78 protein-coding genes and 1 pseudogene (1 of these 79 running past the window's edge) are annotated in these 115,343 nt (G+C 69.0%); 34 read left to right on the top strand and 45 right to left on the bottom strand.

Features of this window, described 5'->3' with window-relative positions:
• On the top strand, window positions 1–1,190 hold a 1,190-nt coding region (locus VMT65_RS08370; RefSeq protein WP_326307482.1), incomplete at its 5' end, for an HNH endonuclease signature motif containing protein.
• A 453-nt stretch (window positions 1,191–1,643) separates the two neighbouring features.
• Here the strand turns inward: VMT65_RS08370 and VMT65_RS08375 are convergent.
• From VMT65_RS08375 to VMT65_RS08390, 4 genes are read right to left on the bottom strand one after another with little or no spacing between them, the layout of a single operon-like run.
• Entirely contained in the window at window positions 1,644–2,141 is a 498-nt protein-coding gene (locus VMT65_RS08375) for a GNAT family N-acetyltransferase (protein WP_326307483.1), read from the bottom strand.
• A 5-nt stretch (window positions 2,142–2,146) separates the two neighbouring features.
• Window positions 2,147–3,250, bottom strand: a complete 1,104-nt coding sequence (gene meaB, locus VMT65_RS08380) for a methylmalonyl Co-A mutase-associated GTPase MeaB (protein WP_326307484.1) — start codon at window positions 3,248–3,250, stop codon at window positions 2,147–2,149.
• On the bottom strand, window positions 3,247–5,505 hold the full coding sequence (gene scpA, locus VMT65_RS08385) for a methylmalonyl-CoA mutase (RefSeq protein ID WP_326307485.1): 2,259 nt from the start codon (window positions 5,503–5,505) through the stop codon (window positions 3,247–3,249). The genes meaB and scpA overlap by 4 nt, the downstream gene beginning before the upstream one ends.
• Before the next feature lie 2 nt (window positions 5,506–5,507).
• Window positions 5,508–7,325, bottom strand: a complete 1,818-nt coding sequence (locus VMT65_RS08390; protein WP_326307486.1) for a methylmalonyl-CoA mutase family protein — start codon at window positions 7,323–7,325, stop codon at window positions 5,508–5,510.
• Window positions 7,326–7,494: 169 nt separating this feature from the next.
• Between VMT65_RS08390 and VMT65_RS08395 the strand changes: the two genes are divergently transcribed.
• Together VMT65_RS08395 and VMT65_RS08400 are read left to right on the top strand one after the other, a co-directional pair.
• Complete coding sequence (locus VMT65_RS08395) at window positions 7,495–8,181, top strand: TVP38/TMEM64 family protein (RefSeq protein ID WP_442790206.1); 687 nt, start codon at window positions 7,495–7,497, stop codon at window positions 8,179–8,181.
• Window positions 8,182–8,255: 74 nt separating this feature from the next.
• Window positions 8,256–8,579 (top strand): hypothetical protein, encoded by a 324-nt coding sequence (locus VMT65_RS08400; protein WP_326307487.1) that lies wholly within the window; start codon window positions 8,256–8,258, stop codon window positions 8,577–8,579.
• Here VMT65_RS08400 and VMT65_RS08405 read toward each other — a convergent pair.
• From VMT65_RS08405 to VMT65_RS08415, 3 genes are read right to left on the bottom strand one after another with little or no spacing between them, the layout of a single operon-like run.
• On the bottom strand, window positions 8,558–10,267 hold the full coding sequence (locus VMT65_RS08405) for a hypothetical protein (protein WP_326307488.1): 1,710 nt from the start codon (window positions 10,265–10,267) through the stop codon (window positions 8,558–8,560). The two genes, VMT65_RS08400 and VMT65_RS08405, sit on opposite strands and share 22 nt — an antisense overlap.
• Window positions 10,264–12,096, bottom strand: a complete 1,833-nt coding sequence (locus VMT65_RS08410; protein WP_326307489.1) for a hypothetical protein — start codon at window positions 12,094–12,096, stop codon at window positions 10,264–10,266. Before VMT65_RS08410 ends, VMT65_RS08405 begins: the two co-directional genes overlap by 4 nt.
• Before the next feature lie 16 nt (window positions 12,097–12,112).
• On the bottom strand, window positions 12,113–13,444 hold the full coding sequence (locus tag VMT65_RS08415; RefSeq protein WP_326307490.1) for an ABC transporter substrate-binding protein: 1,332 nt from the start codon (window positions 13,442–13,444) through the stop codon (window positions 12,113–12,115).
• Window positions 13,445–13,721: 277 nt separating this feature from the next.
• On the opposite strand from VMT65_RS08415, the gene VMT65_RS08420 reads away from it, so the two are divergent.
• From VMT65_RS08420 to VMT65_RS08430, 3 genes are all read left to right on the top strand, one after another.
• Window positions 13,722–14,594, top strand: coding sequence for an ABC transporter permease (locus tag VMT65_RS08420; protein ID WP_326307491.1), 873 nt, complete (start codon window positions 13,722–13,724; stop codon window positions 14,592–14,594).
• Window positions 14,591–15,649 (top strand): taurine ABC transporter substrate-binding protein, encoded by a 1,059-nt coding sequence (locus VMT65_RS08425; RefSeq protein WP_326307492.1) that lies wholly within the window; start codon window positions 14,591–14,593, stop codon window positions 15,647–15,649. Before VMT65_RS08420 ends, VMT65_RS08425 begins: the two co-directional genes overlap by 4 nt.
• Window positions 15,650–15,804: 155 nt before the next feature.
• Window positions 15,805–16,593 carry an ABC transporter ATP-binding protein gene (locus tag VMT65_RS08430; protein WP_326307493.1) on the top strand — a complete coding sequence of 263 codons (789 nt, stop codon included), beginning with the start codon at window positions 15,805–15,807 and terminating at the stop codon, window positions 16,591–16,593.
• A gap of 79 nt (window positions 16,594–16,672) precedes the next feature.
• On the opposite strand, the gene VMT65_RS08435 is transcribed toward VMT65_RS08430, so the two are convergent.
• Window positions 16,673–17,008 carry a transglycosylase family protein gene (locus VMT65_RS08435; protein ID WP_326307494.1) on the bottom strand — a complete coding sequence of 112 codons (336 nt, stop codon included), beginning with the start codon at window positions 17,006–17,008 and terminating at the stop codon, window positions 16,673–16,675.
• A 434-nt stretch (window positions 17,009–17,442) separates the two neighbouring features.
• Between VMT65_RS08435 and VMT65_RS08440 the strand changes: the two genes are divergently transcribed.
• From VMT65_RS08440 to VMT65_RS08465, 6 genes are all read left to right on the top strand, one after another.
• The gene (locus tag VMT65_RS08440) at window positions 17,443–18,183 is read left to right on the top strand and encodes an IclR family transcriptional regulator (protein ID WP_326307495.1); all 741 of its coding nucleotides are present in this window, start codon (window positions 17,443–17,445) and stop codon (window positions 18,181–18,183) included.
• Between the two features lie 173 nt (window positions 18,184–18,356).
• On the top strand, window positions 18,357–19,436 hold the full coding sequence (locus VMT65_RS08445; RefSeq protein WP_326307496.1) for an ABC transporter substrate-binding protein: 1,080 nt from the start codon (window positions 18,357–18,359) through the stop codon (window positions 19,434–19,436).
• On the top strand, window positions 19,433–20,266 hold the full coding sequence (locus tag VMT65_RS08450; protein ID WP_326307497.1) for an ABC transporter ATP-binding protein: 834 nt from the start codon (window positions 19,433–19,435) through the stop codon (window positions 20,264–20,266). Before VMT65_RS08445 ends, VMT65_RS08450 begins: the two co-directional genes overlap by 4 nt.
• A gap of 274 nt (window positions 20,267–20,540) precedes the next feature.
• Window positions 20,541–21,320 carry an ABC transporter permease gene (locus tag VMT65_RS08455; protein WP_326309125.1) on the top strand — a complete coding sequence of 260 codons (780 nt, stop codon included), beginning with the start codon at window positions 20,541–20,543 and terminating at the stop codon, window positions 21,318–21,320.
• A 35-nt stretch (window positions 21,321–21,355) separates the two neighbouring features.
• Window positions 21,356–22,702, top strand: coding sequence for an LLM class flavin-dependent oxidoreductase (locus tag VMT65_RS08460; protein ID WP_326307498.1), 1,347 nt, complete (start codon window positions 21,356–21,358; stop codon window positions 22,700–22,702).
• A 17-nt stretch (window positions 22,703–22,719) separates the two neighbouring features.
• Entirely contained in the window at window positions 22,720–23,658 is a 939-nt protein-coding gene (locus VMT65_RS08465) for a TauD/TfdA dioxygenase family protein (RefSeq protein WP_326307499.1), read from the top strand.
• A 63-nt stretch (window positions 23,659–23,721) separates the two neighbouring features.
• Here the strand turns inward: VMT65_RS08465 and VMT65_RS08470 are convergent, their stop codons facing one another.
• The gene (locus tag VMT65_RS08470; protein ID WP_326307500.1) at window positions 23,722–24,966 is read right to left on the bottom strand and encodes an SPFH domain-containing protein; all 1,245 of its coding nucleotides are present in this window, start codon (window positions 24,964–24,966) and stop codon (window positions 23,722–23,724) included.
• The gene (locus tag VMT65_RS08475) at window positions 24,966–25,397 is read right to left on the bottom strand and encodes an NfeD family protein (RefSeq protein ID WP_326307501.1); all 432 of its coding nucleotides are present in this window, start codon (window positions 25,395–25,397) and stop codon (window positions 24,966–24,968) included. The genes VMT65_RS08470 and VMT65_RS08475 overlap by 1 nt, the downstream gene beginning before the upstream one ends.
• Before the next feature lie 190 nt (window positions 25,398–25,587).
• On the opposite strand from VMT65_RS08475, the gene VMT65_RS08480 reads away from it, so the two are divergent.
• Genes VMT65_RS08480 through VMT65_RS08490 form a run of 3 tightly spaced genes read left to right on the top strand, consistent with a single transcriptional unit; the run spans window position 25,588 to window position 27,704 of the window.
• The gene (locus tag VMT65_RS08480; protein ID WP_326307502.1) at window positions 25,588–26,412 is read left to right on the top strand and encodes a DUF3097 domain-containing protein; all 825 of its coding nucleotides are present in this window, start codon (window positions 25,588–25,590) and stop codon (window positions 26,410–26,412) included.
• Window positions 26,413–26,434: 22 nt separating this feature from the next.
• Window positions 26,435–27,247, top strand: coding sequence for a hypothetical protein (locus VMT65_RS08485; RefSeq protein WP_326307503.1), 813 nt, complete (start codon window positions 26,435–26,437; stop codon window positions 27,245–27,247).
• Window positions 27,248–27,302: 55 nt separating this feature from the next.
• Window positions 27,303–27,704: a VOC family protein gene (locus VMT65_RS08490; RefSeq protein ID WP_326307504.1), complete on the top strand. Its 402-nt coding sequence runs from the start codon at window positions 27,303–27,305 to the stop codon at window positions 27,702–27,704.
• On the opposite strand, the gene VMT65_RS08495 is transcribed toward VMT65_RS08490, so the two are convergent.
• Window positions 27,690–28,400: a helix-turn-helix transcriptional regulator gene (locus tag VMT65_RS08495; protein WP_326307505.1), complete on the bottom strand. Its 711-nt coding sequence runs from the start codon at window positions 28,398–28,400 to the stop codon at window positions 27,690–27,692. The genes VMT65_RS08490 and VMT65_RS08495 overlap by 15 nt on opposite strands.
• A gap of 103 nt (window positions 28,401–28,503) precedes the next feature.
• Complete coding sequence (locus tag VMT65_RS08500; protein ID WP_326307506.1) at window positions 28,504–29,019, bottom strand: pyridoxamine 5'-phosphate oxidase family protein; 516 nt, start codon at window positions 29,017–29,019, stop codon at window positions 28,504–28,506.
• A gap of 71 nt (window positions 29,020–29,090) precedes the next feature.
• Between VMT65_RS08500 and VMT65_RS08505 the strand changes: the two genes are divergently transcribed.
• Window positions 29,091–29,837, top strand: coding sequence for a S1 family peptidase (locus tag VMT65_RS08505; RefSeq protein ID WP_326307507.1), 747 nt, complete (start codon window positions 29,091–29,093; stop codon window positions 29,835–29,837).
• A 4-nt stretch (window positions 29,838–29,841) separates the two neighbouring features.
• On the opposite strand, the gene VMT65_RS08510 is transcribed toward VMT65_RS08505, so the two are convergent.
• On the bottom strand, window positions 29,842–31,362 hold the full coding sequence (locus VMT65_RS08510; RefSeq protein WP_326307508.1) for an FAD-binding oxidoreductase: 1,521 nt from the start codon (window positions 31,360–31,362) through the stop codon (window positions 29,842–29,844).
• A 106-nt stretch (window positions 31,363–31,468) separates the two neighbouring features.
• Window positions 31,469–32,086 (bottom strand): TetR/AcrR family transcriptional regulator, encoded by a 618-nt coding sequence (locus VMT65_RS08515; protein ID WP_326307509.1) that lies wholly within the window; start codon window positions 32,084–32,086, stop codon window positions 31,469–31,471.
• A gap of 54 nt (window positions 32,087–32,140) precedes the next feature.
• Between VMT65_RS08515 and VMT65_RS08520 the strand changes: the two genes are divergently transcribed.
• Entirely contained in the window at window positions 32,141–33,283 is a 1,143-nt protein-coding gene (locus VMT65_RS08520; protein ID WP_326307510.1) for an acyl-CoA dehydrogenase family protein, read from the top strand.
• A 60-nt stretch (window positions 33,284–33,343) separates the two neighbouring features.
• Here the strand turns inward: VMT65_RS08520 and VMT65_RS08525 are convergent, their stop codons facing one another.
• Window positions 33,344–33,664 carry a hypothetical protein gene (locus VMT65_RS08525; RefSeq protein ID WP_326307511.1) on the bottom strand — a complete coding sequence of 107 codons (321 nt, stop codon included), beginning with the start codon at window positions 33,662–33,664 and terminating at the stop codon, window positions 33,344–33,346.
• Between the two features lie 237 nt (window positions 33,665–33,901).
• On the opposite strand from VMT65_RS08525, the gene VMT65_RS08530 reads away from it, so the two are divergent.
• Window positions 33,902–34,096 carry a hypothetical protein gene (locus VMT65_RS08530; RefSeq protein ID WP_326307512.1) on the top strand — a complete coding sequence of 65 codons (195 nt, stop codon included), beginning with the start codon at window positions 33,902–33,904 and terminating at the stop codon, window positions 34,094–34,096.
• Here VMT65_RS08530 and VMT65_RS08535 read toward each other — a convergent pair.
• The 4 genes from VMT65_RS08535 to msrB form a co-directional block, all read right to left on the bottom strand.
• Complete coding sequence (locus tag VMT65_RS08535) at window positions 34,085–34,711, bottom strand: class I SAM-dependent DNA methyltransferase (RefSeq protein WP_326307513.1); 627 nt, start codon at window positions 34,709–34,711, stop codon at window positions 34,085–34,087. The two genes, VMT65_RS08530 and VMT65_RS08535, sit on opposite strands and share 12 nt — an antisense overlap.
• A 34-nt stretch (window positions 34,712–34,745) precedes the next feature.
• Window positions 34,746–35,963, bottom strand: a complete 1,218-nt coding sequence (locus VMT65_RS08540) for an FAD-dependent monooxygenase (RefSeq protein WP_326307514.1) — start codon at window positions 35,961–35,963, stop codon at window positions 34,746–34,748.
• Between the two features lie 142 nt (window positions 35,964–36,105).
• Window positions 36,106–36,618, bottom strand: a complete 513-nt coding sequence (gene msrA / locus VMT65_RS08545) for a peptide-methionine (S)-S-oxide reductase MsrA (RefSeq protein WP_326307515.1) — start codon at window positions 36,616–36,618, stop codon at window positions 36,106–36,108.
• Window positions 36,615–37,070 carry a peptide-methionine (R)-S-oxide reductase MsrB gene (gene msrB, locus VMT65_RS08550; RefSeq protein WP_326307516.1) on the bottom strand — a complete coding sequence of 152 codons (456 nt, stop codon included), beginning with the start codon at window positions 37,068–37,070 and terminating at the stop codon, window positions 36,615–36,617. Before msrB ends, msrA begins: the two co-directional genes overlap by 4 nt.
• Before the next feature lie 145 nt (window positions 37,071–37,215).
• On the opposite strand from msrB, the gene VMT65_RS08555 reads away from it, so the two are divergent.
• On the top strand, window positions 37,216–37,908 hold the full coding sequence (locus VMT65_RS08555; protein ID WP_326307517.1) for a hypothetical protein: 693 nt from the start codon (window positions 37,216–37,218) through the stop codon (window positions 37,906–37,908).
• Window positions 37,909–37,925: 17 nt separating this feature from the next.
• On the opposite strand, the gene VMT65_RS08560 is transcribed toward VMT65_RS08555, so the two are convergent.
• From VMT65_RS08560 to VMT65_RS08600, 9 genes are all read right to left on the bottom strand, one after another.
• Window positions 37,926–38,477: a hypothetical protein gene (locus tag VMT65_RS08560; RefSeq protein ID WP_326307518.1), complete on the bottom strand. Its 552-nt coding sequence runs from the start codon at window positions 38,475–38,477 to the stop codon at window positions 37,926–37,928.
• A 158-nt stretch (window positions 38,478–38,635) separates the two neighbouring features.
• Window positions 38,636–38,869 carry a hypothetical protein gene (locus VMT65_RS08565; RefSeq protein WP_326307519.1) on the bottom strand — a complete coding sequence of 78 codons (234 nt, stop codon included), beginning with the start codon at window positions 38,867–38,869 and terminating at the stop codon, window positions 38,636–38,638.
• A 10-nt stretch (window positions 38,870–38,879) separates the two neighbouring features.
• Entirely contained in the window at window positions 38,880–39,980 is a 1,101-nt protein-coding gene (locus tag VMT65_RS08570; protein ID WP_326309126.1) for a ferrochelatase, read from the bottom strand.
• 50 nt (window positions 39,981–40,030) lie between these two features.
• A complete protein-coding gene (gene inhA, locus VMT65_RS08575) occupies window positions 40,031–40,867 on the bottom strand; it encodes an NADH-dependent enoyl-ACP reductase InhA (RefSeq protein ID WP_326307520.1) in 837 nt (278 codons plus the stop codon).
• 57 nt (window positions 40,868–40,924) lie between these two features.
• Entirely contained in the window at window positions 40,925–41,644 is a 720-nt protein-coding gene (gene fabG1, locus VMT65_RS08580; RefSeq protein ID WP_326307521.1) for a 3-oxoacyl-ACP reductase FabG1, read from the bottom strand.
• 49 nt (window positions 41,645–41,693) lie between these two features.
• The gene (locus tag VMT65_RS08585; RefSeq protein ID WP_326307522.1) at window positions 41,694–42,704 is read right to left on the bottom strand and encodes a VWA domain-containing protein; all 1,011 of its coding nucleotides are present in this window, start codon (window positions 42,702–42,704) and stop codon (window positions 41,694–41,696) included.
• Window positions 42,705–42,715: 11 nt separating this feature from the next.
• On the bottom strand, window positions 42,716–43,690 hold the full coding sequence (locus VMT65_RS08590; protein ID WP_326307523.1) for a DUF58 domain-containing protein: 975 nt from the start codon (window positions 43,688–43,690) through the stop codon (window positions 42,716–42,718).
• Between the two features lie 24 nt (window positions 43,691–43,714).
• Entirely contained in the window at window positions 43,715–44,938 is a 1,224-nt protein-coding gene (locus tag VMT65_RS08595; RefSeq protein ID WP_326307524.1) for an AAA family ATPase, read from the bottom strand.
• A gap of 117 nt (window positions 44,939–45,055) precedes the next feature.
• Complete coding sequence (locus tag VMT65_RS08600; protein WP_326307525.1) at window positions 45,056–45,904, bottom strand: helix-turn-helix transcriptional regulator; 849 nt, start codon at window positions 45,902–45,904, stop codon at window positions 45,056–45,058.
• 102 nt (window positions 45,905–46,006) lie between these two features.
• On the opposite strand from VMT65_RS08600, the gene VMT65_RS08605 reads away from it, so the two are divergent.
• The gene (locus VMT65_RS08605; RefSeq protein ID WP_326307526.1) at window positions 46,007–46,615 is read left to right on the top strand and encodes a cysteine hydrolase family protein; all 609 of its coding nucleotides are present in this window, start codon (window positions 46,007–46,009) and stop codon (window positions 46,613–46,615) included.
• A complete protein-coding gene (locus tag VMT65_RS08610; protein WP_326307527.1) occupies window positions 46,612–47,268 on the top strand; it encodes a trimeric intracellular cation channel family protein in 657 nt (218 codons plus the stop codon). Before VMT65_RS08605 ends, VMT65_RS08610 begins: the two co-directional genes overlap by 4 nt.
• Here VMT65_RS08610 and VMT65_RS08615 read toward each other — a convergent pair.
• The gene (locus VMT65_RS08615) at window positions 47,216–47,866 is read right to left on the bottom strand and encodes an NAD(P)H-binding protein (protein WP_326307528.1); all 651 of its coding nucleotides are present in this window, start codon (window positions 47,864–47,866) and stop codon (window positions 47,216–47,218) included. The genes VMT65_RS08610 and VMT65_RS08615 overlap by 53 nt on opposite strands.
• Before the next feature lie 192 nt (window positions 47,867–48,058).
• Here VMT65_RS08615 and VMT65_RS08620 point away from each other — a divergent pair, with 192 nt between their 5' ends.
• The gene (locus VMT65_RS08620; protein WP_326307529.1) at window positions 48,059–48,523 is read left to right on the top strand and encodes an NUDIX hydrolase; all 465 of its coding nucleotides are present in this window, start codon (window positions 48,059–48,061) and stop codon (window positions 48,521–48,523) included.
• Window positions 48,524–48,543: 20 nt separating this feature from the next.
• Window positions 48,544–49,890, top strand: coding sequence for an FAD-binding oxidoreductase (locus tag VMT65_RS08625; RefSeq protein ID WP_326307530.1), 1,347 nt, complete (start codon window positions 48,544–48,546; stop codon window positions 49,888–49,890).
• Window positions 49,891–49,911: 21 nt separating this feature from the next.
• Here VMT65_RS08625 and VMT65_RS08630 read toward each other — a convergent pair whose 3' ends face one another.
• Both VMT65_RS08630 and VMT65_RS08635 read right to left on the bottom strand, forming a co-directional pair.
• Window positions 49,912–51,120 (bottom strand): serine hydrolase domain-containing protein, encoded by a 1,209-nt coding sequence (locus tag VMT65_RS08630; protein ID WP_326307531.1) that lies wholly within the window; start codon window positions 51,118–51,120, stop codon window positions 49,912–49,914.
• A 33-nt stretch (window positions 51,121–51,153) separates the two neighbouring features.
• A complete protein-coding gene (locus VMT65_RS08635) occupies window positions 51,154–52,068 on the bottom strand; it encodes a LysR family transcriptional regulator (protein ID WP_326307532.1) in 915 nt (304 codons plus the stop codon).
• 92 nt (window positions 52,069–52,160) lie between these two features.
• Here VMT65_RS08635 and mqo point away from each other — a divergent pair, with 92 nt between their 5' ends.
• Window positions 52,161–53,627: a malate dehydrogenase (quinone) gene (mqo, locus tag VMT65_RS08640; RefSeq protein WP_326307533.1), complete on the top strand. Its 1,467-nt coding sequence runs from the start codon at window positions 52,161–52,163 to the stop codon at window positions 53,625–53,627.
• Here the strand turns inward: mqo and VMT65_RS08645 are convergent.
• Complete coding sequence (locus VMT65_RS08645; RefSeq protein ID WP_326307534.1) at window positions 53,564–54,394, bottom strand: YncE family protein; 831 nt, start codon at window positions 54,392–54,394, stop codon at window positions 53,564–53,566. The genes mqo and VMT65_RS08645 overlap by 64 nt on opposite strands.
• 280 nt (window positions 54,395–54,674) lie before the next feature.
• Between VMT65_RS08645 and VMT65_RS08650 the strand changes: the two genes are divergently transcribed.
• Entirely contained in the window at window positions 54,675–55,016 is a 342-nt protein-coding gene (locus tag VMT65_RS08650; protein WP_326307535.1) for a hypothetical protein, read from the top strand.
• A 497-nt stretch (window positions 55,017–55,513) separates the two neighbouring features.
• Here the strand turns inward: VMT65_RS08650 and VMT65_RS08655 are convergent, their stop codons facing one another.
• Window positions 55,514–56,404: a hypothetical protein gene (locus VMT65_RS08655; RefSeq protein WP_326307536.1), complete on the bottom strand. Its 891-nt coding sequence runs from the start codon at window positions 56,402–56,404 to the stop codon at window positions 55,514–55,516.
• 142 nt (window positions 56,405–56,546) lie between these two features.
• Window positions 56,547–56,945, bottom strand: coding sequence for a (R)-mandelonitrile lyase (locus VMT65_RS08660; protein WP_326307537.1), 399 nt, complete (start codon window positions 56,943–56,945; stop codon window positions 56,547–56,549).
• Between the two features lie 137 nt (window positions 56,946–57,082).
• On the opposite strand from VMT65_RS08660, the gene VMT65_RS08665 reads away from it, so the two are divergent.
• Window positions 57,083–57,421 (top strand): hypothetical protein, encoded by a 339-nt coding sequence (locus VMT65_RS08665; RefSeq protein WP_326307538.1) that lies wholly within the window; start codon window positions 57,083–57,085, stop codon window positions 57,419–57,421.
• On the opposite strand, the gene VMT65_RS08670 is transcribed toward VMT65_RS08665, so the two are convergent.
• Together VMT65_RS08670 and VMT65_RS08675 are read right to left on the bottom strand one after the other, a co-directional pair.
• Entirely contained in the window at window positions 57,418–58,833 is a 1,416-nt protein-coding gene (locus VMT65_RS08670) for an NlpC/P60 family protein (protein ID WP_326307539.1), read from the bottom strand. The genes VMT65_RS08665 and VMT65_RS08670 overlap by 4 nt on opposite strands.
• A gap of 266 nt (window positions 58,834–59,099) precedes the next feature.
• Window positions 59,100–59,648 (bottom strand): Rv1476 family membrane protein, encoded by a 549-nt coding sequence (locus tag VMT65_RS08675; protein WP_326307540.1) that lies wholly within the window; start codon window positions 59,646–59,648, stop codon window positions 59,100–59,102.
• 193 nt (window positions 59,649–59,841) lie between these two features.
• Here VMT65_RS08675 and VMT65_RS08680 point away from each other — a divergent pair, with 193 nt between their 5' ends.
• The 3 genes from VMT65_RS08680 to VMT65_RS08690 all read left to right on the top strand — a co-directional run bounded on the left by VMT65_RS08680 (window position 59,842) and on the right by VMT65_RS08690 (window position 64,783).
• Entirely contained in the window at window positions 59,842–62,634 is a 2,793-nt protein-coding gene (locus VMT65_RS08680) for an aconitate hydratase (RefSeq protein WP_326307541.1), read from the top strand.
• A 235-nt stretch (window positions 62,635–62,869) separates the two neighbouring features.
• Entirely contained in the window at window positions 62,870–63,436 is a 567-nt protein-coding gene (locus VMT65_RS08685; protein ID WP_326307542.1) for a TetR/AcrR family transcriptional regulator, read from the top strand.
• Between the two features lie 387 nt (window positions 63,437–63,823).
• Window positions 63,824–64,783: a helix-turn-helix transcriptional regulator gene (locus tag VMT65_RS08690; RefSeq protein ID WP_326307543.1), complete on the top strand. Its 960-nt coding sequence runs from the start codon at window positions 63,824–63,826 to the stop codon at window positions 64,781–64,783.
• A 25-nt stretch (window positions 64,784–64,808) separates the two neighbouring features.
• Here VMT65_RS08690 and VMT65_RS08695 read toward each other — a convergent pair whose 3' ends face one another.
• The gene (locus VMT65_RS08695; protein ID WP_326307544.1) at window positions 64,809–65,309 is read right to left on the bottom strand and encodes a MarR family winged helix-turn-helix transcriptional regulator; all 501 of its coding nucleotides are present in this window, start codon (window positions 65,307–65,309) and stop codon (window positions 64,809–64,811) included.
• A 71-nt stretch (window positions 65,310–65,380) separates the two neighbouring features.
• Between VMT65_RS08695 and VMT65_RS08700 the strand changes: the two genes are divergently transcribed.
• The 4 genes from VMT65_RS08700 (at window position 65,381) to VMT65_RS08715 (ending at window position 68,154) form a co-directional block, all read left to right on the top strand.
• Window positions 65,381–65,881 carry a cupin domain-containing protein gene (locus tag VMT65_RS08700; protein ID WP_326307545.1) on the top strand — a complete coding sequence of 167 codons (501 nt, stop codon included), beginning with the start codon at window positions 65,381–65,383 and terminating at the stop codon, window positions 65,879–65,881.
• 198 nt (window positions 65,882–66,079) lie between these two features.
• Entirely contained in the window at window positions 66,080–66,529 is a 450-nt protein-coding gene (locus VMT65_RS08705) for an acyl-CoA thioesterase (protein WP_326307546.1), read from the top strand.
• Between the two features lie 192 nt (window positions 66,530–66,721).
• On the top strand, window positions 66,722–67,183 hold the full coding sequence (locus tag VMT65_RS08710) for a hypothetical protein (protein WP_326307547.1): 462 nt from the start codon (window positions 66,722–66,724) through the stop codon (window positions 67,181–67,183).
• Between the two features lie 11 nt (window positions 67,184–67,194).
• The gene (locus VMT65_RS08715; protein WP_326307548.1) at window positions 67,195–68,154 is read left to right on the top strand and encodes an MvdC/MvdD family ATP grasp protein; all 960 of its coding nucleotides are present in this window, start codon (window positions 67,195–67,197) and stop codon (window positions 68,152–68,154) included.
• A 104-nt stretch (window positions 68,155–68,258) separates the two neighbouring features.
• Here VMT65_RS08715 and VMT65_RS08720 read toward each other — a convergent pair whose 3' ends face one another.
• The 4 genes from VMT65_RS08720 to VMT65_RS08735 all read right to left on the bottom strand — a co-directional run bounded on the left by VMT65_RS08720 (window position 68,259) and on the right by VMT65_RS08735 (window position 71,969).
• Window positions 68,259–68,504 (bottom strand): helix-turn-helix domain-containing protein, encoded by a 246-nt coding sequence (locus tag VMT65_RS08720; RefSeq protein WP_033087059.1) that lies wholly within the window; start codon window positions 68,502–68,504, stop codon window positions 68,259–68,261.
• A gap of 83 nt (window positions 68,505–68,587) precedes the next feature.
• Window positions 68,588–70,219 (bottom strand): ABC-F family ATP-binding cassette domain-containing protein, encoded by a 1,632-nt coding sequence (locus VMT65_RS08725; RefSeq protein WP_326307549.1) that lies wholly within the window; start codon window positions 70,217–70,219, stop codon window positions 68,588–68,590.
• Between the two features lie 183 nt (window positions 70,220–70,402).
• Entirely contained in the window at window positions 70,403–71,086 is a 684-nt protein-coding gene (locus VMT65_RS08730; RefSeq protein ID WP_326307550.1) for an alpha/beta fold hydrolase, read from the bottom strand.
• A 130-nt stretch (window positions 71,087–71,216) separates the two neighbouring features.
• Window positions 71,217–71,969 carry a helix-turn-helix domain-containing protein gene (locus VMT65_RS08735; RefSeq protein ID WP_326307551.1) on the bottom strand — a complete coding sequence of 251 codons (753 nt, stop codon included), beginning with the start codon at window positions 71,967–71,969 and terminating at the stop codon, window positions 71,217–71,219.
• 323 nt (window positions 71,970–72,292) lie between these two features.
• Here VMT65_RS08735 and VMT65_RS08740 point away from each other — a divergent pair, with 323 nt between their 5' ends.
• Entirely contained in the window at window positions 72,293–73,102 is an 810-nt protein-coding gene (locus tag VMT65_RS08740; protein WP_326307552.1) for a thioesterase II family protein, read from the top strand.
• Window positions 73,103–73,109: 7 nt separating this feature from the next.
• Here the strand turns inward: VMT65_RS08740 and VMT65_RS08745 are convergent, their stop codons facing one another.
• The 4 genes and pseudogenes from VMT65_RS08745 to VMT65_RS08780 all read right to left on the bottom strand — a co-directional run.
• Window positions 73,110–76,958 (bottom strand): type I polyketide synthase, encoded by a 3,849-nt coding sequence (locus VMT65_RS08745; RefSeq protein ID WP_326307553.1) that lies wholly within the window; start codon window positions 76,956–76,958, stop codon window positions 73,110–73,112.
• 5 nt (window positions 76,959–76,963) lie between these two features.
• Window positions 76,964–94,873, bottom strand: coding sequence for a type I polyketide synthase (locus VMT65_RS38395; RefSeq protein ID WP_442790207.1), 17,910 nt, complete (start codon window positions 94,871–94,873; stop codon window positions 76,964–76,966).
• Window positions 94,873–106,089 (bottom strand): SDR family NAD(P)-dependent oxidoreductase, encoded by an 11,217-nt coding sequence (locus VMT65_RS08770; RefSeq protein ID WP_442790208.1) that lies wholly within the window; start codon window positions 106,087–106,089, stop codon window positions 94,873–94,875. Before VMT65_RS08770 ends, VMT65_RS38395 begins: the two co-directional genes overlap by 1 nt.
• A gap of 231 nt (window positions 106,090–106,320) precedes the next feature.
• A pseudogene (locus VMT65_RS08780) lies at window positions 106,321–115,343 on the bottom strand (type I polyketide synthase); its annotated part runs 9,604 nt beyond the window's last position; the annotation flags it as partial.

Here is a 115,343-nt window from a genome sequence, read left to right on the forward strand (position 1 = left end):
CCGACGCACGAGCCCGCGTCAACGCCGCCCAACTGTTGAGCGTGCGCCAGGAGGGCGGGCAGCTGGTCGAGCCGTGGCTGGCCTGGACCGCCGCCGTCCAAGAACAAGGCTTCATCTCCGCCGATCACGCGCGGGCGATCGGCAAGATCATGCGCCGCATCCCCGCCAAGGTCGACCAAGACCTGCGCGACGAAGCCGAATACCAGCTCGCCCACTTCGCCACCCGCTCCACCCCCGACGACCTGCCCAAGGTCGGTGACCGCATCCTGGCCTACCTCGACCCCGACGGCCGCCTCACCGACGAAACCGACCGCCAAAACCGCCGCGGACTCACCCTCGGCAAGCAAGGCGTCGACGGCATGAGCACCCTGACCGCCGAACTCACCCCGCAACTGCGCGCCGTACTGGATCCGATCCTCGCCAGCCTCGGCCGGCCCGGCATGTGCAACGCCGAGGACCCCGAAAGCCCCTGGCACACCGACGGACTCGACACCGACAAGCTCAAGGACGCCGCACGCCGCGACAACCGCTCCACCGCCCAACGCAACCACGACGCGTTGTTGGCATACCTGCGCCCGGAATTGGCTCCCACGCCGGGGTCGCATCGCGGGCTGCCGGTCTCGACGATCATCACCATGAGCCTGGCGGAGGTCGAGGCCGCTGCCGGGGTCGCCACCACCGCCTCCGGTGGCACCGTGCCTTTGGAAGAAGCTTTGGAGTTGGCGCAGAAGTCGCATCCGTTTCTGGCGATCTTCGACCACCACGGCCGTCCCCTGCATTTGGGGGACACCAAGCGGATGGCCAGCTCGCATCAGCGGATGGCGTTGATCGCCGCCGAGCGTGGTTGCACCCGCCCGGGCTGCAATGCCCCCGCCACCTTGACCGCTGTGCACCATGTGACCGAATGGTCCAAGGGCGGACTCACCGACATCGAAAACCTCACCCTCGCTTGCGATTCCTGCCACTCGCTCGTCGGTGACGGCCCGAAGCAGTGGAAGACCGTGGTCATGCCACCGGACTCCGAACACGCCGGACACATCGGGTGGATCGCCCCGCATCATCTCGACCCCACCGGGACCCCACAGGTGAACGACCGCCACCACGCCGGGGAGTTGTTGGCCGCCTCGTTGGCCAAGGCGCGCACGCGCCCGCACCCCCGCCCACCGGTCCGATGGTGGTCACGCCCCTAATTCCAGCCCGAGCCTCACCCAAGGTGGGGCCCTTCGGGCTGCGTGCGATCCGGTTGCTCGTGTCGCGCTGGCGTACGCAAAGCACGGGGAAGCGTGGTTGCGTCGCCTGCCCTACCGCACTGGGGCTGACGCCAGGTTGGGAGCCGCTACCTCACCTCCCGGCCTACGGACTGCACGCATCACCTACTTGAGACAACCCAAGAAACACCGTCCCGAATCGTTCGACAGCTCCACGGCTTCAAGCTCTTTGACAAGTCCACAGAGACGATGAACGGCCGAGCGGTGAGCGGGCTGGAACGTGAGTGAGGTTCGGTAGGTGAGGGCGCTGGGAGGTGCGGGCGTTTCCCGGTGTGGGCTGGTAGGTGAGGGGGCCTCGCAAGCTCGGCCACCCTCTCTCCCTCCTCCAGGCGTCTTTTATCTTTTCTTCTTTGTCTTTTCTTCTTTCTTGCCTTGCTACCAGGCGATTTCTAGTTCCGGGAGTTCGAAGCCTTGGGTGAAGTGGGCGATTCGGGGCTCGCTCGGGCGGCCGCCGTGGCGTTCGTAGAAGGCGATGGCGGGCTTGTTCGCTTGCAGGACTTCCAGGTAGACAGAGCGGCCGGGGTATTCGCTGGCCGCCCAGTCGAATCCATAACGCAGCAGGCGGCTGCCTATGCCGCCGCGTTTGAGGGTCGGGTCGACGTGGAGGTTGTCGATCAGGACGCGGCCGTCGGGTGTGGGGGTCAGGTAGATGAATCCGACCACGTCCCCGCCGGATTCGGCGACGAAGAGGTTGCCTTCGGCCTGGCCTACCGTGAGGCGGGTGAGCCAGATGACCTGGTGGTCATGTTCGAGAGTGCCGTGCAGGTAGTCCTCGGGCATGATGCCCGCGTAGGCGGTGCGCCAGCTGGCGGTGTGTAGGGCGGCGACCGCCTTCGCGTCGGCGTCGGTACCCGGTCGGATCTGGATGTCCATGGGGCTCAGTCCCGTTCGTCGAAGGCCCGGAGGATTTCTTCGGCAGCGAGGGCGGGGGTCAGGGAGCCGTCACGGACCTGCTTTTCGATCTGGGCTCGCATGCCCTTCACCGCCGGATTGTCCGTGAGGCGGCGGAGCAGGTTGTCGTGGACCATGGTCCACGTCCAGTCGACCTGTTGGCGTCGGCGCTTCTCGGCGAATTCGCCCGCCTCGGTCAGGACTCGACGGTGGGTGAGAACCGTGTCCCAGAACGTGTCGAGGCCGGTGCCGTTCAAGCCCGACATGGTGAGAACCGGTGGCCGCCATAGCGATTCGCGGGGGTGGATCAGACGCATCGCGCCCTGGAGTTCACGCGCCGCCGCTTTGGCCTCCAGCTCGTGCCGACCGTCCGCCTTGTTCACGGCCACCAGGTCGGCGAGTTCCAGCACACCCTTCTTGATGCCCTGGAGTTGGTCTCCGGTGCGGGCCAGGGTGAGGAAGCAGAAGACGTCGACCATATTGGCGACGGTGACCTCGGATTGACCGACGCCGACGGTCTCCACGAGGATCACGTCATAGCCCGCCGCCTCCAGCAGGACGATGGTCTCCCGGGTCGCTTTCGCCACGCCGCCAAGGGTTCCCGCGGTCGGCGATGGGCGAATGAACGCGTCTCGTTCCACCGACAGCCGGGCCATGCGGGTCTTGTCGCCGAGGATCGAGCCGCCGGTCCTGGTGGAGGACGGGTCGACCGCGAGCACGGCCACCCGGTGCCCCTGACCGATGAGGTACATGCCGAGCGCGTCGATGAAGGTCGACTTGCCCACGCCCGGGACTCCGGTGATGCCAACGCGATTCGACAGCACCTTGCCCGATTCGGGCGTCAGCTTCAGCAGCAGCTGCTGGGCCAGGTCCCGGTGATCGGCGCGGGTGGATTCGACGAGGGTGATGGCGCGGGCCAGTCCGGCTCGCTCCCCGGCCGCCACCTGTGCGGCCAGCTGGTCCACGTCGATGACTCGGCGGGTGCCCGCGGCGGCGGGCTGGGTGCCGGGGCGAGATGCGCCGACCCCGGCGGTGGTGCCGAGCCGAGGGTGGAGGTCTCCACCCTCGGTTCCGCGTGCGGCGTCGCTCATTCGCCCGCGCCGGTGCCGATCTCGTGGCCCAGCTGTGCGGCCAGCTTCTGGATCAGGTCGATCGCGGCGTCGGCGATGATGGTGCCGGGGCCGAAGATGCCCGCGGCGCCGGCCGCGTACAGCTCGTCGTAGTCACCGGGCGGGATGACGCCGCCGACGGTGACCATGATGTCGGGACGCCCGACATCGGCCAGTGCCTGCCGCAGGGCGGGCACCAGCGTGAGGTGGCCTGCGGCCAGCGACGAGACGCCGACGACGTGCACGTCGTTGTCGGCCGCCTGCTGCGCCACCTCTTCGGGAGTCTGGAACAGCGGGCCCACATCGACATCCATGCCGAGGTCGGCGAACGCGGTGGCGATCACCTTCTGGCCTCGGTCGTGGCCGTCCTGACCCATCTTGGCGATCAGGATGCGGGGGCGGCGGCCCTCGGCCTCGGCGAACGCCTCGACCAGCTCGATCGCCTTGCTGATATTGGTCACCTTGCCAGCCTCCTCGCGGTAAACGCCGGAGAGCGTACGGATTTCGGCCTGGTGGCGGCCGTAGACCTTCTCGAGCGCGTCGGAGATCTCACCGACGGTGGCCTTGGCGCGGGCCGCGTTGATGGCCAGGGCCAGGAGGTTGTTCTCCATGCCGCCCTCGGACGATGCGGCGGCACGGGTCAATTCGGCCAGCGCCTTCTCGACCTCGGCCGAATCGCGTTCCGCCCGCAGCTTTTCCAGCTTGGCGTTCTGCTCGGCGCGCACGCGCGAGTTCTCGACCTTGAGCACCTCGATCGGGGTGTCTTCCTCGACCAGATACTTGTTGACGCCGATCACCGGCTGCTGCCCGGTGTCGATGCGGGCCTGCGTACGGGCCGCGGCCTCTTCGATGCGCAGCTTCGGGATGCCCTCCGAAATCGCCTGCGCCATACCGCCGTGCGCCTCGATCTCGGCGATGTGGGCGCGGGCGCGCTCGGCCAGCTGGTGGGTCAGCCATTCCACGTAGTACGAGCCGCCCCACGGGTCGGCCGGACGGGTGGTGTTGGACTCCTGCTGGATCAGCAGCTGGGTGTTGCGGGCGATGCGGGCCGAGAAGTCCGTCGGTAGCGCCAGCGCCTCGTCCAACGCGTTCGTGTGCAGCGACTGGGTGTGGCCCTGGGTGGCGGCCATGGCCTCGACGCAGGTGCGCGCGACATTGTTGAACACGTCCTGCGCGGTCAGCGACCAGCCCGAGGTCTGCGAATGTGTGCGCAGCGCAAGGGACTTCGAGTTCTTGGGCTCGAACTTGGCGACCAGCTCGTTCCAGAGCAGGCGGCCCGCACGGAGTTTCGCGACCTCCATGAAGAAGTTCATCCCGATGGCCCAGAAGAACGACAGGCGCGGCGCGAACTTGTCGACCTCCATGCCCGCGGCCAGACCGGCCTTGATGTACTCCACGCCGTCGGCGAGGGTGTAGGCCAGCTCCAGGTCGGCGGTGGCTCCGGCCTCCTGAATGTGGTAGCCGGAGATGGAGATCGAGTTGAACTTCGGCATCTTCGCCGAGGTGTAGGCGAAGATGTCGGAGATGATCCGCATCGAGGGCTTGGGCGGGTAGATGTAGGTGTTGCGGACCATGAACTCCTTCAGAATGTCGTTCTGAATGGTTCCGGCCAGCTGTTCGGGCTTGACGCCCTGCTCCTCGGCGGCGACGACGTAGAGCGCCAGGATCGGCAGCACCGCGCCGTTCATGGTCATCGACACCGAAACCTGGTCCAGCGGAATGTGATCGAACAACTCCCGCATGTCCAGGATGGAGTCGATGGCGACACCGGCCATGCCGACGTCACCGGTCACGCGCGGATGATCCGAGTCGTAGCCACGGTGGGTGGCCAGGTCGAAGGCCACCGACAGGCCCTTCTGACCCGCCTGCAGATTCCGGCGGTAGAAGGCGTTCGAGTCCGCGGCGGTGGAGAAGCCCGCGTACTGGCGAATCGTCCACGGCTGGTTCACGTACATCGTCGGGTACGGGCCGCGCACGAACGGGGCCACACCCGGCACGCTGTCGAGGGGATAGCCCTCGGCGACGATGGCGTCCCGATCGGCCTTGGTGAACACCGGCGGCACATCGATGCCCTCCGGCGTCGACCAGGTGAGCTGTTCGGGCGCATAGTGATTCGCGGTCGCGGCCTCGGCGACGAACTCCTCGACCTGCGCGGCGCTCACCTCGGCGGGCGCGGTCTCCCCGTCGTTCAGCGGCACCTCGGCGAAATTGCCGATGCGATGCTTGATATCGCTCATCTCTACGCTCCCAGCTTTTCGAGCAGGCCGGACAGAGCCGCCACCGCATCCATGCGCGCCGTCACGAAGCCATCCGGGCGATCCGCCCCGGAAAGCTCCGCGACCGCTTTCTCCGGACCGGCCAGCAGCACGGTGGTCACCCCGGCCGCACGCAATTCCCGCACCGCCGCACCGGCATCGGTGCCGTAGCGGGTGTCGGAGCCGCACAGCACGGCGATCGACGGACCGGCCTCGGTGACCGCCTCGATACCGCCGGAGGCCAGCAGGTTGGTGGTGAAGGTGACCCGAACATTGTTCTCCGCCACCGGACCCAGCGGAACCAGTCGCACCCGGGGACGTACCCCATTGGCGGCCAGGTAGGCATCGGACCGGTTGCGCAGCGCTTCGAAGGCCGCGCCGTAGCGGGCGGTGCCGTTGGTGGCGCGGGCCGCCTCCGACAGCGGCTTCTCGCTCAGGTTCGGGAATTCGTTGACACCGGTGACGGCCGTCTTGCGGTGCGCCACATCGGAATCGCGCTTGGCCTTGGTCTCGGCGATGCGCTCGGCCAGCAGTCCCTGCTGCAGCGCGGCCAGGTACCCACCCGCGGCCTCGATCTCCTGCATGAACTCCCACGCCTTGGCGGCGAGTTCCTCGGTCAGCGACTCCACGTACCAGGAGCCCGCGCCCGGGTCCTGCACGTGGCCGAGGTGGGATTCCTCGAGCAGCAGCAGCTGGGTGTTGCGGGCCATGCGCTCGGAGAACGCCTTGGACACTTCGAGTTCCCCGGCGGGCAGGGCGTCGTCGAAGGGCAGCACCGTGACGATGTCCGCGCCGCCGACGCCCGCACCGAACGCGGCCAGGGTGGTGCGCAGCATGTTCACCCACGGATCCCGCTGACTCATCATGGCCGCCGAGGTGATCGCCTGCTGCGGCGCGTTGCCGAAGGCCGGGGCACCGCACACGTGCGCGACCCGGGCCCAGAGCTTGCGGGCGGCACGGAATTTGGCGATGGTCTCGAACTGGTCGTCGGTGGCCGCGAAGCGGAACTCCAACTGGCCCAGCGCATCCGCGATATCGGCACCGGCGTCGGTGAGGGCGCGCAGGTATTCCAGGCCGGCGGCCACGGCCGCACCCAGTTCCTGGGCGTCGGAGGCACCGGAGTTGTGGAAGGCCACGCCGCACACGGTGATCGCGCGGACCGTCTCGGTGCGGGCGACCGACTGCTGGGCCAGCGCGATCGCGCCGTCCAGATCGATGGCCTGCGTACCGGCGAAGAGGCTCGTCAGCGGGGTCGCGCCCAGGGAGACCCGAATGTCCTTGCGCTGCGGTGCTTCGTAGGCGTCGAGCAGCGAGAACAGCTGGGCGGCAGCCTCATTGGCAGCCGGTCCGGCGTCCAGGGTGAGGGGGGCCAACTCGTAGAGGAAGCCCTGCAGCGCGGTACCCAGGCCCTCAACCGGCACGCCACGCTCGGCGACACCCAGCCACACGGCACTCACGCCATTGTCGAGAGCGAAAAGAATGTCGGCGTTCACGGCCTTCGCGTCGGCCCCGCCGAAGCGCTGGCTGACGTACCAGCCCCGGTGCACATCGCGGGTGGCGTCGCCACCCCGCACGTAGGGGAACTGCCCGGGCAGCGGCTGCTCGGGCAGTTCGTCGCGGCGCGTGTAGAGCGGGTTGACGGTCAGGCCGTCGTAGGTCGTGACCGCGAGCAGCTTCTCCGGCTCATCCGGCAAGTCGCTCGCATCCACCCTGCGGGCCTTGGCCAGCACCCCGGCGACACCCTTGCGCCAGGCGGCATACTCGGGCACCGGATCGGTATCCGAGTCGGAAGCAATCGGCATAGCTGCTTTGTCCTTCTTCCACTCCCTGACCGGATGGCCGTTTTCCCGGCATCTACCCAGGTCAACAACCACTTTGGTTAACGAGCATTCATGGTCTTTCCCCTGATGCTAGCGGCCCGGTTTCGATTGTCGCCTCCGGAGTCTCACTACCAGCGGGTAACCTGGCGCGGTGCCAACAACCCTCCGCGAGCCGATCGAGCGAGTATCCGCGCTGCTCAACCGTCTCCGTCAACCGCGCACGCTGATCGCGCTGATCGCTTGCGGACTGCTATTCGCCCTGGCCGCGTTCGCGCCGCATCCGGCACCCCAGCAGATTCGGCAGTGGGCCGATTCGGTCGGTCCGACACTGCCGCTGGTGTTCTTCGCGGTCCACACGCTGGTCTGCATCGCGCCCTTCCCGCGCACGATCTTCACCCTCAGCGCCGGCATGCTGTTCGGCTCGACGGAAGGGTTGACGCTGGCGATCACGGCCACGACTTTGAGTGCGGTGCTGGCACTCTGGCTGGTCCGCGCCCTGGATCACGAGCGTGTGCGGGCCCGTTTGACGCATCCGGCCGTGCAGGCGGTCGACGCCCGCCTGGCCCGGCGCGGCTGGCTGGCGATCGGATCCTTGCGGCTCATAGCCATCGCGCCGTTCTCGATTGTGAACTATTGCGCGGCACTGTCTTCGATCCGGTTGACGCCCTACCTCATCGCGACGTTCCTCGGCATCATTCCGGGCACGGTCGGCACGGTATTGCTCGGCGATGCCCTCACCAACCGAACTTCCCCCGCTCAACTGATCGTGACCGCGATTCTGCTGGGCGTCGGAGTAATTGGTTTGGTGGTCGATGCGCGAATGTCCGTCGAAATTTGAAATGTTGAGTATTCTAACCTCCGGTCGATTGCACAGGCGGTAGCACATAATCCATCTCCGGAGGTGTGAAAGTCGTGGGCGAAGCAGCTTTACTACCGGGTGAGAACAAGAAACTCAACGCTTGGCTGACCTTGATCCGGCAGCCACCGCCCACCCCGATGCTCGTGGGCATCGGCCTGATTTCGCTGCTCCCCGCGCTCCTCACCGCCGGACCGGTGGTGGCCGCCGTGGCGATCTGGTATCGCGGCGGCGGTCGCGATGGCTGGGCCTTTTCCCTCTTTTTCGCGGTGCTGGTCGTAATGGGCATGTTCACCACCGCGGCGGTATCACTCGGAACGGCCTGGCGACGCAGCCGCCAATTCTCGCGGCCCGAGCCTCAATCCGACGTGGCCGCCTGATCCGGCGGCGGCAATGGCCACCGATCGAATTCGGGAAGGGTATTCACGGGCGAGCCATTTTCCCGGCTCAATTTTCCCAGCAACTCATTCTCGCACGTATCGGCGGTCAGTCCGGGATTCAGCTCCTTGGCCTTGACCAGCCATCCCGCCGCCTGATGCAACGGCCGGCCGTCGATGTGGTCGGCATCCATCAGGGTCGCCGCGAGCGTCGGCTCAGCGACCACGGCCGAGCCCAGGTGTTGCAGGCAGCGGCCGGTGCCGAGATCGTCGGCCAGAGCGCGCCATTCGGCGAGCGCGAGCTGCCAGCGCCCGACGGCGTGCCGCAATTCGCCCGAAGCCCAGTCGAGTGCCCCCGCGATCTCGTGCACGTGGGCCGCGCCCACGGGATCTCGTCCGTCGGCGGCCATGGAGTCGGCCAATTCCAATCGGTCTCGCGCGGCGGTGTATCGGCCCTGCATCAAGTGCACGATTGCCATGTTCGCCAAGGCGCACACCTCGCCTGCGACGTCCTCGCGAGGTAGCAGCCACCATGCCTGTTCCAGCAGGTTGATCGTGTCTTCGCGTTGGGTTTCGCGGGGGCCCAACGTCTTCAGTGCCTGCCGGTGCAGGGCACGGGCGCGGAGACTGCGCGAGAGCGGGCGTGGGCTGTAGCGCACGGACCGTTGCTCGGCGCTGTCCGCGCGGATGGCCGCCAATGCCTCGACAAGCCCGGACTTCGTCCGTTTGCCGATTTTCACCATGGCAGCGGCGGGACTCGACCGGTCGCGTTGGCGGCCTTCACGATCGCGACCCGGAAAGTCCTCGGCCTTGCCACAGCGAACGAACCAGGTATCGAGAGCATCGGCGATCGCGCCGAGGTCCGACGCCACCGCGCGGACTTGATCGAGCCCCTCGAGTTCCGCGCAGTTCGACAGCAGGTCACACAGCCGCGGTTCCTCGTTGGTGAACCAGGCGCGGGCCCGCGCGGCGGTCGCGGGTGCGTCGAGTGCCCGAGCCCAGCGGGTCGCCTGCTCTGCGTGTCGGCGCAGCAGCATGGCCAGGGCGGCACGCCATTCCGGTGTTCCGGTGGCGGGGTGTCGGTCTTCGGGTGGGACCGCGGCCAGCAGGTATCGGCTGCCGGTCGACCGGCGCAGCACGTCGTCGGTCACCAGTTGTTCCAACAGCGCTGGGGCCGAGGGCATGTCGTCATCGGGCATGCTCACATTGGTGACAGGCATCCGTGCCCCAGCACTCGCCGACAGGACATCCAGCAGCACCGGCAGTTCATAGGTCCGCAAGGGCATATCGCGCAGTACCGCCGCAGCCCAATTGTCGGCGAGGTCGTTTCGTTCCTCGGGTGCGGGTGCCGCCTCCCACGGCCCACCGGGTTCGGGCAATTCCGGCTGCGCCTCGGGCAGCGCCACGTGGTCCCGCACGAACAGGTACGCCCGAGCCGACAGCCCCACCACGAACAACACCAAGGCCACCCACCCGATACCGCCGACCACGAACTGCACCAAAGGGTTCTCTTTGAACGAGTCCGTGAGCAGGTTGGTCCCGAGGACGCCGACGAGGCCCAGACCCAGGGTCGCGGGCACGTTCAGCAGGAGCTGCCATACCGTCGATTTCGGTGTGGCCATGAGCGAGCGGCTCTCGCGGGCCAGCTCGGCCGACTCGGCACCGCCGTTCGGGGACTGTTCGGTGCTCATACCCGCGCTCCCCCGGTCAGCCCGGGCACCAGGCAGCGTCGCCAAGTGATCAGCAGCAGCGCCAACGGCACCGCCGCCGAGACGAGCGCCCCACCCGCGAGTTGCGCCGAGCTCAGACTGAATTGGCGGGTGTCGCCCCACAGCAGCAGCGACCACGGGCTGCCCCCGGTGCCGCTGATCAGCAGCCCAAGGAGGAAGTCGTTCCAGACCTGGATGAATTCGAGCACGGCGACCGCGCCGATCGCCGGGCCCACCACCGACAGGGTGCGCCCGAGAATGGTACGCAGCGAAGCCAATCCGTAGAGCGCGTCGGCGGCCGGGGTGTACGCGGGCGCGAGGAGCGCGCCGCGCAGGACGAGGATGGAGATGGGGAGTCCGGCGGCGGCGTGGGTGAAGATGAGCGGCACCAGGGTGCCGAACCAGCCGAAGGAGCCGATCGCCTGCTGCAGCGATCCGAGGTACATCTGGGCGGGCAGCACCGTCAGGATCACCAGGCCCGGCACCACCATCCGGATCTTCGATGCCGCGAGCCAATACGCCACCGGCAGTGCGAAAGTCACCGCGATCACCGTCGCGGAGGCGGCCACCTCGACCGTCGTGAGCAGGGCGCGGCGCAGCGCTGGATCGGATAGCAGGTCATGCACCGCAATGCCTTGCGAGCCACCGGTGCCGTACATGGCGACGTACACGAGCTCGCCGATCGGATAGAGCACCAGGGCGATGGCCGGAATCACGATCGTGGCTCGCCACAAGCGGGTGCGGGTGCGTGCCACAGGGCGCAGGCGACGAATCGGCGGAGGCCCGCTCGGGCGGCGGGCATTGATTCGATCCTGGGAGAACAAGGCCGCCAGCACCAGGGCCACGGTCAGTGGCAGCGCGTAGGCGGCCGCGTCACCGCACGAGGCCGCCTCGCAGGCGGTGGACAGCCGCCACCATTCGACGGTCGCGGTGCCCACGTCGCGCTGCAGCGAGCGCGGCACCGCACCCAGCACCGCGTCGAAAACCCGTGCCGCGGCGACGGATACGACCAGGAACGCGATGAACGCGACCGGCCGGACCTGCTTCCACAGTCGCCACAGCAGGAACCGCTCCGGGCCGTGATACAGCTCCCCCGCACGCACCGGGTCGGCCTCGATGGCCAGGATGGCGGCCCGGAACAGGCCGATCAGCAGGCCCAGCCAGGTCCAGGCGAAGGCGGCCACCAGAACCGCTTGGAACGCCAGACGATCCGTCGCCACATGCTCGAAATACCGTCCGCCGGTGGTTGTTTCGAGAATGAAGCGGAAGGCGATGCCCGCGGTGAACGCCGAGACCCCGAACGGGACGATGAACGGCCACCACAGCCAAGGGATATGCCGGCTGGGCCAGGCCAGCACCAGCGCCAGCAGGACCAGAACCACGGCGAGCACGACCCAGCCCGCCGTGTGCAGATAGGCGCTGCGGGAGCCGACCGGGAGTCCGCGCCAGACCAGCAAGGTGCCGATGCCCAAGCAGGACACGGCCACCAAAGCGGCCAGCACTCGCAGGCCGAGCTGCAATGCCCGTGCCAGCGGCGGTCTTCCCCCACGCCCGCGACGGCGGTCGAGCACCAACAGCCCCGTGCCGCCGAGCAGCTGCAACCCGCATCCGAGGGCAAGTCGCGGATTCGTCTGTGCGCCGAGCCCGATGGTGTACAGCGCGGGAACAATCAGCAGCAATGCCATCAAGACGAATGCCGGAGCGCGGAAGACATTGGTCAGCACGACCTGCACATGCGGATGTCTGCCCGGAATCAACGGCCCCGATAGTCGGCGCGTGGCCAGCTCCAGCTCGAGGCCGTTGGAATTCACCGTGTACATGCTCGATTCACCCACGTCGGCTGCGTTCCAGCTCGTAGATGGCCGCGACCGCATTGTCGACCGCCACGGATTCGCGTTTCGCGGGATCGTCGAGGTCGGTCAGGAACGCGGTGATCACCCGCCACAGCGGATTGTCGCCGCCGCGCGAGCCAATGCGGTCGGCCAGGTCGAATTCGCTCCAGGCATGGAGTCGAGGTCCGGAGAGATTGAGCGTCGTGTCGAGCAGCGGCGAATAGCCCGGTTGGACACGCAGATCCGGTGCGATGAAGCCGCCCGCGCTGATCCAGTCGGTCAATAGTTCCGGCCGCGACAGCAGCCCGATCAACTCGCGCGCCTTCTCACTCGCCGACCGGGTCGCCACCATGACATCACCGCCGCCGATCACGGGTCCCTTCCCGAATGGCGGCAGATTGCCGGGGAATAGTGAAACCCCCACCGTCTCGACCATTCTCACGTCATTGCCCCCGAAGCATCCGCGCACAATGGGTTCGGCGAAATCGGGTGCCACCACCATGGCCGCGCGACCGGTGCCGAATACGTCGCGCACGGCATCGGGGAACTGCTGGGTCAGGGCGCGGCCGATATCGCCGGGGAACGCGCCGTCGAATCCCCAGATGCCCGCCAAGGTCCGCAAAGCCCTGGTCAGCTCGGCGCGGCGCTGCTCGGGTCGCCAGTCGTTCGGATTCGCCACGCTCTCATACGCATCCCGGGATTCCGCGAGCAGCACATTCTCGAAAAAATCGGTGAGCATCCAGCCGTCCGCGCCACCCAACGCCAGCGGATGCACGCCACTGCGCGCGAGTCGGGTCATCAATGCGGGCCACAGCCACGGCGGCCACCGATCCGGCGGGGCGAGATTCAGCCGCGTGAATCGCGTGCGGTCATACCAGATCAGCGATTTGGACGTGGCCTTGAACGGCAGCCCATAGAGCCGATTGCCTTTCGCCTCGACATGCAGCAATGGCCACCAGCCATCGGCATAGCGTGGCTTCTTGCTGTCGTCACTCCACAGGTTCTCATCCAGCGCCTGCAGCCGATCGTCGGCCGCCAGCCGCGGGATCTGCCCGATTTGCGGCACGACCACGATATCGGGCGCGAATCGCCCCGCCGCGAAGACGGTGCCCACATCATCACCGAGTGTCGTCACCGTGGTGCGATGCGGAAATTGGCCGCCATTGCGCAGATTGGCGAGTATCGCCTCGAATGCCTGGAGTTCCGCACCGCCCCAGGGCACCGCAATCTTCACCGCATCGGCGCTCGTGCCCGCCCCGAACGGCGTGCACGCGGCGGCCAACGGAAGCACCACACCCGCGCGCAAAATCGTTCTGCGGCTCGACATCCCATCCCCAACCGATGCGACCACCCCGAAATCGGTCTCCTTCTGAAACACCGTACCCGCGTGATCACCGATCAAACGTCGGACGGTGAAAACCCCCTCCGATCGCGCCTGCCTGATCCCGCCTTCGAATCACGCTGAGCGTGGCACTGTTCGCGCGCCCGGGCCCGCGACAGGATCTGCCCGGACGGTTCCGGTCCCGCATTGGAACGGTCAGGTCCACCCGTCGAGAGAGAAAGGCGCTTCGCGTGAGTCCCCACCGCGTGCTCGGAATCGTCACATGATCAGCGTCGGAGCGGCCCGCTCCGCCACCGCCGCCACGGCTCGGGTCCGGCTCACGCCGCCCGCCGGGCCCCTGCGCGGGCTCGCGGTGCGGGTGCTGTCGCTGGCCGGACTGTTGGCCCTGTGGTGGGCGGTGGCCGCCGCGAAACTGGTCGATCCGCAGTTTCTTCCGGGGCCCGGCGCGGTCTGGGAGGCGTTCGTGCGGGCCAATAGCTGGCATCAGCTCGCGCCGGGTGTGCCGCGCGAGGTGCCCGGCGAACAGAACTACTTCCTGTGGGAGCATCTGCTGGCCAGCCTGCAACGCATTGTCGTGGGCGCTGGCGCGGCCGTAATCCTCGGTCCGCTCGTGGGTTTCGTGCTCGGCACCTCCAAAACACTGAGTGCCATCATCGGCCCGTACCTGAATTTCCTGCGCACCCTGCCGCCGCTGGGCTATATCGGCCTGCTCATCGTGTGGTTCGGTATCGGCGACACCTCGAAGATCTGGCTGTTGTTCCTGGCCGCGTTCCCGCCGGTCGTGATCGCAACCATCGCTGGCGTGCACGGGGTTTCGGCCGATCGGATCAATGCGGCGCGTTCCCTCGGCGCGAACCGGCTGCACGTCATCACCCGGGTCCTGCTGCCCGCCACGCTCCCCGAGGTGATCGGCGGCATTCGCGTGGCCATCGGGTTCGCGTGGACGACCGTGGTCGCCGCCGAACTGAACAATGGCATCCCCGGCATCGGCGGCCTCGCCTTCCTGGCCGGTCAGCAGCTCAATACGCCGCTGACCATGGCCTGCATCATCGTCATCGGTCTCACCGCGCTCGCCCTCGACGCGGTCATCAGCTGGATCGGCACGCTGGTCGTGCCCTGGAAAGGCAAATCATGAAGCGCGCTTTGGCGGCAGTGGCATTGGCGGGTCTGCTGACGGGATCGCTGACCGCGTGCGTCCAGTCGGGGCGCACCGACCAGTCCCGAGCCACCGGGGACAAGGTCGCCTGCCCGGTGGCGGTGGACGAAAGCTTCACCGGCACAGTGCGACTCGGATATCAGGACATTCCCAATGGCGACCTGGTGGTCAAGGACGCCGGGCTGCTCGAAACCTGCCTGCCCAAGGCCAAGATCACGTGGAGCAAGTTCGCCTCCGGAGCCACGGTGATTCAGGCGTTCGGATCGAACTCCCTGGATCTGGGACTGCTCGGCAGTGCCGCCGCCGCGCGTGCGCTCTCCGCACCGCTGAACATCGGCATGAAGGCCGTGTGGGTGCACGACGTGATCGGGGCCGCCGAATCGCTGGTGGTGAAAGATCCCGCCATCACGAGCGTTACGGGCTTGCGCGGCAAGAAGATCGGCGTGCCGTTCGCGAGCACCTCGCACTACAGCCTGCTCGCCGCGCTCACCGCCGCCGGAATCGAACGCGACGTGACGCTGGTGAACCTGCAACCCGACGCCATCGCCGCGGCCTGGAAGGGCGGCGATATCGACGCGGCCTTCATCTGGGAGCCGACACTCTCGGAACTCGTGAAGAACGGCCACGTGGTGACCACCGCCGCCGACACCGCCAAGGCGGGCAAGCCGACCTACGACCTGGAAGGCGCACGGAGCGAATTCGTTTCGGCCAACCCGAAGTTCCTGGAGGTATGGACCGCGGCCCAGAACTGGGCCGTCAACCAGATCAACACCGCGCCCGACGCGGCGGCCACCCGCATCTCGGCACAGCTGGGCGTCCCCGTGGCCGACATCCGCAAGCAACTCGGCGAATACGGCTACCTCGACGCCGCCACCCAGGCCGGACCCGCCTACCTGGGCAAGCAGCTGGGCACGGACCTGAAGTCCTCCGCCGATTTCCTGTTGAGCCAGGGCGAGATTCAGGCGCTGGCCGCTCCGGAGGCCTACACTGCCGCGGTCTACCCCGACGCCGCGACGAAGGTGAGCGCGAAGTGACCCAGCCAGAGCTGGATGATCCGGCTGGAGTGAATGCCCCAGGCGGAGTAGACGATCCAGTACCGCGTGATAGTCCGGCCGGACCGAGCAGCCCCGCGGAGTTGAGTGGCCCGACGGAATCGGGTGGTGGTCTGGCGAGGCTGGGCGGTGGTGCAGTGGCGGCGGCGCGTGATCGGGTGGTGCTGGCGGGGGTCTCCAAGACCTACGCGAGCGATACGGGGCCGACAGTCGCGCTCTCCCCCACCGATCTGATCATCGAGCCCGGGGAGTTCGTCAGCGTTGTCGGGCCGTCCGGGTGCGGCAAGACCACGCTGCTGCAACTGCTCGGCGGGTTCCTCGAGCCCAGCACCGGGAGCCTGTTGGTGGGCGCGGACCCGGTCGAGGGGCCCGGGCCGGAGCGGGGTGTGGTCTTCCAGGCTCCGACGCTGTACCCGTGGCTGTCGGTGCGCGGCAATATCGAGTTCGGTCCGAAATGTCGTGGTGTGGACAAGAAGACGCGGCGTGCCGCCGCCGAGCGGATGCTGGCGTTGGTCGGGCTGGCCGAGTTCGGCGACAAGCGGCCCTACGAGTTGTCAGGCGGCATGCAGCAGCGGGCGCAGATCGCGCGGGTGCTGGTCAACGATCCGCGCATCATCCTCATGGACGAGCCGTTCGGCGCGCTGGATCAGCTCACCCGCGAACGCCTGCAGGTCGAGTTGCTGCGACTGTGGCGCGAGGCCGGTAAAACCATTGTGTTCGTGACCCATTCGGTCGAAGAGGCGGTGTTTCTCTCGACCCGCGTCCTGGTCATGAGCGCTCGCCCGGGACGCGTCATCGTCGATCGCCGCATCCAATTACCGGGTGATGACGACACCGCCGTGCGCGACCTCGCCGTCACGGCCACACCGGAATTCCAGTCCCTGAAAACCGAATTGGCGAAAGCGATTTACGAAGCACACGCCTGACTCGGCAAATACGCCGATGACCCTTGTCGCTGTTATGCGACAAGGGCCATCGTGATGTTTCGACGAACGCGAAAACCTATTACAGGTACGCGCCGCACACGGGCCACGCGCCCGCGCCCTGACCGGCGAGCACATTCTCCGCGACGCGGATCTGCTCCTCGCGGCTGGCGTTGGCGGCATTGCCCGAGCCGCCGTAGGCGTTCCAGGTGCTCTGGGTGAACTGCAGGCCGCCGTAGAAGCCGTTACCGGTGTTGGCGGCCCAGTTTCCGCTGGCCTCACACTGCGCGACGGCGTCCCAGTCGTGTCCGGCGGCCGAGGCGGTCGCCGTCGACAGCGCGAACGGGACGGACACGAACGCGCCGATGGCCGCGGTGGCGGCGAGCATGCGGGTGGTGAGCTTCCGGTTGCGATGCATAAAGTATTTCCCTGCCTGCGCCCACCGTTCCGCGCTTTCAGCTGCGGTGCCCCGTCCCCAGGGTTCTCGGTTGCTCTCGAATCGCGGGACGGGTTTCCGGTGTTCGGCGATTCGAGCGGGGGCCCGGAGGTATCCGAGCCGAGAGCGACGGTAACGGAACAATCACGCTGAATCACGTCCCGATCACGGACGGTTGACAAAACGGTATCGACCGCACTCGAAGAGTTTTCGCAGATAGCACCGGAGTGTCACAGAATGACATTTCTGGAATTTACGGCCGAATTTGTGACGGACGTCACGGAGAAATGGTGACGCCAATCGCGTAATACAAAGCCGAGACAAAACGATCCCCACCGAAAATCGCGGTCCGACCGGCCCGAATCGCGTTGCGCGCAACCGTTGCCGCAGGTCAAAGCCCTAGGAATAGTGCGTCCATGGCCGAAGAACCACGTTCCGGAGCACGCGCGGTCGACCGCGCGGTAGAGGTGCTCAACTGCTTCCAGGGCGACGATCCCGAGCTCTCGCTCAGCGATCTCGCCCAGCTGGCCGGATTGCCCGTCAGCACCACGCACCGGCTCGCCCAGGCCCTGGTTCGCGGCGGCCTGCTCGAACAGGATCCGGCGACCGACCGCTACCGGGTCGGGCACGGCCTGGCGACCCTGGCCCGGCCCGCGCTCACCCGCCTGGGCCTGGACTCGGTGGCACCGCATCTGTACGCGCTGGCCGCGGGCATTCGGATCACGGTCAGCGTGAGCGTGCTCGAGGACCGCGACGCGGTCACCGTGTTCCAGGCGCGACCGCCCGTCTCGTTCTGCCATCACCAGGTGCCCCGGCCCCGCCAGTCGCTGCGGACCAGCGCCACCGGCCACGCGCTGCTGGCCTACTCCCCCGCCCGCGCGGCCGCCGATCTCGATCTGGACCGGGTGCGCCGCACCGGCTTCGCCTCGGAGCTCATCGAGACCGAGGACCCGATCCGCGCCCTGGCCGTGCCGATCGTCGGACCCGGCCGGCAGGTGCACGGCGCGCTGGCGGTGCAGGCCCGCTCGGCGCGGCTGGACAGCGAGCTCATTCGGGCGGTCGTGCCCGCCATGCGCATCGCGGCCGGGCGCATCGCGCCGCTGCTCCAAACCGGCGGCGGCCCAGCGCTTTCCGCGGCCGAATTTCGCTCACGCTGATTTCCACATCGTGAAATGGCGATTGCCGCGCCCCCACGGCCGTCGCAGCATGTGACCACTCCCGAATCACCTCGGCTCCCCCAGTCCCCGCGAAGGAACCCCCATGACGCTCTGTTGTCGCCCCGTTCTCGAATCCTCCCGTGCGACAGACACATTCACCGAAAGAGTCCCCCATGGCATTCCCTCTCCGCCGCCCCCGGGTGCGGCGCGCCCTGGCCGCCGCCCTCGCCGTCACCAGTGCGGTCGTGGTCCTGACGGGCTGCGCCAAGACCGACGCGGGCACCACCGCCGACGGTAGGACCGTCGTCCGTTATCAGGGCACCACCGGCCAGGTGTCCGCCTTCGAACTGGCCGAGAACCTCGGCTACTTCAAGAAGATCAGCCTCCACTGGGAGGGCGATACCACCAGCGGCCCGGCCAATATTCAGGCCGCCGCCACCAAGCAGGTCGAATTCGGCAGCGCCTTCAATGGCGCGGTCATCAAGCTGGTCGCGGGCGGCGCGCCCGTCACCGCGGTGCTCAGCTCCTACGGGGCCGACGAACAGAGCTTCACCGGATACTTCGTCCGCGACGATTCCGGCATCACCTCGGCGCGCGATCTCATCGGCAAGAAGGTCGGCGTCAATACCCTCGGCGCGCACCACGAATTCATCACCCGGCAGTGGCTGCACGATCAGGGGCTCAGCGACGCCGAGATCAAGCAGGTGCAACTGGTGGTGCTGCCGCCCGCCAATACCGAGGACGCGCTGCGCAACGGGCAGATCGATGTGGCGGCCCTGCAGGGTGTCTTCCGCGACACCGCGGTGGGGCGCGGCGGTGTGCACCCGCTCTACACCGACAAGGATCTGTTCGGGCAATTCGATTACGGCACTTACGTTTTCCGCAACGACTATCTGAAGTCGCACGCGGACGCGGTGGCCGATTTCGTGCAGGGCACCGCCCGGGCCACCCGCTGGCTGCAGGTGACCCCGCGCGACGAGGTGGTGGCCAAGTTCGCCGACATCATTCAGAAGCGCGGCCGCAACGAGAACACCTCGCTGCTGCAGTACTACAAGAGCTCGGGCATTCCGGTGCCCGGCGGTGTGGTCGCCGAGAAGGAACTCCAGATCTGGATCGACTGGCTGGTTCGCAATGGCGAACTGCCCGCGGGCAAGCTCGCGGCCAAGGACCTCTACACCAACAAGGACAACCCCTACGCCAATGGCACCTACCCCGCCACCAGCGGGCCGAGCGGGGAGGCGATCGCGAAATGAGTACGGACACCGTCAAACTCGCGCTCGCCGGGGTGCGCAAGGAATTCCCGGTGCGGGGTGAGCGGGAGGCCTTCACCGCACTGGCCGATATCACCGTCGATGTGCGGGACGGGGAATTCCTGGTGCTGGTCGGGCCCAGCGGATCGGGCAAATCCACGCTGCTCGATCTGCTGGGCGGGCTCGGGAAACCCACCGAGGGACAGATCCTCCTCGATGGCGCGCCCGTCACCGGGCCGGGGCTGGATCGCGGGATCGTATTCCAGCAGTACGCGCTGCTGCCGTGGCGCACCGCCCGCGCCAATATCGAATTCGGGCTGGAGGCCAAGGGAATTCGGCGGCGGGAGCGTCGCCAGATCGCCGCGCATTACCTGGAGCTCGTCGGGTTGGCCGGATTCGGGGACCGCTATCCGCACGAGCTGTCCGGCGGCATGAAGCAGCGCGTGGCCATTGCCCGCAGCCTCGCCTTCGATCCGGAGGTGCTGCTCATGGACGAGCCCTTCGCCGCCTTGGACGCGCAGACGCGAGAGTCGTTGCAGGACGAGCTGTTACGAATCTGGCGGGCCACCGGCAAAACGGTGCTGTTCATTACGCACGGCATCGACGAGGCGGTCTACCTGGGCCAACGCGTCGCGGTGCTGACATCTCGGCCGGGCCGGATCAAGGCCGTGGTCGATATCGACCTCGATCGCGACGCGGACGGCGACATCCGCTCCAGCGAGCGATTCCGCGAACTGCGCCACGAGGTCTGGTCGCTGCTGCACGACGAGGTGGCCCGAGCCCAGGACCTGGAACAGGCCGATCTCGCCGACCGAAGGAACTCCCATGTCTAGCGCCCTGCGACTCACCGAAGCCCCCGTCGCCCCGACGTCCCGGACCACCGCGGCCCCAGCGGCAACCGAAATCACGGCGACCTCCGGCACCTCAACCGCGAGCGATACCGCGACCGCCGGTGGCTCCGCGAGCGTCACCGACATCGCGCCAACCGCCGAGACCGCGTCCGCCGCCAAGACCTCGTCGGCCACCGATATCCCAACGGAGACCGTGGTATCGACATCCGGGAGTAGGTGGGAGTCCCGGCAGTCCACCGCATCTCACCAGGGGCGTCTGCGGGCCCTGCTGTCCGGGTTGGGCAGGCTCGCCTGGCGAATCGGCAAGCCCACCATTGTGATCGGGTTGTTCCTCGCCGTCTGGGAGGCCGCGCCACGGCTGGGGCTGGTGGATGAGGTCTTCCTGCCGCCGTTCTCGACCGTGGTGCAGGCCGGGCTGGAACTCGTTCGCAATGGCCAGATGTGGGACAACGTCTCCACCAGCGTGACCCGCTCGCTGATCGGGTTCGGCATCGCGTTGATCACGGCGATTCCGGTGGGTGTGGCCATCGCTTGGTACAAGCCGATCGCGGAGTTCCTCAATCCGGTCCTCGAACTGTTCCGCAATACCGCGGCGCTCGCGCTGCTGCCGGTGTTCATTCTGATCCTCGGCATCGGTGAGACCTCCAAGATCGCGCTGGTGGTCTACGCCGGATTCTTCCCGATCCTGCTCAATACCATCAGCGGGGTGCGGACCGTCGATCCGCTGCTGATCAAATCCGCTGTGTCGCTGGGCTTCTCACCGCTGCGACTGTTCCAGAAGGTGATCCTGCCCGCCGCCGTGCCGTCCATTTTCACCGGCATCCGGATGGCGGCCTCCGGGTCGATTCTGGTGCTCATCGCCGCCGAGATGTTCGGGGCGCGGGCCGGACTCGGCTATCTGATCACCGCCGCACAGCAGAACTTCCAGATTCCGGACATGTACGCCGGGATCGTGGCCATCGCGCTGGTCGGGCTCGCCTACAACGGCGTGCTCGTCGCCATCGAGCGGCGGTTGTCCCGCTGGCGCGCGCACTGACACTCATCGAAACCTCCGAAGGAACCTCTCTCCCCATGTCCAACGCACGCAAGACCTTCCACCTCAATGCCTTCCTCATGGGCGTCGGTCACCATGAGGCCGCGTGGCGGCATCCGCGCACCGAGGAGCACCGGGTGCTCGATGTGAAGCACTTCCAGGAACTGGGCCGCATCGCCGAGCGCGGCAAGCTGGACTCGGTGTTCTTCGCCGACGGACTGGCGGTCGGCCCGCGTATCAAGCGCAACGCCCTCGCGGTGTTCGAGCCGGTCACCCTGCTGGCCGCCATCGCCACGGCCACCGAGCATGTCGGGCTGATCGCGACCGCTTCCACCAGCTACAACGAACCCTTCAATCTGGCACGCAAATTCGCCTCCCTCGATCACATCAGCGGCGGCCGGGCGGGCTGGAACATCGTCACCTCCGGCAGTGCGGAGGAGGCGTTCAACTTCGGCTTCGACGCCATCCCCGAGCACGCGCGCCGCTACGAGCGGGCCGAGGAGTTCGTGGATCTGGCCGTACAGCTGTGGGACAGCTGGGAATCCGATGCCATCGTGCTCGATCCCGAGACCGGCATCTTCGCCGACCCGGACAAGGTCCACACCCTGAACTACAGCGGTGAGCGATTCCGAGTCCGCGGACCCCTGAACTCCCCGCGCAGCCCGCAGGGTCGTCCTCTGCTGGTGCAGGCCGGATCCTCCGAGAGCGGAAAGGAATTCGCGGCCCGCCACGCCGAGGCAGTGTTCACCGCGCAGCGCACCCTCGAGGAAGGCCAGGCGTTCTACCGCGATCTCAAGGCGCGCCTGCCCAAGTACGGCCGCTCGGCCGACGACCTCAAGGTGCTGCCCGGCCTGGTGCCGTTCATCGCCGATACCGAAGCCGAGGCCCGCGCCCTCGAGCAGGAGTTCACCGACCTCATCTCCCCCGATTACGCACTGCGCCAACTATCCTCGTTGCTCGGCGTCGACCTCACCGAGCACGCCCTGGACGCCCCGCTGCCGCCGCTGCCGTCCGAGAGCGAGATCGAGGGCGGCAAGAGCCGATTCACCCTCGTCAAGGAGCTCGCCGAGAAGGAGGAGCTGACCGTGCGTCAGCTCATCGGCAAGCTCGGCGGCGGTCGCGGCCACCGCACCTTCGCGGGCACGCCCGAACAGATCGCCGACGAACTGCAGTCCTGGTTCGAGGGCGGCGCGGCCGACGGCTTCAACATCATGCCGCCCTATCTGCCCGGCGGCCTCGAGGATTTCGTCGACCGCGTGGTCCCGATCCTGCAGGAGCGCGGCCTGTTCCGCACCGACTACACCGCCACCACCCTGCGCGGCCACTACGGTCTCGCGCCCGTGGAGAGCCAGTTCGCCCCCGTCCGCACCCAGGCGACCGCCTGAGCCAGAGAGGAACGCTCATGACCACCGTTGCCGAGAACCAGGTCGGTACCTTCCAGATCACGCCCGTCGCCGGGCATATCGGCGCCGAGATCGGCGGGATCGATCTGCGCGACGACTTCACCGACGAGCAGATCGCGGTGCTCACCGCGGCGCTGTACGAGTACAAGGTGCTGTTCTTCCGGGACCAGCGAATCGGGCACGCCGAGCAGATCGCGTTCTCGCGGCGGTTCGGGGCGGTCACGCCCTCGCATCCGTACGACGATGACGCGCCCACCGAATTCCCCGAGATCCTGGCCGTGGACAGCCGCCTGTACGAGAAGCGGTTCGGGCGCAAGAAGTTCAGCTACACCAACCATTGGCACACCGATGTCTCGCCGCTGATCAACCCGCCCGCCGCCTCGCTGCTGCGGGCCGAGATCGCGCCCGAGCGCGGCGGTGACACCCAGTGGACCAATCTGGCCGCCGCCTATGCGGGACTGCCGGATTCGCTCAAGTCGTTCCTCGACGGACTGCGCGCCGAACACCGCTTCGGCGGCAAACTTCCGGCCTGGGACAGCAATAGCGATTACGCCAAGCGGGTCGCGGCGGCACCGCTGATCACCGAGCACCCGGTGGTGCGCGTGCACCCGGTGACCGGCGAGCGCGTCCTGTTCGTGAACCCGGGCTTCACCACCCGGATCATCGGACTGAGCCCGCGCCAGAGCGACGCACTGCTGGAACTGCTCTACGCCGAGATCTCCGATCCGGCGTACACGGTCCGATTCCGCTGGCAGCAGGGCAGTCTCGCGTTCTGGGACAACCGGGCCACCGCCCACCTGGCCCCGAGCGATCTCGAGCACCTGGACGTGACGCGGGTGCTCTACCGCACGACCCTCGAGGGCGATATCCCGGTTGGCGTGGACGGTGAGCCGTCGCGGTCGATCGCGGGTGAGCACTTCGGCGGCACGCGGAACTGACCGCGACACGGCGCGAGGCCCTCTCGACAGGATCGAGAGGGCCTCGTGCCGTTCATGATTCGATCAGTTCCCCAGGGGGCGGGGCGGCGGCGGGTTCTGCCAACCCTGGTTCGGCGGCTCCTGCCGGTACTGCGGTCGGGGCTGCTGCTCCGGACGCTGCCGCTGTTCCAGATGCGGCGGCCGCGTCGGGGTCGTCGGGATGGCGGCGGGCGGCTCGACCGGGGTGCGCGCATCGGCCTCGGCGGCGCGGACCGCGCGCTGGGTGGCCGGGTCGGTGGCGGTGTCGAACCAGGCGGCCACCTCGTCCGAGTCATCCTCGGGCGCTTCGGCGGGCGCGCCGTCCTCGGTCGGCTCGTAGCGGAACACGCCGTCCTCACCCTGCTTGGCGAACCCGCGGGCGAAACCTTCCAGGGCCTTGCCGAAATCGCTGGGCACCAGCCACACCTTGTTGGCGTCGCCCTTGGCGACCTGCGGCAGGGTCTGCATGTACTGGTAGGCCAGCAGTTCCGGGGTCGGCTTGCCGTTCTTGATGGCGGCGAAGACCTTTTCGATCGCCTTGGCCTGACCCTGCGCCTGCAGATACGCGGCGGCGCGCTCACCCTGGGCGCGCAGAATCCGGGACTGCCGTTCGCCCTCGGCGGCCAGGATCGAGGACTGCTTACCGCCCTCGGCCGCGAGGATCTGCGCCTGCTTCTGGCCCTCGGCGGTCTTGATGGAAGCCTCGCGCTGACCCTCCGCGGTCAAGATCATGGCGCGCTTCTCACGGTCGGCCTTCATCTGCTTTTCCATCGACTCCTGAATCGACGGCGGCGGATCGATGGCCTTGAGCTCGACCCGCGACACGCGCAGCCCCCAGCGGCCGGTGGCCTCGTCGAGGACACCGCGCAGCTGAGAGTTGATCTGGTCGCGGGAGGTCAGCGTCTCCTCGAGGGTCATGCCGCCGACCACATTGCGCAGCGTGGTGATCGTCAACTGCTCCACGGCCGCAATGTAATTGGAGATCTCGTAGACCGCGGCCTGCGGACTGGTGACCTGGAAGTAGACCACCGAGTCGATCTGCACGGTCAGGTTGTCCTGGGTGATCACCGGCTGCGGCGGGAAGGACACCACCCGCTCACGCAGATCCACCTTGGCGCGCACCCGGTCGGCGAACGGGACCAGGAAGGTCAACTGTCCCGACACCGTGCGCGAATAGCGGCCCAGTCGCTCGATCACCGCGGCCTCGGCCTGCGGCACCAGGGCCACCGACTTGAAGACCACCACCACGACCAACAGCACCAAGACAATGGCGACTATCAGTACAGCCATCACGGCCCTTTCATGACGACGGCGTGCGCGCCGTCGATCCTCATGATGAAGACGGTCGAACCGACGGGGTATGTCTCCGACGCGTCATAGGGACGCGCACTCCATACCTCGCCGCCCAGCTTCACGCGCCCGCCGTGCTCGTCGACCTGTTCGAGCACCTTGGCGGTCTTGCCGGGCAGCGCGTCGACCCCGGTCTGATGCGGGGGCGGAGTCGCGAAGCGCCGCAACAGGAATGGACGCACCCCAACCAGCAGCGCGATCGAGACGCCGCCGAACACCACGGCGTCGACGACCACCGAGGAATCGGTCGCCGCACTCACGCCCGCCGTGACGAGTGCGGCGACGCCCAGCATGATCAGCACGAGGCTGCCCGTGAGCATCTCGGCCGCCGCGAGCAGAATGCCCGCGACCAGCCAAACTATTGCGGCCACAGCATCAACAGTAGTCGCTGCGCGGCTCGTCCACCCGTAATCCGGCGCGGACCAAGGTCATCGAATCCAACCGTCCACCCCGTCGTTGCTACCGACCGAGGACCCTGGTCGCGGTGACTTCCGCCGCAAACTCCGCCGTCCGCCGCGTCGCGCCGCCGTATTCCGGTGCGGCGGCGGTACCTTCGGTCGGGTGAGCGGGCGTGACAGATACGGCGACATCTTTTCCGGCCACCCGAGGACTCCCAAACGGGACATACCACGCGTCGTCGCCGAGCGTGACCTGGTTGCCGAGGACGCGGCCACCGGATTCTGCGGTGCCGTAGTGGGATTCGACCGCAGCTACGACGGGGAGTTCGTCAAACTCGAGGACCGGCAGGGGCGGGTGCGCCTGTTCGCGTTGCGGGAGGCCGCGTTTCTGATCGACGGGCAGCCGGTGACCCTGGTGAAGCCGACGGCGGTCGCGCCCAAGCCGGAGACCCGGTCGGCGTCCGGGTCCACCCGGGTCGAGGGGTTGAAGGCACGCGTCGCGCGGGCCAGCCGGATCTGGGTGGAGGGTGTGCACGACGCGGCACTGGTCGAACGGGTGTGGGGGCACGACCTTCGCGTCGAGGGTGTGGTCGTCGAGCAACTCGAGGGTTTGGATCACCTCGGGGCCAAGCTCGCGGAGTTCGGACCCGGACCCACGCGACGGGTCGGGGTGCTCGTCGATCACCTGGTCACCGGGTCGAAGGAGACCGGGCTCACCCAGGGACTCGGGCCGCATGTGCTCGTCACCGGCCATCCCTATATCGACGTGTGGCAGGCGGTGCGACCCAAGGCCGTCGGCATCGCGGCCTGGCCGGACGTGCCGCGCGGCGAGGATTGGAAAACCGGCATCTGCCAGCGGTTACGGTGGGGCACCCCGCAGGACGGGTGGCGACGCGTCTACAACGCGGTCAACTCCTACAAGGATCTGGAGACACCGCTCATCGGCGCCGTCGAACGACTGATCGATTTCGTCACCGAGCAGGAGTAGCCCGCCAGTTATCCTCGATTGCATGAGTTCTTCCCCGAGCGCTTCGCTGACGGTCTGGGCCGGGTCCTGGCTGGCCGGCAGTAGCGCACCCGACGACGTGTTGGACGCGTTGCGTGCCTGGGCTCCCCAGCAGAGCGTGGCTGCCGGGGACCCGGTCACGGGTGGACACACCGGCCTGCCCTGGGCGCCCGACGGCGATCCGGACGCGGTGGCCGGTGCGGGAATCATGGTGCTGCTCAAGCTCATCCGCGAGGCCATGGCCGGACCCGAGGCACAGGTGCGACTGGTGCTGCCGATCCCGGGCGATGTGCGCGGCATGCCGGTGGGGACCGAATTCGCCGCCGCCGCAACCGAAGCCGGGGAGGGCCTGTTGATCGGGACGCCCGGGAGCACCGGGACCGGGCTGGTGCCGTTCTGGACCGAGGACGACGCCTTGCAGTGGCGGGTCTACTCCACGCCCATCCCGCTGACCCTCGCCCCCGAAATGCCGTTGGGTGAGGCCGAATACACCATGCGCGAGGCCGTGCGCGCCGCCGCCGACGCCCTGGCGCAGTTGCAGACCACCCGGCTCGGATCCGGCGGTGTCGGGCCGCGCGAGCTGGTGGAGGCCGAACTGGCCGGGCACACGCGCCACAAGTACCCGGATTCGCTGCCGCTGCGGGCACGCCGGATTCTGGACACCGCGGACCAGGTGGCCGCGATACTCACCGTCGCCGAGCGCGAACCGGCCTCCGCGCCGACCTCCGCCACGGCCGTCGCGGCGCAGGAGGCGCTGTTGCGGCCCCTGTGGAATGCGATTCGGGCGGCACGGTTGGCGGCCGTGCACGCGCGATAGCGGGCTGTCCGATTTCTTCAAGACGGTCGGCGGATCAGCGCCTACGGTTCGAGGCATGGGTATTCGACTGAACGTAATCGAAATCGTGGTGGCCGATATGGCCGCGTCGCTGGCCTTCTACCGACGGTTGGGGCTGACGTTCCCCGAAGGTGCCGAACGCGAACCGCACGTGGACGCCGATCTGGGCGGGGGCGTCAAGCTCATGCTCGATACCGAGGAGACGATTCGATCCTTCCGACCGGAGTGGAATGCTCCGCAAGGACCGGGGCGGCTGGCGCTCGCATGCGAATGCGGTTCACCCGCAGGGGTGGACGAGAAATTCGAGGAATTGGTGGGAGCCGGGTATCGGGCCGAGTTGAAGCCGTTCGACGCCTTTTGGGGACAGCGCTATGCGAGTGTGCTGGACCCGGACGGCAATGCCGTCGATCTCTACGCGGCGCTCTCATCGACCCAATAGTTCGCGCGGGGACATTCCGGCCAATTCCCGGACATCCCGCGTCAAATGCGCCTGGTCGGCATATCCCGCGACCGACGCAACCTCCGCCAGCCCCATTCCTTTTCGCGCCAATGCCAGGGCACGCTGCATCCGCAGGATTCGCCCCAGAGTCTTGGGGCCGTACCCGAACGCGTGCAGTGACAGGCGATGCAGCCGACGAAGGCCGGTGCCCAATTCGTCGGCGGTCGCCGCCACCGACCGTCCCTGTTCGAGTGACGTCACGATGGAGCGCAGCATCGGATCGGCGGGATCGCTCTCACGTGCGCGCCACCGGGCCACCGCCTCGAGACCCGCCGCCGGATCGGTCGCCTTCGCGAGGACCTCGGTCGCGCGACGGACATTCGCCGCCGACCAGAGCGCGTCGAGGTCGACTCGCGCGTCGCGCAACTCCGACGCGGGGATGCCCAGGAGCGCGGGGGCGGTGCCGGGGAAGAAGCGGATTCCGCTGATTCGGTCGGCGTATCCGGCGGGCGGGCGGTAGGGGCGGGTGTCCGGTCCGGCGACCGAGAGGCGGCCGTCGATCCAGAGCAGATCCATGCAGCCGTCCGGCAGCACCGGTAGGTCGCTGTCGGACACATCGTCGCGCGTCCACAGCACCGCGCCGTCGATCGTCGACCGCCGCGCCCGATAGCCTTGCGGCGGATGGATTTCCCTCATTTCACCCCCACATCACCTCGAAAAGCACTGAAATACACCGCTGTTCATCAGTTCGTGCACACACGCACAATGTGCATGTGTGCACTCGATGCAATATTGCACGCTATGTCGTCGCGGGCTCCGCCGAATCCGAGACCTCAACCACCCGTTCGGCCTGCCCCGGCTTCCAGATCGTGACTTCCAAACGCCCGTCCACGATTTCGATCGACGACGCGCCCGTGATGTCGGCGGCATAGAAGGGCTCGAACTTGCGGCCGCGCAGGTCGAAGCCGGTCTCCGCGAACAGGGCGTCGGCGAAGCGGCGGTGCAGGGCCAGGTCCTGCACATCGTGCACGGTGCCGAACAGCTTCACGTCACCATCGGTGACGTGCGTGTCCACGGTCGCGGTGTGTAGGCAGAAGCGCGGGTCGCGGGCCAGATCGGCGAACTTCGTGGTGTTGGGCATGCCGACCACCCACAGCTGGCCCTCGAAGACGCGCGGCTCGATCGGGCTGATGCGCGGGAAGCCGTCCTTGCGCAGGGTGGCGAGCATGCACAGGTTGCCGGTGGCCGCGTGACGACGGGTGAAGACGGTCGAGATACGTGGTGCGGCGGTCGCGAACTCGTTCCAAGACGTCATGTTCCGACCGTACGCGCGGGGTCCGACACATCCGGTCCTCGAACTCCGGTGATCTCTGTTTGAATGGCCCGATGTCGTTCACTCGTCGGGTCGCGGTGCTCACCGCGGCGTTCCTCGGCTGCGCCCTCCCCGCCGCCGTCCCCGCGAACGCGGTGGTCGGCGGTACCGAAATCACCACCTCCGACTATCCGTGGCTGGTCTCGGTCGGCACGCCGCTGTTCTTTCCCCGCGCCTCCGGGCAGTTCTGCGGTGGCGCGCTCATCGCACCCGATCAGGTGCTGACGGCCGCGCACTGCGTCGAACTGGCACAGCTGTTGCCGCAGGCGCTGACCGTGACCTTCGATCGCAGCGACCTGGCCGCGCACGACGGAACGACGGTGAGCGTCACCAACGTTCGACTGCACCCGGACTACCGCACCGACACGGTCGACGGTGTCGATGTGCACCACCACGACCTCGCCGTCCTCACGCTCGCCGAGCCGCAGAATCGACCGGTCGTCCAGATGGCCGCGCCGTCGGGCAGCAGCGCGACGGTACTCGGCTGGGGTGGGACCGCCGAGAACGACTACTTCAACACGGTCCTGCGGCGCGCCACCGTGCCGATGGTCACCGACGCCGAGTGCGCGGCGGCCTATCCGGGCGCCTTCGATGCCTCGGAGATGGTGTGCGCCGGATCCATCACCGCCGATACCGGCGAATTCGACAGTGGCGGGCCGTTGCTCGTCGACGGGAAGCTGGTCGGCATCACCTCGTGGGCGCGCGGGACGGCGGAGGCCGGGTATCCGGGGGTCTACGCTCGCCTGCCCGCGACCTTCTGAGCGGTCACACCTTGGACGCCGACTGGTCGAAGGCGAAGACGCCGTGCGGGTCGTAGCGCTTGGCGACATCGCGTAGTCGAGACGCGTTGTCGCCGTAATAGGCGCTGGCCCAATTCGACAGGCCGGGGTCGATGTAATTGACGCAGGCTGTGTTTCCGGTCAGGTCACCGAGACCGTCGCGAACCTCGTTCACGGAATTGCGGGCGGCCGAGGTGGCGGCACCGACATAGATCTGGGCGGTCGCCAAGGCTCCGCGATACGGGAATGCCGTGTCCTTCGCACCGATTCGCGAAGGAGCACCGGAGAGGCTGTCCAGGAGAATATCCATGCCTTCTCGTCCGGTCACCAAGGCGGTCAGGCGGCTCGGGTCCGAGAGTGGTTTCGTCAATACGCGAGACGAGGCGGTGAATGTTTCACGACCGAGCACTCCCCCGCCATTCCAATTCGGACGGCATTGATCCACCGAATAATTGGCACAGCCGCCGAAATACATCATCGCGGAGAGGTAGTCCTTGGTGAGGGAGTACCGATTCGCGGGTTGGGTCTTGGTGGCCGCGACCAGTTTGTCCAGCAGTGCGTTCATGGCGCTCTCGGAGCCGACATAGCAGCCATTGATGCGGCAGGTCGGCGGACTTCCGGCGGAAATGCCCAAGGTGGACCAGAATTCGTCCGGGGCCGAGGCCGTGAAGCTCTGCCATCCCGCGAGCACATCGGTCAGCGATCCGGCCGGGAAACGCACCTGGAACACGGCCAATTGGGGAGCGGCCACGGTCTGGAACGTGAACGAGGTGACGATGCCGAAGTTGCCGCCACCCCCGCCGCGCAGCGCCCAGAACAGATCCGGTTCCGAGGTCGCCGAGGCGGTGCGCAGCGTGCCGTCGGCGGTGACGACCTGCGCCGAAACCAGGTTGTCGCAGGTCAGGCCGTACTTTCCGGCCAGCACACCGACTCCGCCGCCGAGGGTCAGCCCGGAAATGCCGACTGTCGGGCAGGAACCGGCGGGCAGACACCGGCCCGCCTGGGCCAGACCGTTGTACACGTCCATCAGCCGGGTGCCCGCACCGATCACCGCCGTCCCGTCGGCGTTCACCTGCACACCGGTCATCCGACCCAGATCGACCACAAGCCCGTTGTCGGGCGTGGAGTACCCCGCGTAACTGTGTCCCCCGCTGCGCGCCGCCACCGGGATCCTCGCGTTCGCGGCCGCGGTGATGCAGGCCTGCACATCGGAGGCATTGGCGCACTGTGCGATCGCGGCGGGCTGCCGACTATCGAACGCCGGATTGAACGCCAACTTGGCCGTCGAGTACCCCGAATCGGACGGTAGATTCAAAGTCCCACCGAGCCGCTTGCGCAGCCCTTCCCAATCCACCTGTCCGGCAGGCGGTTCCGTCGTCGGCACGCTGGTCTCCGCGGGCGGCTTCGCTCCCGGCTCACTCGGCACACAGCCCGTCGCCGAACCCAGGGCCGCCAGCCCGACGCCGAGTCCGGCCGCCCGCAACAGGTTTCGCCGATTGATCGCCATACTGGCGTCCCTCCCCCAAGGTGGTGCCCGGCCTTCCTCCAGAGTGCCGCGCACGCACGAACCATTCAACGACTCGTAATCGCGACCTTGAAAGCGGGCGTTTCACTCAGGCGAGCAGTCCGTCGGCCAGGCGGGCCCAATCGGCCAGAACTTGCTTGCGGCGCAGGCGGTCTCGGCCGACCATCTCGTCGAGGGTCGCGCCGCGAATGAGGTTGATGGTGAGCCAGAATGCCGACTCCAGGCGCTCGCGCGAGACGTCGATGCGGCGGCCGCAGGCGTCGAGCAGCTCGACGGTCAGATCGTGTTGGACGCGAAGCATGTTCCGGCGCAGGCCGGGATCGTTGGCGATGCCCACGTACAGTTCGACGGCCGCCTTGCCCAACTTGCCTGCGAAGGGCGCGGTCACCAGTTCGACCAGTACCTCCCCCGCCGACGACTCGCGCGGCAGCGTCCGCTCCCGTCGCTGCAATGCCTCTCGCTGACGCAGCGTCAGATGCTCGATGGTCTGCGCGAACAGCTCCTGCCGCGTGTGGAAGTGATGCAGCTGCGCTCCCCGCGTCACCCCGGCCCGGGCCGTGATGTCGGCAATCGAGGCGCTCGCGTACCCGACCTCGGCCAGGCTGTCGATTGCCGCGTCCAGCAGAAGAGCGCGGGTGCGCAGGCTCTTCTCCTGATGCTTGTTCGGGGGCAGACCGGATACCACCTGGTCAGCATAACCGTTCATCGAAATTGCGTGCACCCTTGCACGCAATTGGGTGTCGGTCGTAATGTGACCGGCATGCCCGTCGATCGCCTGCTGCCCACGCCCGAAGCCCGCGACCTCATCGAGCTCACCCGCGATATCGCGGACAAGGTGCTCGAACCGAATGTCGTCGAGTACGAGAAGCAGGAGCGGTATCCGGAGGAGGCGTTTCGCGCGCTCGGGGCGGCCGGGCTGCTGAGCCTGCCGTATCCGGAGGAGTTCGGCGGGGGTGCGCAGCCCTACGAGGTGTATCTGCAGGTGCTCGAGGAACTGGGCGCGCGGTGGGCGGCGGTCGCGGTGGCGGTCAGCGTGCACAGCCTGTCGTGCCATCCGCTCTTCGCCTACGGCACCGAGGAACAGAAGCAGCGGTGGCTGCCGGAGATGTTGTCCGGCAATCTGATCGGCGCGTACAGCCTGTCGGAGGCGCATGCCGGATCCGATGCGGCGGCGCTGCGCTGTCGCGCGGTGGAGGCCGAGGGCGGCTACCGGATCACCGGCACCAAGGCGTGGATCACCAACGGCGGCAAGGCCGACTACTACACGCTGTTCGCCCGCACCGGCGAGGGCTCGCGCGGCATCTCGTGCTTCCTGGTCCCCGCCGACACCGAGGGGCTGTCCTTCGGCAAGCCCGAGGAGAAGATGGGCCTGCGCGCGGTCCCCACCACCACCGCCGCCTACGACGCCGCCTTCCTACCGGCCGAGCGTCTGATCGGCGAGCCCGGCCAAGGTCTCCCGATCGCCTTCAGCGCCTTGGACTCCGGCCGCCTCGGCATTGCCGCCGTGGCCACCGGCATCGCCCAGCGCGCCCTCGACGACGCGGTCGCCTACGCCAAGGACCGAGAAGCCTTCGGCCGCCCCATCATCGACCACCAGGGCCTCGGCTTCGTCCTCGCCGATATGGCCGCCGCCGTCGACTCCGCCCGCGCCACCTACCTCGACGCCGCCCGCCGCCGCGACGCGGGTCTCCCCTACTCCCGCCAGGCCAGCGTCGCCAAACTCGTCGCCACCGACGCCGCCATGAAGGTCACCACCGACGCCGTCCAGGTCTTCGGCGGCTACGGCTACACCCAAGACTTCCCCGTCGAGCGCTACATGCGAGAAGCCAAGATCACCCAGATCTTCGAGGGCACCAACCAAATCCAGCGCCTCGTCATCGCCCGCTCGCTCGCCAACGGCTGAGCGCCACGATCCGACCGACCCGCGCGGCGCATGACACGCGGGTTTCTCGGCTAGGAGCGGTCACAGACTGCCGAAGGGGTTCCAGGGTGCGGGGGCCGGGGCGTCGTCACGGTCGTGATGCCAACGCCAGTCGTTGTCGCGCCACTCCCAGTGGCCGCGGCCGTGATCGCAGTCGCTCCACTGCATTCGGCCGCGGTCGTTCTGCCAGGTGAATCGGCCGTTGTGATCGCAGTCCCCACGCCAGTCGTGGTCGTTGTCCACGACGACCAGCGGCGCGGCCAGGGCGGGCGCGGCGAAGCCGATCGGGAGGACGGCGAGCGAGCCCACGACGAGGGCCCGGGACAGTCGGTGTCGTACGGGTTTGCTTTCTGAGATAGTCATGGCCATACCTCGGTTGGGCACGGCCACAAAAGCGTCCGGAAGGGACACCCCGACCGACAACGTGGCAACCACGCGCTTGCGCTCTACTGGCGGATTCGTGACCGTGCACTGTGATCCGGAACCAGGTGGTTCGCGGAAGATCGAATGCTCGGTCCGGCTAACAGTTTAGACCTTTCGCACCCTGCGAATGAAGCGCTCGAGACCCCTATGCTGAGGTCAGCCTACCGAGGAGTTCCCATGGGGCGGATCGTCTCAGCCGTGATCGGCATCGTGCTGTGCATTGTCGGCGTGATCTGGATCGTGCAGGGCCTGGGGTCGCTGCACGGGTCGCCGATGACCGGGCATTCCGAATGGAGTTATGCCGGTGTGGTTCTCGTCGTGGCGGGCGTGGGCCTGCTGGGGTGGAGTGGGTATCGGGCGCTACGGCGTTGACTTGCGGGCGGCCAGGAACAGATCGTGTTCCGGGATGGCCGCGGGGTGGTCGGGGAGGAACTCGACCACGCGTTCGCGGACAATGGTCAGGCCCGCTGCGTGGAGGAGACGGTGATACTCGGCCAGCGGATAGCTGCTGACGGTGACCGGTTTGCCCATGAATTCGATGTCGAGACTCTCGACGTCGGCGGGGACGGTGGCGAAGAGGAACAGCCCGTTCGGGGCGAGCCAGTCGGCGAATTTCGCCAGGGCGGCGTCGATCTCGGCCCGGGTGAGTTGCAGGAGGGGGAAGAAGGCCACGACCGCGTGCCAGGTTCCGGGCGGATAGTCCAGGGTGCGGAGGTCGGCTAGTTCGAAGCGCGCGCCGGGCACCTGGGCCCGGGCGATCTCGATCATGCCCGGAGAGACATCGCAGCCGGTGACGTCGTGGCCCGCCGCGGCGAGGACCTCGGCGGTCGGGCGGCCGGTGCCGCAGCCGACGTCGAGGACCTTCGCCCGCGGCGGGAGCTGGGTGAGCAGCCAGTCGAGTTCCTCGCGCTGGGCGATCAGCCCGGCGAAGGCGTGCTCGTAGTCCTTACCCAGTCCGTCGAACACTTCGGCCGCCGAAAGTCCCATGGCCACAACGGTAATCGAACACCGAGCCGTTGGGTCAAGCATTCACCGGCTCGTCCCAGTCGATGACGAAGCGGTGGACGGGACCGAACATCTTCTCCGGCTTGAGGAAGGTGCGGGTGGCGATCGGCATGATCAGGCCGAACATCGCCTTGGCGACCGGGCCGGAGGTCTTGCCGTTATTGGTTTTGGCGGCATTGTCGGAGATCTCCTCCACGCGCGGGCGGCGCAGGCGCTCGTAGGCCGCGAAAGCCGCCGTGGGGTCGGGGATGTCGCGCAGGCAGCGGGCCAGCTCGATGGCGGACTCGATGGCCAGCGACGCGCCCTGACCGGAGCTGGACGAGGGGGCGTGGACGGCGTCGCCGACCAGGACCACGCGGCCTCGGAACCAGTTGGGCACGTGCGGCATCCGCTCCATGGGGCCGGTGATGATCATCTCGTGGACGCTGGTCTGCGCGAACAGCCGCTCGCCGGGGATGTCGCCGATGTGGGCCGCGCGCAGCTTGTCCAGCCAGTCCTGCGCGGGGACGGCCTTGGCCTCGGCCAGGGTCATGGGTTCGGTCTGCGGGTAGTTGCTGAAGAAGACGTGCTTGCCATTGGGTTGACGCCAGTAGCCGTAGAAGGCGCGCTTGCCGAAGGCGAAGTGCATGGCCTCGATATCGCCCTTGCCGCCATCGGAAAGCCTTCCGTCCGGATCGAATTCGCCGAAGCCGAAGCTCATCAGTCCGGTGTATTCGGGGCCGGGGGCCTGCGGGTCGATGAGGGTGCGCACCGTGGAGTGGATGCCGTCCGCGCCGATCAGGATGTCACCGGACGCGGTTGTCCCGTCGGCGAACTGGGCGATCACGCCGGTGTCGGTCTGCTCGATATCGACCAGCCGCTTGCCGTATTCGAACGTGATGCCATTGGCGACCGCGTGCTCGTGCAGGACGCGAAACAGCTCCGCGCGCAACATGGTGCAGCTGGGCGGCAGCCCGGGCAGCGCGTCGACCCGCATGAGCTGCTTGCCGGTCCCGGTCTCCATGACCATGCTGTGCAGCGGGTGTCCCGCCGATTCGACCAGCTTGTCCGCACCGATGATCTTCAGTGCCGCAAGGCCGTTCGGCGCGACGGTCAGCATCGCGCCCGCGTCGGTGGCCGCACTCTCGTAGGCCTCGAACACCGTCGCCTCGATGCCCGCCTTCTGCAGGGCCAGCGCAGTCACCGGTCCCGCGATGCCGCCGCCGATGATCAGTGCCTTCTTGATGCCGTTCATTGCTATCGCCTTCCGAGATACCCGTTCGATCGCCCTCGCGATCATTGCGGCAATAGTATCCACAACACTAGTTTCTGTGCAACTAGTTGCGAGGACAAAAGAAGGCCTCACCGGGGGAACACCCCGATGAGGCCCGTCGAATTTATGCCGTGGCCTGGCGCTTCGGTAGCTTCCAGCCCGGCCGCGGGAAGTGGCAGGTGTACCCGTTCGGGTAGCGCACCAGGTAGTCCTGGTGCTCCGGCTCGGCATCCCAGAACGTGCTCGCCGGGGTCACCTCGGTGACCACCTTGCCCGGCCACAGGCCCGAGGCGTCGACATCGGCGATGGTGTCCTCGGCGACCCGCTTCTGCTCATCGTCCAGATAGAAGATGGCCGACCGGTAGCTGGTACCGATGTCATTGCCCTGCCGGTCCTTGGTGCTCGGATCGTGGATCTGGAAGAAGAACTCCAGCAGCGCACGGTAATCCGTCTGCGCCGGGTCGTATTCGATCTCCACGGCCTCCGCGTGCCCGGGGTGATTGCGGTAGGTCGGGTGGTCGTTGCGACCGCCCGTGTAGCCCACCCGGGTCGAGACCACGCCCGGCTGCCGCCGGATCAGATCCTGCATGCCCCAGAAACATCCGCCGGCCAGAATCGCCTTCCGCGTGTCGGTCACGCTTCCTCCTTCGTGAACAGAGACTTGTACTGCCCGTAACCCTCGGCCTCGAGATCGTCGAGGTGAATGAACCGCAGCGCCGCGGAGTTGATGCAATAGCGCAGGCCGCCCGCGTCACGCGGCCCGTCGGGGAAGACGTGCCCGAGGTGGCTGTCACCGTGCGAGGACCGCACCTCGTTGCGAATCATGAAATGACTCAGATCCCGCTTCTCCACCACGTTCGACGCATCGATCGGCTTGGTGAAACTCGGCCACCCCGATCCGCTCTCGAACTTGTCCGTCGAGGCGAACAACGGCTCACCCGACACCACGTCCACATAGATCCCGGGCTCATGGTTGTCCCAGTACTCCCCCGTGAACGCCCGCTCGGTCCCGTTCACCTGCGTGACGTGATACTGCTCGGGCGACAGCGCCGCCACGGCCGCCGGATTCCGGTTGTACTCCCGTGTCACATGACCTCCTTCGTTCGGCCTCAGCTACAACCCACCCTGCCCGCTGGAAAGTCCGCCCTCAACCCCGCGTCATACTTCCGTCACCTTTGGGCCTCGGTGGCGTCGTTCAGCGGCGGAAAGGCCAGGTGCGGGCATACTCACCAGCGTGAGTACGGCTGGAAACGACACCGACGACGATCAGGTGCCCGCGTGGGCGCGCAAGACCGCGGGCGAATCGCGGTGGGCGGCGACGGCGGCGATCATCGGAATACTGGTGGTGCAGTTCTTTCTGCCGCGCGAATTCGAGGCGGGTCCGCGCTGGCTGGTGCCGTCGATCGGTTTGGCGCTACTCGTCATTCTCGCCATCGCGAATCCGATCCGGCTCGACCGCGAGGAGATCTGGCTGCGGCGGCTCAGCCTCCTGCTGATGGCGGTGCTCGGATTCGCCCTGGTCTGGTCGGTCTACCACCTGGTGCTGGGCCTGATCCACGGCACCGTCAGCGACAACGCGGCGGGCCTGCTGACCTCGGGCGGCGCGGTCTGGCTCAGCAATGTCCTCGTATTCGCCCTCTGGTACTGGGATTTCGACCGCGGCGGCCCCGCCGCCCGAGCCCACGCCCGCAAACCCTATCCCGACTTCCTCTGGGTCCAAATGCAGAATCCGGATCTCACGGACCCCGAGTGGGAGCCGCAATTTCCGGATTATCTGTACCTATCCTTCACCAACGCAACCGCATTCAGCCCCACCGACGTCATGCCCATGTCCCGCTGGGCCAAGACGCTGATGATGGTGCAGTCGGCGGTTTCGCTCATCACCGTCAGCCTGGTGATCGCCCGCGCGGTGAATGTTCTCAAGTAGCAACCGGATCGGTCTGCTCAGGGCGTGACGCCCGTCATCTCACTGACCAGCCAACGACCATCGGATTGTTCGTCGATGGTCACCAGCATGGGCATGACCTGCGCGGAGCCATCCGGCTTCGACGGATTGGTCACCGCTTGTTTGGTGACGGCAACCAGGTGTGCGCTGCGGTCATCCAGCGAGGCCACGCCGCAATGGGTTTCCACGGCCTTACCGGAGTTGTTGCCCAGCCTCATGGTGTGCAGCATCTCGTCGCCGGTCTGGACGAGCGTCTGATGCCACGATCCGGTCGAGCCTTTGAGAACCGCCGCGAGCCAACCGTCGAGATTCGACACGTCGTAGGTAGCCATGAGGTTGACGTAGTCGCAGCCGGCCTTCTCGGCGGCGGACCTGCGCGCCTCGGCACTGCCCGCGGTGGCGGCGGTGGCGGCGGCGAGTTGGCCACGCAGGTGATCCGAGGTGGCGCGCTCGTCGGAAAGAGACTGGCGCTCGCCCGAATACAAGAGAAAACCCACGGTGGTCCCGGCGATTCCCGCCGCCGCCAGAATGCTCGAAATCACCAGCGGCACGATCGATCGGGACCGCGAGTTCGGCGGGGCGATACCGGGCGTGGGCGCAACTCCGGGCGTCGGCACGGACACGGGTAATCCCTTCCAGTCGAATGGGCCCCGCGATGGTATCCGCTGGTCGAGCGTGATCGGTGGATGCCGCGCCCGGATCTACGTCGTCAGCGGTTGAACCACATGTCGGCTACGACCATGACTACGGCGATGGCGACGAAAGCGGCGGCGAAGAGGAGGGATTGGCCGATGGTGCCGATGATGCCGGCCGCGAGGAAGAGCGTCAGGACGGGGGCCCAGACGAACAGGTCCGGGGGGCCGAAGGTGCGGCGCTTGCGGGCGGCGGCGGGGGCGCCCGCGGGCTGACGGCGTTGTTGGGTGGCGCGTCCGGGTGTAGTCACCTGGGCGAGACTACAATTCGCTGGCGGTTGGCGCGACCGCGGGGCGGCGTGGCGGGAGGGCGCAGCAGCCCACGACGCAGGGAGCGCCATTGACGGTGCAGCCCAGGGCCGTCAGATCGCTCAGGCGAGCGGGGGCGGCGTTCGCGGTGTGTTCCTGAACCAGGTCGGCGACCATCTGCGCGAAACGCGGGTCGGGGCCGGGGGTGGCGGCGCGGGCGAAGGCCATACCCAGTTCGGCGGCACGGTCTTTCGCCTCGTTGTCGAGATCCCAGATGACCTCGAGGTGATCGGAGACGAAGCCGACGGGGCAGACCACGACCGCATCCACGCCCTGTTCGGCGAGGGCGTCGAGGTGGTCGACGATGTCGGGGTCCAGCCACGGGATCTGCGGCGGACCCGAGCGCGACTGCCAGACCAGGTCGTAGTCATCGAATCCGGTTGCGGCGGCGCACAAACGGGCCGCCTCGGCGACCTGGCGGCTGTAGAGGTTCTCCTCGGTGGGCGGGCCGGAGGCGACATCGGCGGAGACCGGCACCGAGTGCGCGGTGAAGACCAGACGGGCGCTCGCGCGCTTGTCTTCCGGCAGTTCCGCGACCGCCGCGCGAATCGCATCGGCGAACGCCGCGACGAACAGCGGATGATCGAAATACTGGCGCAGCTTCACCAATTCGGGCGCGCCCTCGACCGCGCCGCGGGCTCGCGCGATGTCCTCGTGATACTGCAGGCAACCCGAATACCCGCCCCACGCCGAGGTCGGGAACACCAGCGCGGACCGGATGCCGTCGGCGCGCATGCGCTCCACGGTGTCCTCCACCATCGGATGCCAGTTGCGGTTGCCGAAGTACACCGGCAGATCGATACCGCGCGAGGCGAATTCGGCCTCGATGGCCTTGATGATGTCGAGATTCAACGCGTTGATCGGCGACACCCCGCCGAAGTGCAGATAGTGCTGCGCGACTTCGGCGAGACGCTCCGGCGGGATGCCCCGACCGCGAGTGACGTTCTCCAGGAACGGCATCACGTCCTCGGGGCGCTCCGGGCCGCCGAAGGACAGCAGTAGCAGCGCGTCCACGTCACGAGCCGTGGGCTCGGCGTCCACTTCCTGAGCCATCGGCTCCGCGGCCACTGCTCTCCTCCTTCAGAACTCGAGAACGAAACGAATCAGGCGCCGAAGCCCTGGTCCGGGAACCAGGTGTTGTGGCTCGCGCCGCCGTCGACGTAGATGATGGAACCGGTGGTGCCCGGCAGCCAATCCGACAGCAGGGTCACGATGGACTTGGCCACCACGGTCGGGTCGTCGACGTCCCAGCCGATCGGGGACGCGCCGTCCCAGTACTCGTTGAGCATATTGAGCTGCTTGGCGTCATCGGTGGCGGTGCCCGCGATGGCCTTGGCCGCGAGGGTCTTGATCGGACCGGCCGCGATCAGGTTGGAGCGAATCTTCTTCGCCTCGCCCACCTCTCGCGCCACATACCGGTTCACCGACTCGAGCGCGGCCTTGGCCACACCCATCCAGTTGTAGTACGGCATGGCGGTGCGCGGATCGAAGTCCATGCCCACGATGGAACCGCCCTCGTTCATGGCGGGCAGCACGGCGCGCGCCAGCGAGGCGTAGGACCAGGCCGAGATCTCGAACGCCTTGGCGGCGTCGGGGCCCGGGCCGTCGAGGAAGGCCACCGCGTCCGGACCCATCAGGGTCTTGGGGGCGAAGGCGATCGAGTGCAGCACGCCGTCGATGCCCTCGGGCGCGAGCTCGCGCAGCTTCGCGGGGAGGTTGGCCAGATCCTCTTCGCTGGTCACGTCCAGGCCGATGGCCGGGGGGACCTCCTGCGGCAGACGCTTGGCGATGCGGTCGATGAGCCGCAGCCGCTCCGGGATTCCGGTGATGATCACCTTCGCGCCCTGCTCCTGCGCCTTGGCGGCGGCGTGGAAGGCGATGGACGAGTCGGTGATGATGCCGGTGATGAGGACGGTTTTGCCGTCGAGCAATCCAGCCATGGGGTGGTGGGTTCTCCTCGAGTGAAAGTGCTGGGGATGGAACGGATTCGACCGGGCCTAGTGGCCCATGCCCATACCGCCGTCGACGGGAATGATCGCACCGGAGATGTAGGACGCGTCGTCGGAGACGAGGAAGCTGATGGCCGCGGCCACATCCTCGGCCTGGCCGATGCGGCCCGCGGGGATGAACTCGAGGACGTTCTTGCGCATCTCCTCGGTCATGTCCTCGCGGGTCATGTCGGTGTCGATCAGGCCGGGCGCCACCACATTCGCGGTGATGTTGCGCTTGCCGACCTCACGGGTGATGGCACGGGCCATACCGATCAGGCCGGACTTGGAGGCCGCGTAGCTGACCTGCGCCGGCGAGCCCATCTGGCCGACGACCGAACCGAGGAACACGATGCGGCCGAAGCGGTTCTTGAGCATATTGCGGTTGGCGCGCTGGGCGACTCGCCACGCACCGGTGAGGTTGGCGTCGATGACCTTCGAGAACGAGTCCTCGCTCATGCGCATGAGCAGCGTGTTGTCCACGATGCCCGCATTGGCCACGACCACCTCGACCGGACCCTGATGCGCCTCCACCTCGGTGAACGCCCGATCGACCGATTCGCTATCGGTCACATCGCATTTCACGCCGAAGAGTCCCTCCGGCACCCCCGAGCCGCGATGGGTCACGGCGACCTTGTGTCCGTCGGCGAGCAGGCGCTGGGCGACCGCGAGACCAATGCCGCGGTTACCGCCGGTCACCAGTACCGACCGGGATGTGATGTTCGACATAAGGGCAAACCTATCTGTTCGTGTTCGGGACTCGGCGCGCGGTACCGATTTACGGCAGACGCTGACGATAGAGCAATGCCGTGATCAAACCGGCGGCGGTCACCAGCAACCCCACCAGGACCCACGGCCGGCTCGCGTCGGCGACGGTCTTCTCGTAGCCGATCTGCTCTTCCAGATGGCCGTACACATTCTTGAGTTCCTCCAGCGTGGAGGCCGTGAAGAACTCGCCGCCGGACAGTTTCGCGATCTCGCGCAGCGAGTCGTCATCGACGGGGACGCGCACGCGCTGCGAGCCCTTGCCGTCCTGATCCGGGATCTCGACGGTGCCCCAGGTGGTGCCGAACGAAATCGTCGACACCGGAACGCCTTTCTCCTTCGCCAAACGCGCGGCGGTGAAGCCGTGGCGGGGATTCTCGACATCCTTGTCGTCCGGAACGGTCTGCTTACCGTCGGACATGAGCACGACCTGCGCCGGCGGCGGCTTCTCCGCGCCACCGAGCACCGAAGCCAGGGTGTCGATGGATTGCAGCGCGGTCAGAATGCCCTCACCGGTGGCGGTGCGCTCGGCCAGCTTCATATTGTCGATGGCCGCCTTGACCGCTTCGCGGTTGGTGGTCGGCGACACCTGCACCGAGGCGGTCCCGGCGAAGGTGACCAGACCCAGGTTGATACCGGGGGTCAGATTGTCGGCGAACTCCTTGGCGGCCTTCTTGGCCACCTGAATTCGACTGGGCGGCACATCGGTCGCCTCCATCGACAGCGACACGTCGATCACCAGGATCACCGTGGCCCGGTTGCGCGGCACCTTCTTGGCCGCGGTCGGACCGGCGGCCGCGAAGGTCAGGAAGACCAGGCCGACCAGTGTGATCGCCACCGGCACATGCCGCCACGCCCGCGGCTGCTTGGGCGCGACCTTCTCGAGCATCTCCATATTGGAGAAGCGCAGCACATGCTTGCGGCGACGCTGCTGCATGAGAACGTAGATCAACGCCGCCAGGGCGATGATGGCCAGGAAGCCCAGCCAGGCTTCGTATTTGAAATTCGAGAGACTGAATGTCAAGTCGCCAATAGTCACTGCCGCGGCACCCGTCCGGCATTCGGGGCGCCGAAGGTGTGGCGCCGGGTGGACACGAATCGGACCACGTCCGCGATCCAGTCGCGATCGGTGCGCAGGGTCATCACCGGCGCACCGCAGCTGCGCAACGCACCCTCGACCTGGTCGCGATGCTGCTGCGCCGCACGCGCGAAATCGGCGCGGAGCGTGGGGGTCACACTGAATTCCCGGGTCCGGCCCGACTCCGGGTCGTGCAGGACCACATCGCCGACATCGGGCAGCTCGAGATCGCGCGGATCGAGGATCTCGACGCCGAGCAGATCGTGGCGGCCGGAAATGGCGCGCAGCGAACGCTGCCAGTCGATATCGCCGAGGAAATCGGAAATGACCACGGCCAGACCGCGTTTGCGCTGCGGGCGGCGGAGGGACTCGATGGCCCCGCGCAGGTCGCCGCGCACGCCGTCGGGCGCGTGCGGGGTGGTCGCGATCTTGCGCAGCAGCGCCTGCTCGTGCACCCGGCCGCTGCGGGCCGGAATGCGGATCAGCTGCTGGCCATTGGCCACCACCGCACCGATGCGATTGCCGCCGCCGCTGGTCAGATGCGTGACCGCGGCCGCCGCGGCGACCACCAGATCGCGCTTCTCGCACAGCGCGGTACCGAAATCGAGGCTGGCCGACAGGTCGATCACCAGCCAGGTCTCGAGTTCCCGGTCGGCGATCATCTGCCGCACGTGCGGATGGGTGGTGCGGGCGGTGACCGACCAATCCATCTGCCGCACATCGTCGCCCGGCTGATACATGCGCGCATCGCCGGGTTCGGAGCCCGGGCCCGGGATCAGGCCCAGGTGGTCACCGTGCAGGACACCGTCGAGGCGTCGGCGCACGGTGAGTTCGAGCGTGCGCAACGCCGCCGACAGCCGCGGGTCGGTGAGCTGCCCCTGCCGGAACGAGGGCGGGGCGTGGGTTGAGCCGCTTGGGGGTGAGATCGTCACGGGCGCAATCGATTCCGTGGTCACCTACTTCGGCTGCGGCTGACCGGGGACGCCGGGCACATGACCGTTGGGCGGCTGCGGGATTCCCGGCTGCGGGGCACCGCCGACCGGGGCCATGCCGGGCTGCGGCTGACCGCCGTGCGGACCCATCACCGGCGGCTGGGCCGGGGCGGGCATCGGGGTGGCGGCACCGGCCGGGGCATTGGCCTGGGCGGCGACCTGCGGCAGGCCGACGGTCTGCAGCACGCGCTTGATCACGTCGTCGGGGCTGACCTCGTCGGCCAGGGCGTCGTAGGACAGCACCAGGCGGTGGCGCAGCACATCCGGGATCACCTCGACCACGTCCTGCGGGACCACGTAGTCGCGGCCGCGGATCAGGGCGACCGCGCGGGCGGCGGCGATGATGCCCAGCGAGGCACGCGGGGAGGCACCGTAGGAGATCCACCCGGCGACGTCCTGCATGCCGAAGTCGGCGGGCTTGCGGGTCGCGGCGATCACGCGGACCACGTAGTCGACCAGCGCGTGGTGGACGAAGGTGTTGGCGGCGACGCCCTGCAGGCGGACCAGTTCCTCCGGGTCGAGAATGCGCTTGGCCTCCGGCGGGGTGACACCCATCCGGTAGATGATCTCGCGCTCCTCCTCGACCGAGGGGTAGTCCACGACGACCTTGAACAGGAAGCGGTCGCGCTGCGCCTCGGGCAGCGGGTACACGCCCTCGGACTCGATCGGGTTCTGGGTCGCCATGACCAGGAACGGATTCGGCATCGGGTAGGTCTTGCCGCCGATGGACACGTGCCGTTCGGCCATCACCTCGAGCAGCGCGGACTGCACCTTGGCGGGCGCGCGGTTGATCTCGTCGGCGAGCACGAAGTTCGCGACCACCGGGCCGAGTTCGGTGTCGAACTCCTCGCGGCCCTGGCGGTAGATGCGGGTACCGACGAGGTCGGTGGGCACGAGGTCGGGGGTGAACTGGACGCGGGAGAAGCTGCCGCCCACCACCTTCGCGAAGGTCTCCACGGCCAGGGTCTTGGCGATGCCCGGCACACCCTCCAGCAGCACATGCCCCTTGGCGAGTACGCCGACCAACAGCCGCTCGACCAGCCGATCCTGGCCGACGATCACGCGTTTGACTTCGTAGATCGCCTTCTCCAGGGTCTGGACATCGCGCTCGAGGGTGTTCGAAGCCGAGGGCGGCGCATCCTTCACCGTGCTTACCCCGCTCACACCGTCAGTCGAAGTCACCAACATCCCCGCTTTCGCCTTGGTCTCTGTGCGTTCCGCCCCAACTATTCCAGGTATCTCGCGCATTTGCCGCACCCGGTTGCGATCGGCACGCGAATTTCGGCCCTGAAATGTGTGTTTCGACTATTCCACGGCCGGTTCCGGCTCGAGACCGAGGAGTTCGCGCAACGCCGCAGCGGACGGCGTGCCGGGCTCGGCGGAGTAGAGGACCAGGGCGCGCACGCCCGGGTCGGCGGGCAGATTCAGGAATTCGAAGTCCAGGCGCAACTCGCCGACCCGCGGGTGGTCGAGGTGGTAGCGGCCGTGGGCGATATCGGCGACGTCGTGGGTCTCCCACATGTACCGGAACTGGTCGCTGGCGGCGGTCATGGTGGTGACCAGGTTGCGCAGGGCGGTGTCGTCGGGGCGGGCGCTGACGCGCAGGCGCAGATAGGTGACGACGCGCCGCGCCATCTCGGGCCAACTGGGCGCGGTGACGCGACGGACGTTGTCGTTGCGGAAGATCAGGTGGGCCCAGGTGCGCTCGGCGTCGGGGACCGCGTCGAAGTCGATGTCGAAAATCGCCGCGGCGGCGCGGTTCCAGGCCAGGATGTTGGTGTGGTGGCCGACCACGTAGGCGGGTGTCGGGTCCAAGGCTTGGACAAGTTGCTTCAACTTGGGCCGCAGCTCCGGTGATTCGGGCGTGTCGTGGGCGGGTGGGTGCGCGAGATTGTGCAGGTGACGGCGTTCGTCGGGGTCCAGGCGCAAGGCGTTGGCGACGGCGTCGATGACCGAGTCGGAGACATTGTCGAGGCGGCCGCGCTCGAAGCGGATGTAATAGTCGGCGCTGATTCCGGCCAGCTGGGCGAGCTCCTCGCGGCGCAGGCCCGGCACGCGTCGCCGGGTTCCGTAGACGGTCAGCCCGACGTCCTCGGGCCGCAGCCGCGCGCGGCGCGTGCGCAGGAATGCGCCGATCTGCGAGGTCTCTTCCACGACCGGACATCCTATGGGGGGCTCTGGCAAACCCCGGTCCGGGCGATCCGATGACGACCGCGGCACTGGCTCGCGGTTTCGGCGGCGCACAGGCTCATTCGTATGAAACGAGCCTTGATCGTGATCGACGTCCAGAACGAATACGTGGTCGGCAACCTCCCCATCGCCTATCCCCCGCTGGATATCAGCCTGGCGAACATCGGTGCGGCCATGGACGCGGCGCACGCCGCTGGAATCCCGGTGATTCTGATCCGGCAGGCCGCACCGGCGCAGTCGCCCATCTTCGCCAGGGGCAGTGCGGGTTTCGCGCTCCATCCGACTGTCACCGAACGCCCGCACGACCTTGTGATCGAGAAAACGCTGCCCTCCAGCTTCACCGGCACCGGATTGGCCGACTGGCTGGCCGAACATGACATCGACACCATCGCCATCTGCGGCTACATGACCCAGAACTGCGACGAGTCCACCGCCCGCGACGCCGTCCACCGCGGCTTCGCCGTCGAATTCCTCGCCGACGCCACCGGCACGTTGACGCTGGCCAATCAGGCCGGGTCGATCACCGCCGAGGACCTGCACCGCGCGGTACTCGTCGTCCTGCAGTCCCGCTTCGCGGCGGTGGCCAGCACGGCGGAATGGATCGAATCCGTCACCACCGGAACCGAACTCGCCCGATCCAGCATTGTCGCCAGCACGGTGACCGCCCAGTCGTGACCGGGTTGCTGCACATACCGGTCGGGCTGGATCTGGCGGCCGTCGCGGTCGGCGCGCTCGCGGGCGCGCTGACCGCCACCGGCCGCGCCCGGGCCGATCGCATCGACGTGATCGGGGTGGCCGTCATCGCCCTCGCGACCGGACTGGGCGGAAGCATCCTGCGCGATTGCGTCCTCGGACAGACACCCGCCGCACTGCGCAGCGACAGCTACCTACTCACCGCACTGCTCGCGGCGGGCATCGGAACGACCTTCGCGCACCTGCTCATCCGCATCTCGATGCTCATCGCACTGTTGGACGCCGGGGCACTGGGCCTCTACCTCGTACTCGGCATCACCAAGGCCCAACTGGCCGGGGTGTCGGCGGGCGCGGCGGTACTCGTGGGCATCGTCGCGTGCACGGGCGGCGGCGTGGTCCGGGACCTACTCCTCGGCGATCCGGTCGCATTGGTGCGAATCGGATCCTGGTATGTCACAGCGGCTTTGGGCGCGGCAGGCGTCTTCCTCCTGTGTCGGCCGCACACGAATCTCACCACCGCCACCATCGTGACGGTCACCGCCGCGTTCGCCCTACGCGCCGCGGCGTTGCGGTGGGCGTGGCTCAGCCCAGCAGCCGGTCGACGGCCTCCTCGGCGGGTGTCGGGCCGTCGGTGAGTTCGATGATCATGCGGTTGAGTTGGGGGCGGTGGAGGGCGGCGGCGAGGAAGGCGGCGACGTTGTCGCGGTGGACGTCGCCGTATTCGATGGCCAGACCGGCGGTGACCGAACCGTTTCCGGGCTCGTCGCGCAGGGTGCCGGGGCGCACGATGAGCCAGTCGAGGTCGGTGTTCACCAGGTGGACGTCGGCGGATTTCTTCACGCGCATGTAGTGCTCGAAGCCGGGTGAGGTTTCGCGGTCGCGGCCCGCGTCGGGGAAGACCGAGACGAGCAGGAAGCGGGAGACTCCGGCCTGGCGGGCGGCCGCGGCGGATTTCTCGAGGCCCTTGCCGTCGATGAGGGTGGTTTGGTCGACGCCGGTGCCGTGGGCTCCGGCCGAGAAGACGATGGCGTCGTGGCCGCGGAACTTGGCGGCCAGCTCGTCGACCGTGTCGGCGATGAGGTCGCCCGGAATCGGGGTCGCGCCGGTGGCGGCGATGGTGTCGGCCTGAGCAGGATTGCGGTGCATGCCGGTGACCTGGTCGCCACGGGCGGTGAGCAGGGTCGCGAGGGGGCGGCCGACGCCACCGGCGGCACCGATTTGGAATACCTTCACGGCTTCTCCTCTCGTAGGCTGGAACCGGCCTTCAGCTTCGCACCGACCCACCCCCAGAAAGTTTCCGGGCCGCGGATCGGTTGGCTGAAAGTGCGTGCAATCTTGCGAATGTCTCTGCCGCGGACCGATTCCGCACCGGTAGCGTTATCGGTATCGGTCGACGGTGTCCGGTGATACGGGATGTGGTGTGCAGTGTGGGATTTCGAAGTTTCGCCCAAGCAATCGATCGGCGAGACGGTGTTGGAAGAACTCAGGGAGCGGGCCGCGGCGGACGGCGTGGCGCTACGGGTCGGCGTAGTCGTCGAACACAATGACGCGGTGCTGATGCTCGAGCATGAGGAGCATGTCGAGGGGCGCAGTCCATTGCACCTACCCGGCACGGTCGTGCGCCCCGGCGAGTCGCTGGCCCACGCGGTGGTGCGGGCGGTACGCGAGGAGACCGGGCTCACGGTGGTCGATATCGTGCGCCACCTCGGCAGCTTCGACTACCTCTCCAGCGCCGGAAAACCGGTGCGCAGAGAGCATTTCGCGGCCGAGTTGGCGGCCGCGGGTCCGATCCGGCTCACCAACTACGCGAACTACCGATGGGTTCCGCTGGCCGGTGAGCTGCCCGTCACCACGTCGATTCGCCGTATCCTCATGGCGTACCAGGAGTAGTCGGGAGCCGGGAGGGCCACATGCTCGAGATCGACACTCGTCCGGTGGTCCTCGATCAATACACGGTCGACGAGACCGGCCGGGCCGGACAGCGCCCGCGCGGCGTGGTGTACCCGACCGGGGTCGACGACGTCGTGACCGTGGTCGAGTGGGCCCGCGACAACGGGACACCGCTCATCGCCCGGGGTGCCGGGACCAGTCTGGAAGGGCATCTGCTGGCTCGTGGCGACGAGCTGATCGTGGATCTGTCCCAGGCGAACAAGATTCTGGGCATCGCGCCGGAGGACTTCACGGCCACCGTGCAGCCGGGGGTGACCCGCACTCAACTCAATGCGGCCGCCGCCGAATACGGATTGCAGTTCACCGTGGATCCCGGGGCGGACGCCTCGCTGGGCGGGATGGCCGCGACCAATGCCAGCGGCACCACCACGGTTCGCTACGGCGGAATGCGCGCGAATGTGCTCGCCCTGCAGGCGGTCTTCGCGGATGCGACGGTGACCCGGCTCGGGCGGGCGGTGCGCAAATCCTCGAGCGGGTACGACCTGAAGGACCTGCTCATCGGGTCGGCGGGGACGCTCGGGTTGATCACCGAACTGACGGTGCGGTTGCATCCGATTCCGGAATGGATTCACTCCCTGCGGATTTCGTTTCCTACCGTGGCGGACGCGGTGGATACGGCGGTCGAGATGTTGGGGCTGGCGCTCCCGGTGAGTCGGCTCGAACTCGTCGACGCGCCGAGCATGGCGGCCATCAATGCCTTCCGGGGCACGGCGTATGCCGAATCGCCCGCGCTGTTCGTGGATATCGAATCCAGTTCGGCGGCGGCGGTCACCGCCAATGAGAGCGACATTCAGCGGATCGCACACGCGCATCGGGCGATCGATGTGACGACGGCGCGGACGCACGGCGACCGGCACGCGCTCTGGGAGGACCGGCACAACCTGTATTTCGCGGTAAAGGCCAGCAATCCCGGGCGGCAGTTCCTGATCACCGATACGGCCGTGCCGTACTCGCAGATCGCGGGGGCGGTCGACACGGCCACCCGGCTGGGTACCGAGCTGGGGTTGAACATCACCGTCGCCGGGCACATCGGCGACGGGAACGTGCACACGATCGTGCCGTACAACGAGGACGAATACCCTGGGGCACAGGTGTTTTCGGATCTGGTGGTGCGTCATGCGCTCGAGGTCGGCGGGACCGCGACGGGTGAGCATGGGATCGGGTTGACCAAGAAGAAGTATCTGCGCGAGGAGCACGGGTCGGGGGTCGATCTCATGGCGGCGGTCAAGCGTGCGCTGGACCCGCAGGGTCTGTTCAATCCGGGCAAGGTGCTCGATGTCGAACCGGTGAGCTTGGAAGCCGACTAGTCCGGGCGATTTCCAGTCGGTTCAGGCGATCGCGCAGGCGATCGTGGTGAACGCGGTGGCGAACTGGTCGTTCGTCTCCAGGGTATTGATGCTGACGGTCGCCGCGGTGCCCTTGTCCGTGGCGATCGCCAAGGTGCTGAAGCCCGGGATACCGCCGGAGTGACCCCACACCTCCTTCGTCTGGCCGTCGCACGGCACCTGGAATCGGATCAGGCCGAGTCCGTAGTTCATTCCGGCGACCGGCGGCATCGGGATGGTCTGCCGCATCTGCGCGAGTTGTGCTGCCGGGAGCAGCTTTCCGGTCACCAGGGCGGTGACGAACCGATTCAGGTCGGAGCCGGTGGAGACGATCGCACCGGCGGCACCGGTCCATGCCACCTCCGTGTCGGTGGCGTCGACCCAGGCGTCGCCGACCTTGCGGTAACCGAGGGGGTGCGGGTCGCGCAGGGCCGTGTCACCGGCCACCGGGTAGTAGGTGTCACGCATTCCGAGAGGTTCGAGGATGCGAGTACTGATCGTATCGGCCAGGGAATGGCCGGTGAGTCGTTCGATCATCATGCCCAGCAGCACGTAATTGGTGTTGGTGTAACGGAATTCGGCGCCCGGCTCGAACTGTGGCGGGATGCTCAGGGCGATACGGACCTCGTCCTCCGGTGTGTAGTCACGGTAGGCCTTGCCGTCGGTTGTCTGGTCGAGCTGCTGCGGGAGCTTCTGCGTGACGTCCTCCGGCGCGAAATCGGCCAGGCCGCTGGTGTGCTGGAGCAGCTGGTGGACGGTGATTCGGTTGCCGTCATTGCCATTGCCCTGCACCACACCCGGGAGGTAGCGCTCGATCGGGGCCTCGAGGTCGACGGTTCCCTCACCGGCCAGTTGCAGGACCACCGTGGCGACGAAAGTCTTTGTGACGCTGCCGATTCGAATGTGCGCGTTGTCGGCGTAGGGCGCTCCGGTGGCGAGGTTGCCGGAGCCCGCCGTGGCCGTCTTCTGGCCATCGGGTCCGCTGAGTACCACCTGCGCGCCGGGCAGTCCGGAGCGGACCAGGAGGTCGAGCGCATCGGAGACCTGCGTGGGCGGCGCGGAGGCGTGGGTCTGCGCCGTGCCGTCGTTACAGCCTGCCGTGGCCAGCACTGCCGCCGCGGCGACGGCGGCATACCCGCCACGACGCCAAAACCTGCTCACACCCATACCGCTCTCCTTCTCCACCACGCCTCCGAGGTCGCTGTCGACCACGCCTTCGACGCTAGGGAACCGCGAGACCGGTGCCTATCCGGTAACCCCCGGAATTCGGCCTACCCCAAAAGTCGCAATGTGATCGCGTAACCGCTGCACGGCCGGGGTCGGGCGGTGATTGCCCGAGACCAGGCCGATGCTGCGGTCGCGCTGGCCGGTGAGGGGGACGCGGGTCAGACCGGGGTGCGGGAGTTCGGGGGCCGGGAGCACCGCGATGCCCAGGTTCTGGGCGACCAGGGCGCGCAGGGTTTCGAATTCGGTGATCTCGAAGCCGACCTGCGGAGTGAATCCGGCTGCGGCACACCAGGAGTCGAAGAGTCGGCGCAGATGATAGGTGGGCGGGTTGGCGATGAACGGCTCGTCGGACAGTTCGGCCAGGTCGACCTCGGTGCGGGTGGCGAGGGGGTGAGTGCTGGCGACGTAGAGGTCGATGCGCTGGTGGCCCAGCAGAATTGTCGGCAGATCGTCGGGTGCGGGGATGGTGACGGCCAAGTCCAGACGACCCTCGCGGACCATTTCGACCAGGGCGGTGCCGTGCGCCTGCACCAGATGCAATCGGACGCGCGGTGCGCCGGTGTGGAAGTCGGCCAGCAGCGACGGAATGCTGACCGGCCCCAACGTGAATGGGAAGCCGAACCGGACCAGGCCGCTGTCGGGATCGGCATTGCTGCGCACGACATCGACCGCGTCGCCGAGCTGGCGGACCAGGCCGCGGGTGCGTTCGAACAGCTCCTGTCCGGCCGCGGTGAGGGCGACGCGGCGGCCCACCGGCTGGAACAGCCGCACTCCGACCGCCTGCTCGACCGCCTTCAATCGTCGGCTCAACGAGGACTGGGGGACGCCGAGCCGTTGCGCGGCGCGGGTGATGTGGCCCTCATCGGCGGCCGCCTCGAACGCGGCGAGCAGCGGAATCAGGGCCTCCACCTGCACCGAGGACAATTCATCCATATTTGGATCATAACCCGCTGAAATGAACATTGGACGGATCATTCCGGGCGGCGTGACGATGACAGGTACCACGAGCCAAGGAGGTCGCTGCCATGGACACGAATGTCACCTATGCCGAATTCGCCACCCGCACCGAGGTTCTCGATGTGTTGCTGATCGGCGGCGGGATCATGTCGGCCACGCTCGGCGCGATGATCGCGGCGCGGCAACCGGATTGGTCGATGGCGCTGCTCGAGCGGCTCGACCGGGTCGCCGCGGAGAGCTCCGACCCCTGGAACAACGCGGGGACCGGGCACTCCGGGTACTGCGAGCTCAACTACATGCCCGATCCGAACGATCCGGGTAAGGCGGCCGAGATCGCGTCGATGTTCGGGCAGACGCGGCGGTTCTGGGCGGAGCTAGCGGATCGAGGTGCCGTGACCGACACCGGATTCGTGAACCCGACCCCACATATGGACGTCGTCTTCGGCGAGCGAGACATCGCCTATCTGCGCCAGCGGTACGAGACTCTGCGTGCGCTGCCGGAGTTCTCGGCGATGGAGTACAGCGAAGACCCCGCCACGATCGCGGAGTGGGCTCCCCTGCTCATGGAGGGGCGCGATCCGGGCGAGCGGGTGGCCGCCACCCGGTACGAGGCGGGCAATGACGTCGACTTCGGAGCCCTCACCCGGTCATTGATCCGCACGATGACCGATTCCGGAGCCCAGTTGCTCACCGGTCACGAGGTCACCGGCCTGCGCCGCGGTCCCGACGGCCTCTGGACCGTGACCGGCCGCAACCGAACCACCAAGCAGCGCTTCACCCTTCGCGCCCGATTCGTCTTCGTCGGCGCGGGCGGCTACGCGCTGAAACTGCTCCAGAAGGCTCGCATCCCCGAGATTCGCGGCTACGGCGTCTTCCCGGTCGGCGCGCAATTCCTGCGCACCGACAACCCCGACGTCGCGGCCCGCCACACTGCGAAGGTCTACAGCCAGGCCGCCGTAGGCGCTCCCCCAATGTCGGTGCCGCACTTGGACAAACGAATCGTGGAGGGTGAACCATCTCTGTTGTTCGGTCCCTACGCCACGTTCAGTACGCGACTGCTCAAGCACGGCCGGCTCACCGATCTGTTCACCACCTTGCGACTGACGAATATCGTGGCGCTCGTGGCCGCCGGGCTCCAGAATCTGCCGCTCGTCGGGTACCTCATTCGCGAGCTCCTCGCCACCAAGCACCGCAAGTTCGCCCAACTCCAGCGCTTCTACCCCGAAGCCAACCCCGCCGACTGGTACCTGGTCCAGGCGGGCCAGCGCGCCCAGCTGGTCAAGCCCGACGCCAAGCGCCTCGGTGTTCTAACCATGGGCACCGAACTCGTCACGGGCGCGGACGGCACCATCGCCGGTCTGCTGGGCGCATCTCCCGGAGCATCGACCGCGCCCGCCATCATGCTGGACCTCCTGAATCGATGCTTCCCGCAGCTGTATTCGGAGTGGGAACCGGCCCTTCGCACGCCCGGCTACGGCACGGACTCGAACTCCCAGAGCGCAGGCCCCGCCGAACCGCTGGCGATCGGAAAGTAGCTATGGTGATCGGCGGGATCCACGACCACGACGTGCGCTCCATCGGCCATGTGCTCGGCCCCCGCAGGCGTCGTATGCCCGTCCCGCCGGTCGAACACGCTCACCCACCCGCTCTCACACGCCACGTACAGCCGCATGGGCCCCGGATCGTAAGCCAGCACATCTGGCGTCTCCCCGACGCTGTTGTGTTCGATGACAACACGTTTCGCGAGATCCACGGTAAGCAGCGTGGCATTGTCCTCACAGCCCACATACATGATCTGCCCCTCCGCATCCAGCGCCTGCCCGTGCGGCCCCGAGCATCCCGGCGTCGGGATACGGTCGGTCACCGTCAGTGAATCCGGTGCGATGACCGCAAGCTCACCCCGCCCCTGTACCGCCACCACCATCCGATCGACCGGCGCATCGTAAACCACGTTCCCCACCTCACCACCCAAAGCGACTGTGCCACGGACGGTTCCGCTGTCCGCATCGACCACCGTCTCGCTCCCACCCCGCTCATTGGTGGTCCACACCGCATTCCGCACCGGGTCATAGGCCAGCCCATCGGGATAACTCCCGGTAGAAGCGGTGAACAACACCACCCCACTCCCCTCGTCCAACCCCACCACCTGATCCCGCCCCGTCACCGTCGCATACACCCGCCCCTTCTCCGGAACCACCAACACCCCATGCACATCCGGCGCGTCCGCAATAGTCCGCACCACCCTCCGCCCCCGCACATCCACCTCCACGATCTCCCCCGCCCCCATATGCGCGGCGAACATCAACCCCCGCCCAGAATCCAAACTCGCGTAATCGAACCGCGACGACCCCCCACCCAACCCGATCTCCGCAACCTTCCGCAGCGGCAACACCCCACCGGTCGTACTAGGCCCAGGCGACGAGCACCCAACCACCACCGCAACCCCCGCCAACCCCAACCAGCCCCGCTTAGCCCACATCCGCCTCACCTCACGGCAATCGGCCCGCCCCCTGTCAGATATCCCATCACAATTCGGGCCATCCTCGGTAGCGAACAGCTTGTCGCCATGATGGGGTGAACAGGTGGCGAATCCGAACAACCTCACCGAGCGCGAGTTCATGGCCCTGATAGCCAAACGTCCCGGGATGTACATCGGCCGCCCAAATTTCCCGGCCATCACCCATTTCCTCACCGGCTACGACACCGCGGCCCGCCGCTACGGCCAATCCCTACTCGACGGATTCGGCGACTGGTTGATCACCAACTACACGGGCCAACAGACAAGTCTCGGCTGGCCCGGGTCGATCATGTCGATCGCCCTCCCTGACCACGGCTTCCTCGACGACCTCACCCCAGAAGAGCACTCGCATGTTCTGGACGTCCTTTTCGACCTCCTCGACAAGTTCCTCGCAGAGCGCGAGTGAGCTGCGTGCTCCTCAGTGAGACCAAGCGTCTGTCATTCGAGATCGGCGAACGCGTGCTCGCCTGGACGCCACACACACCATGCCTGGTCGGAGAAGCCGGATAGCTGCGCGATTTCGGGGCCCACCAATTCCTCGGCGGTCGGATGAAGGGCGAGGGGGTGCCCAGTGGGAACTGAACGCGAAGACCTACGCCGACAGCTTCCTCGATCGAGACAACCCCACCAGCATGCACTGGAGCAGTCCCCTACTCGACGTTTGCCTGCCAGATTGCATGCTCGTCGACGGTGGCCACCGGGCGTCGGGGCACAGCGACGGCTGCGGCGGGGAAATCAGTAGTTGCTACGTAGTTTCCACGTCGTGGGACGGTGGGATTGGGGGGAGAGTACTGGGGGTCGGAGGTCGGTGCTCGGCACAATGGGGTGTCGTGCGGACATCGACGAGGCTGTTTGCGCAGCATCGGCTTTCGGTGACCGAGTTGCTGGCGGTGCGGGTGGCCGTCAGGGGCCGGTCAGTGGAAAGCGCCAGTAGAGGCGGGGGAGGAAGCCTATGGTCAGGTTGGGGAGGGGGCCTAGGACGCAGAGTTCTACGGTGGTCACGGTTTGGCTGGGCGGGGTCGAGGTTGGGTCGTAGGGGGCGGTGACTGCCATGCCGGAGCCGGGGTGGCACTCTTGGGTGGAGTTGGGGGTTGTCGGGTCCAGGGCGGATGCGGTGGGTAGTTGCGATCGCCAGTAGGGGCTGGGTGCGGTGCCGAAGCTGAGGGTGATGATGGCGGTGGTCCGGTCGGCTTCGGGCTGGATGCTTTTGATGATGAATCTCAGGTCGGGGCTTGCGCTTTGGGCACCTGCGGCGTGGTCTGGGGGCTGGAATTGGGTTCCTCCCGCGACGTACCGCGGGTAGCGGCCGAAGACGCTGATCTCGGCTGTACCGTGCAGTGCGTCCGCGGTGTCGAAGCACAGCTTGCCCGAGACGATCCCCTTCGCCGCGACGGAACCGGTGCGTGGCAGTCCAGCGCCCAAGTCGGGTGGGCAGTCGATGAGGTTGGTAGCTTTCTGGCCGATATCATCCGGGTTCTGGATGAATGCGAACCAATGCACCGCACTCAGATCCCCCGCACTCGCGGCCGTGTTGCGGACGCGCGCCGACACGGCGAAGCGGTTCCGGCCACCGGCCGGCGCGAGCGTCGTGAACTCCGACAGCGTCACCTCCCAGGTGCTCAGACTGTCCGATGCGCCCGGAGCCAACGCCGGGTCCGACACGGTGGACGGCGGGTTGCCCCCCGTACCGGTCACGGCCGAGGTACTCGGCGAATCTTGGTGTGAAACACCGCATCCCACCGGCCCAACCACCGCCACAGCGGTCAGGAATATCGTGATAGCCCGAATCCGCATCCCGCGCTCCTCCCCTTTGGCCCGGTATACGCGCCGTGCACGCCTCCGATACCGCCCGCTGCCCTCTTATCCGACCTATCCGAGTCGCTGTTAATACACGGCACACGGTCGGCGCGCCTGGAAGCGGCGAGACAGGCCCAGGTCAGGCGAGATGGGTGGCGGCGGAGAGGTATTCGGTGTCGGCGACGTGGTCCAGCCAGGTGACGTCGTCGCCTTCCCAGAGGGCGAGGTGGGTCATGAAGGCGTCGGGGGCGGCGCCGTGCCAATGTTCTTCGCCGGGTGGGGTCCAGACGGTCTCGCCGGGACGCAGGATGATGACCTGGCCGTCACGATTCACCACCAGACCCAGCCCTTCGGTCACATGCAGCGCTTGGCCGAGCGAATGGCGATGCCACGCGGTGCGCGCACACGGCGTGAAGTGCACGGAGGCGAGCCGCGCGCGAGCGGGGTCCTCGCCACGGAAGAGGACGTCGAGATAGACGTCGCCGGTGAACCATTCGGCGGGCCCCTTCACGGTGGGAGCCTTCTTCACGATTTCCATTGGGGTGCATCTCCTTTGGATCCAGGGACTCAGCTGACCTTCGGCAGCCCATTTATAGCGCGAGTGGCAGCCTGCCTGCGCACGATCGGCGGCCGCATCCGTGATCGCACAGTGGAGTCCGGCACTACGGTATTGCCATGGAATGGAGACTGGGCAAGGGGGACGAATGCGAATTGCCCGCCACCGCATCCGTATGGCTCACCGACGACCCGCAACCAGGCTTGGTTCTGGTCGAGTTCACGGACGTTTACGGTCGGCCGCACCAACTGGTCGATAAGAGCGCCATCTTCGGCGGTGATCTACTGCCGACCTCGAGCTATCCCCGCCGCACCGCCATCGGATGCACGATCGAGGACATCAACGGCGAAATCGCAACGGTCCGTGTGCATTGGGTATTCAGCCGCGTCACCGACATGCCGTTCACCTTCGACGTTCACCTCGATGCCCTCGCCCCGGTTGCCGCCGAGCGGGGCTAGGAGATTATTCGGATGGCGTAGGGCATGATGCCGTCTTCTCGGACGGTGGAGATGCGGACTACCTCGCCGGATTGGGGGGCTTCGATCATTTTGTCGTTGCCTATGTAGAGAGCTACGTGTTGGCTGCCGCCGGGGCCCCAGAAGAGCATGTCGCCGCGGGCTCGGTCGGCGACGGGGACTCGGGTGCCCATGGTGTATTGGTAGCCGGAGTAGTGCGGGAGGGAGACGCCGATGCCGGCGAAGGCGTAGATCATCAGGCCGGAGCAGTCGAAGCCGGTTTTGCTGTAGTCGCCGTAGCTGTCGGCGGTGCCGCCGTCGCGGATGCCGAGGGTCGGGCCGTCCTCATCGCCTCCGCCCCAGGCGTATTCGACGCCCAGTTGGGACATGGCGCGGTCGACGACGGTTTCGATCAGCTGGCTGTTGGAGCCGCTCGGGCGGACCGGTTGGGTCGAGCGGCGCGGAGGCGGCGAGGTGTCCTGGACGACGTGGGGGCGGTGGCTCTGGCCCACCTGATCGGCGCGGTCGGCGGAATCCCTGTCCGCGGCGACGCGGGTCGCAGCGGCCCGCGCGGCGGCGCGAGCGGCGGCCTCCTCGGCCTTGCGCTGATTGTCCCACGCCACGAACGCATCTCGCTGACTCTGCAGCCCGGCGACATTGGCGCGGGCCGCATCCAGCCGCTGCTGGGCCGAATCACGCTGGGACACAAGCCCATTGCGAATCGAGTTCTGCTGGTCGAACTCGGCCTGCGCCGCGGTGACGGCATTCTGGGCCTGAACCTTCTTGGCGTCGGCGTCCGCCGCCGCGGCATCGGCGGCCTGCTTGGCCTGCTTGGCGTCGGAGGTCTTGTTGGCCTGATCGATCTGCGCGTGCCGCAGACCCTCGACGACCACCTGCTGATTCTTCGACGCGATCGTCAGCACCTGCGCGCGATTGAGCGCGTCCTCGGGGCTGGGGGCGGCCAGGTAACTCACCAGAGAGGTCGAACCGGGCCGCATGTAGACCTGCGCGACGTACTTGTCGAATTCCCGGTGTGCCGTATCGACTTTCGCGCCCGCGTCGGTGAGGCTCTGCTGGCACTGGGCAACCGTGCGGGCGGCGGCATCGGCGGCATCGCGGGCAATCTGCAGGTCCACCAGCGCCTTGTTGACCGCCTCGCGGCGAGTCGCGACCGCGTCGTCGAGCTGCTTCAGCTGCTGTTCGGCCGAGGCCACCTGGTTGATCAAGGCCCCGACCTCTCCCACGCCCGCGTCCACCTGAGCGCCCGCGGCATTGAGGTCGCTGTCGCTCGGGTTCGGAGGCGGCGGGGGCACAGCGTGCCCGCTGGCAATCCCCATGGCCAGCACAATCAGCGCTACGAGCAACTCCGTAGCGACCCGCACCGAGCGTCCCCACAACGTCGCCGGTCGTCGCATCGCACCTCCCTGGAGTCTCATCCGGCACATCAACCCCAACCGTGCCATCGCGAAACCGTACGGCACGTCAAGGATCGCGCCGATCAGGCACGCCACAATCACACCGATGTAATTCGAAATTAGCCACGTATTTGCAGGTAACGGACGAATCGCCCTGCGACACAAAGCGCGACACGCACGCCACCCGTCGGCGTGTCGACAATAAGAAAGGGGCTCGGGTCAGAACCCGAACCCCTCATGAAGAGCTCCCGCCGCGGCGGAAACCGCTACCCGACCGACGCCGACTCCGGCACGCCCGCCTCGCTCTGCGCCCGCCGCCGCTTCACCAGATACAGCCCGCCGATCGACGCGATCAATACCCCCAACGCCACCAGCGTGATCACCGTCCACGAAATCGTCTCCGGCTGCTCGAGCCGATCCACGAAAATCCGTGCCGCGTCGGTGGTGTGCTCGGGCCCGCGGTACTTGGCCTTGTCCTCGGCCCACTCCAGATGCCCACGGGTGAACTGGTCGCTGTAGGTCCCGACCCAGTCGTCACTGAAGACCACCACGGTCCCGTGCTCGATCTTGCCGACCTCATTGGCCAGATCGCGCAGATTCGCCTCGATGCCCGGATTCCCCTGCACCACAACGATGTCCAGCTGAATTCCGTGCTCACGCGCGTCGGCGGCAATGGCCGCCAGGGCCTCCTGGTCGCGTCCGGAGGGGGCGGCGACATGGTCATCGGCGAGATCGGCGATGATGGCATCCAGGTTGGTGTTCGGCGGTAGTTCCGCCTTCATGGGCGTGAAAACCGAGGTCTGCGAGACGGTCACGAACGCAGAGTACGGGACGACGTGTCACATCACCTCACCGCGGCTGGCATGTCCGCCCGTCAAACCTCCCCCGATGTGCTCACAGGACAAGCGTACTGTTAGAGTCGGCAAACGGACGAGGCTTGCGCCTCGACGAGGCCAACGGCACAGCCCCGCCGCTGGCCCTCCCATTCACAGACGAGTGGAGCTGAACGTGACGAGTATCGATACCTTCGGCGCCAAGGGCACCCTCGAGGTCGGAAGCAACTCGTATGAGATCTTCCGTCTCTCGGCCGTGCCCGGCACCGAGAAGCTGCCCTACGCCCTGAAGGTCCTCGCGGAGAACCTGCTTCGCACCGAGGACGGCGCCAACATCACCGCCGACCAGATCCGCGCCCTCGCGAACTGGGATCCGTCGGCCGAGCCCGACACCGAGATCCAGTTCACCCCGGCCCGCGTGATCATGCAGGACTTCACCGGCGTGCCCTGCATCGTCGACCTGGCCACCATGCGCGAGGCCGTCACCACCCTCGGCGGCGACCCGAACAAGGTCAACCCGCTCTCCCCCGCCGACATGGTCATCGACCACTCGGTCATCCTCGACGTGTTCGGCACCGCCGACGCCCTCGAGCGCAACGTCGACCTGGAGTACGAGCGCAACGGCGAGCGTTACCAGTTCCTGCGCTGGGGCCAGGGCGCGTTCGACGACTTCAAGGTCGTCCCGCCGGGCGTCGGCATCGTGCACCAGGTCAACATCGAGTACCTGGCCCCCACCGTCATGGTCCGCAACGGCCAGGCCTACCCCGACACCTGCGTCGGCACCGACTCGCACACCACCATGGTCAACGGCCTGGGCGTGCTGGGCTGGGGCGTCGGCGGCATCGAGGCCGAGGCCGCCATGCTGGGCCAGCCGGTCTCCATGCTGATCCCGCGCGTCGTCGGCTTCAAGCTGACCGGTGAAATCCAGCCCGGCGTGACCGCCACCGACGTCGTGCTCACCGTCACCGACATGCTGCGCAAGCACGGTGTGGTCGGCAAGTTCGTCGAGTTCTACGGCAAGGGCGTCGCCGAGGTGCCCCTCGCGAACCGCGCCACCCTGGGCAACATGTCGCCCGAATTCGGTTCCACCGCCGCGATCTTCCCGATCGACGAGGAGACCATCAACTACCTGCGCCTCACCGGCCGCAGCGACGAGCAGCTCGCGCTCGTCGAGGCGTACGCCAAGGAGCAGGGCCTGTGGCACGACGCCGACAACGAGCCGGCCTACTCGGAGTACCTGGAGCTGGACCTGAGCACCGTGGTGCCGTCCATCGCCGGCCCGAAGCGCCCGCAGGACCGAATCCTGCTGTCCAACAGCAAGGCTCAGTTCCGTCAGGACATCCGCACCTACACCAACGACCCGGTGCCGCACACCGCGCTGGACGAGGCCCTCGAGGAGTCCTTCCCGGCCAGCGACCCGGTCGCCTCCGGCACCGCCAGCGACGGCAACGGTGTTCCCACCGCCGCCAACGGCTCCGCCGGCCGCCCGTCCAAGCCGATCAAGGTTTCGGACCCGGAGCGCGGTGACTTCGTCCTGGATCACGGCGCGGTCGTGGTCGCGGGCATCACCTCCTGCACCAACACCTCCAACCCGTCGGTCATGATCGGCGCGGCCCTGCTGGCCCGCAACGCCGTCGAGAAGGGCCTGTCCTCCAAGCCGTGGGTCAAGACCAACATGGCCCCGGGCTCGCAGGTCGTCGCCGACTACTACGAGAAGGCCGGTCTCTGGCCGTACCTGGAGAAGCTGGGCTTCTACGTGGGTGGCTTCGGCTGCACCACCTGCATCGGCAACACCGGTCCGCTGCCGGAGGAGATCTCCAAGGCGATCAACGACAACGACCTCTCGGTCACCGCGGTGCTCTCGGGCAACCGCAACTTCGAAGGCCGTATCTCCCCCGACGTCAAGATGAACTACCTGGCCTCCCCGCCGCTGGTCATCGCGTACGCGCTCGCGGGCACCATGGACTTCGACTTCGAGACCGACGCCCTGGGCAAGGACAAGGACGGCAACGACGTCTTCCTCAAGGACATCTGGCCGTCCGCGCAGGAGATCGACGACACCATCAAGTCGGCGATCAGCCGGGACATGTTCACCAAGTCCTACGCCACCGTGTTCGACGGTGACCAGCGCTGGCAGGGTCTGAACACCCCCGAGGGCGACACCTTCGCGTGGGACGAGAAGTCGACCTACGTCCGCAAGGCCCCGTACTTCGACGGCATGACGATGGAACCGGCCCCGGTCGAGGACATCAAGGGCGCGCGCGTGCTGGCGCTGCTGGGCGACTCGGTCACCACCGACCACATCTCCCCCGCCGGTCCGATCAAGCCGGGCACCCCGGCCGCGCAGTACCTGGACGCCAACGGCGTTGCGCGCAAGGACTACAACTCCCTGGGCTCGCGTCGCGGTAACCACGAGGTGATGATCCGCGGCACCTTCGCCAACATCCGGCTGCGCAACCAGCTGCTGGACGACGTCTCGGGCGGCTACACCCGCGACTTCACCCAGCCCGGTGGCCCGCAGGCGTTCATCTACGACGCCTCGCAGAACTACCAGGCCGCGGGCATCCCGCTGGTCGTGCTGGGCGGCAAGGAGTACGGCTCGGGTTCCTCGCGTGACTGGGCCGCCAAGGGCACCCGCCTGCTGGGTGTGAAGGCCGTCATCACCGAGTCCTTCGAGCGCATCCACCGCTCCAACCTGATCGGCATGGGCGTTGTGCCGCTGCAGTTCCCGGCCGGCGAGTCCGCCGCGTCGCTGGGCCTGGACGGCACCGAGGTCTTCGACATCGAGGGCATCACCAAGCTGAACGAGGGTGTGACTCCGAAGACCATGAAGGTGACCGCCACCAAGGAGAACGGCGAGAAGGTCGTCTTCGACGCGGTCGTCCGCATCGACACCCCCGGCGAGGCGGACTACTACCGCAACGGCGGCATCCTGCAGTTCGTGCTGCGCAACATGATTCGGGGCTGATGCATTTCCCCGCGTACGCGGGGGTGACCCGATGATTCGCGGCTAGTCAAAACCGCGAACGCCTCGGTCTTCGAAGGGCTGTTTCGAAGCCGAGTCGTGGTGGCGGGCGGCGGTTCACGCCGCCGCCTGCCACGCGGCCCGTCCCGGGCCGCTTCGCTCGTCGCTCGTGCGGGTTCTCCGGTTTGGTCGCAAGATCGATACGGAGAACCCGCACAACACGTTTCGGAGGAGCCCAGTGCCCAAGGTCAGTGACGACCACCTCGCCGCCCGGCGTAGTCAGATCCTCGACGGAGCCCGCCGCTGCTTCGCCGAGTTCGGCTACGAGGGCGCCACCGTGCGTCGCCTCGAAGAAGCCACCGGCCTGTCGCGCGGCGCCATCTTCCACCACTTCCGCGACAAGGACGCGTTATTCCTGGCACTCGCCCAGGAGGACGCGGGTCGCATGGCCGAGGTCGCCGCCACCCAGGGCCTCATCCAGGTCATGCGCGATATGCTCGCGCGCCCAGAGGATTTCGACTGGCTCGGCACCCGCCTCGAGATCGCGCGCCGCCTGCGCAACGATCCGGAGTTCCGCGCCAACTGGGAAGAACGCTCCACCGAACTCACCGCCGCCACCGTGGCCCGCCTCGAACGCCGCAAGGCCGCGGGCGCCCTGCGTGAGGACGTCCCCACCGAGGTCATCCTCGGCTACCTCGACCTCGTCCTCGACGGCCTGATCGCCCGCATCGCCTCCGGCCACGCCAACGACAACCTCGAGGCCGTCCTCGACCTCGTCGAAGCCTCGGTCCGCCGCAAGCAGTAATCCCCACGCCTGTCCCGCATCACGGCGAAGATCGGGAATACGGGGTGATGTCGTCGCGGTCGGGTCACGCCCAACGCCATCAACCCGGTATTCCCCGACCCCGCCCAAACGACGTGACGGCGATCCACCCCCCACGGCGGACCGACACTCACGCCGCTCGTTCATCCTCGCTCGGTTCGTCACCCGAACAGAGCGCTGACATCGATCGCAGGACCGATGCCGTTCGCAGCTTCGTCGCACACGAACGGCACCCGACCGCCGCCGACATCGTTGTCGCCGAACGGATTTCCCTCGACCTCGCCAAACGTTATGTGCGCGTATACATTCTGGGCGACCGGATATGCGACGAAGCGCTTCCGGATTTGCGACGAAAGAAGGGGAGCGCGGGTGCTGGAGCTGGAGTTGGGCAGCGCCACCACAGCGGAGCTCTCGCCGGACGACAAGCCCGCCTACTGGCGGGAACAGGTGCGGACCAACCAGGGCGGGGCGCGGGTGGACTTCGGCAGGTGGCCGGACTTCGATGGCGGGCTGCGTGTCATGCGCCTGCAGAACTATCGACTCGGCGACTTCCAGAATGTGGACTTCCAGTCCAGCGCGATCTCCTACGAGCGCACCCTCGCCGAGGTCGAAGCCGATGGCGACCGCTCCGCCCGGCTGCTGATCCCCCGCGACGGCGCGCTCGGTATCGAGCAGCATGACACGAGGGTGTGGATTCGGCCCGGTCAGATGGGCGTGATCGACTGGGCGCAACGCATGGTGCTGTCCCATGCCGACCACGCGCGGGCATGGATCATCAATATCCCCGCCGACTACCTGCACCTGTCACCTGACGGTCCGCCGCACCTCGCGCTCGACGCCCGCGATCCACTGCTCGGGTCGGTGCTGGCGCTCGCCGATCAGTTGTCCCGGCACAGTGAAACTCTCACCGCCACTCAGTTCTTGACGATCAGCACCCACATGGCGAGCCTGCTGGCGGGCGCGTTGGACGAGCGTTGGGCGCCCCAGAACTCGCGGTTGGCCAGCATCGCGCGGGATGCTCGTCGGCATATCCAGCGCTGTTCCGACGATCCCCGGCTGACCGTGCTGGGCGTCGCCGAGCAACTCGGCGTGACTCGGCGTCAGCTCGAACGCGCCATGCGCCTGTCGGGCACCACTCCACATGGTTTTCTGCTCAGCACTCGCCTCGACCAGGCGGTGAAGCGGCTGTCCGATCCGCGCAACTGCCGCCGAACCATCGCCGATATCGCGTACGAGAGCGGGTTTTCGGCGCTGTCGGCGTTCAATCGGGCTTATCGCGAGAAGTACGGCGTGCCCGCCGGGCAGTTGCGGCGACCGGGACCCAGCTGACGGCCCCCATGGGCGGCGGCCCGGGTCAGCGCTCGAGGTCTGCCAGGAGCAGGCGGACGATGCGGTCGAGGTGCTCGCGGTCCTGTTCCGAGAGCACCGACAGCATGCGGGTCTCGTTTTCGAAGTGCTCGCCGACGACGGTGTCGATGAGGTCCAGGCCGCGGTCGGTGAGGGCGACCTTGATGGCGCGGCGGTCGCCGGCGTCCGCGATGCGGCGGACCAAGCCCGCCTTTTCGAGGCGGTCCAGGCGGCCGGTCATGCCCGCGCGGGACATCATCAGGGTGTCGGCGAGGTTCGAGGGGTTGAGTTCGTAGGGGGCGCCCGAACGGCGTAGGGCCGCAAGCACATCGAACTCGCCGCGCTGCAATCCGTGTGCGGTGAACACGGATTCGACCCGCTGGGTGCCGACCACCATGAGTCTGCCGAGGCGGCCGAGGATGGCCATGGCCGTGCCGTCGAGGTCGGGTCGCTCGCGCTGCCATTGCTCCCGGATCACGTCGACCGCGTCGATGTTCTTCTCGCCCATGGACAACACTCTATTCGACGGTTTATAGTTCGGTAGCGAATTATCAAGTACCGAACGATTTGGAGCCAGTCATGAACACCGCTTCCCAGCCCGCCGCCATCCGCCGTCCCGAGGACTCGGAGATCCTCGGCGCGGGTGCGACCACGTCGGTGCGGCTGCTCATCGACGCGAACGAGGCCGGTGGGTCCAGCAGCACGGTCGAGGTGACCCTGGGGCGTGGTGCCGATGGCGCGACGCCGCACTATCACACGCTCTCGGACGAGATCTTCTACGTCGCCGACGGAGAACTGCAGGTCATGGCCGGGGATCGGATCACCACGGTGGGCGCGGGCGGCGCGATCGTGGTGCCCAAGCTCATGCCGCACGCCTTCGGGGCCGCGCCCGAGAGCACGGCGCGGATCTTCATCGCGCTCACCCCGGGCGTCGAGCGGCACGGCTACTTCCGCTTCCTGGAGAAACTGGCCCGAGGCGAGGTCACGCCCGCCGAATTCGAAGCCGCACAGGAGGATTACGACAACTACTTCATCGACGCCCCGCAGTGGTGGGACGAGCGCAACGCCAACCGCGCCTGAATCCGCGCGATTGCTGCGCAGGAACCGGAAACCCCGGTTGACCGACCGCGCCGGCCCTCAACGGAACGAATCCGGCGCTCGCGCAATGATCATCGAGGGTGCCACGGCAACTTTCCGCGGCCACGCGACCGGGTCCGGGATCGCGACGGTAGCCCCGCGATCGCGGACCGGTGTGCCGTAGGCCACCGAAATTGCGGAATGATCGGCGGCGCGGTCCGGGTTGGTAGTTTCATGGTCTTCTCTGTTCCCATCACGGTTCGCGGGTACGAGCTCGATATCAACGGGCATCTGAATCAGGCGGTGTATCTGCAGTACGCCGAGCACGCGCGCTGGGAGTTGTTGCGGGCGAGCGGTCTGCCGGGCGAGAAAATGGTCGCGGCGGGTATCGGACCGGTCGTGTTGGAACAGACCATTAAGTACCAGCGGGAATTGCATTTGGGCGATGAGGTCACCGTGACCTGCGAGTTCGAGTTCACCGGCGGCAAGATCTTCCGAATGCACCAGCAGATCGTGAAACTGGACGGCACCGTATCGGCGCAGATAGAGGTAGTGTCCGGCATTCTCGATCTCCAGGCACGCAAACTGGTTGCGGATCCCGGTGCGGCGCTGCGGGCGATCGCCGAGTCGCCGGACGTGCTGGGTCTCTGAACGAACACCGCGCCCGCCGCATCGCTCAGGTATATCAGCGAAATTCTTTCGGCGGGAGCGGTTTCCGGAACCTCGGCAAAGTTTGCCGGGGTGGCTGAAATCTTTCGTTGCGGACCGAATACGGCCGGTCGCGGGATATGATTCAGATCACGCTCGGCCCCGCAGCAAATCCCGAGCAGATCGGAGTTCAGCATGACCGGCGCCCTGCACCGGACCGGAACGACAGGTCTCACCAGCACCTCGCCACCGCTACCCGGCTATCTTGTCGCAGCCACCGAGCGAAGTATCAGCGTTCGAGTCGGCGACGGCACCTGGACCTTCCACCGGACCGATGTCCTCGACATCACCCGGTGGGATACTGCGTCGGCGCAGGGCAGCTGTGAGGGCCGCCCGGTGCTGGTGCACGTACGGCCGGGCACCACCGCCGATTTCACGCAGCGTCGCCGGGTCGAGATCACCGACCGGCCGCTCACCCTCACCGCGGACCTGAGTCCCGCGCGCGGTGACGACGAATTGCGCCGCGAGACCGAAATCTGGGCTCGCGGACTGGAACTCACCACCGCGCCCGGCGTGGGCGGAGCCACCATGACCTGCTGCCAGACCCGCTCCTACCGCGGCAGCGACGACGGCATCGCCTGCGACAGCCTGGACTGACGGGGGCGCACATGCCCGCCCGCACCATGGGTTCGGTCCTCATCGTCACCGAGGCCGAGGACCTGCACGGCGACGCCCTGGCCGCCACCCTGCGGAAACACCACGGGCACACCCCGATTCGGCTGGACATGCGCGACTTTCCGCGCGAGAACGGCACTTTCCGGCTGGGCACCGACGGTTCCTACCGGACCCTGTCGCACATCTTCGGCCTCGACGACGTCACCTCGGTCTGGTGGCGCAGGCCCCATCCCGTCAGCGTGCCCGCGGGCCTCAGAGACGAGGACGACACCTACCGCCGCGCCGAATGCGACGGTTTCCTGCAAGGTCTGCTGTGGTCGGTACCGGCCCTGTGGGTCAACGACCCCGGGGCCGACCGCACCGCCGGACGCAAGATCGTGCAGCTCGAGACCGCCTACCGCGCCGGATTCGCGGTGCCCGAAACCCTCGTCACGAATGACCCGGACGAGGCGCGCGCGTTCATCGAATCACGGCCCGGCCCAGTGGTTTACAAACGCACCGGTACGGTCCGCGGCGCGTTCACCGAGACCCGCATCTTCACCGCCGCCGATCTCGACCGCCTGCCCACGATCCGCAACTCCCCCACCATCTTTCAGGATTACATCCACGCCGAGAGCGATCTGCGCATCGTCTGGGTGGACGGCATCGAGTGGGTGGTGCGCATCGATTCGCAATCCGGTGTGGGACGGGTGGATTCACGCCTGGACACCTCGGTGGCCTTCACGGCCGATCGCCTGCCCGCCTCGGTGAGCAAGTCGCTCACCACGCTCATGGGCGCGTTGGGGCTGGCGTTCGGCGTGCTCGATCTGCGCGTGGGCCTCGATGGCGAGTTCTACTTCCTGGAGGTGAATCCCCAGGGGCAGTTCGCCTATCTCGAAATCAAGACCGGTCTGCCGATTTTCCAGAGCCTCGCAAACCTGCTGGTTCTCGGCGACGGGACCGTACTGTCCTGATCTCGCGTGGGCCGCGCGTCATCGCGAATCGTCCGAAATCGCAAGTCGTCGACCGGCTTTCGCCGGTCGAGACCCTGCAATCCACTCCCGGAACGGGAACGACGCTACTTGCCGGCCTTGGCAGCCTTGCGGCGGTTGGCACCGCCGCGACTGCGGAGTTGCACATGCGACTCCACCAGCACGTTGTGGATGAAGCCGTACGACCGCCCGGTTTCTCGAGCTAGTGACCGGATACTCGCCCCGGCCTCGTACTGCTTCTTGAGCTGGGATTGCAGGCGATCTCGGGACTTCCCGGTGACGCGCGTGCCTTTACCCAATACGGCTTTACCCTGTGCGGGCCTGTCACTCATGGCTATCCTCCGAGTCGCCGTGGGCGCCTCATTCCAGGTTAGAGACTCGGATGCCTGTGATCAACGAAACCGTGTGATCAGTGTCACGCCAACTGAATCAGTTCCAGATAATCCTGGGACCAGTGGTCCTCGGTGCCGTCCGGGAGCATGATCACTCGCTCGGGATTGAGCGCCTCGGCGGCGCCCGGATCGTGGGTCACCAGCACCACCGCGCCCGCGTAACTGCGCAGCGCGTCGAGCACCTGCTCGCGCGAGACCGGGTCGAGGTTGTTCGTAGGCTCGTCCAGCAGAAGGACATTCGCGGCCGAGGAGACCAGACCGGCCAGTGCCAAACGGGTTTTCTCACCACCGGAGAGCGTGCCCGCGGGCTGGTCGAGCTGCGGACCGGAGAACATGAACGCGCCGAGCAGACCGCGCAGATCCTGTTCGCCCGCGTCGGGGGCGGCGTGGCGAATGTTCTCCCACACCGTGGCCTGATCGTCGAGGGTGTCGTGCTCCTGGGCGAAATATCCGATTTTCAGGCCGCGGCCCGGGTCGATCTGCCCGGCGGTGAGGGTCTCCACGCCCGCCAGCAGCCGCAGCATGGTGGTCTTGCCCGCGCCGTTGAGGCCGAGGATGACCACGCGGCTGCCCTTGTCGATGGCCAGATTCACGCCGGTGAAGATCTCGAGCGAGCCGTAGAGCTTGGTCAGATTGGTGGCCATCAGCGGCGTCTTGCCGCAGGGCGCGGGCTCGGGGAACTTGATGCGCGCCACCTTGTCGGCCACGCGCACGTCGTCGGCCTCGGCCAGCATGCGCTCGGCGCGCTTGACCATCTGGTGTGCCGCAGCGGCTTTCGTGGCCTTCGCGCCGAGCTTGGCGGCCTGCTGCTTGAGGGCGGAGGCCTTCTTCTCGGCATTGGCGCGCTCGCGCACGCGGCGCTGCTCGTCGGTGGCGCGGGCGTCGAGGTATTTCTTCCAGCCCATGTTGTAGATGTCGGCCTCGCCGCGCACGGCGTCGAGGAACCACACCTTGTTCACCACATCGTTGAGCAGTTCGACATCGTGGGAGATGACGATGAGCCCGCCGTCGTGGTTCTGCAGGAATCCGCGCAGCCAGTTGATGGAATCGGCGTCGAGGTGGTTGGTGGGCTCGTCGAGCAGCAGGGTGGTGTCGGACTTGCCGCCGGAGCCGTCGGAGGCGCTGAACAGGATGCGCGCCAACTCGATTCGACGACGCTGACCACCGGAGAGCGTCTTCAGCGGCTGATTGAGCACCCGATCCGGCAGCGCCAGGCTATTGCAGATCCGCGCGGCCTCGCTCTCGGCCACATACCCGCCGAGTGACGAGAACCGCTCCTCGAGCCGCCCGTACTTGCGGATCGCCTTGTCGCGCTCCTTCTCATCGGCCACCTCGGCCATCAGCGCCTGCTGCTTCTCCATCTCCCGCAGCAGCGAGTCCAGCCCGCGCGCCGAGAGCACCCGATCCTTGGCCAGGATCTCGAGATTGCCTTCCTTCGGATCCTGCGGCAAATAACCGATTTCGCCCGAACGAATGACCTTGCCCGCGTATGGTTCACCCTCACCGGCAAGAATCCGCAGCGTCGTGGTCTTCCCCGCGCCATTGCGGCCCACCAGCCCGATCCGATCACCGGCCTGCACCCGCAGCGCCGACCCGGGCGCCGTCAGCAGGGTGCGGACTCCGGCCCGGACCTCCAGGTCGGTCGCGGTGATCACAAGCGTCTCCTCGGGTGCAGCGTGGATGCGGGTCGGTAACTCATCGATTGTGTGCCGTCTCGACACACAAGAACCACCGATTTTACTTCAAGCGCCACAGACCCAAGGTCAGGGCCCGCTCCACCATTCTCTGGGTCAGCGCAGCCACCGGCGGGTGTCATCAGGCCAGCGGGCCGCGCTCGGTTACGTCGCGTCGGCGGCGGTGCGGATGAGGTTCGCCACGACCGTTGGTTGGGAGACGTAAATGGCGTGGCTGCCCGGGGTTTCGGCGACCGTCGCGCCAATGCGGTCGGCCATCGACAGCTGGGCGGGGGGCGGGATCATTTTGTCGTCGGTGACGTGCAGGTACCAGCTGGGCTTGCTGCGCCATGCGGGGTCGGTGATGGGGCCGCCGAGGGCGTCCAGGCCCCAGGGGACTTGGGAGTCGGCCAGGAAGGCGGCGTCGGGAGCGGGGAGGTCGGCGGCGAAGGAGGCGTGGAACTTGGAGCGGTCGAGGAAGAGGTAGCCGTCGACCGGGGGGAGGATCGGGGGTTGGGGGCCGTCCTGTGGGAATCCGGCGATGAGGGTGTTGACCGATTCGTCCTTGTCGGGGGCGAAGGCGGTGATGTAGACCAGGGCGGTCACCTTGTCGTGGGTTCCGGCCTCGGTGATGACCGCGCCGCCGTAGGAGTGCCCGACCAGGACCGCGTCGCCCGCTACGCCGTCGAGGATCTGGCGGGTGGTCGCGGCGTCGTCGGCGAGGGACTTGGTCGCGTTCTGGACCACCCGCACGGTGTAGCCGTCGCGGGTGAGCTCGTCGTAGACATTGCGCCAGCCGCCGCCGTCGACGAATCCGCCGTGCACCAGAACGATTGTCGGTTTGCTCATGGCAACCTCTTCTCTAGACCGGGTGGCGGGGTCGCGCATCCCGGGGAACTGCCGTCACATCGTCTGCCGCCGCCCGCCTGTCCGACTTGGACGCTCGCGCACACAACCCGGACGAGAGCGCACCGCGTGCTCAGGTGGCGGGCGCTTGCGGATGGCCACGGCGCATTTCGCCGGGGCTGACCCCGTAGGCCGCGCGGAAGGCCCGGTTGAAGCCACTGATATCGCCGAATCCGTTGCGATGCACGAGGGTTGCGATGCCGAGGTGGGCGAGACGATGATCGAGGAGTTGGTCCCGGACGCGCGCCAGCCGGCGACGGCGGATATAGAGCGCGACCGACTCATGCTCGGCTTGGAACAGCTTGTGCAGGTACCGCGTCGAAATGTTCACCGCCGCGGCGATTTCGCCGGGTGACAATGTCGAATCTGCCAGATGCTGCTCGATATGGGCCTTGATTCGCATCATCAGACTGCGCTGCGCGGCGTCGGTGTACCCGACCGAGTCGGGTGCGGCGAGCAGGCACAACGCCAAATCGGTGGTGCGCGCGAGGATCTCCTCGGAGCGCTCCTCCGCCACGTCCGCCCCGTGCCGAATGAGGTCGAGCACGAATCTACCGACCACCCCGGACAGCCCGTCTCGCCCCGACAGCGCACGCCCGCTGGCCGATCGGCGCGCGGACTCGCTGAGCGCCACCGCATCCGATGGCACCGACAGCACCGACACCGACCACGGCCGAGTGAAGGTCCAGGTGAACGGCCGCGAATTCTCGTACACCGCGAAATCACCCGGTGCGAGCGCGGCAACCCGCCCATCCTTCTCCAGCGTCGCTTCCCCTCGGTCAGCACCGCGATCTGAAAGAACGCCGCATCCGACTGCCGGATGCACTGCGCGGTCCGCCGGTGAACGTGCGGGCTCGCGGTCAATTCGGCGAACAGCAACCGCCCGCGGACGGTTCCCGCCAGTCGAGCCGTCGGCTCGGGAGAGACATCCCAGCCCTCCAGATTCACCGGAGCGAACGTATCGCCCAGCACATGATGCCAATAGTCTTCCCGCTCAGCGGGTTCGACATCTTCGGTCGATGCAACAATGTCGGACACCCCTGTCATTCTTCCGCGCCGGCACGTCGGCGATGAGGGGATTCGAGGTGACCGAGTCGCTCGAGGAGCAGTCGAATAGCTCCGTACCGCAACGGAATCCAGGTGTCACGGGTGGCTGATACCGTGGCGGTGGAGTCGTTCGGAAGGCAGGTCTGGATGGTTGTGGTGAGTGAGCTGAATCAGCGGTGGATTCGGCGGTTCAGTCCGGCGCCGGACGCCGGGGTTCGACTGGCTTGTCTGGCGCACGCGGGTGGGTCGGCCAGCTATTTCCTGCCGGTGGCGCGGGCGTTGGCACCCGAGTGCGAGGTATTGGCGGTGCAGTATCCGGGTCGGCAGGACCGGCGGTTGGAGAAGCCGTTGGTGAGTGTGGGGGAACTCGCGGACGCGGTCGCCGAGCAGCTGCTGGCGTGGGCGGATCGGCCGCTGGTGATTTTCGGGCACAGTCTCGGAGCCCTCGTCGGGTTCGAGGTGGCGGGGCGGCTGGCCAACAAGGGATGCGAGCCCGCGGCACTCGTCGTATCCGGGCGGCGGGCACCGTCTCGGGTGCGGGTGGAGAACGTGCACACCCGGACCGATGACGGGATTCTCGCCGAGCTGGATGCGCTGGGCGGCACCGATCCGCTCGCGCTGGCCGATCCGGAGATGCGGCAGCTGATTCTCGATGCGCTGCGCGCGGATTACACCGCGGTGGAGACCTACCGCTACACCGAGCGCGCACCCTTGCGGATGCCGATCTCGGCGCACATCGGCTCCGACGATCCGCGGGTGACCCTGGACGAGGCACAGGATTGGTCGCAGCACACCACGGGCCGCTTCGAGCTGCACACCTATCCGGGTGGGCATTTCTATCTGAACGACCAGGCCGCGACGGTGATCGCCAACCTGCGCCGCGTCTTGGCCGCGGCGCAGGCCGGTTCGTAACCGAGACTCACGGCAGGTCGACGGCGAGCCAGTCGTCGACCGCGCGGGCGACCACCTCGGCGTGCTCCTCCATCATGGTGAAGTGGTTGCCCAGGGCGTCCACGACGGTGTGCGGGAAATCCCATGTCGTGTGCCAGTCTTCGCCGTCGGGCCACGGGCCGGTCGGTTCGCCCGCGCGCACCAGCAGGACCGGCGCGTTCATCTCGGCCAGCTTCCAGGTGGCCAGCAGCGGGGTGAACCACGCGCCCGCGGTCACTCGGTGATCGTCCATCGGCGTGTACGCGCCTTCGCGTTCGAGCGTTCCGAGCATCAGGGCATCACCCCATGCCGCCATCACCGGGCTGTCGGGCGAGTAGGTGTCGATCAGCACCACGCGCTGCGGGCCCGCGCCCAGATCCTCGAGCCGACGGCAGATTTGATTGGCCATGAGCCCGCCCGCGGAATGCCCGACCAGGATGAACGGTTCGCCGTCGGTGTGCCGCAGGATCGTTTCGGCCTGCAGGCGCACGCTGGCGGCCAGGTTGGCGGGCAGCAGTTCACCGGCGGCGTAGCCGGGGTTGACCAGGGCGTGTACGTCGCGTCGGCCGCGGAAGATGGAGGCGAAGCGTGCGTATTCGTGCGCCCCGGACAGCGGTGAGAAGGTGCAGCAGCAGATCAGGCCGGGTCGGGTGTCGCCCTGGGCGAGTCGCGTCATGCGCAGTGTGCCACCGAATTCCGAGGGCTCCTCGAACTTGGGCCGGAATTTGGAGATCTCCACCAGGCTCAAAGCGAATTCGGTGGCCTGGCCGACGCGGTTGGCATCCTGCCAGAGCCGGCCCAGCATCCCGCCGGATTGCGGTGTCGCGGTGCCGGTTCCGGTGAAAGCGCCCAGCAGGTGCTTGGCGAGTTCGCCGGGGGTGGGATGGTCGAAAGACATGCTGCTGGACAGTTCCAGGCCGGTGACCCGCGCCAGGCGGTCGCGGAGTTCGACCGCCGAGATCGAACTCAGCCCCAGTTCCAGGAACTCCCGGTCGCGCGCGACCGATTCCGAATCGTCGTGGCCGAGGACGAAAGCCGCGTGGTCGAGCACCAGATCCAGCATCACCTGTTCGGGGTCGGTGGTCTCGGCCAGCCGCTGCCGCAGCGCGTCGGGCGAGTCGAGGGCGGTGGTCGGCGCGCTGGCCCGCACCGCAACCTGGCCGGACCCGTCCGGCCAGTAGCGGCGGTGTTGGAAGGCGTAGGTGGGCAGGTCGATGCGCCGACCGCCGGAAAGCACCCGCTGCCAGTCGATTCCGACGCCTCGGACGTGCAGTCGAGCCAGCCCGGTCATCAGGGCGGTGCCCTCGTCCCGGTCGCGTCGGAGCAGGGGTACGAAGGCCGCGTCGGCGGTGGCGGGGACGCAGTCGCGGCCCATGGCCGCCAGGACGGCGTCGGGTCCGAGTTCGGCGAAGGTGGCGACGCCCAGCTCGTGCAGTCGCCGGATGCCGTCGTGGAACCGCACGGGTTCGCGCACGTGCCGCACCCAGTAGTCGGCGTCGTAGGAGTCGGCGAGTTCGCCGGTCAGGTTGGATACCAGCGGGATTCGGGGCTTCTCGTAGGTCAGTCCCTGGGCCACCTGACGGAACCGGTCGAGCATGGGCTCCATGCGCGCGGAGTGGAAGGCGTGGGAGACGTTCAGCCGCTTGGCTTTCCGGTCGCCGACCACCTTCACCACGGCTTCTTCGTCACCGGAGAGCACCACGGACTCGGGCCCGTTCACGGCGGCGATACCGACCCCGTCGACGAGCAGCGGCACCAGTTCCGCTTCCGAGGCCCGCACCGCCATCATGACCCCGCCCGCGGGCAGGGCACCCATCAGTCGGCCGCGGGCGCTCACCAGGGTGCAGGCGTCGGCCAGCGACAGCACGCCCGCCACGTGCGCGGCCGCGATCTCGCCGATGGAGTGGCCGATCAGGAAATCCGGTGTCACGCCCCAGTGTTCGGCGAGCCGGAACAGCGCCACCTCGATCGCGAACAGCCCGGCCTGGGTGTGCTCGGTCTCGTCGATCGGACCGTCGTCGGCGAACAGCACCTCCCGCAGCGAGCCCGCGCCGCGGGCGTCGTCGAAGGCTCGGCACACCTCGTCGAGTGCCGCCACGAACACCGGGGCGCAGCGGTACAGTCCGCGTCCCATGCCCGCGCGCTGCGCGCCCTGACCGGAGAACAGGAACGCGAGCCGACCCGGCCGCACCACACCATCGACGAGTTCGACGGCGGTGCCGCCGGCAGCCAGCGCGTCCAAGCCCGCCACCACACCGTCCGCGTCGTCGGCCACGATGACGCCTCGATGTTCCAGTGCCGCACGGGAAGTGGCCAGCGAGTAGGCGAGGTCGAGGGCGTCGGCCCGCTGGGCCAGTGGCCGCAGCCGCACCGCCTGCGCGCGCAGCGCCTCCCGGCTGCGACCCGAAAGCAGGTAGGGCAGCGGGTATCCCGGACGGTCCGGGACGGCCTCGCCCATGGCAACCTCGGAGACCTCTACGGGCGGTGCCTGTTCGAGGATGAGGTGAGCATTGGTGCCGCTGATTCCCATGGAGGACACCGCGGCCCGGTGCGGATTTCCCGTGTCGGGCCAGGCCCGCGGCTCGGTCAGCGGTTCGACCGCGCCCGCCGACCAGTCGACGTGGGGCGAGCGGGCGTCCAGGTGCAGGATCCGCGGAATCCGCCCGTGCCGCATGGCCAGCACCGTGGCGATCACCCCCGCCACCCCGGCCGCGGTCTGGGTGTGGCCGATATAGGACTTCAGCGCGGCGAGCAGCACCGGCCGCTCCCGATGCTGGCCGTAGGTCGCGAGCAGCGCCTGCGCCTCGATGGGATCGCCGAGACTGGTTCCGGTGCCGTGCGATTCGACCACGTCGATGTCGGCGGCGCTGAGCCGGGCCGCGGCCAGGGCCTGCCGGATCACCCGCTGCTGCGACAGCCCGTTGGGCGCGGATAGGCCGTTGGACGCGCCGTCCTGATTGGCCGCGCTGCCGCGCACCACCGCCAGCACCGGATGCCCGTGTCGGCGGGCGTCGGACAACCGTTCCAGGACGAGCATGCCCGCCCCCTCCGACCAGCCGGTGCCGTCGGCCGCCGCGGAGAAGGGTTTGCAGCGCCCGTCCGCGGCGAGCCCGCCCTGCTGGGCGAATTCCACGAACAGGCCCGGCCCCGGCATGACCGAGACACCCCCGGACAGGGCCAGCGCGCATTCGGAGCGCCGAAGCGCGTTGCAGGCCAGGTGGATCGCGATCAACGACGAGGAGCAGGCGGTGTCGATGGTCAGCGCGGGCCCCTCGAGGCCGAGCGCGTAGGCGATGCGCCCGGACATGACGCTGGTGGTGTTGCCGGTGAGCAGGAACCCGCCGACGCCCGGGGTCTGCGCGGCGGCGAGGGTGTCCAGATACCCGCAGTAGGCTCCACCGACGTACACCCCGACCTGCTCGCCGCGCAGACTGTCGGGTGCGAGTCCCGCGCGTTCGAGTGCCTCCCAGGCCCCTTCGAGCAGCAGCCGCTGCTGGGGGTCCATGGCCAGCGCCTCGCGGGGCGAGATCCCGAACAGGTCGGCGTCGAAATCGGCGACGTCGCCGAGGAATCCGCCCTCCACCGTGCCGGAGTACTCGCCCTCGATCACCCAGCCGCGGTCGGGCGGGAACGGCGCGATGGCGTCGCGGCCGTCGTCGAGCAGCTGCCACAGCTCCTCCGGGGAGGTGACCGCGCCGGGCAGGCGGCAGCTCATGCCGATGATCGCAATGGGTTCGTCCGCGGCGTCGGTGAGGCGCTTGTTCTCCTGCCGCAGGGTCTCGTTGTCCAGCAGCGTGCTGCGCAGTGCGTCGACGAGGTCGTCGAATTCCGTTGTCACCGTTGTCAGTCCTTGTCGCGAGCCATGCGGATCAGCTCCGCCACGTCCATGGTCTTGATCGCTTCGCGCCGGTCGGGGGCGGTCGGCGCGGGAGTCGCCGGGGCGGCCGGTTCGGCGAGCCGCAGCACCGCCTCCAGCAGTCCGGCCTGCCGGAACCGTTCCACCGGAACCGAATTCAGCGCCCGGCGCAGCCGCGCCTCCTCGGAATCGTCGGACGCCTCGGGCAGCAGTTCGCCGCGCAGGTAGCCCGACAGCGCGGCGGGCGTCGGGTACTCGAACACCAGGGTCGCGGGCAGTCGCAGTCCGGTCGCCCGGGTCAGGCGGTTGCGGAGTTCGACCGCGGTGAGCGAATCGAAGCCCAGGTCCCGGAAGGCGCGCCCGGCTTCGATCTCCTCGGTGCCGTGGTGCCCGAGCACGGCCGCGACCTGGGTGCGGACCAGTTCGGTGAGCTCGTGGTCGCGCGCGGCGTCCGGCAGGCCCGCCAACCGTTCCCGCAGTCCGCCCGCGGCGTCCACGTCGGGTTCGGTGTCCGTGTCGGACGCGTCGAGAATCCGCCGGACCTCGGGCAGTTCGTCCAGCAGTGGACGACGCCGGGCCAGGGTGAACGCGGGAACGAAACGCTCCCAATCGATCTCGGCGACCGCGACGAAGGTCTCGTCGTGGTCGAGCGCCTGTCCCAGCGCGGTGAGCGCGAGCTCGGGCGCCATGGGCAGCACCCCGCGCCGCACCAGCCGCTCCCCCACCTCACCCTCGGCCATGCCATCACCGTGCCAGGAGCCCCAGGCGATCGAGGTCGCCACCTCACCGCGGGCGCGCCGCTCGGCGGCGACCGCGTCGAGGTAGGCGTTCGAGGCGGCGTAGGCCGCCTGTCCCCAGGCACCCCATACGCCCGCGTTCGAGGAGTAGAACACCAGCGCGTCGAGTGTGCCGGGCGCGATCAGGGCGTCGAGATTGGCCGCCCCCAACGATTTCGCCGCCGTGATCGCGGCGAATTCGGCCAGGTTCGTCTCCGCGATGGGCGCGGTCTCACCGTATCCGGCCGCGTGCACGACGGCCGTGACGGGGTATTTCTCGAGCACCGCGGCCAGGGCGTCGCGGTCGGCGACATCGCAGGCCGCCAGGGTGACCTCGACTCCGAGCGCCCGCAATTCGTCGGCCAGTTCCGCCGCGCCGGGTGCGTCGGGCCCGCGTCGGCCCGCCAGCACCAGGTGCTCGGCTCCGCCGCGAGCCAGCCAACGGGCGGCCTGTGCGCCGAGCGCACCGGTGCCGCCGGTGATGAGCACGGTGCCGCGCGGCTTCCACTCCCGGGCCGCGGGTGCGTCGCCGAGCGGAGCGCGCACCATCCGCCGCCCGAAGGTTCCGGCCGCGCGCACCGCCGCCTGATCCTCGTCGTCCCAACCGGACAGCAGCGCAACCACATTCGAGGCCGCGGCGGCGTCGAGTTCGGCGGGCAGATCGATCAGACCACCCCACAGCTCGGGGTGTTCCAGGGCGAGAATGCGACCGAAGCCCCAGGTCTGGGCCTGGATCGGGGCGGCCAGCGGATCGGAGCCGGTGACCGCGACCGCGTCACTGGTGAGCAGCCACACCGGGGCGGTCACGCCCGCGTCCAGCAGGGCTTGAACGAGGCTGAAGGTGGTGGCCAAACCCCGTGGCACCGCCGGGTATTCGACGCTGGCACGCTCGTCGAACGCGGAGGTCGATATCACCCCGGTCAGCGCCGGCAGCCGACGCAGGCGGTCGGCGAGCGGGCCGCGCTCGCTCTCGGAGGTCAGCAGTTCGATGACCTCCGCGCCGTGTTCCTCGAGCATGGTGATCACGGCCTTCGTGCGCACACCCGCGATGCCGCCGGGCGGGCCGACCACCAGCCAGGTGCCCGTCAAAACCGGAGTCGGCCGCTGCGACAGTGGTTTCCAGGTGATCCGGTAGCGCCAGGAGTCGATGGTGGCGCGGTCGCGGCGGCCGCGCCGCCAGGCCGACAGTGCGGGCAGCACCTCCGACAGGGGGCGATCGGCGTCGACCCGCAGTGTCGCCGCGAGCGCGTCGGGATCGCCCTGTTCGATGGCGGCCCAGAATTCCGCGTCCTCGGCGACGGCTTCCACGGGGGTCGGGGTCAGCCAGAACCGTTGCCGCTGGAACGGATACGTCGGCAGGTCGACCGGCCGCCCGCCGGGGAACACGGTCTCCCAGCGCACCGCGACCCCGTTGGCGAACAGCTCCCCCAGCGAGGTGAGGAACCGTCGCGGTCCGCCGTCGTCGCGCCGCAGTGAGCCGACGACCAGCGCCTGCTCGGCCGTCTCCTGCACCGGCACCGTCAGCACCGGATGCGGGGTCGACTCGACGAACACGTCGAATCCGTCGGCGAGCAGCGCCCGGGTGGCCTGTTCGAAGTGGACGGTTTCGCGCAGGTTCCGGTACCAGTAGTCGCCGTCGAGTTCCGTGGTGTCCAGGCGCTGTCCGGTGACCGCCGAGTAGTACGGGATCTCGCACGAACGCGGGCGTACCGGTTCGAGCAGCTCGGCCAGTTCGGCGCGAATAGCCTCCACGTGCGCGGAATGCGACGCGTAGTCGACCGGAATCCGCCGTGCCCGAATGCCTTCGGCCTCGCAGCGCGTGAACAGGGCGTCGAGGGCGTCCGGATCACCGGACACGACCACGGCATTCGGGCCGTTGACCGCCGCCAATGACAACCTGTCCCCCAGCCGGTCGCGAATGTCCGCGGCCGACAGCGACACCGACATCATGCCGCCGCGTCCGGCCAATGCGAGCAGGGCCTTGCTGCGCAGGGCGACCACGCGCGCGCCGTCGGTCAGCGTCAGCCCACCGGCGACGACGGCGGCGGCGATCTCACCTTGCGAATGCCCCACGACCGCGGCCGGTTCGACGCCGTGGCACCGCCACAGCTCCGCCAGCGACACCATGACCGCCCACAGCGCGGGCTGCACGACATCGACCCGCTCCAGCATCGCGGCATCGGCCAGCGCGTCGAGCAGCGACCAGTCCGTGAATTCGGCCAGGGCCGTGGCGCATTCGTCGAGACGTGCGGCGAACACCGTCGAGCTTCGCGCCAATTCCAAGGCCATGCCGGGCCATTGGGAACCCTGGCCCGGGAACACGAACGCCACCTTGCCGCGTTCGACGGCCACACCGTCCACGATGCTCGCCGCGGCATCGCCTGCGGCGAGCGCGGTCAGCCCGGCCACCAGCTCCGCACGGTCGCCGCCGACCACGACGGCACGGTGGGGATGGTGGGTTCTGGTGGTGGCCAACGAATATCCGAGGTCGACGGGGTCGGCGTCGGCCGCCATGGCGAGCAGTCGCCCGGCCTGGGCACGTAGAGCCTGCCGGGTCCGGGCGGTGACAACCCACGGCACCGCCTCGATAGGCTGGGTCGGCTCCGGTGAATCCACCTGCTGCGCAGCCTGTTCCAGGATCACATGCGCATTGGTGCCGCTCACGCCGAATGCCGACACCCCGGCTCGACGCGGTCGCGCGACCTGCGGCCACTCGCGGTTCTCGGTCAGCACCTCGACCTTGCCCGCCGACCAATCCACATGCGGTGTGGGCGCGTCCACGTGCAGTGTCTTGGGCAGTACCCCGTGTTGGAGTGCCAGCACCGTCTTGATGACACCGGCGACCCCGGCCGCCGTCTGGGCGTGCCCGATATTGGATTTCAGCGACCCGACCAGTAGGGGCTGTTCGCGATCCTGCCCGTAGGTCGCCAGCAGCGCCTGCGCCTCGATGGGATCGCCGAGTGTGGTGCCGGTGCCGTGCGCCTCGACGGCGTCGACATCGGCGGGACGCAGCCCGGCATTGGCGAGTGCGTGCCGGATAACCCGTTGCTGGGCAGGGCCATTCGGCGCGGTGAGCCCATTGGACGCGCCGTCCTGGTTCACCGCCGAGCCGCGCATGACCGCGAGCACCCGGTGACCGTGGCGGCGGGCGTCGGACAGCCGCTCGACCAGCAGCACGCCCACCCCCTCGGCCCAGCCCGCGCCGTCGGCGGCCGCGGCGAACGCCTTGCAGCGGCCGTCGGCGGCGAGTCCGCCCTGACGGCTGAACTCCATGAACATGGCGGGATTGGCCATCACCTGGGAGCCGCCGACCAGCGCCAGTGAGCATTCGCCATTGCGCAGGGCCTGCCCCGCGAGATGCAGTGCCACCAGCGAGGACGAGCAGGCCGTGTCGATGGTGACGGCCGGGCCTTCCAGCCCGTAGGCGTAGGACAGGCGGCCCGACATGACCGCGGACATGGTGCCGGTGAGGGCGTAGCCGTCGGCGTTCTCGGGCGCGCCGAGGCCGTAGCCGGAGAAGGCGGAGCCGATGAACACGCCGGTTTCGGTGCCGCGCAACGACTCCGGGTCGATGCCGCCGCGTTCGAATGCCTCCCAGGAGACTTCGAGCAGCAGCCGCTGCTGCGGGTCCATAGACAGGGCTTCGCGCGGGGAGATGCCGAAGAAGCCGGGATCGAAATCGCCGGCGTCGTAGAGGAATCCGCCCTCGTAGGTCGTCGCGCGCCCGGGTTCGGGTTCGTAGAGGTTGTCGATGTCCCAGCCGCGGTCGGAGGGGAAGGCCGACACCGCGTCGCGGCCCTCCACCACGAGCCGCCACAGGTCCTCGGGCGAGGCGACGCCGCCCGGGAATCGGCAGCTCATGGCGATGATGGCGAGGGGTTCGTCGGCTGCCGCCGCGGCGCGGGTCCCTGTGGTCGCGACCGTTCCGCCCACTGTTTCCGCGCGCAGGTAGCGGGCGAGGGCGGCCGGGGTCGGGTAGTCGAAGACCATGGTCGCGGGAAGCTCGAGTCCGGTGCGGGCGGCGAGCCGGTTGCGGAAGTCCACGGCCATCACCGAATCGAAGCCGATCTCGCTGAAGGCCCGCGCGGGTTCCACCGCCTGCGGTCCGTCGTGTCCGAGCACGGCGGCCGCGTGGGTGCGCACCAGATCCAGGACTTCGCGCAGCTGGTCGTCCTTGGATTTGCCGGTGAGTCGGGCCGCGAGCGCGGGCCCTCCCGGGGCGGCGTTGTCCTCGACCTGCCGCACCGGGCGGGCAGCGCCGCCGGAACCGGGCTCGAGCCAGTAGCGTTCGCGCTGGAACGCATACGTGGGCAGCTCGATCGGGGCGGCGTCGGGCAGGACCGCCTCCCAGCGCACCGGGATGCCGCGCACGTACGCCTCGGCCAGCGACAGCAGCATCCGCTCGCCGTCACCCGCGTCGCGGCGCAGGGAACCGACCACGACCGCCGTGCTGTCGGCGGCGTCGAGGGTTTCCTGGATCGCGGCCGTCAGCACGGGATGCGCGCTGGTCTCGATGAAACCGCGATGCCCGTCGGCGATCAGGGCCCGGGTCGCCTGTTCGAAACGCACTGTCTCGCGCAGGTTCCGGTACCAGTAGTCGCCATCCAGCTCGGCCGTGTCCAGGGGCACGCCGGTGACGGCCGAGTAGAACGGGATCGGCGAGCTCTGCGGGCGCACGTCGGCCAGCAGCTCGCCCAGTTCGGCGCGGATTGCCTCCACGTGTGCGGAATGCGAGGCGTAGTCGACCGGAATCCGGCGTGCGCGAATGCCTTCGGCCTCGCAGCGGGTGAGCAGGGCGTCGAGTGCCTCGCGATCACCGGACACGACAAGGGAATTCGGCCCGTTCACCGCGGCCAGCGACAGTCCGTCGCCGAGTGTGCCCAGTTCGTCCACCGCGCAGGCGACCGCCACCATGCCGCCGTGTCCGGCCAGCGCGCCGATCGCCTTGCTGCGCAGGGCGACAACCCGGGCGCCGTCCTCGAGGGACAGACCGCCCGCGACCACCGCGGCGGCGATCTCCCCCTGGGAGTGACCCAGCACCGCGGCGGGTTCGACGCCGAACGAACGCCATAGCGCCGCCAACGACACCATGACCGCCCACAGCGCCGGTTGCACCACGTCGACGCGTTCGAGCGCGTCCGCGTCGGCCAGCACGTCGGTCAGTCGCCAGTCCACGAACTCCGAGAGTGCCGTGGCGCATTCGCGCAGTCGTTCGGCGAACACCGGCGACCAGCGCGCCAATTCCAGTGCCATGCCGCACCATTGCGATCCTTGGCCCGGGAAGACGAAGGCGATGCGGCCGACCGGGCTCGCCACGCCTTCGACCAGCTGTGCCGCCGCGCCGCCCTGGGCGAGGGTCCGCAGTCCGCTCATCAGCGCGTCGCGGTCGCCGCCGAGCACGACGGCGCGATAGGGGTGGGCGGCACGCGTGCGCACCAGCGACAGCGCCACCTCCGCGGCATTCGCGTCGGGCCGAAGGTTCAGGTGCGCATGCAGTTTCGCGGCCTGCGCCCACACCGCCTGTTCGCTGCCGCCCGACAGCACCCACGGCAGCACTCCCGCGTCGCGCACCGGTTCGGGTCGATCCGGTGCGTGTTGCGGCGGTGCCTGTTCGAGGATGGTGTGGACGTTGGTCCCGCTGATGCCGAAGGAGGACACCCCGGCGCGTCGCGGCCGGTCGAACTCGGGCCACGGGGTCGCCTCGGTGAGCAGTTCGACCGCACCGGCCGACCAATCCACCTGGGGTGAGGGCGAATCCGCGTGCAGCGTCTTGGGCAGCATCCCGTGCTGCAGCGCCAGCACCATCTTCATCACCCCGGCCACACCGGCCGCGGACTGGGTGTGACCGATATTCGATTTGATCGATCCGAGCAGCAGCGGACGGTCACGGTCCTGCCCGTAGGTGGCGAGCAAGGCCTGTGCCTCGATGGGATCGCCCAGTGCGGTGCCGGTGCCGTGCGCCTCCACCGCGTCGATATCCGAGGCGCGCAGACCGGCATTGGCCAGGGCCTGCCGGATGACCCGCTGTTGGGAAGGTCCGTTGGGCGCGGTCAGGCCGTTGGACGCGCCGTCCTGGTTGACGGCGCTGCCCCGCACGACCGCCAACACTTGATGCCCATTGCGGCGCGCGTCGGAAAGTCGTTCCAGCATGAGGATTCCGACGCCCTCGCCCCACCCGGTGCCGTCGGCGGCGGCGGAGAACGCCTTGCAGCGCCCGTCGGCGGCCACGCCGCGCTGGCGCGAGAATTCCACGAAGATGCCCGGTGTCGCCATGACGGTGACGCCGCCGGCGAGGGCCATGGAACATTCGTCCCGGCGCAGGGATTCACACGCCAGGTGCAGGGCGACCAGTGAGGACGAGCAGGCGGTGTCGACCGTCATCGCGGGGCCCTCCAGGCCCAGCACGTAGGCGACGCGGCCGGAGATCACGCTGCCGGTATTGCCGGTCAGCAGATAGCCTTCGATGCCCTCGGGTGCCGTGTCCACGCCGACCCCGTACCCGGAGGCGGCGGCGCCGATGAACACCCCGGTGCGGCTGCCGCGCAATTGCGTCGGGGAGATGCCCGCGCGTTCGAGGACCTCCCAGGAGGTTTCCAGCAGCAGTCGCTGTTGGGGGTCCATGGCCAGGGCCTCGCGCGGGGAGATGCCGAAGAAGCCCGCGTCGAATTCGGTGGCGGCATCGACGAATCCGCCCTCGACCGCGCCCGCAGCCGCGGCGTCGACGGTCCAGCCGCGGTCGGACGGGAAGGCCGCGATGGCGTCCTCGCCGTCGGCGAGCAGTCGCCACAGTTCTTCGGGGGAGTTGGCTCCGCCGGGGAATCGGCAGCTCATGGCGACAATGGCGATCGGTTCGTCGGCCGCGACAGCGGCGGGCGCGGCGACCGCGTGCTCCGGTGCGGCCCCGAGCAATTCGACACCGAGGAAGTCGGCCAGCGCCCGTGGTGTCGGGTGATCGAACACCAGGGTGGCGGGCAGCCGCAGCCCGGTGTCGGCGGCCAGGCGGTTGCGCAGTTCGACCGCGGTGAGCGAGTCGAAGCCCATATCGCCGAAGGCGCGGTCGGGTTCGACGGCACCGGAACCGGTGTGGCCGAGCACGGTCGCGGTGTGCCCGGTGACCAACTCCAGCAGCGTCTGCCGCCGTTGCGCCTCGGCCATGCCGCCCAGGCGACGGGCCAGGTTCGGGCCGTCGGCGGCGAGCCCGCCCGCGCTGCGCCGCGCGGTCGTGCGGACCAGCCCGCGCAGCAGCGGTGATTCCGTGCCGGTGAGCCGGGCCGTGTCCAATCGGACCGGAACCAGTGCGGGCTCGCCCAGGCCACGCGCGGTGTCGAACAGTGCGAGCGCGTCGGCCGTGGGCAGGGCTCGGCTGCCCGCGCGGGCCATGCGGGCCAGGTCGGCCGTGCCGAGGTGCGCGGTGATTCCGCTGCGCTGCTCCCACATTCCCCAGGCCAGGGCCAGTCCGGGCAGGCCCGCGGCCCGCCGCTGCCGGGCCAGGGCGTCGAGGAAGGCGTTGGCGGCCGCGTAATTGCCCTGGCCCGCATTGCCGAAAACACCGGCGGCGGAGGAGAACAGCACGAATTCGGCCAGGTCCAGGTGACGGGTGAGGTCGTGCAGGTGCCAGGCCGCGTCGGCCTTGGGGGTGAGCACGGCGTCGAGTTGTTCCGGGGTCATGGTTTCGATCAGCGTGTCCTCGACGACGCCCGCCGCGTGCACGATTCCGGTCAGGTCCGGGATCGCGGCCAGCAGTCCCGCCACCGCCTCGCGATCGGTGAGATCGCAAGCCACGACCGACGTTTCGGCTCCGGCCTGCTCGAGCTCGGCGATGAGTTCGGTGGGTGCGATGCCGCGGCGGCCGGTCAGCACGAGTCTGCGAACCCCGTGCGCGGTGACCAGGTGCCGGGCGACCGCGCCGCCGAGCACCCCGGTGCCACCGGTGACGAGCACCGTGCCAGGGGTGAGCGAGGCGGGCACGGTCAGCACGACCTTGCCGACATGGCGGGCCTGGCTGACGTACCGGAACGCCTCGCGGGCCTGCCCGATATCCCAGGTGGTGATCGGCAGCGGTCGCAGCGCCCCGGTGTCGAACAGCTCGACGAGCGCGAGCAGCATCTCCTGAATCCGCTGCGGGCCCGCCTCGATCAGATCGAACGCCTGATACGAGACATCGGCGTGCGCGGCGGCCACTTCGTCTGCGGCGCGGATATCGGTCTTGCCGATCTCGAGGAATCGCCCGCCCTCGGGCAGCAGCCGCAGACTGGCATCGACGAATTCGCGGGCCAGCGAGTCGATCACGACGTCGACGCCGTGCCCGCCGGTGGCCGCGAGGAATCGCTGCTCGAATTCGAGGGTGCGCGAGGACGCGAGATGCGAGTCCTCGATCCCCAACTCGCGCAGCGCATCCCACTTGCCGGGTCCGGCGGTGCCGAACACTTCGGCTCCGAGGTGGCACGCGAGTTGCACCGCCGCCATGCCGACACCGCCCGCGGCCGCGTGCACGAGCACCTTGGTGCCCGCGCGGACTTCGGCCAGGTCGACCAGACCGTAGTAGGCGGTGAGGAACACCAGCGTGGTGGCCGCGCCTTCGGCGAAGGTCCAGCCCGCGGGCAGGCGGGTGAGCAATCGTCGATCGGCCACCGCCACCGGACCGAAGGCCCCCGACAGCAGTCCCATGACGCGATCCCCGACCGCGAGATCGGTGACGCCGGGCCCGGTTTCCATCACGACGCCGGAGCCCTCGAGCCCGAGCCGACCGGCCTCGCCGGGGTACATGCCGAGTGCGTTGAGCACATCGCGGAAGTTCAGGCCCGCCGCGCGGACCGCGATGCGCACCTCCCCCGCCGCCAACGGCTGCCGCGCGGCGGGATCGGCCACCAACTCCAGGTTTTCGAGGGTGCCCTGCCCGACGATGTCGAGCCGCCACGACGGCTCGCCGACCGGCGGCACCAGGATGTCACGTCCCGTCGCCCGGGTCAGCCGGGGCGCGAGAAGGACACCGGACCGCAAGGCCACCTGCGGTTCTCCGGCGGACAGGAGTGTCCGGACGGTGTCCGCGTCCAGATCGGCCACGTCGAGGTCGGCGAGCACGATTCGGCCGGGATGCTCGGCCTGTGCCGTGCGCACCAGACCCCAGACCGCGGCGTGTGCCAGGTCGGTGACCTGTTCACCGGCCTGGGTCGTCATCGCGCCACGAGTCACCACGAGGAGCCTGGCATCCTCGGAATGGTCTGCACCGAGCCACTTCTGGAGTGTGTCCAGGGTGAGCCGGGTCGCGCGGTGCACGGACTCGACCACCTCGCCCGCGGTCCGGGGGCATTCGAACACGGTGCCGTCGGGCACCGAATCCTGCTGCGGGACCGATACTTCCGTCCACTCGATCTGGAACAGGGAATCGCGGGCGGGACCGCGGTGCAGCGCTCCGGTGTCGACCGGCCGCACGGTCAGCGACTCGACATCGGCGACGGGCCGACCGAAGGCGTCGAATGCCCGCACCGACACCGCATCTCGTCCGGCGGGCGCGATGATCACGCGCAACACCGCGGCCTCGGTCGCGTACAGCGACACCCCGGACCAGACGAACGGCAGATGCGCGATGTCCTGGCGCTCGACGAATCCGCCCAGGGCGCTGGCGTGCAGCGCCGCGTCCAGCAGGGCCGGATGCAAGCCGAAACCGGTGGCCTCACCGCCGGGCAGGGCCACTTCCGCATGGACCTCCGCGCCGATGCGCCAGGCTCCGCGCAGGCCGCGGAAGGCGGGGCCGTAGTGCAGTCCGGCCTCGGTGAAGCCCGCGTAGAGTTCGTCGACGTCCGCGCCGTCGGCCGCAGGTGGCCAGGTCGACGGCGCGTCGAGCGCTGGCGTCCGATCCTGTTGCGGTGCCAGCGTTCCGACCGCGTGTCTCGTCCACTCCCGCTCACCCGCACCCGAATACACCGACACCGCGCGGTGCCCGGCCGCGTCTGCGGCCCCGACCAGCACCTGAAGCAGGATCTGGTCACCGGGGTCCAGGACGAGCGCGGTTTCGAGGGTCAGTTCCGCGACCCGGGGACAGTCGAGCAGGTGTCCGGCGTGCAGGGCCAGTTCGAGGAATCCGGTGCCCGGGAACACCACTGACGCACCGATGACGTGATCGGCCAGCCAGGGGTGGGTCGCGGTGGACAGCCGCGCGGTGAAGACCGCGCCGTCCCCTTCGGCCGGTTCCACGACCGCGCCCAGCAGGGGGTGCTCGGGCGAGGAGAGTCCGGCGGCGGCGACATCGCCCGGTGCCAGCGTGGGCCAGTACCGCTGGCGTTGGAAGGCATAGGTGGGCAGGTCGATTCGGTGCGGGTCGGTCGCCGGGTACAGCGCCGACCACCGCACCGGAACACCGTTGACGTACAGCCAGGCCAACCCGGTCAGCAGGGCGGTGTGTTCGTCGCGGTCCTTCCGCAGCGCGGGGTGGACCGGTATCCGAGTGGTTTCCTGTGCCATGGCGGACAGGACTCCGTCGGGACCGAGCTCGAGCATGGCACGCACACCCGACTCGGTGAGGGTCTGTATCGCGTCGGCGAATCGAACCGTCTCGCGGACGTGGCGGACCCAGTAGTCGGCGTCGAAGGATTCGACCACCGCACCGGTCAGCGTGGACACCACCGGGATTCGCGGTGCGTCGTAGCGCAGGCGGGCCACGATCTCGCGGAAGTCCTCGAGCATCGCGTCCATGCGCGGCGAATGGAAGGCATGGCTCACCCGTAGACGCGTGGTCTTGCGATCCGCGAAGTGCGCGACGACCGCCTCGACCGCGTCCTCGTCCCCGGCGATCACCACCGATTCCGGTCCGTTGATCGCGGCGATGCTCACCCGATCGGTCAGCACCGCAACGACTTCGGCCTCACTCGCCCGGAGCGCGACCATCGCTCCCCCGCCGGGCAGCTGTTGCATGAGCCTGCCGCGCGCGGTCACCAGCGTGCACGCGTCGGCGAGGTCGAGCACCCCGGCGACGTGGGCGGCGGCCAGTTCGCCGATCGAGTGCCCGGCCACGAAATCCGGTGTGACGCCCCACGATTCCAGCAGCCGGTACAGCGCGACCTCGAGCGCGAACAGCGCGGGCTGGGTGTATCCGGTCTGTTCGAGCAGCCCGGGCTCGCCGTCGATGACTTCACGCAGCGGCCGTTCCAGCTCGGTGTCGAACCGAGCGCAGATCTCGTCGAAGGCGGCGGCGAAGACCGGGAACCGTTCGTAGAGTTCACGTCCCATGCCCGGGCGCTGTGATCCCTGCCCGGCGAACAGGAAGGCCGAGGGCCCGTCGGCGGCGACCCCGCGCGCGAGCTCCGAGACCCCATCGGCCGTGGCCAACAGGACGGCGCGATGGGAGAACCGAGATCGCCTCTCCAGGGCGTGCGCGATGTCCAAGGGCGACAGCGTCGTTCGCTCCGCGACAAAGGCTCGCAGCCGGTCCACCTGGTCGTCGAAGGCCCGCTGACTCTTGGCCGACAGCACCCACGGCACCGCGCCCGCTGGCAGCTCACGCGGCAGCGGATCGGCCTCGGGGAACTGTTCGAGAATGACGTGGGCATTGGTGCCGCTGATGCCGAAGGACGAGACCCCGGCCCGGCGCGGCCGGTCGCCGACGGGCCAAGGGCGCTGCTCGGTGAGCAGTTCCACCGCGCCCGCCGACCAGTCCACGTGCGTCGAGGGCCGGTCCACGTGCAGGGTTTTCGGCAGCACGCCGTGCCGCAGCGCCAGCACCATCTTGATCACACCGGCGACGCCCGCGGCGGCCTGCGTGTGTCCGAGATTCGATTTGATCGAGCCCACCCGCAGCGGCTGCTCGCGGTGCTGCCCGTAGGTAGCCAGCAGGGCCTGCGCTTCGATCGGGTCGCCGAGCACGGTGCCCGTGCCGTGCGCCTCCACCGCATCGACCTCGTCGGCCCGCAGCCCGGCGGCGGCGAGGGCCTGGCGGATCACCCGCTGTTGGGACGGCCCATTGGGCGCGGTCAGGCCATTGGACGCGCCGTCCTGATTGACCGCCGAGCCGCGCACGATCGCGAGCACCCGGTGCCCGAGACGCTGTGCGTCGGAGAGCCTTTCGAGCATGAGCACGCCGACGCCCTCGGACCAGCCGGTGCCGTCGGCCGCCTCGGCGAACGCCTTGCAGCGCCCGTCCGGTGCGAGTCCGCCCTGCCGGGAGAATTCGACGAACCCGGTCGGGGTCGACATCACTGTCACGCCACCGGCGAGCGCGAGTTCGCATTCGCCCGCGCGCAGCGCCTGTCCGGCCAGATGCAGGGCCACCAGCGCGGACGAGCAGGCGGTGTCGACGGTGACGGCCGGGCCTTCCAGCCCGAAGGCGTAGGCGATGCGGCCCGACAGCACGCTGGCCGTGAGACCGGTGGCGACATAGCCTTCCAGGTCCTCGCGGGCGTGGGACACCACACCGACGTAGTCCTGGCCATTGGTGCCCGCGTAGACGCCGACCCGGCTCCCGCGCACGGTCTCCGGGTCGATGCCCGCGCGTTCGAAGGCCTCCCAGGTGGTTTCGAGCAGCAGCCGCTGCTGGGGGTCCATGGCCAGCGCCTCGCGCGGGGAGATGCCGAAGAACTCGGCATCGAATTCCGTCGCGTGGTCCAGGAACGCGCCTTCGCGGGTGGCGAGGCGATCGGCCGCGGACAGTCCGGCGATGTCCCAGCCGCGGTCGGTGGGGAACTCCGAGACGGTGTCGCGGCCGGAGAGCAGCAGCTCCCACAGGTCTTCGGGCGAGCCGACGCCGCCCGGGAATCGGCAGGCCATGCCGATAATGGCGATCGGCTCCTCGGTGGCGTTCGGGGCGGCCTGGTCCGTCGATTCCTCGGTGCCGCCGAGGAATTCGGCCAGGGCCCGGGGTGTCGGGTAGTCGAAGACAGCCGTGGCCGAGAGCCGTCGCCCGGTCGCGGCGACCAGTCGGTTGCGCAGGTCGACCGAGGTCACCGAGTCGAAGCCGAGGTCCTTGAAAGCCTTGGTGGCCGAGACCGATTCGGCATCCGGATAGCCGAGCACGGCGGCGACCTGGCGGCGTACCAGGTCCAGCAGCGAGGCGGTCCCGAGTTCCGGGGCGGCGGGCGGAGCGGCCGGGATCAGGTCGGCCAGCAGCGGACTGGGCCGGGTGGCGGTGAACGCGACACCGAAACGGGCCCAGTCGATCTCGGCGACGGTCAGCGTGGTCTCACCGGTCGCGAGTGCCTCCCGCAGGGCCGCGACGGCGAGTGCCGGGTCGAGTTCGGGCACGCCGTGGCGGCGCGCGGTCTCGCCGATTCCGCTCTCGGCCATGCCGTCTCCGGCCCACGGCCCCCACGCGATGGCCGTCGCGGGCAGGCCCTGGGCGCGGCGGTACTCGGCCAGGGCGTCCAGGTAGGCATTGCCGGGCGCGTAATTGCCCTGCCCGGGCGTGCCGACCACGCCCGCCAGCGAGGAGAACAGCACGAACGCCGACAGCTTCCGGTCCGCGGTCAATTCGTGCAGATCCCACGCCGCCCGCGCCTTGACCCGCAATACGCGATCGACCTGCTCGACGGTCAACGCGTCGACCAGACCGTCGTCGAGTACCGCCGCGGTGTGCACCACCGCGTCGAGTGCGGGCAGGGCCGCGATCACCTCGGACAGTGCCGCTCGATCGGTCACGTCGCAGGCGAGCACGCTCACCTCCGCGCCCAGCGCGCGCAGCTCGGCCGCGAGCTCGGTGGCACCGGGGGCCGCGGGGCCGCGTCGGCTCACGAGGACGAGGTGCGCGGCTCCGTCGGCGGCCAGCCACCGGGCGGTGTGCGCGCCGAGCGCACCGGTGCCGCCGGTCACCAGGACGGTGCCGGACGGCGTCCAGCCGTGAGAGCCCTTGGCGCGCAGCGCCGCCCGGACCAGTCGACGGCCCAATACTCCGGTCGAGCGGAGTGCCACCTGGTCCTCGGGACCGCCCAGCACACCGAGCAGGCGGTCCACGAGGGCGGCATTCACGTCTCGGGGCAGGTCCACCAGACCGCCCCAGCGGTCCGGTAGTTCCAGTGCCGCGACCCGTCCCAGACCCCAGACCAGGGCTTGTTCGGGCCGCACCGGTTCGTCCGCGACGGCCACCGCGCCGCGGGTCGCACACCACAGCGGTGCATCGACACCGGCCGCGCCCAGGGCCTGGATCAGTGTCAAGGTGAGGGCGTATCCGCGCGGCACCGCCGAATGCTCGTCGTGCGGGCTCGAATCGGGGGCCAGCAGTGACAGCACGGCATCGACCTTGCCGACGCCGGAGAGCTTGTCGACCAGGGCGGTCACGTCGTCGGCCGGTGCCGTGCGCACCAGCACGACACCGCGTTCGGACAGCGCGTCGGTGAGTTCGGCTGTCTCCCTGCCGCTCTCGGATTCCGCGGGCGGTGCGATCACCAGCAATGTGCGCGGCGGAATGGATTCGGGGTCGGGCAGCGTGCGCCAATCGACGCGGTACCGCTGGCCATCGCCACCGGCCCGCGCGGTCGGCTGCTCCAGCCAATACCGTTGCCGCTCGAAGGGATAGGTCGGCAATTCCACCCGGCCCGTGCCGGGGAACAGCGCGGCCCAATCGATCGGCACTCCCCCGGCGAAGACCTCGCCCAGGGCGGTCAGGAACCGCCGGATGTCGCCCTCGCCGCGGCGCAGCGAGCCGACAACCACCGCCTCTTCGACCGCCGCCTGCACGGGTCCCGTGAGCACCGGATGCGCACTGGATTCGATGAACACCCGGTAGCCGTCGGCGGCCAATGCCGCTGTGGCCCGGTCGAATCGGACCGTCTCGCGGGTATTGCGGAACCAGTAGTCGGCGTCCATGCCGGTGGTGTCCAACAGCGCGCCGGTCACCGACGAGTAGAGCGGGATCGTGCTCGGACGGGGCCGGACCGGGGCGAGCACGGTGGTGAGTTCGTCGCGCAGGGCGTCGATCTGCGCCGAATGCGCCGCATAGTCGATGGGAATGCGCCGGGCCCGAACCCCTTCGGACTCGCAGCGCGCCAGCAGCGCGTCCAGGGCTTCGGGTGCTCCGGAGAGCACCACCGCGCCCGGCCCGTTCACCGCCGCGATCGACAGTCCCGGGTCCAGGGGACCCAGTTCGTCCACCGAGCAGGCGACCGAGACCATGCCGCCCCGGCCCGACAGCGCGGTGAGCGCGCGCCCGCGCAAGGCCACCACCCGCGCGCCGTCCTCGAGCGACAGCGCCCCCGCGACCACCGCGGCCGCGATCTCGCCCTGCGAATGTCCCACCACCGCGGCCGGTTCCACCCCGTACGAACGCCACAGCGCGGCCAGCGAGACCGCCACCGCCCACAGCGCCGCCTGCACCACGTCGACCCGCTCGAGCTGCGCCGCGTCGGCGAGCACCTCGCTCAACCGCCAGTCCACGTACGGTTCGAGCGCCCGCTCGCACTCGGCCAGTCGCTGCGCGAACACCGGTGCGGCGGCGGCCAATTCGAGGGCCATGCCGGTCCACTGCGAACCCTGGCCAGGGAAGACGAATACGATCTTGCCGCCCCCGGCGTGTGGGGCGGGGGCCGTCGTGCCGTCGGCCACCGCGCGCAGCGCGGCCAACAGTTCGTCGCGGTCCGCCCCCACCACCACGGCACGACTGTCCAGCGCCGATCGCACGGTCAGCGCGCGCCCGATGTCGATCGGGTCGATATCCGGTGCGCCCGTGGCGAATTCGACCAGGTTCGCGGCCTGGGCACGCAAGGCCGACGGGGTCTTCGCCGAGAGCACCCACGGCACCATGTCCAGTTCCGGGTTCGGCGCTGCCGGCGCAACAGGTTCCGGGTCGGCGGCCTGTTCGAGAATCACATGCGCGTTGGTGCCGCTGACACCGAAGGCCGAGACACCGGCACGGCGCGGCTCCTCCCCGCGCGGCCAGTCCCGGTTCGCGGTCAGCAGTTCGACCGCGCCCGCCGACCAATCCACCTGCGGCGACGGCTCGTCCACGTGCAGCGTGCGCGGCAGCACGCCGTGGCGGAGGGCCTGCACCATTTTGATCACGCCCGCGACGCCCGCAGCGGCCTGCGTGTGGCCGATGTTCGATTTGAGCGAGCCCAGCCACAGCGGACGATCCCGGTCGCGCCCGTAGGTCGCGAGCAGGGCCTGGGCCTCGATCGGATCGCCCAGGGTGGTTCCAGTGCCGTGCGCCTCCACCGCGTCCACCTGCGCGGCCGACAGTCGCGCGTTGGCCAGCGCCTTGCGGATGACCCGTTGCTGGGACGGACCATTCGGCGCGGTCAGGCCATTGGACGCGCCATCCTGGTTGACGGCGGTGCCGCGCACCACCGCCAGCACCGGATGCCCATGACGCCGGGCATCGGACAGCCGCTCGATCAGCAGCACACCCGCACCCTCGGCCCACCCGGTCCCGTCCGCGCTGGCCGCGAAGGCTTTACAGCGTCCGTCCGCGGCGAGCCCGCCCTGGCGGGCGAACTCGGCGAACATGGCGGGGCTGGGCATGACGGTCACCCCGCCCACCAGCGCCAGCGACGATTCGCCTTGCCGCAGTGAGTGTCCGGCCAGATGCAGGGCCACCAGCGACGACGAGCAGGCGGTGTCGATGGTGACCGCCGGGCCCTCGAATCCGAAGAAGTACGCGACGCGCCCGGACAGCACGCTGGTCGCACCGCCGGTGAGGGCGAAGCCCGCGGTCTGCTCCGGTTCGGCGTGCGCGCCGTAGCCGGAGGCGGCCGCACCGGCGAACACCCCGACCTGGCCGCCGCGCAGGGTGGCCGCGTCGATCCCGGCCCGCTCGATGGCCTCCCATGACAGCTCCATCAGCAGTCGTTGCTGCGGGTCCATGGCCAGCGCCTCGCGTGGGGAGATCCCGAAGAACGCGGCGTCGAATTCCGGTGCGTCATAGAGGAATCCGCCGCGCCGCGGGTAGCTCGGATCGACCGCCCACCCGCGATCGGTCGGGAAGTCGCCGATGGCGTCGACACCGTCGGCGGCCAGCCGCCACAGGTCCTCGGGTGAGCGCACGCCGCCGGGGAAGCGGCAGCTCATGCCGATGATGGCGATCGGTTCCTGCTCCCGCGATTCGGCCTCGATGAGCCGTTGGCGGGTCTGCTGCAGATCCGCGGCGACCCTTTTGAGGTAGTCGCGGAGTTTGGCTTCATTGCTGGTCTGCGGAGTGCTCATCAAGACACCTGTAGGTCGTTGTCGATGAAGTCGAAAAGCTCGTCGTCGGTGTCGGCGTCGAGGCCGACCCCGGATTCGGTCGGCGCTTGCGCGCCACCCCATTTCACGAGCAGGGATTGCAGCCGGACGGTGATCTGGGCCCGTTCGGCCTCGGAGGTCTCCAGGGCGGCGAGCAGCTCGCCGAGCCGGTCCACCTCCCGCAGCGCCACCGTGGCGGACGCGGCCCCATCGGGGGCCAGTTCCGCGCGCAGCAGGGCGGCCACCTCCGGGGCGGTCGGATGGTCGAAGACCAGGGTCGCGGGCAGTCGCAGCCCGGTGGCCGCGCCGAGCCGGTTGCGCAGTTCCACGGCGGTCAGCGAATCGAACCCGAGATCGCGGAACGTGCGCTCCCGATCCACTGCCTCCGGACCCGAGTAGCCGAGGACGGCGGCCATGTGGGTGGCGACCAGATCGGTGAGGATGCGCTCGGCCTCGGCCGCGGGCAGTCCGATCAGCCGCTCCCGCAGCGATTCTGCCGCCGCGGCGGTGCCCGCGTCGGCGACTCGCCGGGCCGGGGCACGGACCAGGCCGCGCAGCAGCGGATGCGGCCGGTCCTGCCCACGCAGCGCGGACGCGTCCACATGCATGGGCGCGAGGGCCGAGCGACCGGAGTGCCGGGCGGCATCGAACAGGGCCAGCCCGTCGGAGGCCGACAGCGCGCGAACACCGCTGCGCGACATGCGTTTCCGGTCGGCCGCGCCGAGGTCCGCGGTGAGGGCGCTGCGTTCCTCCCACAGTCCCCACGCCAGCGCGGTGCCCGCCAGCCCGGCCGCGGCGCGCTGTTGGGCGAGGGCGTCGAGGAAGGCGTTGGCCGCCGCGTAGTTGGCCTGACCCGGGGCACCGAACAGTCCGGACGCCGAGGAGTAGAGCACGAAGTCGGCCAGGTCCAGATGTTCGGTCTCCGCGTGCAGATTCCACGCGGCGTCGACCTTCGGGCGCAGGACGGTGTCGATCCGTTCGGGGGTCAGGGCGTCGATCACGCCGTCGTCGATCACGCCGGCCGCGTGCACCACGCCGGTCAGCGGGTGCTCGGCCGGGATGGTGGCGAGCAGCGCGCGCAGGGCGGCGCGGTCGCCGATATCGCAGGCCGCCATGGTGACCCGTGCGCCGAGCGCGGTCAGTTCCGCCTCCAGTTCGGGGGCTCGGCCGCCGCGGCTGGTCAGCAGCAGATGCCGAATCCCGTGCTCGGTCACCAGATGTCGGGCCAGCAGTCCGCCGAGGGTGCCGGTCGCGCCGGTGATCAGCACGGTGCCGTGCGGGTTCGGGGCGGCGGGGACGGTGAGCACGACCTTGCCGACGTGGCGGGCGCGGCTCACGTGCCGGAAAGCCTCCGGCGCTCGCCGGACGTCCCAGGTGGTGACCGGAAGGGGTTGCAGCACACCGGCTTCGAAGAGTCGCATCAGCTCGTCCAGCAGTTGCCGGATGCGGTCGGGTCCGGCGTCGAACAGTTCGAAGGACCGGTAGCTCACCCCGGGATGGTCCGCGGCGACCCGCGCCGGATCGCGCACGTCGGTCTTGCCCATCTCGATGAACCGGCCGCCGCGCGGCAGCAGGCGCAGCGAGGCGTCGACGAATTCGCCCGCCAGCGCGTCGAGCACCACATCGACGCCGCGTCCCGCGGTGCGCGTGTGGAATTCGTCGGCGAAGTCCAGGCTGCGGGAGGAGGCGATGTGATCGTCGGCCAGGCCCTGCGCGCGCAGCACATCCTGTTTCGGCGCGCTCGCCGTGGCGAACACCTCCGCGCCCCAGTGCCGGGCCAGCTGCACCGCGGCCATACCGACCCCGCCCGCGGCCGCGTGCACCAGCACGGATTCACCCGCCTGCAGGTCGGCGAGATCGCGCAGGGCGTAGTAAGCGGTGAGGAACACGACCGGCACCGACGCGCCACGGGTGAACGACCAGTCGTTGGGCAGCTTCACGATCACGCGTGCGTCGGCTACCGCGGTCGGCCCGAACGCCCAGGGCAGCAGACCCAGCACCCGGTCGCCGACTACGAAATCGGTGACGTCCGAGGCTACTTCGGTCACCACCCCGGCCCCTTCGACCCCGAGCGGTCCGGCATCGCCGGGATACATGCCCAGCGTGTTGAGGACGTCGCGGAAGTTCAGTCCGGCCGCGCGGACCGCGATGCGCACCTCGCCCGCGGCGAGCGGCCGGGACGCCTCCGGGTGCGGCAGGAGGGCCAGGTTGTCGAGGGTGCCCTTGCCGGTGCTGTCCAAGCGCCAGTCCGGTGTGGCCTCGGGCACGGTGAGTGCCCCTGCGGCCCTGGCCAATCGGGGTGTCAGCACCGCGCCCGCGCGCACGGCCACCTGTGGTTCGCCGCTGGCGAGGGCGGCGGCCAGGTCGTTGGGCGAAGACACGTCGGCCAGGACGAACCGACCCGGATGCTCGGATTGGGCCGAGCGAACCAGACCCCAGACCGCGGCTCCGGCCAGGTCGACGGGGCGTTCGCCGGGTGCGGCGGCCACCGCCCCGCGCGTGGTCACCACCAGTCGTGTGTCGGCGAATCGGTCGTCGGCGAGCCAGGATTGGAGCAGGCCGAGGATTCGATGGGTCGCGGCTCGCACGGCGTCGGGCGTGTTGCCCGGTTCGCTGGCCACCACCACGGTGTCCGGTACCGGGTCCAGGGATTCCACTGCGGTGTCGCCGAGCTCGACCCATTCCCCGGTCCAGGGCTCGGCCTCGGTGGCGTCGACCCAGTCGAGCTGCCACAGCGAGTCGTGCTGGCGGACAGTGTCGAACCGATCGGTTGCCGCGGCCCGCAGGATCAGGGAGTCGATCGAGGCGACCGGCCCGCCGGTGCCGTCGGCGACCCGCAGACTCCAGGTTTCCGCATCGGATCGGTCCAGCCGGACCCGCAGCGTGGCGGCACCGCTGGCGTGCAGCGTGACCCCGGTCCACGAGAACGGCAGTGCCCCGGTGTCTCCGGCGTCCGGGGCCAGTCCGAGCGCGTGCAGCGCGGAGTCCAGCAGTGCCGGATGGATGCCGAAGGCCGGGTCGCGGAATTCCTCCGGCAGTTCGACTTCCGCGAGGATCTGGGTGCCGTGCTGCCAGGCCCGGCGCAGACCCCGGAAGGCGGGTCCGTACGCGAAACCGCGGTCGGCGAAGGTGTCGTAGCACCCGTCCGCGCGCAGCGCTCGCGCACCCTCGGGCGGCCACACGCTCAACTCGAAATCAGCGGTGCGGCTGTCGGTTCCGAGCATGCCGGTGGCGTGGCGGGTCCACTCGGTCGAGCCGTCCACACTGGAGTGGATCGACAGGCCGCGCCGGCCCTGCTCGTCGGCGGCGGCCACCGCGACCTGAATGTGCACCGCGCGCCCTTCGGGCAGCACCAGCGGCACCGCGAGCGTGAGTTCCTCCACGACCGGGCAACCAACCTGGTCGCCCGCGCGAATCGCCAACTCCACCAGCGCGGTTCCGGGCACCAGCACCGAGCCGAGGACCACGTGGTCGCCCAGCCACGGGTGGGTTTCCACGGACAGTCGGCCGGTGAGCAGCACGCCACCGGATTCCGGCAGCGCCACCGCGGCCCCGAGCAGCGGATGATCGGCCGCGTCCAGGCCGACCGCGCCGATGTCACCGGTGACCGCCGCCCGCTTGGGCCAGTAGTGCCGGTGTTCGAAGGCGTAGGTCGGCAGTTCCACCCGTCGGGCCTCGGGGAAGATGCCCGCCCAGTTCACGCCGATGCCGCGCACCGTCAGCCGCGCCAAGGCCGCGATCGCGGCCTCGCTCTCCCCACGGTCCTTGCGCAGCAGGGGCACGAACGCGATGTCGGACACCGGTTCCGCGTCGGTCAGGCTGTCCGGCCCCATGGCCGCCAGCGTGCCGTCGGGTCCCAGTTCGAGGGCGGTCCGGACACCCTGGCCGGCCAGATACCGCACACCGTCGGCGAATCGGACCGTCGCGCGGACATGGCGGACCCAGTAGTCGGCATCGAAGGACTCGACCGGAGCGCTGGTCAGGTTGGATACCACCGGGATTCGCGGCGGCGCGTAGGACAGTCCCGCCGCGATGCGGCGGAACTCGTCGAGCATGGGCTCCATGCGAGCCGAGTGGAAGGCGTGGGAAACGGTCAGCCGCTTGGCCTTCCGGTCGCCGACGACCGCCAGCACGGCGTCCTCGTCGCCGGACAGCACGAGCGAATCCGGCCCGTTGATCGCCGCGATATCGACCCCCTCGGTCAGCGCGGGGCGAATCTCGGCCTCGGAGGCGCGCACCGCGACCATCGCGCCACCGGCGGGCAGCGCCTGCATCAGCCGACCCCGGGCCCGCACCAGGGCGCACGCGTCCGCCACCGACAGCACGCCCGCGACATGCGCGGCCGCGATCTCGCCGATCGAATGCCCGAGCAGGAAATCCGGTCGCACACCCCAGCTTTCGAGCAGGCGAAACAGGGCCACCTCGAGCGCGAACAGTCCGGTCTGGGTGTACTCGGTGCGATCCACGGCGGCGGTGTCCTCGCCCCAGATCGCCTCGCGGACCGGCATGTCCAGAGCGGCGCAGATCTCGTCGAACGCCGCGGCGAAGACCGGGAACTCCGAGTGAAGTTCGCGACCCATCCCCCAGCGCTGGGAACCCTGGCCCGAGAACAGGTAGGCCAGTGCGCCTTTCACCACGGACCCGGTGATCGCGGGCGCATCCAGGGCGGCGAGCAGTTCCTCCCGGGTGCGCCCGGTGACCGCCGCCCGATGGCGGTAGGCGGTGCGGGTGGTGGCCAGCGACCATCCGATGTCGGCCGGTTCCAGCTCGGGTCGGGACCGCAGATAACGGCCGAGCCGCGCGAGCTGCTCCCCCAGCGCCGACTCGGTCTTGGCCGAAACAAGCCAGGGCACGGGCATTTTCGTCGCGGTGCCCGAACGCTGCTCGGCGGGATACTCCTCGAGCACGAGGTGGGCGTTGGTACCGCTCACCCCGAACGACGAGATGCCCGCGCGCCGCGGACGCCCCTCGACCGCGGGCCATTCCCGTGCCCGGGTCAGCAGCGCGACCGCGCCCGCGGACCAATCCACGTGCGGGGACGGCGCGTCCACGTGCAGCGTCGGCGGCAGCACGCCGTGCCGCATGGCCTGCACCATCTTGATCACCCCGGCCACCCCGGCGGCGGCCTGGGTGTGGCCGATATTCGATTTGATCGAGCCCAGCCACAGCGGCCGGTCACGGTCCTGCCCGTAGGTCGCCAGCAGGGCTTGGGCCTCGATCGGATCCCCGAGGGTGGTGCCGGTGCCGTGCCCTTCGACCGCGTCCACGTCGGCGGCGCGCAGCCCGGCGTCGGCCAGGGCCTGACGGATGACCCGTTGCTGCGCGGGCCCGTTCGGCGCGGTGAGACCGTTGGACGCGCCGTCCTGGTTGATGGCCGATCCGCGCAGCACCGCCAGGATCGGGTGCCCGTTGCGGCGGGCGTCGGAGAGCCGCTCGACCACCAGCATGCCGACGCCTTCACCCCAGCCGGTGCCGTCGGCGCTGGCGGAGAACGCCTTGCAGCGCCCGTCCGGGGACAGTCCGCGCTGCCGGGAGAAGCCGAGGAAGACACCCGGGGTGGACATCACGGTCACCCCGCCCGCCAGGGCCAGCGTGCATTCGCCCGCGCGCAGGGACCGTGCGGCCCAGTGCAGGGCGACCAGCGACGAGGAGCAGGCGGTGTCGACGGTGACCGCCGGGCCTTCGAGTCCGAAGGTGTAGGCGACGCGTCCGGAGGCGATGCTGCCGCCGAATCCCATGGTGCCCTCGAAGTTGTCGGCAGCATGCTCGACGACGCTGGCGTAGTCCTGGTACATCACGCCCGCGAACACCCCGGTGCGGCTGCCGCGCAACGATTCCGGGTCCAGTCCCGCCCGCTCGAAGGCCTCGTGCGACACCTCCAGCAGCAGTCGGTGCTGGGAGTCGGTAGCCAGGGCCTCGCGCGGTGACATGCCGAAGAACTCGGGATCGAATTCGGCGGCCTCGTGCAGGAATCCGCCCGACCGGGTGTAGCTGGTGCCCAGCCGGTCCGGGTCGGGATCGTAGAGCGCCTCGACGTCCCAGCCCCGATCGCGCGGGAATTCGGAGATGGCGTCGGCGCCGGAGGCGACCAGCTCCCACAGCTCGTCCGGGGTGGCGACGCCGCCGGGATAGCGGCAGGCCATGCCGATGATGGCGATGGGCTCGTCCGCGGCGGCCTCGGTCGCGGCCGGTACCGCGACTTCGCCCGTGCCGCCGGACAATTCGCTTCCCAGGTGGGCGGCCAGCGCCGCCGGGGTCGGGAAATCGAACACCAGGGTCACCGGCAGTCGCAGCCCGGTGGCCGCGCCGAGCCGGTTGCGCAGATCGACCGCGGTCAACGAGTCGAAGCCGATCTCGCCGAAGGCGCGTCCGGGATCGACCGCGTCCGCGCCGGAATGTCCCAGCACCGCTGCCACATTGGTGAGGACCAGCTCGAGCAGCGCGCGCTCGCGCTCGGCCCCGGTCAGCCCCGCCACCGGCGATCCGGTCGGTCCGGTGAGCTTGCGGCGCGCCGGTGCGCCGACCAGGCCGCGCAGCAGCGGCGCGATCTCGCCGTCCCCGGCACGGGCCCGCAGGCCGGGCAGGTCCAGTCGCATGGCCACCACCAGCGCGTCGGCTGCGGCCGAGCCACTGTCGAACAGCGCCAATCCTTCTCGCGCCGACAGCGCCAGCACGCCGCCGCGTGCCACCCGGGCCAGGTCGGCCTCGGCGAGATGACCGGTGACGCCGCTGCGCACCGCCCACAGGCCCCAGGCGAGTGCGGTCGCGGGCAGGCCGCGCGACCGGCGATGCTGGGCCAGGCCGTCGAGGAAGGCATTGGCGGCCGCGTAGTTGGCTTGGCCGCCGGTGCCGAAAACGCCTGCGCCGGAGGAGAACAGCACGAAGGCCGACAGGTCCAGGTCGGCGGTCAGCTCGTGCAGATGCCAGGCGGCGTCCACCTTGGGCCGCAGGACCTCCTCGACGCGCGCGGGGGTGAGTGATTCCAGGACGCCGTCGTCGACGACACCGGCGGTGTGGACCACCGCGGTCAGCGGATGCTCGGCCGGGATGCCCGCCAGCAGCTCCGTCACCGCGGCCCGATCGGCCACATCGCAGGCGACGGAGGTGATCGTCGCGTCGAGATCCCCCAGATCGGGGGTGCGCCCGCTGCGACTGGCCAGCAGCAGGTGCCGCACCCCATGCTCGACCACCAGGTGTCGTGCCACCAGACCCGCGAGAGTGCCCGAGCCACCGGTGATCAGCACGGTGCCGTCGGAACGCCACGGGTTCACCGACCCCGTCGAGGTGACCTTGGCCAGTCGCGGTACGAAGACCTCGCCCGCGCGGACCACGGCCTGCGCCTCCCCCGCGGCGACGGCCGCGGCCACCCCGTCGGGTGAGTCGACATCGGCGAGCAGGAAGCGGCCGGGGTGCTCGGATTGCGCCGAGCGCACCAGGCCCCAGACCGCGGCGGCCGCCAGATCGGTGACCTCGTCACCGGGTACGGCCGCGACCGCACCGGTGGTCACCACCAACAGCCGCGCGGCGGCGGGACGGTCGGCGGCCAGCCAGGAGTGCAGCGATTCCAGGACGCGGCAGACCGTTGTGTGCGTGGACCGCACGGTGTCGCCGGGCTCGGGCTCACAGGTAAGGACCTCGATGGCCGAATCCTGTTCCCGCGCATCCGTTTCGGGCGCTGGGACCCATTCGAGGCGGTAGAGCGGATCGGACTGCGCGCGGGCGGTGGTCACCTCGCGCATCTCGAGCGAGTCCACCGAGATCACCGGCGCGCCGGTCGTATCGGCCATGACCACCGACACCGCGCCGCCCTCGCGCGGGGTCACCCGGACCCGGACGGCGGTCGCCCCGGCCGCGTGCAGGGTCACGCCCGACCACGAGAACGGCAGGTGTGCGCGCCCGTCCTCGGCGGCGAAGGCGTCGAGGCCCAGCAGGTGCAGTCCGGCGTCGAAAAGCGCCGGGTGCAAGGCGAATCCGCGGCCGTCGCCCGCCGGGAGCACGGCCTCGCCGAAGACCTCGTCGCCGCGCCGCCAGGCCGCGCGCAGGCCGCGGAACGCGGGCCCATAGCCCATGCCCACGCTCGCCAGGGCGTCGTAGAGGTACTCGACATCCAGTTCGGTCGCGTCCGCGGGCGGCCAGGCGGCCAGGTCGAACGCGGCCGACGTCGCCGCGGGCGCGATGATGCCGGTGGCATGGCGGGTCCATTCGCCGTCTCGACCCGAATACACCGACAGCGCACGGCGATCCGTCTCGTCGGCCGCGCCGAGGATCACCTGCAGATCGACGCCGCCGTGTGCGGGCAGCGGCAGCGGTGCGGCGAGCACGAGTTCCTCGACGGTGCCGCCGCCGACCTGATCGGCGGCGCGCAGGGCGAGCTCCACGAACGCGGTGCCCGCCAGGAGCGGTGCGCCCTGGGAGGTGTGGTCGGCCAGCCACGGGTGGGTGTCCAGCGACAGCCGCCCGGTGAGCAGGACGCCGCCGGATTCGGGCAGCGACACGGTCGCGCCGAGCAGCGGATGATCGGCCGCGCTCAACCCGGCCGCACCGACATTGGTCAGCGTGGCCGGTGCCAGCCAATAGCGTTCGCGTTGGAAGGCGTAGGTGGGCAGATCCACTCGCCGGGCCCCGGTGTCGGCGAAGACCGCGTTCCAGTCCGGGCCGACTCCGGCGATGTGCAGCGCGGCCACGGCATCCATCAGCGTCCGGGCTTCCGGGCGATCCTTGCGCGCGATCGAGGTGAATTCGCCGGTGGGGACGCATTCTTGGCCCATCGCGGTCAAGGTGCCGTCCGGGCCCAACTCGAGGAGGGTCCGTACACCCGAGTCCGTCAGATACTGCACGCCGTCGGCGAAGCGCACCGCTTCCCGCACGTGCCGCACCCAGTATTCGGCGTCGATCTCGACGACCGGTCGTCCGGTCAGGTTGGATACCAGCGGGATTCGCGGCGGGTGGTAGGTCAGTCGCGCGGCGACCGCCCGGAACTCGTCCAGCATCGGTTCCATGCGCGCGGAATGGAAGGCGTGGGACACGCTCAGCCGCTTGGCCTTCCGGTCGCCCACCACGGCGGCGACCGCCTCCTCGTCGCCGGACAGGACGACCGAGTTCGGGCCGTTGACCGCGGCGATGCTCACCCCGTCGACCAGCAAGGGTTCCAATTCGTCGGCCGCGGCCTGTACGGCCACCATGACCCCGCCCGGCGGCAGCGCCTGCATCAGTGCACCACGCGCCGCCACCAATGTCGCGGCATCGGCCAGGGACAGCACGCCCGCGACGTGCGCGGCGGCGAGCTCGCCGATGGAATGCCCGAGCAGGAAATCCGGTCGCAGACCCCAGCTTTCGAGCAGCCGGAAGGCGGCCACCTCGAAGGCGAACAGCCCGGCCTGGGTGAACTCGGTGCGATCCAATCGTTCCCGGTCCGCGCCCCACATCACCTCCCGCACGGGCAGTTCCCACGCGGCGCACACCTCGTCGAAGGCGGCGGCGAACGCCGGGAACGCCTCGTACAGGTCGCGTCCCATGCTGAGTCGCTGCGAACCCTGGCCCGAGAACAGGAACGCCAGTTTGCCTTTCACGGGCCCGCCGATCGGGGCCTCACCCGCGGCCAGCGTGGCCAGGCCACGCGATAGCTCCTCACGATCGGCCGCGCACACCACCGCGCGCCGGGGCAGCGCGGCGCGTGATGTGGCGGTGGAATAGGCGATATCGAGAAGCTCAGCGCCACTGTCCAGGTGGTCGCGCAGCCGCTGTGCCTGTGCTCGCAGTGCGGCATCGGTCTTGGCGGACAACGGGATCGGCAGGATCGGCAGCGTCGTCCCCGCCGAGGTGGCCGCAGGTGCCGGTGTCGGGGCCTGTTCGATGATCGCGTGCGCGTTGGTGCCGCTGACGCCGAACGAGGACACCGCGGCCCGCCGGGGCCGACCCGTCTGCGGCCACGGGGTCCGCGCGGTGACCAGGTCGATCGCGCCCGCCGCCCAGTCGACCCGGGTGCTGGGCGCGTCCACGTGCAGGGTCGCGGGCACTTCCCCGTGGCGAATCGCCATGACCATCTTGATGATTCCGCCGACCCCGGCGGCGGCCTGAGTGTGGCCGATATTGGATTTCAGCGAGCCCAGCAGCAGCGGGTGCGCGTCGACGCGGTCGCTGCCGTAGGTCGCCAGCAGCGCCTGTGCCTCGATCGGGTCGCCGAGCACGGTGCCGGTCCCGTGTGCCTCCACGACGTCGATCTCCCCGGCGGCCAGCCGTGCCGCCGCCAGGGCCTGCCGAATGACCCGCTCCTGGGAGGGCCCGTTCGGCGCGGTCAGCCCATTGGACGCGCCGTCCTGGTTCACGGCGCTGCCGCGCACCACGGCCAGCACCGGATGTCCGAGCCGCAGGGCGTCGGAGAGGCGTTCGACGACCAGCAGGCCCGCGCCCTCGGACCAGCCGGTGCCGTCGGCGGCGTCGGCGAACGCCTTGCAGCGGCCGTCGGGTGCGAGCCCACCCTGTCGCGAGAACTCCACGAACAGGCCGGGATTGGGCATCACGGTCACCCCGCCCGCCAGGGCCAGGGTGCATTCACCGCGCAGCAGCGCCTGTCCCGCGAGGTGCAGCGCGACCAGCGAGGACGAGCAGGCGGTGTCCACGGTGACCGCCGGGCCCTCCAGTCCGAGGGTGTAGGCGATGCGCCCGGAGATGACGCTGGCGGCGGTGCCGGTCAGCAGATACCCTTCCACCTCCGGGTCGGAGACGCCGACGCCGTAGCCGGAGCCATTGGCCCCCAGGAAGACTCCGCAGCGGGAGCCGCGCAGCGCGTCCGGGTCGAGACCGGCGCGTTCCAGGGCTTCCCAGGCGAGTTCGAGGACGAGTCGCTGCTGGGGGTCCATGGCGAGCGCCTCGCGGGGGCTGATTCCGAAGAAGGCGGCGTCGAATTCGGCGGCGTCGTAGAGGAATCCACCCTCCCGGGTGTGGGAGCTGGATTCGAGCGCGGCGAGATCCCAGCCGCGGTCACGCGGGAACTCGCCGACCGCGTCGGTTCCGGCGGCCACCAGCCGCCACAGGTCCTCCGGCGAGCCGACGCCGCCCGGATAGCGGCAGCTCATGCCCACGATGGCCAGGGGCTCCCGATTCGCCTCCGCCAGTTCGCGATTGAGCTGGCGTAGGCGCTCGGTCTCCTTCAGCGACGCCCGCAGCGCGCTTCTGAGCTGGTCGGTGTTGCTTGTCATCGTCTCTCCACCTCAGGAATCCGACTCGAGCGCCATCCGGATGAGGCTCTCGTCGTCCAGCTCGTCGATAAGGTCGGCCGACTGTGCGGGCGGCGTGTCCACCGGTCCGGCACCGGCGAGCCGCAGTAGCACGTCCATCAGGCCCGCATCGCGCAGCCGCGCGAGCGGGATATCCGCCAGCAGGGCGCGCACCCGTTCCTCGGCCGGGTCGTTCGCGGTGTCCGCGAACAGCTCGCCCAGCAGGCGTTCGGTCAGCGCGTCCGGTGTCGGGTAGTCGAACACCAGGGTGGTGGGCAGCCGCAGCCCGGTGGCCCGGCTCAGCCGGCCGCGCAGTTCCACCGCGGTGAGCGAGTCGAAGCCGAACTCCCGGAACGGACGATCCTCCGGAATGTCCTGCGCCCCAGCGTGACCGAGGACCCCGGCGGCTTCGGCGCGCACGAAGTCGAGCAGCGCGTCGTGTCGTTCGGACTCGGGCAGGTCGGCCAATCGCGTCCGCAATCCGGAGGATTCGCCGGTCTCGGGCTCTTCGGCCGCGGGCCGCGCATCGTAGAGTTCGGCCAGCAGCGGGCTGGGCCGCGCGATGGTGAACGTGGCACCGAAGCGCTCCCAGTCGATGTCGGCCAGGGTGATGGTCGCGTCGTCCTGGCCGACGGCGTGGCGCAGGGCGGTGAAGCCGAGTTCGGTTGTCAGGCTGGCCACCCCGCGTCGACGCAGCTGCTCCACCGACGCCCCGGGCGCCATGGTCCCCTCCGTCCATGGCCCCCAGGCGATCGCGGTCGCGACCAGACCGCGGTCACGGCGTCGCTGCGCGACCGTCTCCAGATGGGCGTTCGCCGCCGCGCTGGCGGCCTGGCCCGCACCACCCCACACCCCCGAGATCGAGGAGAACAGGACGAAGGCGTCCAGCGCCCGGTCACCGAAGACGGCATCGAGATTCTCCGCGCCGGACACCTTGGCCGCGAACACCTCCGCGGCGGTGCCGGGATCGAACTCCGACAGTCCGGCGGTGGCGCTCACCCCGGCCGCGTGCACGACCGCGCGCACGGGGCCGCCGTCGGATTCGATCTCGCGGACCAGTTCCGCCAGCGCGGTCCGGTCGGCCACATCGCAGGCCGCGACCGTCACCCGCACACCGAGTTCCGCGACCAGTTCCCGCGCCCCGGGCGCGGCCGAGCCACGGCGGGACACCAGCACGAGGTGATCGGCCCCGGCCTCGGCGAGTCGACGCGCGATCCGCGAGCCCACCGCGCCGGTGCCGCCGGTGATCAAAACCGTTCCCGCCGGCCGCCATTCGTCGGCGCGACCCGCTCCGGCCCGCACCAGCCGGCGGGCCGATACCCCGGACGAGCGCACCGCCACCTGGTCCTCGCCGGTGGTCCCGGCCAGGACTCCGGCCAGGCGCGCGGCCGTGTGCTCGGTGAGCGTCTCGGGCACATCGACGAGTCCGCCCCAGCCGCGCGGGAACTCCAGCGCCGCGACCCGACCCAAGGCCCACAGCTGCGCCTGCCCGGCGTCGACGGCACGATCGGACCGCCCGATCGACACCGCGCCCCGGGTGACACACCACAGCGGGACGTCCGGCTGCGAATCCTGAAGGGCGCGTATGGCTTCCACGGTGGCGGTGAGCCCACGCGGCAGTGTCGTGGGCACGTGGTCCGCTGTCGCGTCCAATGCCAGCAGGGACAGCACCCCGGCGGTCTCGGCCCCGTCGACGAGGACCTCACGCAGCCGATGCGGTGCCACGGTGACCGCCTTCGCGCCGTGCCGTTCGAGCGCCTCGACGAATTCCCCGGCGTCACAGCTCTCGGGCGTGAGTACCAGCCAGGTGCCCGAGATGGCGGGCGGCTGATCGGCGACCGGCTGCCAGCCGATTCGATAGCGCAGCGCGTCCACCGCCGAGCGGGTGCGACGGCGTTCCCGCCACCGTGACAGCATCGGTAGCGCCGCGGTCAGCGTGGACCGCTGCTCGTCACCGTCGCCGACGGTCGCGGCGAGTGCGTCCAGGTCCCCACGGTCGACGGCCTCCCAGAAGGCGGCGTCCACGACCTCGTCGGAGCCGGAATGCGGTGTCAGCCAATACCGTGCGCGCTGGAACGCGTAGGTGGGCAGGTCCACTCGACGGCCGCCCGCGAACAGCTCACCCCACTGCGCCCCGATGCCTCGCACGTACAGCTGGGCCAGCGAGGCCAGCATGCGAGACTGTCCGCCCTCGTCGCGGCGCAGCGAACCGGTCACGATCACCGCGTCCTCGGCGAGCTCGAGCGCGGGGTCCTCGGCCACTTCCCGGATCGGGACCGTCAGCACGGGATGGGGGCTGGCCTCGACGAACACGCGGTGTCCAGCGGCCAGCAGCGCACCCACGGTGTCGGAGAACCGCACCGCCCCACGCAGGTTCCCGTACCAGTACTCGGCGTCGAGGCTCGTCCCGTCCACGATCGTGCCGGTCACCGTCGAGTAGAACGGCACCCGGGACGCCTGCGGTGCGACGGACGCGAGATCCGAAAGCAGTTGCTCGCGAAGCGGTTCCACCTGTGCCGAGTGGGAGGCCACGCCCGCGAGCACCGGGCGGGCGTCGATGTCGGGCAGGCTCGCCCGCAGTTCCTCCAGCGCCGTACTCGTGCCCGAGACGACCACGCGCCGTGGCCCGTTCACCGCGCCGATGGCGAGCTGATCGCCCCACGGCGCGAGCAGTTCGGCGACCTCGTCGGCGGGCAGCGGCACCGACAGCAGTCCGGTGTGGCCGACGAGCGCGGTCAGAGCCCGGCTGCGCAGCGCCACGACCCGGGCACCGTCGGCGAGCGACAGCGCACCGGCGACGCACGCCGCAGCGACCTCGCCCTGCGAATGGCCCACCACCGCAGCCGGTTCCACGCCCATCGAGCGCCACCATTCGGCCAACGCCACCAGGATCGCCCACAGCACCGGCTGGAGCACGTCCAGGCGTTGCAGAGCGTCCTCGTCGGCGATGGCGTCGCGCAGCGACCAGTCGACATAGGGGGCCAGCGCCCGTTCGCAGTCGGCCAGCCGGGCCGCGAACACCGGTGACGAATCCGCCAGCGCCAGTGCCATTCCCGGCCATTGGGAGCCTTGGCCGGGGAAGACGAACACGACCTTGCCCGGCTCGCCCGCGTTGCCCTCGATCACGGCCGGATCGCTCGTGCCCGCGGCCAGGGCGGCCGTCCCGGCCAGCAGTTCGGCCCGGTCCGCGCCGACCACCACCGCGCGCCGCGGGTACGCCGAGCGGGTGGTGGCCAGCGACAGTGCGATATCGACCGGCCGCAGGCTCGGATCGGCGAGCACCCGGGCCCGCAGTCGGCGCGCCTGCGCGCGCAAGGCCGCGTCGTTCTTGGCCGACAGCACCCAGGCCACCGCGTCGGGCTCGGGCTGCTCCGGTGCAACCTCCTGCGGCGGAGCCTGTTCGAGGATGAGATGCGCGTTGGTGCCGCTCAATCCGAACGAGGAGATGCCCGCCCGGCGCGGTGTGTCCGTGCGCGGCCACGGCACCTGTTCGGTCAGCAGTTCCACCGCGCCGAGCGTCCAGTCGACCTCGCCGGTGGGGCGGTCGATGTGCAGGGTGCGCGGCAGCGCTTCGTGCCGCAGCGCCAACACCATCTTGATCACCCCGGCCACCCCGGCCGCGGCCTGGGTGTGCCCGAGATTGGACTTCACCGAGCCCAGCCACAGCGGCCGGTCGCGATCGCGGCCGTAGGTGGCGAGTACCGCCTGCGCCTCGATGGGGTCGCCGAGCCGGGTTCCGGTGCCGTGCGCCTCGACCACGTCGACCTCGGCGGCGTCCAGACCGGCATTGGCCAGCGCCTGCCGGATGACCCGTTGCTGCGCGGGACCATTGGGCGCGGTGAGCCCGTTGGACGCGCCGTCCTGGTTGACCGCGCTGCCGCGCACCACCGCGAGCACCGGATGCCCGTTGCGTAGTGCGTCCGAAAGCCGTTCCACCAGAACCAGACCCACACCCTCGGAGAAGCCGGTGCCGTCGGCCGCGGCGGCGAAGGCCTTGCAGCGGCCGTCGGGTGCCAGACCGTCCTGCTGCGAGAAGTCCTCGAAGATCAGCGGGGTCGCCAGCACCGTGACGCCACCGGCCAAGGCCAGCGAGCATTCCCCGGCGCGCAGCGACTGCGCGGCCAGGTGCAGGGCGACCAGGGAGGACGAGCACGCGGTGTCGACCGTGACCGCCGGGCCCTCCAGCCCGAAGGTGTAGGCCACCCGCCCGGACACCACGCTGGTCGCGCCGCCGGTCAGGGCGTAGCCGTCGGCGGTGCCGCCGTACCCCTGCGCCCAGGTGCCCGCGAACACGCCGACCCGGCTGCCGCGCAGCGTCGTGGGATCGATGCCCGCGCGCTCGAAGGTCTCCTGCGAGACCTCGAGCAGCAGGCGCTGCTGGGGATCCATCGAGATCGCCTCGCGCGGTGAGATTCCGAAGAATCCGGCGTCGAAATCGCCCGCGTCGTAGAGGAATCCGCCCTCGGAGGTGACGGATCGACCCGACAGATCCCAGCCGCGGTCGCGCGGGAACTCCGACATCACGTCCGCGCCCTCGCTCAAGACCTGCCACAGGTCCTCGGGCGAGGCGATGCCGCCCGGGAACCGGCAGCTCATGGCGACAATGGCGATCGGTTCCTCGCCCGCCGAGACCGCCTCGGCGACTTCGACATTCGGTGCGGTCCCGGTCAGCTCGGAGCGAATGTAGCCCGCCAGGGACGCGGCGGTCGGATAGTCGAACACCAGGGTGGCGGGCAGCCGCAGCCCGGTGACCGCGCCGAGCCGGTTGCGCAGTTCCACCGCGGTGAGCGAATCGAAACCGAGATCGCTGAAGGCCCGGATGGCGTCGATCGCCTCCGGTCCGCCGTGGCCGAGGACCACGGCCGCATGGGTGCGCACCAGCAGCACCAGGTATTCGTCGCGCTCGAGCGGTGTCATCCCGGCCAGACGGCTCAGCAGGGAGGCGTCCGCGGCGATGGATTCGGCCGCATTGCGGCGTCCGCGCGCCCGCACCAGGCCGGTCAGCAAGGGCGGGACGGGTGCCGCGATGCGCGCGGTGTCGAGGTGGAACGGCAGCAGCAGCGCCCGCTCGGCGCGCAGCCCGGCGTCGAACAGGGCCAGACCTTCGGTGGTGGACAACGGTTTCGAACCGCCGCGGGCCATGCGGGCCAGGTCGGTCGCGTCCAGGTGTGCCGAGATCGCGCTGCGCTGCTCCCACAGGCCCCACGCCAGCGCGGTGCCGGGCAGGCCGCGGGCGCGGCGGTGCTGGGCGAGGGCGTCCAGCACCGAGTTCGCGGCCGCGTAATTGCCCTGTCCCGCACCGCCGAAGGTGGCGGCGATGGAGGAGAACAGCACGAACTCGGCGAGGTCGAGGTGTTCGGTGAGGGCGTGCAGGTGCAGTGCCGCCTCGGCTTTGGGGCCGAGGACGGTGTCGAGCCGCTGCGGGGTGAGCGAGGCGATCACGCCGTCGTCCACGGTTCCGGCGGCGTGCACCACCGCGGTCAGCGGGTGCGCGGGCGGCACCAGGGTGAGCAGTCGTTCGACCTCGCCGCGGTCGGCGACATCGCACGCGACCGCGGTGACCTCGGCTCCCAGCTCGGTGAGATCGGCCTCGAGTTCCGGGGCGATGCGGCGGCGGCCGACCAGCAGCAGATGCCGAATCCCGTATTGGGTCACCAGGTGTCGGGCGACCAGACCGCCCAGCACACCGGTGGCCCCGGTCACCAGCACCGTGCCGTCCGGGTCGAGCGCGGCGGGCACCGTGAGCACGACCTTGCCGATGTGGCGGGCCTGGCTGACGAACCGGAACGCCTCTTTCGCCCGGTGGATGTCCCAGGCGGTGAACGGCAGCGGCCGCAGCACGCCCTGTTCGAACAGGGCGGCCACCTCGATCAGCAACTGCCCCAGTCGATCCGGTCCGGCCTCGAACAGTTCGAAGGCCCGATAGTCCACACCCGGATGGGCGGCGGCCACCCGCTGCGGGTCGCGGACGTCGGTCTTGCCCATCTCCAGGAAGCGGCCGCCGCGCGGCAGCAGACGCAGTGAGGCGTCGACGAATTCGTCCGCGAGCGAGTCGAGGACGATATCGACGCCCTGCCCGTCGGTGGCCTCGAGGAAGTGGCCCTCGAATTCGGTGGTCCGGGAGGAGGCGATGCGGTCCGGTGCGATCCCGTTCTCCCGCAGCACATTCCACTTGCCGGGGCTCGCGGTGCCGAACACCTCGGCCCCGAGATGGCGTGCCAGCTGGACCGCGGCCATGCCGACGCCGCCCGCCGCCGCGTGCACGAGCACCCGCTCCCCCGCTCGCACGTCGGCGAGATCGACGAGCGCGTAGTAGGCGGTGAGGAAGACCGCCGGAATGGTGGCGGCCTGCGCGAAGGTCAGGTTCGCGGGAATCGCGGTGACCAGGCGGTGGTCGGCGACGGCCACCGGTCCGAAGGCCCGGTCCAGCAGACCCATCACGCGGTCGCCGGGCGCGAGTCCGGTGACCCCGGGCCCGGTTTCGAGCACCACGCCCGCGCCTTCGAGCCCGAGCGGTGTTGCCGCACCGGGGTACATGCCCAGCGCGTTCAGCACATCGCGGAAGTTCACCCCGGCCGCCCGCACCGCGATGCGGACCTGGCCGGGTGCGAGGGGCGCGCTGGCGTCGGGATGCGGGAGGAGGGCGAGGTTTTCGAGGGTGCCCGCCGCGGTGGTGTCCAGCCGCCAGGTGTCGGCGTCGGGTGCGATCAATCCGGGTTCGGCCCGGGTCAGCCGGGGCGCGAGCACGGTTCCGGCGCGCACGGCCAGTTGCGGTTCGCCCGCGGCGAGCACGGTGGCCAGGGCGGGGGTCAGCCCGTCGTCGGAATCGATGTCCACGAGCAGGATTCGATCCGGGTTCTCCGACTGGGCCGACCGGACCAGACCCCACACGGCCGCGGTCGCGGGATCGGGCACGTCGCCGGGGACGGCCGCGACGGCGCGGCGGGTGACCACCAGCAGGGCCGAGGTGCTCTCGGCCAGCCACGCTTGCAGGGCCTCGAGCGTTCCGTGCACCGTAGGCAGGTCCCGGTACGCCTCGATCCGGAAACCATTGGCGCTCAATGCCTCCGCGACGACCTCAGCTCCGTCTGCGAGGACGGTCCAGCTGTCGTCGCGGCCGTGGGCCGCGTTCGCGGACACCGGGAGCCAGTCGATCGCGAACAGGGCGTCGCGTGCGATATCGCTGCGGGACAGTCGAGTCGGTGACACCGCGCGCAATACCAGCGATTCCACCTCTGCCACCGGCGCTCCGGCCGGATCGGATACCGACAGGGTGAATTGGCCGTTGCCGGTCGGGGCGAGCCGCACCCGCACGGCCGTCGCGCCGGTCGCGTACAGGGCCAGCGAGCGCCAGGAGAACGGCAGTCGCCCCTTCTCGTCGGGTGCTGCGAGGCCGAGCACATGCTGGGCCGCGTCCAGCAGGGCGGGATGGATCCCGAAGCGCTCGGTGTCCATGCTCTCCGGCAGCGCGACCTCGGCGAAGAACTCCTCGCCACGTCGCCAGGCCGCGCGCAGACCGCGGAAGGCGGGTCCGTAGGCGAACCCATCGGCGGCGACGCGGTCGTAATACCCGTCCAGTTCCAGGGATTCGGCGTCCGCGGGCGGCCAGTCGCCCACCGGGGACGGACTCTGGGGCGCATGCGGGGCCAGCATTCCCACGGCATGGCGCGTCCACGCCGCGTCGCTCGCGGCCGACTCCGGCCGTGCGTGCACGCTCACACTCCGGCGACCGTCGTCGCCGGGCGGTGCGACGGTCACCCGCAGGTCGAGGCCGCCGTGTGCGGGCAGCACCATCGGGGTTTCCAGGATCAGTTCCTCGATCAGCTCGCAGCCGACCTGATCCCCGGCCTGCACCGCCAGTTCGACGAAGGCGGTGCCGGGCAGCAGCACCGTGCCCAGCACGACGTGATCGGCCAGCCACGGCTGGGTCTGCACGGACAGTCGCCCGCTGAGCACCAGGGCCCCGGATTCCGGCAGCGCCACGGCGGCGCGCAGCAGCGGATGACCGGTCGCGTTCAGACCGGCGGCCGCCACGTCCGCGGCGGTGGCGGCGGGCCAGTACCGACGCCGTTGGAAGGCGTAGGTCGGCAGGTCGACCGTGGTCGTCACGCCGGGGAAGGCCGGGGCCCACTCGATGTCGACGCCGTCGACGTGCAGCTGCGCCAATGCGGTGAGCACCGCGGCTTCCTCCGGCCGGTCCGCGCGCAGGAATTGGGTGAAGGTCGCGTCGGGCACGCATTCCTGGCCCATGGCGGTGAGCACGCCCTCGGGACCGAGTTCGACGAAGACGTTCGCACCGAGTTCGGCGGCGCGCTGTATCCCGTCGGCGAAGCGCACGGCCTCGCGCACATGCCGGACCCAGTAGTCGGCGTCGTAGGCGCGCACCGGTTCCCCGGTCAGATTCGACACGATCGGAATCCGCGGCGGTGCGTAGGAGAGTTCGGCCGCGATCTCCCGGAACTCGTCGAGCATCGGCTCCATGAGCGGCGAGTGGAAGGCGTGGCTCACGGTGAGCCGCTTGGTCTTCCGATCGGGGAACCGCGCGGCGAGCGCGAGCACCGCGTCCTCCGCACCGGAGACCACCACCGCGCGCGGCCCATTGACCGCGGCGAGGCCGACCCGCTCGTTCAGCAGCGGCGTGACCTCGGCCTCGGTGGCCTGGATCGCGATCATCGCGCCGCCTGCGGGCAGCCGCTGCATGAGGCGACCTCGGGCCGCGACCAGCACGCAGGCGTCCTCGAGGGACAGCACGTCCGCGACATGCGCGGCGGCCAGCTCGCCGATCGAATGGCCGAGCAGGAATTCCGGTGTGAGGCCGAAGGATTCGGCCAATCGGAACAGGGCCACCTCGAGCGCGAACAGCGCGGCCTGGGTGTACCTCGTCTGGTCGAGGAGTTCGCCGTCGCCGAACAGGATTTCGCGCAGCGAGCCGCCGAGGCGTCCGTCGAGCTTGGCGCAGACCTCGTCCAGGGCGGCGGCGAACACCGGGAACCGTTGGTACAGCTCGCGTCCCATGCCGGGACGTTGGGAACCCTGACCCGAGAACAGGTAGGCGATCCGGGTCTCTCCCGACACCGTGCCCTCGACGAGTCCGGGGGCCGGTATGCCCTCGGCCAAGGCGCGCAGACCCGCCCGCAATTCCTCGCGGTCCGCGCCGATCACGACGGCACGGTGCTCCAGTGCCGCCCTGGTCGTCGCCAGTGTCAGCCCGATGGCCGCGTCGGTCTCCGGCGCGG

Origin of the sequence: Nocardia sp. CDC153 (genome assembly GCF_035818515.1) — a bacterium.
Lineage (GTDB): Bacteria > Actinomycetota > Actinomycetes > Mycobacteriales > Mycobacteriaceae > Nocardia.

Coding starts and splice junctions, on each gene's coding strand:
- VMT65_RS08470 (WP_326307500.1), bottom strand. CDS start 24,966: ATGGCTGTACTGATAGTCGCCATTGTCTTGGTGCTGTTGGTCGTGGTG.
- VMT65_RS08490 (WP_326307504.1), top strand. CDS start 27,303: ATGGGTATTCGACTGAACGTAATCGAAATCGTGGTGGCCGATATGGCC.
- VMT65_RS08660 (WP_326307537.1), bottom strand. CDS start 56,945: ATGGAAATCGTGAAGAAGGCTCCCACCGTGAAGGGGCCCGCCGAATGG.
- VMT65_RS08665 (WP_326307538.1), top strand. CDS start 57,083: ATGGAATGGAGACTGGGCAAGGGGGACGAATGCGAATTGCCCGCCACC.
- VMT65_RS08715 (WP_326307548.1), top strand. CDS start 67,195: ATGCCCGCCCGCACCATGGGTTCGGTCCTCATCGTCACCGAGGCCGAG.
- fabG1 (WP_326307521.1), bottom strand. CDS start 41,644: ATGTCGAACATCACATCCCGGTCGGTACTGGTGACCGGCGGTAACCGC.
- meaB (WP_326307484.1), bottom strand. CDS start 3,250: ATGAGCGACGCCGCACGCGGAACCGAGGGTGGAGACCTCCACCCTCGG.
- scpA (WP_326307485.1), bottom strand. CDS start 5,505: ATGAGCGATATCAAGCATCGCATCGGCAATTTCGCCGAGGTGCCGCTG.
- VMT65_RS08425 (WP_326307492.1), top strand. CDS start 14,591: ATGAAGCGCGCTTTGGCGGCAGTGGCATTGGCGGGTCTGCTGACGGGA.
- VMT65_RS08705 (WP_326307546.1), top strand. CDS start 66,080: ATGATCGGCGGCGCGGTCCGGGTTGGTAGTTTCATGGTCTTCTCTGTT.
- VMT65_RS08570 (WP_326309126.1), bottom strand. CDS start 39,980: ATGGCTCAGGAAGTGGACGCCGAGCCCACGGCTCGTGACGTGGACGCG.
- VMT65_RS08505 (WP_326307507.1), top strand. CDS start 29,091: ATGTCGTTCACTCGTCGGGTCGCGGTGCTCACCGCGGCGTTCCTCGGC.
- VMT65_RS08635 (WP_326307532.1), bottom strand. CDS start 52,068: ATGGATGAATTGTCCTCGGTGCAGGTGGAGGCCCTGATTCCGCTGCTC.
- VMT65_RS08415 (WP_326307490.1), bottom strand. CDS start 13,444: ATGTCGAGCCGCAGAACGATTTTGCGCGCGGGTGTGGTGCTTCCGTTG.
- VMT65_RS08520 (WP_326307510.1), top strand. CDS start 32,141: ATGCCCGTCGATCGCCTGCTGCCCACGCCCGAAGCCCGCGACCTCATC.
- VMT65_RS08525 (WP_326307511.1), bottom strand. CDS start 33,664: ATGACTATCTCAGAAAGCAAACCCGTACGACACCGACTGTCCCGGGCC.
- VMT65_RS08465 (WP_326307499.1), top strand. CDS start 22,720: ATGACCACCGTTGCCGAGAACCAGGTCGGTACCTTCCAGATCACGCCC.
- VMT65_RS08695 (WP_326307544.1), bottom strand. CDS start 65,309: ATGGGCGAGAAGAACATCGACGCGGTCGACGTGATCCGGGAGCAATGG.
- VMT65_RS08435 (WP_326307494.1), bottom strand. CDS start 17,008: ATGCATCGCAACCGGAAGCTCACCACCCGCATGCTCGCCGCCACCGCG.
- mqo (WP_326307533.1), top strand. CDS start 52,161: ATGGACACGAATGTCACCTATGCCGAATTCGCCACCCGCACCGAGGTT.
- VMT65_RS08710 (WP_326307547.1), top strand. CDS start 66,722: ATGACCGGCGCCCTGCACCGGACCGGAACGACAGGTCTCACCAGCACC.
- VMT65_RS08655 (WP_326307536.1), bottom strand. CDS start 56,404: ATGCGGATTCGGGCTATCACGATATTCCTGACCGCTGTGGCGGTGGTT.
- VMT65_RS08405 (WP_326307488.1), bottom strand. CDS start 10,267: ATGAGCACCGAACAGTCCCCGAACGGCGGTGCCGAGTCGGCCGAGCTG.
- VMT65_RS08720 (WP_033087059.1), bottom strand. CDS start 68,504: ATGAGTGACAGGCCCGCACAGGGTAAAGCCGTATTGGGTAAAGGCACG.
- VMT65_RS08515 (WP_326307509.1), bottom strand. CDS start 32,086: ATGAACGGTTATGCTGACCAGGTGGTATCCGGTCTGCCCCCGAACAAG.
- VMT65_RS08390 (WP_326307486.1), bottom strand. CDS start 7,325: ATGCCGATTGCTTCCGACTCGGATACCGATCCGGTGCCCGAGTATGCC.
- VMT65_RS08375 (WP_326307483.1), bottom strand. CDS start 2,141: ATGGACATCCAGATCCGACCGGGTACCGACGCCGACGCGAAGGCGGTC.
- VMT65_RS08625 (WP_326307530.1), top strand. CDS start 48,544: ATGCTCGAGATCGACACTCGTCCGGTGGTCCTCGATCAATACACGGTC.
- VMT65_RS08540 (WP_326307514.1), bottom strand. CDS start 35,963: ATGAACGGCATCAAGAAGGCACTGATCATCGGCGGCGGCATCGCGGGA.
- VMT65_RS08420 (WP_326307491.1), top strand. CDS start 13,722: ATGATCAGCGTCGGAGCGGCCCGCTCCGCCACCGCCGCCACGGCTCGG.
- VMT65_RS08460 (WP_326307498.1), top strand. CDS start 21,356: ATGTCCAACGCACGCAAGACCTTCCACCTCAATGCCTTCCTCATGGGC.
- VMT65_RS08485 (WP_326307503.1), top strand. CDS start 26,435: ATGAGTTCTTCCCCGAGCGCTTCGCTGACGGTCTGGGCCGGGTCCTGG.
- VMT65_RS08530 (WP_326307512.1), top strand. CDS start 33,902: ATGGGGCGGATCGTCTCAGCCGTGATCGGCATCGTGCTGTGCATTGTC.
- VMT65_RS08500 (WP_326307506.1), bottom strand. CDS start 29,019: ATGACGTCTTGGAACGAGTTCGCGACCGCCGCACCACGTATCTCGACC.
- VMT65_RS08445 (WP_326307496.1), top strand. CDS start 18,357: ATGGCATTCCCTCTCCGCCGCCCCCGGGTGCGGCGCGCCCTGGCCGCC.
- VMT65_RS08510 (WP_326307508.1), bottom strand. CDS start 31,362: ATGGCGATCAATCGGCGAAACCTGTTGCGGGCGGCCGGACTCGGCGTC.
- VMT65_RS08535 (WP_326307513.1), bottom strand. CDS start 34,711: ATGGGACTTTCGGCGGCCGAAGTGTTCGACGGACTGGGTAAGGACTAC.
- VMT65_RS08440 (WP_326307495.1), top strand. CDS start 17,443: ATGGCCGAAGAACCACGTTCCGGAGCACGCGCGGTCGACCGCGCGGTA.
- VMT65_RS08595 (WP_326307524.1), bottom strand. CDS start 44,938: ATGTTGGTGACTTCGACTGACGGTGTGAGCGGGGTAAGCACGGTGAAG.
- VMT65_RS08770 (WP_442790208.1), bottom strand. CDS start 106,089: ATGACAAGCAACACCGACCAGCTCAGAAGCGCGCTGCGGGCGTCGCTG.
- VMT65_RS38395 (WP_442790207.1), bottom strand. CDS start 94,873: ATGAGCACTCCGCAGACCAGCAATGAAGCCAAACTCCGCGACTACCTC.
- VMT65_RS08495 (WP_326307505.1), bottom strand. CDS start 28,400: ATGAGGGAAATCCATCCGCCGCAAGGCTATCGGGCGCGGCGGTCGACG.
- inhA (WP_326307520.1), bottom strand. CDS start 40,867: ATGGCTGGATTGCTCGACGGCAAAACCGTCCTCATCACCGGCATCATC.
- VMT65_RS08645 (WP_326307534.1), bottom strand. CDS start 54,394: ATGTTCGCCGCGCATATGGGGGCGGGGGAGATCGTGGAGGTGGATGTG.
- VMT65_RS08670 (WP_326307539.1), bottom strand. CDS start 58,833: ATGCGACGACCGGCGACGTTGTGGGGACGCTCGGTGCGGGTCGCTACG.
- VMT65_RS08450 (WP_326307497.1), top strand. CDS start 19,433: ATGAGTACGGACACCGTCAAACTCGCGCTCGCCGGGGTGCGCAAGGAA.
- VMT65_RS08700 (WP_326307545.1), top strand. CDS start 65,381: ATGAACACCGCTTCCCAGCCCGCCGCCATCCGCCGTCCCGAGGACTCG.
- VMT65_RS08730 (WP_326307550.1), bottom strand. CDS start 71,086: ATGAGCAAACCGACAATCGTTCTGGTGCACGGCGGATTCGTCGACGGC.
- VMT65_RS08605 (WP_326307526.1), top strand. CDS start 46,007: ATGAAACGAGCCTTGATCGTGATCGACGTCCAGAACGAATACGTGGTC.